The sequence below is a fragment of the Alcaligenes sp. Me129 genome, assembly GCF_050487245.1.
Taxonomy (GTDB): domain Bacteria; phylum Pseudomonadota; class Gammaproteobacteria; order Burkholderiales; family Burkholderiaceae_B; genus Alcaligenes; species Alcaligenes phenolicus.
Genome location: NZ_JBKQGX010000014.1, coordinates 1 through 114111, shown reverse-complemented (window position 1 = coordinate 114111; position 114111 = coordinate 1). Strand labels below are relative to the sequence as shown.

Annotated in this window: 101 protein-coding genes, 3 tRNA genes and 1 riboswitch (1 of these 105 only partly in view); of the genes, 62 read left to right on the top strand and 42 right to left on the bottom strand. The window is 56.5% G+C overall.

Going from position 1 to position 114111, the window contains the following annotated elements:
- The 4 genes from ACLPGZ_RS14650 to ACLPGZ_RS14635 form a co-directional block, all read left to right on the top strand.
- Positions 1-1004, top strand: the 3' portion of a protein-coding gene (locus ACLPGZ_RS14650; RefSeq protein WP_060185259.1) for a dipeptide ABC transporter ATP-binding protein. It extends 883 nt beyond the left edge of the window; only the last 1004 of its 1887 coding nucleotides appear in the window; its start codon lies off the left edge, out of view; it ends in the stop codon at positions 1002-1004.
- 32 nt (positions 1005-1036) lie between these two features.
- Positions 1037-2350: an aromatic ring-hydroxylating dioxygenase subunit alpha gene (locus tag ACLPGZ_RS14645; RefSeq protein ID WP_239054437.1), complete on the top strand. Its 1314-nt coding sequence runs from the start codon at positions 1037-1039 to the stop codon at positions 2348-2350.
- On the top strand, positions 2347-2964 hold the full coding sequence (locus tag ACLPGZ_RS14640) for an aromatic-ring-hydroxylating dioxygenase subunit beta (protein WP_429641591.1): 618 nt from the start codon (positions 2347-2349) through the stop codon (positions 2962-2964). Before ACLPGZ_RS14645 ends, ACLPGZ_RS14640 begins: the two co-directional genes overlap by 4 nt.
- A gap of 70 nt (positions 2965-3034) precedes the next feature.
- A complete protein-coding gene (locus ACLPGZ_RS14635) occupies positions 3035-3592 on the top strand; it encodes a flavin reductase family protein (RefSeq protein WP_181900166.1) in 558 nt (185 codons plus the stop codon).
- 217 nt (positions 3593-3809) lie between these two features.
- Here ACLPGZ_RS14635 and gdhA read toward each other — a convergent pair whose 3' ends face one another.
- The 3 genes from gdhA to trxA form a co-directional block, all read right to left on the bottom strand.
- Complete coding sequence (gene gdhA, locus ACLPGZ_RS14630; RefSeq protein WP_009455932.1) at positions 3810-5150, bottom strand: NADP-specific glutamate dehydrogenase; 1341 nt, start codon at positions 5148-5150, stop codon at positions 3810-3812.
- A gap of 141 nt (positions 5151-5291) precedes the next feature.
- Positions 5292-6548, bottom strand: a complete 1257-nt coding sequence (rho, locus tag ACLPGZ_RS14625; RefSeq protein ID WP_009455931.1) for a transcription termination factor Rho — start codon at positions 6546-6548, stop codon at positions 5292-5294.
- A gap of 69 nt (positions 6549-6617) precedes the next feature.
- Entirely contained in the window at positions 6618-6944 is a 327-nt protein-coding gene (gene trxA, locus ACLPGZ_RS14620; RefSeq protein WP_009455930.1) for a thioredoxin TrxA, read from the bottom strand.
- 233 nt (positions 6945-7177) lie between these two features.
- Here trxA and ACLPGZ_RS14615 point away from each other — a divergent pair, with 233 nt between their 5' ends.
- The 9 genes from ACLPGZ_RS14615 to ACLPGZ_RS14575 all read left to right on the top strand — a co-directional run bounded on the left by ACLPGZ_RS14615 (position 7178) and on the right by ACLPGZ_RS14575 (position 18840).
- A complete protein-coding gene (locus ACLPGZ_RS14615; RefSeq protein WP_035272235.1) occupies positions 7178-9139 on the top strand; it encodes a DNA topoisomerase IV subunit B in 1962 nt (653 codons plus the stop codon).
- Positions 9140-9159: 20 nt separating this feature from the next.
- A complete protein-coding gene (parC, locus tag ACLPGZ_RS14610; protein ID WP_239054435.1) occupies positions 9160-11469 on the top strand; it encodes a DNA topoisomerase IV subunit A in 2310 nt (769 codons plus the stop codon).
- A gap of 61 nt (positions 11470-11530) precedes the next feature.
- Entirely contained in the window at positions 11531-12565 is a 1035-nt protein-coding gene (locus ACLPGZ_RS14605) for a CDP-6-deoxy-delta-3,4-glucoseen reductase (protein ID WP_009455928.1), read from the top strand.
- 37 nt (positions 12566-12602) lie between these two features.
- Positions 12603-13856: a D-amino acid dehydrogenase gene (locus ACLPGZ_RS14600; protein WP_226348393.1), complete on the top strand. Its 1254-nt coding sequence runs from the start codon at positions 12603-12605 to the stop codon at positions 13854-13856.
- Between the two features lie 31 nt (positions 13857-13887).
- Complete coding sequence (locus ACLPGZ_RS14595; protein WP_230940551.1) at positions 13888-15177, top strand: extracellular solute-binding protein; 1290 nt, start codon at positions 13888-13890, stop codon at positions 15175-15177.
- A 103-nt stretch (positions 15178-15280) separates the two neighbouring features.
- On the top strand, positions 15281-16270 hold the full coding sequence (locus ACLPGZ_RS14590) for a TrbG/VirB9 family P-type conjugative transfer protein (protein WP_115633842.1): 990 nt from the start codon (positions 15281-15283) through the stop codon (positions 16268-16270).
- On the top strand, positions 16267-16866 hold the full coding sequence (locus ACLPGZ_RS14585; protein WP_115633841.1) for a hypothetical protein: 600 nt from the start codon (positions 16267-16269) through the stop codon (positions 16864-16866). Before ACLPGZ_RS14590 ends, ACLPGZ_RS14585 begins: the two co-directional genes overlap by 4 nt.
- A 638-nt stretch (positions 16867-17504) precedes the next feature.
- Entirely contained in the window at positions 17505-18353 is an 849-nt protein-coding gene (locus ACLPGZ_RS14580) for a hypothetical protein (protein ID WP_239054433.1), read from the top strand.
- Positions 18319-18840 (top strand): hypothetical protein, encoded by a 522-nt coding sequence (locus ACLPGZ_RS14575; protein WP_429641589.1) that lies wholly within the window; start codon positions 18319-18321, stop codon positions 18838-18840. Before ACLPGZ_RS14580 ends, ACLPGZ_RS14575 begins: the two co-directional genes overlap by 35 nt.
- A 219-nt stretch (positions 18841-19059) precedes the next feature.
- On the opposite strand, the gene ACLPGZ_RS14570 is transcribed toward ACLPGZ_RS14575, so the two are convergent.
- Entirely contained in the window at positions 19060-20292 is a 1233-nt protein-coding gene (locus tag ACLPGZ_RS14570) for a urate hydroxylase PuuD (protein WP_009455921.1), read from the bottom strand.
- A gap of 58 nt (positions 20293-20350) precedes the next feature.
- A complete protein-coding gene (uraH, locus tag ACLPGZ_RS14565; RefSeq protein ID WP_009455919.1) occupies positions 20351-20704 on the bottom strand; it encodes a hydroxyisourate hydrolase in 354 nt (117 codons plus the stop codon).
- A 232-nt stretch (positions 20705-20936) separates the two neighbouring features.
- Between uraH and ACLPGZ_RS14560 the strand changes: the two genes are divergently transcribed.
- The 7 genes from ACLPGZ_RS14560 to trmD all read left to right on the top strand — a co-directional run bounded on the left by ACLPGZ_RS14560 (position 20937) and on the right by trmD (position 27652).
- Entirely contained in the window at positions 20937-21665 is a 729-nt protein-coding gene (locus ACLPGZ_RS14560) for a GntR family transcriptional regulator (protein ID WP_035272249.1), read from the top strand.
- An 11-nt stretch (positions 21666-21676) separates the two neighbouring features.
- The gene (gene puuE, locus ACLPGZ_RS14555; RefSeq protein ID WP_021446474.1) at positions 21677-22609 is read left to right on the top strand and encodes an allantoinase PuuE; all 933 of its coding nucleotides are present in this window, start codon (positions 21677-21679) and stop codon (positions 22607-22609) included.
- Positions 22610-22893: 284 nt separating this feature from the next.
- A complete protein-coding gene (alaS, locus tag ACLPGZ_RS14550) occupies positions 22894-25521 on the top strand; it encodes an alanine--tRNA ligase (protein ID WP_429641587.1) in 2628 nt (875 codons plus the stop codon).
- Positions 25521-25775 (top strand): sulfurtransferase TusA family protein, encoded by a 255-nt coding sequence (locus ACLPGZ_RS14545; RefSeq protein ID WP_009455909.1) that lies wholly within the window; start codon positions 25521-25523, stop codon positions 25773-25775. The genes alaS and ACLPGZ_RS14545 overlap by 1 nt, the downstream gene beginning before the upstream one ends.
- Before the next feature lie 136 nt (positions 25776-25911).
- Positions 25912-26172, top strand: coding sequence for a 30S ribosomal protein S16 (rpsP, locus tag ACLPGZ_RS14540; protein ID WP_009455906.1), 261 nt, complete (start codon positions 25912-25914; stop codon positions 26170-26172).
- A 33-nt stretch (positions 26173-26205) separates the two neighbouring features.
- Positions 26206-26805 (top strand): ribosome maturation factor RimM, encoded by a 600-nt coding sequence (gene rimM / locus ACLPGZ_RS14535; RefSeq protein WP_060185248.1) that lies wholly within the window; start codon positions 26206-26208, stop codon positions 26803-26805.
- An 88-nt stretch (positions 26806-26893) separates the two neighbouring features.
- Positions 26894-27652: a tRNA (guanosine(37)-N1)-methyltransferase TrmD gene (gene trmD, locus ACLPGZ_RS14530; RefSeq protein ID WP_060185247.1), complete on the top strand. Its 759-nt coding sequence runs from the start codon at positions 26894-26896 to the stop codon at positions 27650-27652.
- Positions 27653-27724: 72 nt separating this feature from the next.
- On the opposite strand, the gene ACLPGZ_RS14525 is transcribed toward trmD, so the two are convergent.
- The gene (locus tag ACLPGZ_RS14525; RefSeq protein ID WP_239054431.1) at positions 27725-28693 is read right to left on the bottom strand and encodes a DMT family transporter; all 969 of its coding nucleotides are present in this window, start codon (positions 28691-28693) and stop codon (positions 27725-27727) included.
- Positions 28694-28769: 76 nt separating this feature from the next.
- On the opposite strand from ACLPGZ_RS14525, the gene ACLPGZ_RS14520 reads away from it, so the two are divergent.
- A complete protein-coding gene (locus ACLPGZ_RS14520; protein ID WP_239054430.1) occupies positions 28770-29642 on the top strand; it encodes a LysR family transcriptional regulator in 873 nt (290 codons plus the stop codon).
- 227 nt (positions 29643-29869) lie between these two features.
- Here the strand turns inward: ACLPGZ_RS14520 and ACLPGZ_RS14515 are convergent, their stop codons facing one another.
- On the bottom strand, positions 29870-32722 hold the full coding sequence (locus ACLPGZ_RS14515; protein WP_239054429.1) for a valine--tRNA ligase: 2853 nt from the start codon (positions 32720-32722) through the stop codon (positions 29870-29872).
- A 253-nt stretch (positions 32723-32975) separates the two neighbouring features.
- Here ACLPGZ_RS14515 and ndk point away from each other — a divergent pair, with 253 nt between their 5' ends.
- From ndk to rpoD, 19 genes are all read left to right on the top strand, one after another.
- Positions 32976-33401 carry a nucleoside-diphosphate kinase gene (gene ndk, locus ACLPGZ_RS14510; RefSeq protein WP_009455885.1) on the top strand — a complete coding sequence of 142 codons (426 nt, stop codon included), beginning with the start codon at positions 32976-32978 and terminating at the stop codon, positions 33399-33401.
- A 148-nt stretch (positions 33402-33549) separates the two neighbouring features.
- Entirely contained in the window at positions 33550-34698 is a 1149-nt protein-coding gene (rlmN, locus tag ACLPGZ_RS14505) for a 23S rRNA (adenine(2503)-C(2))-methyltransferase RlmN (RefSeq protein ID WP_060185244.1), read from the top strand.
- On the top strand, positions 34695-35189 hold the full coding sequence (locus ACLPGZ_RS14500; RefSeq protein ID WP_035272268.1) for a helix-turn-helix domain-containing protein: 495 nt from the start codon (positions 34695-34697) through the stop codon (positions 35187-35189). Before rlmN ends, ACLPGZ_RS14500 begins: the two co-directional genes overlap by 4 nt.
- Entirely contained in the window at positions 35186-36472 is a 1287-nt protein-coding gene (gene ispG / locus ACLPGZ_RS14495) for a flavodoxin-dependent (E)-4-hydroxy-3-methylbut-2-enyl-diphosphate synthase (protein ID WP_035272271.1), read from the top strand. Before ACLPGZ_RS14500 ends, ispG begins: the two co-directional genes overlap by 4 nt.
- 42 nt (positions 36473-36514) lie before the next feature.
- Positions 36515-37798, top strand: a complete 1284-nt coding sequence (hisS, locus tag ACLPGZ_RS14490) for a histidine--tRNA ligase (RefSeq protein ID WP_060185243.1) — start codon at positions 36515-36517, stop codon at positions 37796-37798.
- Positions 37799-37800: 2 nt separating this feature from the next.
- On the top strand, positions 37801-38436 hold the full coding sequence (locus ACLPGZ_RS14485) for a YfgM family protein (protein ID WP_009455880.1): 636 nt from the start codon (positions 37801-37803) through the stop codon (positions 38434-38436).
- Positions 38437-38439: 3 nt separating this feature from the next.
- A complete protein-coding gene (gene bamB / locus ACLPGZ_RS14480) occupies positions 38440-39618 on the top strand; it encodes an outer membrane protein assembly factor BamB (protein ID WP_035272276.1) in 1179 nt (392 codons plus the stop codon).
- Positions 39615-40973 carry a ribosome biogenesis GTPase Der gene (gene der / locus ACLPGZ_RS14475; protein WP_009455876.1) on the top strand — a complete coding sequence of 453 codons (1359 nt, stop codon included), beginning with the start codon at positions 39615-39617 and terminating at the stop codon, positions 40971-40973. The genes bamB and der overlap by 4 nt, the downstream gene beginning before the upstream one ends.
- A complete protein-coding gene (gene hisC, locus ACLPGZ_RS14470) occupies positions 40973-42055 on the top strand; it encodes a histidinol-phosphate transaminase (RefSeq protein ID WP_035272281.1) in 1083 nt (360 codons plus the stop codon). The genes der and hisC overlap by 1 nt, the downstream gene beginning before the upstream one ends.
- Positions 42056-42171: 116 nt before the next feature.
- Entirely contained in the window at positions 42172-42408 is a 237-nt protein-coding gene (gene hfq, locus ACLPGZ_RS14465) for an RNA chaperone Hfq (RefSeq protein WP_003799329.1), read from the top strand.
- A 78-nt stretch (positions 42409-42486) separates the two neighbouring features.
- Entirely contained in the window at positions 42487-43575 is a 1089-nt protein-coding gene (hflX, locus tag ACLPGZ_RS14460; RefSeq protein ID WP_009455872.1) for a GTPase HflX, read from the top strand.
- A complete protein-coding gene (gene hflK, locus ACLPGZ_RS14455) occupies positions 43559-44875 on the top strand; it encodes an FtsH protease activity modulator HflK (protein ID WP_060185241.1) in 1317 nt (438 codons plus the stop codon). The genes hflX and hflK overlap by 17 nt, the downstream gene beginning before the upstream one ends.
- Positions 44876-44884: 9 nt before the next feature.
- The gene (gene hflC / locus ACLPGZ_RS14450; protein ID WP_021446479.1) at positions 44885-45772 is read left to right on the top strand and encodes a protease modulator HflC; all 888 of its coding nucleotides are present in this window, start codon (positions 44885-44887) and stop codon (positions 45770-45772) included.
- A gap of 170 nt (positions 45773-45942) precedes the next feature.
- Complete coding sequence (locus ACLPGZ_RS14445; protein ID WP_009455869.1) at positions 45943-47100, top strand: ATP phosphoribosyltransferase regulatory subunit; 1158 nt, start codon at positions 45943-45945, stop codon at positions 47098-47100.
- A gap of 74 nt (positions 47101-47174) precedes the next feature.
- On the top strand, positions 47175-48470 hold the full coding sequence (locus tag ACLPGZ_RS14440; RefSeq protein ID WP_009455867.1) for an adenylosuccinate synthase: 1296 nt from the start codon (positions 47175-47177) through the stop codon (positions 48468-48470).
- A gap of 154 nt (positions 48471-48624) precedes the next feature.
- Positions 48625-49170 (top strand): phosphoribosyltransferase, encoded by a 546-nt coding sequence (locus ACLPGZ_RS14435; RefSeq protein WP_021446480.1) that lies wholly within the window; start codon positions 48625-48627, stop codon positions 49168-49170.
- Between the two features lie 122 nt (positions 49171-49292).
- Positions 49293-49505: a 30S ribosomal protein S21 gene (gene rpsU, locus ACLPGZ_RS14430; RefSeq protein WP_003799344.1), complete on the top strand. Its 213-nt coding sequence runs from the start codon at positions 49293-49295 to the stop codon at positions 49503-49505.
- Positions 49502-51508: a DNA primase gene (dnaG, locus tag ACLPGZ_RS14425; RefSeq protein WP_035272287.1), complete on the top strand. Its 2007-nt coding sequence runs from the start codon at positions 49502-49504 to the stop codon at positions 51506-51508. The genes rpsU and dnaG overlap by 4 nt, the downstream gene beginning before the upstream one ends.
- Before the next feature lie 259 nt (positions 51509-51767).
- Entirely contained in the window at positions 51768-53990 is a 2223-nt protein-coding gene (gene rpoD / locus ACLPGZ_RS14420) for an RNA polymerase sigma factor RpoD (protein ID WP_021446482.1), read from the top strand.
- A gap of 214 nt (positions 53991-54204) precedes the next feature.
- On the opposite strand, the gene ACLPGZ_RS14415 is transcribed toward rpoD, so the two are convergent.
- The 7 genes from ACLPGZ_RS14415 to xdhA form a co-directional block, all read right to left on the bottom strand.
- Positions 54205-55509: a sensor histidine kinase gene (locus tag ACLPGZ_RS14415; RefSeq protein WP_239054428.1), complete on the bottom strand. Its 1305-nt coding sequence runs from the start codon at positions 55507-55509 to the stop codon at positions 54205-54207.
- Positions 55510-55512: 3 nt separating this feature from the next.
- Positions 55513-56187, bottom strand: a complete 675-nt coding sequence (locus ACLPGZ_RS14410) for a response regulator transcription factor (RefSeq protein ID WP_239054427.1) — start codon at positions 56185-56187, stop codon at positions 55513-55515.
- A gap of 59 nt (positions 56188-56246) precedes the next feature.
- Positions 56247-57548: a methyltransferase family protein gene (locus tag ACLPGZ_RS14405; protein WP_083053372.1), complete on the bottom strand. Its 1302-nt coding sequence runs from the start codon at positions 57546-57548 to the stop codon at positions 56247-56249.
- Positions 57549-57740: 192 nt separating this feature from the next.
- A complete protein-coding gene (gene guaD / locus ACLPGZ_RS14400; protein ID WP_035272290.1) occupies positions 57741-59066 on the bottom strand; it encodes a guanine deaminase in 1326 nt (441 codons plus the stop codon).
- A 24-nt stretch (positions 59067-59090) separates the two neighbouring features.
- On the bottom strand, positions 59091-60059 hold the full coding sequence (xdhC, locus tag ACLPGZ_RS14395) for a xanthine dehydrogenase accessory protein XdhC (protein ID WP_052159430.1): 969 nt from the start codon (positions 60057-60059) through the stop codon (positions 59091-59093).
- Positions 60056-62383 carry a xanthine dehydrogenase molybdopterin binding subunit gene (gene xdhB, locus ACLPGZ_RS14390; protein ID WP_083053374.1) on the bottom strand — a complete coding sequence of 776 codons (2328 nt, stop codon included), beginning with the start codon at positions 62381-62383 and terminating at the stop codon, positions 60056-60058. Before xdhB ends, xdhC begins: the two co-directional genes overlap by 4 nt.
- Complete coding sequence (gene xdhA, locus ACLPGZ_RS14385; RefSeq protein WP_239054426.1) at positions 62383-63876, bottom strand: xanthine dehydrogenase small subunit; 1494 nt, start codon at positions 63874-63876, stop codon at positions 62383-62385. The genes xdhB and xdhA overlap by 1 nt, the downstream gene beginning before the upstream one ends.
- Before the next feature lie 143 nt (positions 63877-64019).
- On the opposite strand from xdhA, the gene ACLPGZ_RS14380 reads away from it, so the two are divergent.
- Together ACLPGZ_RS14380 and ACLPGZ_RS14375 are read left to right on the top strand one after the other, a co-directional pair.
- Entirely contained in the window at positions 64020-64961 is a 942-nt protein-coding gene (locus tag ACLPGZ_RS14380; protein WP_021446486.1) for a LysR family transcriptional regulator, read from the top strand.
- Complete coding sequence (locus tag ACLPGZ_RS14375; RefSeq protein ID WP_060185234.1) at positions 64958-65716, top strand: LamB/YcsF family protein; 759 nt, start codon at positions 64958-64960, stop codon at positions 65714-65716. The genes ACLPGZ_RS14380 and ACLPGZ_RS14375 overlap by 4 nt, the downstream gene beginning before the upstream one ends.
- On the opposite strand, the gene ACLPGZ_RS14370 is transcribed toward ACLPGZ_RS14375, so the two are convergent.
- From ACLPGZ_RS14370 to ACLPGZ_RS14360, 3 genes are all read right to left on the bottom strand, one after another.
- Positions 65717-65905 (bottom strand): DUF3008 family protein, encoded by a 189-nt coding sequence (locus ACLPGZ_RS14370; protein ID WP_009458869.1) that lies wholly within the window; start codon positions 65903-65905, stop codon positions 65717-65719.
- A 120-nt stretch (positions 65906-66025) separates the two neighbouring features.
- Positions 66026-67228: a benzoate/H(+) symporter BenE family transporter gene (locus tag ACLPGZ_RS14365; RefSeq protein WP_052159431.1), complete on the bottom strand. Its 1203-nt coding sequence runs from the start codon at positions 67226-67228 to the stop codon at positions 66026-66028.
- Positions 67229-67256: 28 nt separating this feature from the next.
- Entirely contained in the window at positions 67257-68021 is a 765-nt protein-coding gene (locus tag ACLPGZ_RS14360) for an AraC family transcriptional regulator (protein WP_009458871.1), read from the bottom strand.
- A 96-nt stretch (positions 68022-68117) separates the two neighbouring features.
- On the opposite strand from ACLPGZ_RS14360, the gene ACLPGZ_RS14355 reads away from it, so the two are divergent.
- On the top strand, positions 68118-69314 hold the full coding sequence (locus tag ACLPGZ_RS14355) for an MFS transporter (protein ID WP_052159432.1): 1197 nt from the start codon (positions 68118-68120) through the stop codon (positions 69312-69314).
- Between the two features lie 212 nt (positions 69315-69526).
- Here ACLPGZ_RS14355 and ACLPGZ_RS14350 read toward each other — a convergent pair whose 3' ends face one another.
- Positions 69527-70699 carry an MFS transporter gene (locus ACLPGZ_RS14350; protein WP_009458878.1) on the bottom strand — a complete coding sequence of 391 codons (1173 nt, stop codon included), beginning with the start codon at positions 70697-70699 and terminating at the stop codon, positions 69527-69529.
- A 1188-nt stretch (positions 70700-71887) separates the two neighbouring features.
- Between ACLPGZ_RS14350 and ACLPGZ_RS14345 the strand changes: the two genes are divergently transcribed.
- Positions 71888-72676: a deaminated glutathione amidase gene (locus ACLPGZ_RS14345; RefSeq protein ID WP_239054425.1), complete on the top strand. Its 789-nt coding sequence runs from the start codon at positions 71888-71890 to the stop codon at positions 72674-72676.
- Between the two features lie 11 nt (positions 72677-72687).
- Here ACLPGZ_RS14345 and alkB read toward each other — a convergent pair whose 3' ends face one another.
- On the bottom strand, positions 72688-73335 hold the full coding sequence (gene alkB, locus ACLPGZ_RS14340) for a DNA oxidative demethylase AlkB (RefSeq protein ID WP_239054424.1): 648 nt from the start codon (positions 73333-73335) through the stop codon (positions 72688-72690).
- Positions 73336-73414: 79 nt separating this feature from the next.
- On the opposite strand from alkB, the gene ACLPGZ_RS14335 reads away from it, so the two are divergent.
- A complete protein-coding gene (locus ACLPGZ_RS14335; RefSeq protein WP_203145694.1) occupies positions 73415-74281 on the top strand; it encodes a pirin family protein in 867 nt (288 codons plus the stop codon).
- A 6-nt stretch (positions 74282-74287) separates the two neighbouring features.
- Here the strand turns inward: ACLPGZ_RS14335 and ACLPGZ_RS14330 are convergent, their stop codons facing one another.
- The 4 genes from ACLPGZ_RS14330 to ACLPGZ_RS14315 form a co-directional block, all read right to left on the bottom strand.
- Entirely contained in the window at positions 74288-74767 is a 480-nt protein-coding gene (locus tag ACLPGZ_RS14330) for an OsmC family protein (protein ID WP_239054423.1), read from the bottom strand.
- Between the two features lie 319 nt (positions 74768-75086).
- Positions 75087-75794 (bottom strand): glutathione binding-like protein, encoded by a 708-nt coding sequence (locus ACLPGZ_RS14325; RefSeq protein ID WP_239054422.1) that lies wholly within the window; start codon positions 75792-75794, stop codon positions 75087-75089.
- A gap of 99 nt (positions 75795-75893) precedes the next feature.
- Positions 75894-76118: a DUF3820 family protein gene (locus tag ACLPGZ_RS14320; RefSeq protein ID WP_003799391.1), complete on the bottom strand. Its 225-nt coding sequence runs from the start codon at positions 76116-76118 to the stop codon at positions 75894-75896.
- 6 nt (positions 76119-76124) lie between these two features.
- Complete coding sequence (locus tag ACLPGZ_RS14315; RefSeq protein WP_083053385.1) at positions 76125-76787, bottom strand: dienelactone hydrolase family protein; 663 nt, start codon at positions 76785-76787, stop codon at positions 76125-76127.
- 146 nt (positions 76788-76933) lie between these two features.
- Between ACLPGZ_RS14315 and ACLPGZ_RS14310 the strand changes: the two genes are divergently transcribed.
- The gene (locus ACLPGZ_RS14310; protein WP_223254053.1) at positions 76934-77176 is read left to right on the top strand and encodes a hypothetical protein; all 243 of its coding nucleotides are present in this window, start codon (positions 76934-76936) and stop codon (positions 77174-77176) included.
- A gap of 161 nt (positions 77177-77337) precedes the next feature.
- Here the strand turns inward: ACLPGZ_RS14310 and ACLPGZ_RS14305 are convergent, their stop codons facing one another.
- The 6 genes from ACLPGZ_RS14305 to ACLPGZ_RS14280 all read right to left on the bottom strand — a co-directional run bounded on the left by ACLPGZ_RS14305 (position 77338) and on the right by ACLPGZ_RS14280 (position 84142).
- Positions 77338-77880: a GNAT family N-acetyltransferase gene (locus ACLPGZ_RS14305; protein ID WP_060185230.1), complete on the bottom strand. Its 543-nt coding sequence runs from the start codon at positions 77878-77880 to the stop codon at positions 77338-77340.
- A 325-nt stretch (positions 77881-78205) separates the two neighbouring features.
- Positions 78206-79336, bottom strand: a complete 1131-nt coding sequence (locus ACLPGZ_RS14300; protein ID WP_239054421.1) for a TIGR03364 family FAD-dependent oxidoreductase — start codon at positions 79334-79336, stop codon at positions 78206-78208.
- Positions 79336-80355, bottom strand: coding sequence for a putative 2-aminoethylphosphonate ABC transporter substrate-binding protein (locus ACLPGZ_RS14295; RefSeq protein ID WP_035272329.1), 1020 nt, complete (start codon positions 80353-80355; stop codon positions 79336-79338). Before ACLPGZ_RS14295 ends, ACLPGZ_RS14300 begins: the two co-directional genes overlap by 1 nt.
- Before the next feature lie 38 nt (positions 80356-80393).
- Entirely contained in the window at positions 80394-81224 is an 831-nt protein-coding gene (gene phnX / locus ACLPGZ_RS14290; RefSeq protein WP_035274674.1) for a phosphonoacetaldehyde hydrolase, read from the bottom strand.
- 46 nt (positions 81225-81270) lie between these two features.
- A complete protein-coding gene (locus ACLPGZ_RS14285; protein WP_239054420.1) occupies positions 81271-83079 on the bottom strand; it encodes a putative 2-aminoethylphosphonate ABC transporter permease subunit in 1809 nt (602 codons plus the stop codon).
- A complete protein-coding gene (locus tag ACLPGZ_RS14280; protein WP_035272334.1) occupies positions 83066-84142 on the bottom strand; it encodes a putative 2-aminoethylphosphonate ABC transporter ATP-binding protein in 1077 nt (358 codons plus the stop codon). Before ACLPGZ_RS14280 ends, ACLPGZ_RS14285 begins: the two co-directional genes overlap by 14 nt.
- 140 nt (positions 84143-84282) lie before the next feature.
- Here ACLPGZ_RS14280 and ACLPGZ_RS14275 point away from each other — a divergent pair, with 140 nt between their 5' ends.
- On the top strand, positions 84283-85158 hold the full coding sequence (locus ACLPGZ_RS14275) for a LysR substrate-binding domain-containing protein (RefSeq protein ID WP_083053390.1): 876 nt from the start codon (positions 84283-84285) through the stop codon (positions 85156-85158).
- Positions 85159-85166: 8 nt separating this feature from the next.
- On the opposite strand, the gene ACLPGZ_RS14270 is transcribed toward ACLPGZ_RS14275, so the two are convergent.
- Positions 85167-87200: a DUF4139 domain-containing protein gene (locus tag ACLPGZ_RS14270; RefSeq protein WP_239054419.1), complete on the bottom strand. Its 2034-nt coding sequence runs from the start codon at positions 87198-87200 to the stop codon at positions 85167-85169.
- A 224-nt stretch (positions 87201-87424) separates the two neighbouring features.
- Between ACLPGZ_RS14270 and ACLPGZ_RS14265 the strand changes: the two genes are divergently transcribed.
- Both ACLPGZ_RS14265 and ACLPGZ_RS14260 read left to right on the top strand, forming a co-directional pair.
- The gene (locus ACLPGZ_RS14265; protein WP_321387000.1) at positions 87425-88105 is read left to right on the top strand and encodes a prepilin peptidase; all 681 of its coding nucleotides are present in this window, start codon (positions 87425-87427) and stop codon (positions 88103-88105) included.
- A gap of 211 nt (positions 88106-88316) precedes the next feature.
- The gene (locus ACLPGZ_RS14260; protein WP_060185224.1) at positions 88317-89390 is read left to right on the top strand and encodes an NAD(P)/FAD-dependent oxidoreductase; all 1074 of its coding nucleotides are present in this window, start codon (positions 88317-88319) and stop codon (positions 89388-89390) included.
- A 331-nt stretch (positions 89391-89721) separates the two neighbouring features.
- Here ACLPGZ_RS14260 and ACLPGZ_RS14255 read toward each other — a convergent pair.
- Positions 89722-89806 (bottom strand) — tRNA-Leu (locus tag ACLPGZ_RS14255).
- 162 nt (positions 89807-89968) lie between these two features.
- Here ACLPGZ_RS14255 and ACLPGZ_RS14250 point away from each other — a divergent pair.
- Together ACLPGZ_RS14250 and ACLPGZ_RS14245 are read left to right on the top strand one after the other, a co-directional pair.
- A complete protein-coding gene (locus ACLPGZ_RS14250; protein WP_022983141.1) occupies positions 89969-90541 on the top strand; it encodes a PadR family transcriptional regulator in 573 nt (190 codons plus the stop codon).
- A 2-nt stretch (positions 90542-90543) separates the two neighbouring features.
- Positions 90544-91344 carry a siderophore-interacting protein gene (locus ACLPGZ_RS14245; protein ID WP_035272351.1) on the top strand — a complete coding sequence of 267 codons (801 nt, stop codon included), beginning with the start codon at positions 90544-90546 and terminating at the stop codon, positions 91342-91344.
- Here the strand turns inward: ACLPGZ_RS14245 and ACLPGZ_RS14240 are convergent.
- Positions 91341-91685 carry a hypothetical protein gene (locus ACLPGZ_RS14240; RefSeq protein ID WP_035272353.1) on the bottom strand — a complete coding sequence of 115 codons (345 nt, stop codon included), beginning with the start codon at positions 91683-91685 and terminating at the stop codon, positions 91341-91343. The two genes, ACLPGZ_RS14245 and ACLPGZ_RS14240, sit on opposite strands and share 4 nt — an antisense overlap.
- A gap of 117 nt (positions 91686-91802) precedes the next feature.
- Positions 91803-91896: riboswitch (SAM-I-IV-variant riboswitch) on the bottom strand.
- A 153-nt stretch (positions 91897-92049) separates the two neighbouring features.
- Here ACLPGZ_RS14240 and ACLPGZ_RS14235 point away from each other — a divergent pair.
- Positions 92050-92134 (top strand) — tRNA-Leu (locus tag ACLPGZ_RS14235).
- A 144-nt stretch (positions 92135-92278) separates the two neighbouring features.
- Here ACLPGZ_RS14235 and ACLPGZ_RS14230 read toward each other — a convergent pair.
- The 7 genes from ACLPGZ_RS14230 to ACLPGZ_RS14200 form a co-directional block, all read right to left on the bottom strand.
- Positions 92279-93610: a four-carbon acid sugar kinase family protein gene (locus ACLPGZ_RS14230; RefSeq protein WP_239054417.1), complete on the bottom strand. Its 1332-nt coding sequence runs from the start codon at positions 93608-93610 to the stop codon at positions 92279-92281.
- Between the two features lie 13 nt (positions 93611-93623).
- Positions 93624-94898, bottom strand: a complete 1275-nt coding sequence (locus tag ACLPGZ_RS14225; protein WP_239054416.1) for a RuBisCO large subunit C-terminal-like domain-containing protein — start codon at positions 94896-94898, stop codon at positions 93624-93626.
- A 12-nt stretch (positions 94899-94910) separates the two neighbouring features.
- Positions 94911-95450, bottom strand: a complete 540-nt coding sequence (locus ACLPGZ_RS14220) for a VOC family protein (RefSeq protein ID WP_060185219.1) — start codon at positions 95448-95450, stop codon at positions 94911-94913.
- Between the two features lie 124 nt (positions 95451-95574).
- Positions 95575-96375, bottom strand: a complete 801-nt coding sequence (locus ACLPGZ_RS14215; RefSeq protein WP_226348358.1) for a transporter substrate-binding domain-containing protein — start codon at positions 96373-96375, stop codon at positions 95575-95577.
- Between the two features lie 46 nt (positions 96376-96421).
- Positions 96422-97150 (bottom strand): amino acid ABC transporter ATP-binding protein, encoded by a 729-nt coding sequence (locus ACLPGZ_RS14210; RefSeq protein WP_429641577.1) that lies wholly within the window; start codon positions 97148-97150, stop codon positions 96422-96424.
- 23 nt (positions 97151-97173) lie between these two features.
- Positions 97174-97842 carry an amino acid ABC transporter permease gene (locus ACLPGZ_RS14205; protein WP_239054414.1) on the bottom strand — a complete coding sequence of 223 codons (669 nt, stop codon included), beginning with the start codon at positions 97840-97842 and terminating at the stop codon, positions 97174-97176.
- A gap of 3 nt (positions 97843-97845) precedes the next feature.
- The gene (locus ACLPGZ_RS14200; RefSeq protein ID WP_035272365.1) at positions 97846-98529 is read right to left on the bottom strand and encodes an amino acid ABC transporter permease; all 684 of its coding nucleotides are present in this window, start codon (positions 98527-98529) and stop codon (positions 97846-97848) included.
- Positions 98530-98716: 187 nt separating this feature from the next.
- Between ACLPGZ_RS14200 and ACLPGZ_RS14195 the strand changes: the two genes are divergently transcribed.
- A complete protein-coding gene (locus ACLPGZ_RS14195; RefSeq protein WP_239054413.1) occupies positions 98717-99757 on the top strand; it encodes a LacI family DNA-binding transcriptional regulator in 1041 nt (346 codons plus the stop codon).
- Between the two features lie 2 nt (positions 99758-99759).
- On the opposite strand, the gene ACLPGZ_RS14190 is transcribed toward ACLPGZ_RS14195, so the two are convergent.
- On the bottom strand, positions 99760-100638 hold the full coding sequence (locus tag ACLPGZ_RS14190; RefSeq protein ID WP_035272370.1) for a LysR family transcriptional regulator: 879 nt from the start codon (positions 100636-100638) through the stop codon (positions 99760-99762).
- 141 nt (positions 100639-100779) lie between these two features.
- On the opposite strand from ACLPGZ_RS14190, the gene ACLPGZ_RS14185 reads away from it, so the two are divergent.
- The 3 genes from ACLPGZ_RS14185 to ACLPGZ_RS14175 all read left to right on the top strand — a co-directional run bounded on the left by ACLPGZ_RS14185 (position 100780) and on the right by ACLPGZ_RS14175 (position 104008).
- Positions 100780-102162 carry a M20 family metallopeptidase gene (locus ACLPGZ_RS14185; RefSeq protein WP_239054412.1) on the top strand — a complete coding sequence of 461 codons (1383 nt, stop codon included), beginning with the start codon at positions 100780-100782 and terminating at the stop codon, positions 102160-102162.
- Positions 102163-102234: 72 nt separating this feature from the next.
- Positions 102235-103512, top strand: a complete 1278-nt coding sequence (locus tag ACLPGZ_RS14180; protein ID WP_226348355.1) for an MFS transporter — start codon at positions 102235-102237, stop codon at positions 103510-103512.
- Between the two features lie 241 nt (positions 103513-103753).
- Positions 103754-104008, top strand: a complete 255-nt coding sequence (locus ACLPGZ_RS14175) for a heavy-metal-associated domain-containing protein (RefSeq protein WP_031231948.1) — start codon at positions 103754-103756, stop codon at positions 104006-104008.
- A gap of 341 nt (positions 104009-104349) precedes the next feature.
- On the opposite strand, the gene ACLPGZ_RS14170 is transcribed toward ACLPGZ_RS14175, so the two are convergent.
- Positions 104350-104434 (bottom strand) — tRNA-Leu (locus ACLPGZ_RS14170).
- A 108-nt stretch (positions 104435-104542) separates the two neighbouring features.
- On the opposite strand from ACLPGZ_RS14170, the gene rnr reads away from it, so the two are divergent.
- From rnr to ACLPGZ_RS14155, 3 genes are all read left to right on the top strand, one after another.
- A complete protein-coding gene (rnr, locus tag ACLPGZ_RS14165; RefSeq protein ID WP_239054411.1) occupies positions 104543-107020 on the top strand; it encodes a ribonuclease R in 2478 nt (825 codons plus the stop codon).
- A gap of 69 nt (positions 107021-107089) precedes the next feature.
- Positions 107090-107836: a 23S rRNA (guanosine(2251)-2'-O)-methyltransferase RlmB gene (rlmB, locus tag ACLPGZ_RS14160; protein ID WP_035272375.1), complete on the top strand. Its 747-nt coding sequence runs from the start codon at positions 107090-107092 to the stop codon at positions 107834-107836.
- Positions 107837-107994: 158 nt separating this feature from the next.
- Complete coding sequence (locus ACLPGZ_RS14155; protein ID WP_035272377.1) at positions 107995-109230, top strand: cystathionine gamma-synthase family protein; 1236 nt, start codon at positions 107995-107997, stop codon at positions 109228-109230.
- A 13-nt stretch (positions 109231-109243) separates the two neighbouring features.
- Here the strand turns inward: ACLPGZ_RS14155 and pdxR are convergent, their stop codons facing one another.
- Entirely contained in the window at positions 109244-110716 is a 1473-nt protein-coding gene (gene pdxR / locus ACLPGZ_RS14150) for a MocR-like pyridoxine biosynthesis transcription factor PdxR (protein WP_239054410.1), read from the bottom strand.
- Between the two features lie 320 nt (positions 110717-111036).
- Between pdxR and ACLPGZ_RS14145 the strand changes: the two genes are divergently transcribed.
- The 3 genes from ACLPGZ_RS14145 to ACLPGZ_RS14135 are packed head-to-tail and all read left to right on the top strand — an operon-like array spanning position 111037 to position 113983.
- Complete coding sequence (locus ACLPGZ_RS14145) at positions 111037-112596, top strand: nitrite reductase (RefSeq protein ID WP_226348352.1); 1560 nt, start codon at positions 111037-111039, stop codon at positions 112594-112596.
- 13 nt (positions 112597-112609) lie between these two features.
- Positions 112610-112954, top strand: a complete 345-nt coding sequence (locus tag ACLPGZ_RS14140) for a c-type cytochrome (RefSeq protein ID WP_026483439.1) — start codon at positions 112610-112612, stop codon at positions 112952-112954.
- Positions 112955-113002: 48 nt separating this feature from the next.
- Complete coding sequence (locus ACLPGZ_RS14135; RefSeq protein WP_009461227.1) at positions 113003-113983, top strand: precorrin-2 dehydrogenase/sirohydrochlorin ferrochelatase family protein; 981 nt, start codon at positions 113003-113005, stop codon at positions 113981-113983.
- The last annotated feature ends 128 nt before the right edge of the window (positions 113984-114111 follow it).

Below are 114111 nucleotides of genomic sequence, written 5' to 3'. Positions count from 1 at the left end.
CGGTCTGTGAACAGCGCGCGCCAGAGTTGGAAGCGGTGAAACCCGGTCATTGGGTAAGTTGTGCCGGTCCCTGTATGACGCGCGATACGGCCGCTCAAACCCAGCTGCATGTCTTGCCGCAAGGGCCGTCTGACGAGTCCGCGCCGCTGGTGGAGTTCCAGAATGTGGAGCGCAGCTACCGAGTCACACGCAACGGCCGCCGCAGCCTGATGTATGCCTTGCGGCCCCTGTCCTTGAGCGTGCGTCCCGGCGAGATGGTTGGCGTGGTGGGGGAAAGCGGTAGTGGCAAAAGCACTGTCGCCCGTTTGATGGTGGGCTTGTTGCAACCTAGTGGTGGGCAAGTGCTGGTGCAAGGTCAGTCCCGCGAGCAGTTTGCCAAAGGGCAAGGCGAGTCCTTGTCTCAAACGATTCAGATGGTGTTTCAGGACCCTGACTCGGCCTTGAACCCACGTCGTAGCGTGCAGCAGCTGGTGACGCAGGTGCTGGAGTTGCAGCCGGGTATGACGCCCGAGCAGCGTCGTCAGAAAGCCGATGAATTGATGGCGCAGGTGGGCATTGCACAGGATGCCGGTTTGCGTTTTCCCTCGGAGCTGTCCGGCGGGCAAAAGCAACGCGTGAACATTGCCCGCGCCTTATGTGTGCAGCCGCGTCTGCTGGTGGCGGACGAGATTGTGTCCGGTCTGGATGTGTCGGTGCAGGCGCTGATTTTGAATCTCTTGCTGCGACTGAATAAGGAATTGGGTGTTGCGGTGGTGTTCATCTCGCACGACTTGTCCGTGATTCGCTATTTGTGCACACGAGTGCTGGTGATGAAAAACGGTGAAGTCGTGGAGCAAGGAAATACCGCCGAGGTGTTTGCCGACCCGCAGCATCCCTATACCCGTCTTTTGCTGGGCAGTGTGCCGCCGGATGATTCCAGCCAGATCTGGCCTGCGCCTTTGGACTGTCCATCCCAAACCGTGAGTGAGGCTGCACCCGCCTTAGTACCCGCTATGGCGGTCTGAATCCCGTTTTACTCGTATTTACAGGAAGCACTATGAGTTATGCCAATAACGAAGCCGCCTTGTCGGGCCTGACCCAGGACCATCAGGTCCATCGGGATGCCTATCTGGACGAGGATGTCTTTCAACTGGAAATGGAACGGCTGTTCAGCCGTGCCTGGCTCTATGTGGGCCATGAAAGTCAGGTGCCCAAAACGGGCGATTATGTATCGGTGACCTTGGCACAAAGCCCCGCCATCATGCTGCGCCATAGCGATGGCTCGGTGCGGGTGGTGATGAACCGTTGCGCTCACAAGGGGGCCAGACTGGTCAGCGAACCCAGCGGCAATGTGGGCAAGATGCTGCGTTGTCCGTACCACGCCTGGACCTACAAGCTGGATGGCTCGCTGCTGGCGGTGCCGCTGAAAAATGCCTATGAAAACACGGAGTTTTCGCAATGTCCGGCTGCGGGCGGCCTGTCCACACCGGGGGCGGTAGAAAGCTATCGGGGCTTTGTGTTTGCCCGCCTCAGCAAGGAAGGTTTCAGCCTGCAAGAGTATTTCGGGGATGTGCTGCAGGCTTTGGACAATATGGCGGATCGCTCTCCGGAAGGGGAGTTGCAGGTGGCAGGCGGTTCGATTCGTACCGTCATCAACTGCAACTGGAAGATGTACATGGAGAACATCAACGACACCGTGCATCCCATCTCCACGCATGAGTCAGCCTCCAGCTCGGCAGCCAAAGTGGGTGAAGTGTTCAAGGAAGAAGACCCTACCGCACTGGAGCAATTGCTGCCCTTCGGTTCGGGCTACGACTTCTATTCACGTATGGGTGTGGAAACTTACCCGAACGGGCACAGCATTCTGGGCACCAAGTTCAGCATTCATACCGACTACTCCGGGATTCCAGGCTACGAAGCCATGATGAACGAAGCCTGGGGCGAGGAAAAAGCGGCTCGGGTGCTGGGTTTCAATCCACAAAATGTGGTGTTTTACCCCAGCATGGCAGCCAAGGGTTCGCCGCAGATTATTCGTGTATTGCGACCTTTAGCGGTTGATCGCACTTTGCTGGAAGTATGGGTGTTTCAGCCCAAAGGAGCGCCGCGTGAAATGCTGGATCGCGGCCTGACGTACAGCCGTCTGGTGTATTCCCCCATGAGCGTCGTCGCCCATGATGATGTGCACTTGTTCGAGAGCCAGCAAGCCAGCCTGAAAGCCCAAGGCAATCCGTGGGTGAATCTGCTGCGTCAATACGATGCGCAAGAAGGCGAGCAGGGCAAGGGCAGTTTTGACGACGCGAATAATGAATGGGTCATACGCAACCAATACCGTGCCTGGAAGCAAGGCATGAAGCAGCAGGAGCAGGAATGATGGGGATGGGGCAAGAGCAGGGCCAGCGTAGCGGTCGAGGAGAGCATGCATGGCAAGATGGTCAGCAACAGCAATATCAACATAAGGCGCAGCAGCCATTGAATCCGCAGCAAAACCAGCGTCTGGGCCAAATGGAGAGTCTGAAACAAAGCCTGCAAGACTTTGTATGGCAAGAGAACGCCCTGCTGGACGAGGGGCGTTTTGACGAATGGTACGAGCTGTTCGCACAGGATGGGCTGTACTGGATTCCTGGTGAGTCCGGCCAGGAAAACCCGGAAGGGCGCATGTGTATTGCCTTGGAAAACCGTATGTTGATGCGCTTGCGTATCGACCGCCTGTCGCACCATCGTGCCTTTTCCTTGCAACCCGGTGTACGTGGTCTGCGTGTGATTCAACATCCACGTGTTCTGTCTGAACATCCTGATGAAGATGGCTGCTATACCGTACGCATCAATCTGATTTATTCGGAGTATCAGAAGCAAAAAACCGAGGTTCTGCCCGCTACTGCCTCTTACCGTTTGCGCGCCGTCGATCAGGCTTGGGAGATTGTGGAAAAGCGGGTGGACTTGCTGAGCGTGGATGGCTATTTGCCCACCATTCAGCTCTTCATTTAGGCCCTATATGCACTTGAATGACCCATCACTAGGCTATCTCAGCCTGCCGTGTGAAGGCATGGACGACAGCATGGCTTATCGCCTGCTGACGTCCCTGATCGTACCGCGCCCCATTGCCTGGGTATGTACCTTGGAGGAGTCGGGCAGTGTGAATCTGGCACCGTTCAGCTCCTTTAACTATGTGGCGCATAGCCCGCCCATGCTGGCGATCAATATCAACCGCAATGAGGATGGCAGCTTGAAGGATACGGCCCGTAATTTGCAGGCCAATAAAGAGTGTGTGGTGCAGTTATGTCGTCAGTCTGATCTGGCTGCGGTTCATGCTAGCGCCGCTGCGTTGCCGCCCGGCCAGAGTGAGGTACAGGAGTTGGGCATGCACCTCGTGCCCAGTCAGCATGTGCGTGTACCTCGTCTGGATGGCGCTGCCGTGCAGATGGAGTGCAGGCTGGATCAGGTGGTGGATTTGGGACGGGGAGTTAACCAGCTGCATATTCTGGAAGTGCTGGCCTTCCATGTGGATTCATCCTTGATGGACGAAAAAGGGAGAGTGGATCTGGAGGCGTATCGGCCTTTGGCTCGGTGGGCTGGACCGTATTATGCACAGCGGGGAGATATTCTTCTTCCTTGATGTCATTGCCTGTTGATTGGTTTTCGTCCTGGCTGTGTTTGTAGATCAGTGAGTTTTGGCTAAGGGCCTGCTTTTTTGCTCTACACAGATGACTGAAACATAGACAGCTTTCAAGGGCAGATAACATCAAGCCTGCAATAGACACTTTCGGTTGGGCCAGAAACAAAAAAAACCGCCTTGTGGGCGGTTTTTTTGACTACTGAGCAAGGCGCAAAACTTAATAAACGCCTTGATGACGCATGGCATTGGCGACTTTGACAAAGCCGGCAATATTGGCGCCGTTAACGTAGTTGATGAAGTTGCTTTCTTGACCATAGTTCACACAATTTTCGTGGATGTCACGCATGATGGAGTGCAGCTTTGCGTCAACTTGTTCGCGTGTCCAGCTCAAGCGCTGGGCGTTTTGGCTCATTTCCAGACCGGATACGGCAACACCGCCCGCATTGCTGGCTTTGCCTGGGGCATACAGGATCTTGGCGTGGATAAAGGCATCGACTGCATCCAGCGTGCTGGGCATATTGGCACCTTCGGCGACGCAACGTACACCGTTCTTGATCAGGATTTCAGCATCCTTGCCGTCCAGTTCGTTCTGGGTGGCGCAAGGCAGGGCGACATCCACGGGGATATGCCAAGGACGTTTGCCTTGTTCGTACAGCAGGTGATGTTGCTGGGCGTAATCGACCAGACTGCCACGCTGTACATTTTTAACGTGCATCAGGGAAGCCAGTTTTTCACGCGTAAAGCCATCCATGTCCACCACGCAACCTTGCGAGTCGGAAACGGTAACGACTTTGGCACCCAGATCCAGGCATTTTTCAATGGCGTACTGAGCCACATTGCCCGAGCCGGAAACGGACACTGTCATGCCGTCCAAGGATAGCCCTTTACGTGCCAACATTTCCTGTACGAAATATACGGTGCCATAACCGGTGGCCTCAGGACGAATCAAACTGCCGCCAAAGCACAAATCCTTGCCGGTGAACACACTGGCTGCGCTGTTGGAGAGTTTTTTCATCATGCCGGCCATAAAGCCCACTTCACGCGCGCCCACGCCGATATCACCAGCAGGAACGTCGGTATCTGGGCCCAGGTGACGGTACAGCTCAACGATCAGGGCCTGGCAAAAGCGCATCACTTCGCCATCCGACTTGCCTTTGGGATCAAAGTCCGAGCCGCCTTTGCCGCCGCCCATGGGCAGAGTGGTCAAGGCATTCTTGAAGGTCTGTTCAAACGCCAGAAACTTCAAAATGGACAGATTCACCGAGGGGTGAAAGCGCATGCCGCCCTTGAAAGGACCGATGGCATTGCTGTGCTGAATACGGAAGCCGCGATTGACCTGAACCTGGCCGCGATCATCTACCCAGGAAATACGAAACTGGATAGCACGTTCGGGTTCGACCAGACGCTCGAGCAGACCATGATCGGCGTACTGGGGGTTTTTCTCGATGAAGGGCCACAAGCTGGTCATGACTTCCCGAACGGCCTGCATGAATTCAGGCTGGTTGGGGTCGCGGGACTGCACTCTGGCTAGGAACTGTTCTAGAGAGATAGATTTCATTGCAAGCGAACTCTGTTTGCAATACTGAGAACTCGAGTCGAACTCAGCAGATTGAAAGAATGGATGCACGGGAATGCACCCGATCATACGCCCATCGCAAGCAAGCCTCTCGTATAGAGAGGCTTGCGCAGGATGTTCGATTTACTTCTTCATCATGTCGAAGAATTCGGAGTTGGTCTTTGTGGCCCGGATTTTGTCCAGGATAAACTCCATGGCTTCAATTTCATCCATCCCATGGATGAACTTGCGCAGAACCCAGACCTTTTGTAGAAGGTCGGGCTTGATCAGCAACTCTTCACGACGTGTGCCTGATTTGTTCAGGTTGATGGCTGGGTAAATACGTTTCTCGGCCAGACGGCGCTCCAGATGGATTTCGGAGTTGCCGGTACCTTTAAATTCTTCATAGATGACTTCGTCCATGCGGCTGCCGGTTTCGATCAGGGCAGTACCGATGATGGTCAAGGAGCCACCTTCTTCCAGATTACGGGCAGCGCCAAAAAAGCGTTTGGGGCGCTGCAGGGCGTTGGCGTCCACACCACCGGTCAAAACCTTGCCCGAAGCAGGGACCACAGTGTTGTAGGCGCGAGCCAGACGGGTAATGGAATCCAGCAGGATCACCACGTCTTTTTTCAATTCAACCAGGCGTTTGGCCTTTTCAATGACCATCTCGGCCACTTGCACGTGACGTGTGGCGGGTTCGTCAAAGGTGGAGGCCACTACTTCGCCGCGCACCGTGCGCTGCATCTCGGTTACTTCCTCGGGGCGCTCGTCCACCAGCAGGACGATCATGATGGCCTCGGGGTAATTGGTCGTGATGGCGTGAGCCATGTGCTGCATCATCACGGTTTTACCGGATTTGGGGCTGGCCACGATCAGGGCGCGCTGGCCTTTACCGATAGGCGAGAAGATATCCAGGATACGGCCTGTGATGTTCTCTTCGCTTTTGATGTCGCGCTCCAGGCGCATGGGCTGGTCCGGGTGCAGCGGCGTCAGGTTCTCAAACATGATGCGATGTTTGATGGCCTCAGGCTGCATGCCGTTAACCTTGTCAACTTTTACCAGGGCAAAGTAGCGCTCGCCGTCTTTAGGGGTGCGCACTTCACCTTCAATGGAGTCACCCGTGTGCAGATTGAAACGACGTATCTGCGAAGGGGAGATGTAGATATCGTCTGTGCTGGCCAGGTAAGAGGTTTCTGGCGAACGCAGAAAGCCAAAACCATCAGGCAGGACTTCAAGCACCCCGTCGCCGAAAATCTGCTCGCCCTTTTTGGCGTGCTTTTTCATGATGGCGAACATCAGCTCTTGCTTGCGCAAGCGGTTCGCGTTGTCGATTTCCAGAGTGGCAGCCATTTCTAGCAGCTGCGAGACGTGCAGAGCTTTTAATTCGTTCAGGTGCATGGGAGTGGGGAAGGGCTTTCAGCAGCAGACCGCAGGCCAGCGAAGGGCCTGCGTGCGGTTAATCAGAGATTACAGGGAGCTGTCGAGAAACGCGCTAAGTTGGGACTTGGAAAGTGCACCGACTTTAGTTTCGGCCACTTTGCCGTCTTTAAACAGCATGAGCGTTGGAATACCGCGAACACCATATTGAGCTGGGGTGTCGGGATTTTCATCGACGTTGAGCTTAGCGATGATAACACGACCTTGGTACAGTTCGGCTGCCTCATCAAGCAAAGGGGCAATCATTTTACAAGGACCGCACCAGGCAGCCCAGTAATCGACCAGAACGGGGAGGTCGGCGTTAAGGACGTCAGACTCAAAGGAGGCGTCCGTGATGTGTTTAATGGAGTCGCTCATGGCTAGATACAAAAAAAGTGAGGATAACGAAAAACTATACGTGTGGCGTGACCTGAGCACAATGTATTCTACGGCCAATTGCGACGGTCTTGTTGCCAATTTTTGACAGGATACCATTGCGTCTGGTTGATAATGTGCATTCGCTGCGCAACGCGCGCCAATAAAGCGTTTCCCCACTGGCGCCTAACCACTCGTAAAATAGCGTTTTTCTGTACGATCTACCGGGAATCAAGTTGTCTACTACACGTTACGACGAATCTTCTATACGGGTGCTCAAAGGGCTGGAACCGGTCCGTCAGCGCCCGGCCATGTATACCCGCACGGATAATCCCCTGCATATTGTGCAGGAGGTCATCGATAACGCGGCCGACGAAGCCCTGGCTGGTTTTGCCCGCACACTGACTGTCACCTTGCTGGAGGACGGCGGCATACAGGTTGAGGATGACGGGCGCGGTATTCCTGTTGGCTTGCACCCTGAAGAAAATGCGCCGGTGGTTGAACTGGTGTTCACGCGACTGCACGCCGGGGGCAAGTTCGACAAGCTCAATGGCGGTGCCTACGCCTTTTCCGGCGGTTTGCACGGGGTGGGTGTGTCGGTGACCAACGCCTTGTCGCGCCGTCTGGAAGTGCTGGTCTGGCGTGACGGACAAGCCAACGAGATTGTGTTTGCCGACGGCGAGCTGGAGCAGCCCCTGACCCAAACGGGCACGGTGGCCAAGCGCAAGACGGGTACCCGTGTGCGGGTCTGGCCTGATGCCAAATATTTTGACTCCGCCCAGATTCCCCTGGCCCAACTGACTCATATCCTGCATAGCAAGGCCGTCCTGCTGGAAGGCGTGACGGTGGAACTGGTGCAGCAAAAAACCGGTCAGCGCCAGCAGTGGCGCTATGAGGACGGTTTGCGCGGCTACCTGCAGGAGGAAATGGAAGGGGTGGAGCTGCTGGTTCCCCTGTTTGAGGGCCGCCAGTACGCCCCGCAAGATGACGATAATTTCTCCGCCGGCGAAGGTGCGCATTGGGTGGTGGCCTGGGCGCTGGACTCCAATATTGTGCGTGAGTCCTATGTCAATCTGATCCCAACCCCAGCGGGAGGAACACACGAATCGGGCTTGCGCGATGGCTTGTATCAAGCCGTGCGCAGTTTTGCCGAACTGCATAGCCTGATTCCCAAAGGCGTCAAGCTGCAGGCCGAGGACGTCTTTGCCCGTGCCAGCTTTGTGCTCTCGGCCAAAGTGCTGGACCCGCAGTTTCAAGGGCAGATCAAGGAAAAGCTCAATAGCCGTGACGCCGTGCGTCTGGTCAGTGGCTATGTGCGCAATGCGCTGGAACTGCATCTGCATGCCAATGTGGATCAGGGTCGCAAATTGGCTGAAGTGGCGGTGCGTCAGGCTCAGGCCCGTACCCGTTCGGCGCAGAAGGTGGAGAAACGCAAGAGCTCGGGCGTGGCCGTGTTGCCCGGCAAGCTGACGGATTGCGAATCACACGATCTGGAAAGTTCGGAACTGTTTCTGGTCGAGGGTGACTCGGCTGGCGGTTCGGCCAAGATGGGCCGTGACAAGGAATTTCAGGCTATCTTGCCCCTGCGCGGCAAGGTTCTGAACGCTTGGGAGGTCGATAAGGACCGCTTGTTCGCTAACCAGGAAATTCACGATATTTCCGTGGCGATCGGCGTGGACCCGCACGACGCCCAGTCCGAGCCGGATCTGTCCGGTTTGCGTTATGGCCGTATCTGTATCCTGTCTGATGCGGACGTGGACGGCTCGCACATTCAGGTGCTGTTGTTGACGTTGTTCTTCCGTCACTTCCCCAAACTGATCGAGGCGGGCCACGTGTATGTGGCGCGTCCCCCCTTGTTCCGTGTAGACGTGCCTGCCGCTGGCAAACGCCCGGCCCGCAAGATCTACTGTCTGGATCAGGGCGAGCTGGACGCGACACTGGAAAAGCTGCGCAACGAAGGTATACGTAACGAGTCCTGGAGCATCAGCCGCTTTAAAGGTCTGGGTGAAATGAGTGCGGAGCAGTTGTGGGATACCACCATGAATCCGGACACCCGCCGTTTGCTGCCTGTGCATTGGGGCGAGGATGGCCTGAGCGATACACAAGCCATGTTCACCATGCTGATGGGCAAGGGTGAGGCTTCTGCCCGCCGAGCCTGGTTGGAAGAAAAAGGCAATTTGGCCGATCTGGACGTCTGAGCCCGACTTAAGAGTTATTTATGGATAGCAATCAATTGGATTTTGAACCGGCGGGATCGGACGATAGCATCACGCTGGCGACTTACGCGGAACAGGCTTATCTGGATTACGCCGTTTCAGTGGTACGTGGACGTGCCTTGCCCGATCTGACCGATGGCCAGAAACCGGTGCAGCGCCGCATTTTGTACGCGATGGATGCCATGGGTCTGGGCCCGACGGCCAAGCCCGTGAAGTCGGCCCGAGTGGTGGGGGATGTGCTGGGTAAATATCACCCGCACGGTGACCAGGCCGCCTATGATGCCATGGTGCGTATGGCGCAGGATTTTGTGCTGCGTTATCCGCTGGTAGACGGGCAGGGCAACTTTGGCTCGCGCGACGGCGACAATGCCGCCGCCATGCGTTACACGGAAGCACGTTTGACACCGTTCTCGCGTCTGCTGCTGGACGAGCTGGACGAAGGCACAGTGGACTTCATCCCCAACTACGATGGCAGCCAGAAAGAGCCGGTGACTTTGCCTGCACGCCTGCCCATCATGCTGCTTAACGGCGCATCGGGGATTGCCGTCGGGATGGCGACCGAGATTCCGTCGCACAACCTGCGCGAAGTGGCCCAGGCTTGCGTCAGCCTGTTGCGCAACCCGAATTTGAGCGATCAGGAAATCCACGAGATCGTCCCCGGCCCGGACTTTGCCGGTGGTGGTCAGATCATTTCCGCTGCTGACGATATTGCGGCGGTGTACGCTCAGGGCCGAGGCTCCATCAAGGCCCGTGCCCGTTGGGTATTTGAGGAAATGGCACGTGGCCAATGGCAATTGGTCGTGACTGAATTGCCGCCCGGCAGCTCCTCCCAGCAGATTCTGGAAGAGATTGAAGAGCGCACCAACCCCAAGGTCAAGACTGGCAAGAAATCGCTGAGCACCGAGCAACAGCAAACCAAAGCCTTGATGCTGAACATGCTTGATGCCGTGCGTGACGAGTCGGGCAAGCAGGCTGCGGTGCGCCTGGTCTTTGAACCCAAATCCCGCGCGATTGATCGGGACGAGTTTGTGACCATCTTGCTGGCGCAGACCAGTCTGGAGCGCAACGTCTCCATCAACCTGGTATGTATTGATACGGATGGCCGTCCCGGTCAGCGTTCCTTGCGCCAGGTCTTGCTGAACTGGCTGGAATTCCGCCGTCACACGATGGAGCGTCGTACTCGTTACCGTCTGGATAAGGTCACCGACCGTATTCATGTGCTGCAAGGGCGCATGGTGGTGTACCTGAATGTGGATGAAGTCATCCAAACTATTCGTGAATCCGACGAGCCGCGTGCCGCCCTGATGGAGCGCTTTGATCTGAGCGAGCGTCAGGCCGACGATATTCTGGAAATGCGCTTGCGTCAGTTGGCGCGTCTGGAAGGCTTCAAGATCGAGAAAGAGCTGAAAGAGCGTCTGGACGAGCAGGAGTCTTTGCAAAAGCTGCTGGACGATCCCAAAGCCTTGAAGCGTCTGATGATTCGTGAGATTGAAGCAGACGTTAAAACCTATGGTGATGACCGTCGTACCCTGATTGAAGCGGCCGAGCGCGCTGTGCTGGAAACCAAGGTGGTTGACGAGCCGGTTACCGTGATTGTGTCGCGCAAAGGCTGGCTGCGTTCACGCCAGGGCCATGGCCATGACGCCTCGCAATTCAGCTTCAAGACCGGCGATGGCTTGCGCGATGCGCTGGAGTGTCGCAGTACCACGGATCTGGTCGCCATCGGCACTGATGGCCGGGTCTATACTGTTCCGGTCTCCAGCTTGCCTTCAGCGCGTGGCGACGGACAGCCCATTACCTCCATGATTGAAGTCAGCCCCAGTGCGCCTATTGAGCACATTCTGGGGGCGCCTTTGGACCAGAACTACTTGCTGGCTGCCTGCGACGGTTACGGTTTTGTGGCTTCTCAGGGCGACATGAATACACGGCAGAAAGCGGGCAAGCAGTTTGTCACCGTCGAGGATGGCAAAAAGCTGCTCAAGCCCTTGGCCTTGCGCCCGGATGATCAGTACGTGGGTCTGCTCAGCGAGCAGGGACGTTTCCTGGTGGTGGACATCAAGGAGCTGAAAGTGCTGTCCAAAGGGGGGCGTGGCACGGTGCTGATCAAACTGAACGAGGGCGATAAGCTCAGTCAATGGGTTGCCTTTGGTGAGGCGGGTCTGGCCGTCAGCGGAGTGAACCGCAAGCGTCCGTCCACCATCGTGATGGATCTGGACATGCTGGCCAATTATCTGGGCAAGCGGGCAGGCAAGGGCAAGGCCCTGTCGCTTAAATTGAACGACCCTGTGCTGCATCGGCCTGAAGAGTCCTGAATTTGTATAGCCGCCGGAGGCTGGCCCTCCGCCTGATAGATTTCTTTTTTGAGTGTTGGATATGAGTTTCAAAGTCACGGTTCAGCCCAGCGGGCACAGTTTTGACGTACAGCCCGGACAGTCTGTGCTGGATGGCGCGCTCAATGCCGGTATTGTCTTGCCCTACAGCTGCCGCAATGGCACCTGTTCGTCTTGCCGTGGCAAGGTCATTGAAGGCGAGTACGATGCAGGCCGTGCGCCCGAGCAATTGCTGAGCGAAGAGGACCGCGCTGCAGGTTACACCCTGTTCTGTCAGGCCAAGCCCAGCAGCGACATGTTGATCGAATCGCACGAAATTCGCATGGCGACCGATATCCAGATTCGTAAAATGCCGTCGCGCGTGGTGGGTCTGGAAAAAGTACGTGATGATGTGATGGTGGTGCGTTTGCAAATGCCATCTTCCGAGCCATTCCGTTACTACCCGGGTCAGTACCTGGAATTCATCCTGAAAGACGGCAGCCGTCGTAGTTATTCCATGGCGACACCGCCACGGGAAGACAATCAGGTGGAATTGCATATCCGTCACATGCCCGGTGGCGTGTTTACCGACCACGTCTTTGGTGCCGGTGCTACCGCCATGAAAGAGCGCGAGATTCTGCGCGTAGAAGCACCTTTGGGTTCTTTCTTCCTGCGCGAAGATAGCGCGGCTCCTATGGTTTTCCTGGCCAGCGGTACAGGTTTTGCTCCGATCAAGGCCTTGATCGAGCGCCTGATTCAAACCGGCAGCCAGCGCGAAGTCGCCCTGTACTGGGGCGGGCGTCGACCCAAGGATCTGTACCAGTCCGAACTGGCCGAGAAATGGGCCAGCGAACTGCCTAACTTGCGTTTCATTCCGGTGATTTCCGACGCTCAGCCTGAAGATGGCTGGACAGGTCGTACCGGCTTTGTGCATCAGGCCGTATTGGCTGATTTGCCTGATCTGTCGGCCTGGCAGGTGTACGCCTGTGGCGCGCCGGGCATGGTTGAAGCGGCCCGCAAGGATTTTGTGGAGCAGGCTCAACTGAATCCGGACAATTATTTTGCAGATGCCTTTACGTCGCTGGCAGACGTCAAGTAAGCGTCTTGATCAATAGCTCAACAAGCGGACAGTACACATGAAAGTAGCAGTTCTGGGCAGCGGCATTATTGGGGTATCAACTGCCTGGTGGCTCAGCCAGCAAGGTTGTGAGGTGGTGGTCGTGGATCGGGGAACCGGTCCCGCGCAGGAAACCTCGCGTGCCAATGGCGGGCAAATCTCGGTCTCGTATGCCGAGCCCTGGGCCAACCCGAAAATGCCGCTCAAACTGCTGAAATGGTTGTTGCAGGATGATGCTCCCTTGTTGTTCCGTCCGCGTCTGGACCTGCGCCAGTGGCGCTGGTGCCTGTCTTTCTTGCGAGAGTGCCTGCCGGGGCGGGTTACGCCCAATGTGCGCGCGCTGGTGGCCATGGCGGAATACAGCCGCAGCACGCTCAAGCAATTGCGTCCCAGCCTGGATTTTGATTATCGCCATCAGGAAAAAGGCATCATTACGTTTTACCGGGATGCCCAAAGCCTGGACGACTCCCAGCAAATGGCCGACGTCATGCGAGATATGGGAGTGGACCGCCGCATCATGAGCGTGGACGAACTGGTGCAGCTGGAGCCTGCCCTGGCATCAGCGCGCGGCCAGATCGTGGGTGGCGACTACACCAAAGATGATGAGTCGGGCGATGCCAATCAATTCACCTGCGGTTTGGCGGCCATGGCCAGGCGAGCCGGAGTGGAATTTCGCTTTTCTACCCAAATCACCCGTTTGCTGACGGCCAAGGGCCGAGTGGTGGGGGTCGAGGTTATAGGCGCGGATGGTGCGTACGACTCCATACAGGCAGACGCCTTCGTGGTGGCCATGGGTAGTTTCAGCCCTACCGTCCTGCAGCCGCTGGGAATTTCCTGCCCCGTTTATCCGGCCAAAGGCTATTCGGCCACCTTCCCGGTGCTGGTCCCCGAGGGCGCGCCTACTGTCAGCCTGACAGATAAAGATCACAAACTGGTTTTTTCCCGCCTGGGCGATAGCCTGCGGGTTGCTGGAACGGCCGAATTGTCGGGCTATACGCGTAGCTTGAACCCCGCCCGCTGTCAGGCTTTGTTAACGCATGTGGCTGATCTGTTCCCAAGCGCATTGGATTTTGATAATGTTCATTTCTGGTCAGGACTGCGTCCTGCCACAGCATCAAATGTCCCACTGATAGGCCGATCCTCCATTCCCAACCTGTACCTGAATACCGGGCATGGCACCTTGGGGTGGACCATGGGCATAGGTTCTGGCCGAGCCTTGGCGGACCTGGTCATGGGGCACAAACCCGAACCTGAATTTCCTTTTTTATCTTGAAGGATGTATGAAAAATCTACGCGGATTACTGTTGAAACGTGGTGTTATGGCTTTGGCGATGGCAGCGGGTGGCTCAGCCGCTTTGCTGTTCGGGTCGACCGCCCTGGCAGCCGTTGATATTCAGGTCTGGACCGCTTTGAACTCGCACAATCAGGACGAGTTCGAACGCTTGGTTCGGGATTTCAATCGTAGCCAGAGCGACGTCAAGGTGTCGGTCAAGGCGCATGACACAGAAGCCTCTTTGGAGCAGGTCATGCAAGCGGGCAAGGATTTGCCCAATCTGGTGCAGTTAGGCGAGATGTCCGGCCTGGACGAGGTCGCCGACCGCTCCTACATCATGCCCATGCACACCTTGCTGGCTCGGGAAAAAATGGACAATGTGTCCTGGTTCCTGGCCTCGAATTCCTTTGTGCGCAATGGCCGTGGCCAATTGCAAGGCTTCCCCTACATGGCCGAAATTCCGGTCATGTACTACAACCTGGAAGCGTTTGATAAAGCCAAGATCGAGCCTCCCGTGCCCAGCCGTGTCTGGCTGGACTTGCAAGCTCAACTGGTTGATCTGGCCAATAAAGGCTCGCGCCGTTGTCCTTTGACCTCCGACCAGTCTGTCTCCATCAACCTGGAGAACCTGGCAGCGGTTAATAACCAGATTTACGGTCTGGCACCCGGACCCAAGGTTAAAGGCAAAGTGGGCTTTGATTTTGACGTGATGTATATCCGTCACTTGTCCATGATGATCAGCTGGGTGAAATCCGAGCTGATGGTCAAACCCGGCACCTTGCCCGAGTCGCCCCAGCGTTTTGCCAAGGGTGAATGTGCAGTCATGTTCTCCAACTCCGGCCATATCGGTGAGTACAGCGACACGCGCGGCCTGAAGTACGCTGTGACTGGTCTGCCTTACTACCCTGAAGTCACCCAAACCCCCGGCAAGCCTTTTGTGACTGGCTCCGCTCTGTGGGCGGTGAAAGGCCATAACGCTGAACAGAACCAGGCTTCGGCCCGCTTCATCAGCTGGTTGGCTCAGCCAGAGAACGCCGCTCGCTGGTATCAGAAAACAGGCTTTTTGCCCGTCAGCCGCGAAGCCTTTAATGCCACGGGTAGCGACTACTACAAGGACAAGGGTGACTGGATGCACCTGGTGGGCGCCTACAGCAGCGGTACATCGGGTACAGCCAAGGGCAACTTCCGTAACTACCGCCAGATTCGCGCCGTGTTCAACCAGAGCCTGGAAAGCGCGCTGGACGGTCAGCAACCTGCCATGACGGCCTTGCGTACCGCCGCCACGGAAGCCAACCGACTGGTGGCTCAGAAAGGACGCTGATTTATCTGTGCGTACAAGCCGATCTAGCGGCTTGAGCGAGCATCCTTGAAGATAAACCCCATGCCCTTGACGGGACATGGGGTTTTTTCTTTGGGTGCTCGCAATGCGTTTTCTTGTCCGTTTCTGCGTCTTGCTGATGTGTGGCCTGGGGTTGTCTGCCTGTCAGACCAGTCAGGGGCCTGATGGCCTGTTGGCTGATCCGGGAACACGCGTCTTTAACTTCGATTGGCGCTTGTCTGGCGACCCTCAAGTCGGCCCTATGCAGGTGTTTGATAATGGCAGGCGTATCTGGCTGCATTTTGCACCGGAGCAGATGCTGCCAGCGGTGTTGGGGCGCAGGAATGGACAGGAAACGCTGCTGTCTTTGAAGCCCTTGGGGCAGTTTCAAGTGATTGAAGGCCTGTGGACGGAGTTGATATTTCGGGCCGGACGAGCACAGGCGCAGGCTAGTTTCGGGCGCAAGAGTGCCCATGCAGAAGTTGCTGCATTATTTGAAGTAGAGGCATCGGATGCCTTGCTACAGGACCGTAGCCAACAGAAGGATCAGCAGCAAGCCCGAGCCAGTCTCTCCCAGCGTAGTGATTCTTCGCCAAGCCATTTCCCTCTAAGTCGTTCCGATATCCGCTCTCCCGAGCAAAGTAGTTTGTTTTCTGGAAAGCCTGCGCCAGATTGGATGGCGGCTCAAGTGAAGGAGGGCGAGCCTGCTCCCGGGAACGTGTTGCAGACACAAGCCTTTCAAGCCAGTTCAGAGTTGCTGCCAGTCTCAGCTCCTGGTGTGGATGCACAGTCCATTGCAGAGCCTGTTTTTGAACTGCGAATCAAGGATAGAACCTTGAGGCAGGCATTAGTCCGATGGGCTAAGCAAGCGCAATGGGTTTTTGCACCTGAGCATTGGACTTTGGAGGTTGATTTCCCTATCAAGGCGGCGGCTCGCTTTGAGGGGGACTTTGAGACTGCTGTGGCTCAGTTGTTGGGGGCTGCCCAACTGAATGCTCATCCTTTGCAGGCCTGTTTTTACTCAAATCAGGTGCTCAGGATTCTGGCTTGGCCGCAAGCCTGTGATCCCAGTGCTTCGCCCGAGGGACAGTCATGAATTATCTCTGTCTCTTGCTTTTGCCGCTGATAGCGGCTTGCAGCTTGCAAACAGCAGGGCAGCATGTTGATCAGGCTCAGGCATGGCTGGATGATGCCGTGGTGTTGGATGGCAACAGTCCATCCTCCGTGGCCCATGCTCAGTCTGTCGACAAGCCCTGGTTGCTGGGGGCGGCGGTGCCTTTACGAAAACCGGCTGCCTTGCCAGCGGCATTGCGCTCCAGACAAACCTTCAGTTTTTCTTTGGAAGCGCCTTTGCCCGATCTGGATGAGCTGGCGCGTCGTTTGTCTTTATTGTCTGATCTGAGCGTTTTCATTAGCCCGCAGGCTCGTTTGCCTTTAACTCATTTCCCGCCACGAACCGCTGGGCAGGAGGGGTCGGAATCGGCTCGGCAGGGAGGTCTGATTTTTGAACAACTGCGTTTGTCAGCCTTGTTGGATCAGGTTGCAGCGGTATATGGCCTGAAGTGGCGTTATCAGGCAGGCCGTATTGAGCTGTATCGCGATGAGAGTTCTCTGGCTTTGGGGCAGCAGTCTGGATTGCGACAAGTAGACGGGTCAGGGACAGGGGACTTAATTGGTCGAGGTGTGAAATGAGTTCTGTCTTGCCTGAGCGGGAGTACTGGTTTGGGTTGCAGTGGGTGGATGCCAGGGACGGTATGCGGCGGACTCAAAATCGTCGAATGAAGAGATCGTATTGGACTTGCTTGATGGGAGTGAAAGGGGGGCTGAGAGAACAGGCACGTAAGCAAACGGAAAGGCAAATAGAAGAACTACAACAAGTACAGGAAAAGACTGATGAGGATGTAGCAGGACAAAGAGCAGGGCAAACAGCAGGACGAACAGCAGGACGAACAGCAGGGCAGGCAATGGCTTGGGTTCCAAGTTGTTGGCTGAACAGCCGGAGGACCCAATCTGTCTTGCGCTTGGCCCAGAATGGGCCTTCAAGAGCCAGACTAACGCGAGTTCAGGCTTATTCTGCGGCTGCCTGTATGGCTGCCCACCACCCTCAGGACGCAGTTTTTCTTTTATGGACGGTGGCTCCTGGCCGTTTGTGGTTTCTGGTGCTTGAACATGGTCAGGTGATGGAAGGTAGCGATTGCCTCCTGGCTCAGATCGGGCAAGTGCAGACCTTACGGCGGGCCATGCAGGCGCGTTATCCCTCTATACGTGAACTGCGGCAACCTGCTGATTTATGGGTCTGTCTGGAACAGGGCAGAAGACCGCAGGGCCGTATGCTGCGCCAGCCTGTCAGGCGTGTTGGTGGGTGTGAAAAGATCCCGCTTCGTCTGGCGGTTCTTTCTTTGCTGGTGTTGGCTACGCTTGGAAGCGTGTTCTCCCTTGATCTTCGGGCTCGCTTGGCTGCCATGGCGTCTGATTGGGAGCAAAGTCCATCACAGGAAGAGCATGGTTTGACGAGTATTCAATCTGTGTTGGGCTTGATTGAGGAGCTTCCTGCTCAGGGGGCAGACTGGCAATTGCAGCAGGTGGATTGTCGTCGTCAGGCCGGTCTGTGGGAGTGCAGGGCACATTACGGGTTCGAGGATGTGCAAAGTTTTAGTGCGGCCATGAATAGCCAGATTCGTGAGCCGAATGTGCTGGAGTTCACCGGCTTGGGGCAGGGGACTTTGAGTATCCGGCGCGGGTATCAGGTATTGATTCCCCAGTCCTTGGAAACGAAAGATCAGACGCGAATGCCAACTGCGGCATCTCCAGGTTTGCAGGCCAAGCTGGCGGCCCTGCAGCCTGCGTTTATGCGCTTGTCATTGAGCCCTGCTCAGTGGGTTGAATCCTCCGCCGAAAATGAGCAAACAAGGGCAGGCGTGTGGCGCCGCTCCTGGCTCAGTCAATCGCCCCTGCGTTCGGTTTATTTACTGGCGGCCCAGCTTCCTGAACTGCACTGGGAGCGTATGAGCTTGTCATTGAATTCGTGGTCTTACCCCTCGCTGCTGGGCAGCGATTTTATCGTGGAGCTGGAAGGCTATGTTTATGAATCTGCGCAGCGGGATCTGGCTGATCAAGATCTGGCCGATTACATGCAGACCCCTTTTGAGCATTCTGTTTGGTCTGACGCTGATGTTTAGTGCACCGGCTTGGGCGATGGAAACCATGGCGACGATAGTAAGGGAGATGCTGTTGCTGGAAGCCGAACAGGCGCGGCAGAACATGTCGTCCTGCTTGAGGACACCACAGGAGCAAGAGGGGGCAAGTCAGCCTGATGTGGCCAAGATCAAATCCAGTAAGCCCACCCCTGCATTGAAGCTGAAAGCGATCTATGGAAAAGACACCCAGTTGCTAGCCGAAGTGCAGCATGAGCAGCGTCTGCTCTTGTTTCAGCAAGGACAGCTTTGGCCGATAGGGCGTGAGCGAGATAGGTCTATGCGCCTCTTGTCTTTGAGTAGTCGCTGTATTGAGCTTGAAATAGGGCAAACCCAGGCTCAAGCTGCGCAACCGCAACCGCAACCGCAACCGCAACCGCAACCGCAACCGCAACCGCAACCGCAACCGCAACCGCAACTGGAATTGCAATCCATCAAACTATGTTTGCCTTCCGGGCAGGGCCAAGTGTGATAGGACTTCTGCGATCCGCAGAAGCCCAGGCTTACTGCTTTGCAGGTTTCACGCCTGACTGTTCTTGAATCAGCAAGGCCGTGGGTTCGTGCAGCAGCAGACCAGACAGGCGGCTTCATAGACCCGAAGCAAGAAAAAACCCCGACATGATTTTCATCATATCGGGGTTGGAAGTTACTACGGAGCTTGTCGCTCGTCAGGCTTGAGCCTTGTTCTGCATTAGTCGCGGGTACCGCTCCAAGCGGCAATGGCGGCACGCTCTTCGTCGGTCATTTGCGTCATGTTACCCAAGGGCATGTACTTGGAGTGCACCACGGTCTTGACCTGTTCGGCGTGCAGTACCGTGTTGTCGATGGTATCGAGCAACATGCCGGCAGGGGCAGCCGTAAAGCCGAAGTCGGCATTGGGCTTGACCGCGTGACACTGAACACATCGTGCGTCCATGATTTCCTGGACACGGGCAACACTGATTGTTTCCGCACCGTTGGCAGCTTCAGGTGCACTGGCAACTTCACCCTTCAAGCTGGCAGGAGCCGCCAGGTAACCCACGATCAGCAGCAGCACAACACCGGCAGCTGGGTAGGCAGGCTTTTTGATGCCAGCGTGCATCAGCACGAAGTATTGACGGATCAGGGCGCCGGCAAAGATGAACAGCACCATGATGATCCACGCATTGGGGTTGTTATACGTGAACGAGTAGTGGTTGCTCAGCATCAGCAGCAGGACAGGCAGCGTGAAGTAGGTATTGTGTACCGAACGCTGTTTGCCGCGCTTGCCATCCAGAGGGTTGGGCGCCTGACCGGCTTTCAGTGCCTTGACCATGCGGCGCTGGCCGGGAATGATCCAGAAGAACACGTTGGCCGACATGCTGGTGGCCATGACAGCACCCGTCAGCAAGAACGCAGCACGACCCGAGAAGATGTGGGCGCTCAGGTAAGCCACGACCACCATCATGATCGCCACCGCCACGCTTAGCAGGCCGTCGCGGTTCATGTTGGGGCTGATCAGGCGGCACAGGCCGTTATAGACCACCCAGCCCAGTACCAGGAAGGCAATGGCCATGACGTTGGCCTGAGTGCCTGTCATTTGAGCCGCCCATTCCCAGGGACTGTTGGGGTTGACCAGATAGAACTCGGGCTTGGTCAGGTAGAGCAGGGCGAACAGGAAGAAGCCGGACAACCAGGTGGTGTAGGACTTCCAGAAAGACCAGTGCAGGTCATCAGGCAGTTCAGCCGGGTTGGTCAGGTATTTCTGGTTGTGATAGAAGCCGCCGCCGTGGACAGCCCACATCTCGCCAAATACACCGCGTTTCTTGCTTTCTTCGCCTTTGGGCGGTTTCAGGCCATTGTCCAGCATCACAAAGTAGATGGACTCGCCGATCCAGGCGACAGCCGCAATCACGTGCAACCAGCGCAACAGCAGGTTGCCGTACTCAAGTAGGTAAGCGTACATAAAGATCTCGTATCAGAGTGGTTTCGTATAGAAGCGAAAAGTCGACTTGGATACGCGATCAGCTGCCGCGATAGGTAGACCAGGACCAGGGGGTCACGACCAGAGGTACGTGGTAATTGGCATTGGCATCAGCGATACCAAAGCGAATGCCGACCTGATCCACAAAGCGTGGCTCGGGCAGAGCCACACCGCTGGCGGCAAAGTAGTCACCTGCATGGAACACCAGTTCAAAAACGCCCGTGTGCATGGCCTCGCCTTGCAGCAGGGGCTCATCACAGCGACCGTCGCTGTTGGTGTGAGTGGTTTTGATCAAAGTGCGTTGATCGTTTTCGATGGAATAAAGATCGACGCGCACGCCGCTGGCTGGGCGCCCTTGAGTCGTGTCAAGGACATGGGTTGATAGCTTTCCCATAAATGTCTCCGGTTTATGGTGATCAAAAAAGGTCCAGCGAGCCCAGTTTTGAGAACCGGCCGGGGGCCAACGGTGCAAGGATCAGTGCGCTGGGTTGAGGCCCCGAAACTGTCGCTCTGTTTGAGGAATCAGATTGTCGACAATTTATGTTGACGATTTTGTCGGGGTACCGAATAATTGTCAATAGTCAATAACGAGAAATTCTATGCTTCAGATACGGCGGCAAGAGGGGATGAGCAGTGAATCCCAAGCGCCCAGCGCCTCCTCGCTGCTAGAGGGAGGCATGGCAGATAGCGAGGTCGGGCGTGTTTATAGCCAGATCTTTGATGCGGTCGTTGACCGTCGTCTTTTGCCTGGAACCAAACTGACGGAAGCCACGCTGTGCACGATTTTCGAGTGCTCGCGGGCGACCGTTCGTGCGGCGCTGGCTGCCCTCGAACACGACAAGATTGTGGTTATCGAGCCCAATCGTGGCGCTTTTATCTGGAAGCCGACGGCCAAGCAGACACGGGATGTGTTTGAACTGCGACGAGACCTGGAAGCGCTGATTCTGAAAAAACTGATCAGCTACCCGGATCTGCCGGAGCGTTTGGCTGGTCTGTATGAAATGGTGGAACGTGAACAGCACGCTTTTGAACACGGCGACCGCATCAGCTGGTTGCGCCTGTCAAACGCATTTCACGTGATGCTGGCGCGCTGCGCTGGCAACGATGAGTTGACCGAGCTGATGCACACCTTGTGCGCCCGCACCACGCTCATCATTGCCTATCACGACACACCGGGCGAACAGGCTTGCTCGTTTTACGAGCACAAAGAGATTTTGGACAAGCTTAGTCAGGGCGACGCCGACGGCGCGCATCTGGCTATGCATCATCACTTAAGTGATTGTGAACATCGCATGAGCGAAGCGGGTGATGGCAGTGCTGCTGATCCTTGGCTGGCCCTCAGCGTAAAACGCTAAACGGAGACGGTATGTCCTTGAGTAAGTACCCTCGTGACCTGGTTGGTTACGGTAAAAACGTGCCTCATGCACAATGGCCTGATCGGGCGCGCATTGCGGTGCAGTTTGTCTTGAACTATGAGGAAGGCGGGGAGAACTGCGTTCTGCACGGTGATCCGGGCTCTGAACAGTTCCTGTCCGAAATCATTGGTGCGGCGGCTTACCCGGACCGTCACCTGTCCATGGAGTCCATTTACGAATACGGCTCGCGTGCCGGTGTCTGGCGGATTCTGAAAGAGTTTGAAAAACGCGGCTTGCCCATGACCATTTTCGGTGTGGGTATGGCGTTGGAGCGTCACCCCGAGCTGGCACAGGAATTCGTGCGCCTGGGTCACGAAATTGCTTGCCATGGCTACCGCTGGATTCACTACCAGAACGTGTCCGAAGAGGTGGAGCGCGAGCATATGCGCCAGTGCGTGAAAGTGCTGACGGACTTGCTGGGCCACCATCCCGAAGGCTGGTACACCGGCCGTGACAGCCCCAACACCTTGCGTCTGGTGGCAGAAGAAGGCCAGTTCCTGTACAGCTCCGATTACTACGGTGATGATCTGCCGTTCTGGACCGAGGTTCAACTCAGTGACAATACGGTCAAGCCGCAATTGATCGTGCCTTACACCCTGGATAGCAATGACATGCGCTTTGCGGCTCCTCAGGGCTTTAACACCGGCGATCATTTCTTCTCCTACCTGAAAGACGCGTTTGACGTGCTCTACGAAGAAGGTGAAGAAGCCCCCAAGATGTTGTCCATCGGTTTGCATTGCCGTCTGATTGGCCGTCCTGGCCGCTTCCGTGCCTTGCAGCGCTTCCTGGATTACGTGCAATCGCACGAGCGTGTCTGGGTTTGCCGTCGTGTGGATATTGCTCGTCATTGGGCCGAGCATCATCCCTATCAGCCCAAGGCCTGATCGAGGCAGGGCCAGGGTTCATGCCTCCTGGCCCATCAGGGCGACATCCTGAATATGAGCAGGGTGCCCTCACATTCCGACTCGCCAGGGTCGGAATTGTTGTTTCTGCCCGCTGAAAACAGTACTATTTGACGCTTACGCAGCCGCTCGTACAGGGAGTGTGGCGTCCTGGCTTCTCACTGCTTTGCCGGGGCGGCAGGTGTTGTGCCAGCGCAGCGCGCGCATGGGCTGCAAGGCTGATCGTCTTATAATAGGCAGTTAAATTTTCCATCGCGTTGCATGTAATGAAAACCTCAGAAATTCGTCAGAAGTTTCTTTCTTTTTTTGAATCCAAGGGACATCACATCGTCTCCTCGGCTTCGCTGGTACCAGGCAATGACCCTACCTTGCTGTTCACTAACGCAGGGATGGTGCAGTTCAAAGATGTGTTCACGGGCAAGGAAACCCGTCCCTACAACCGTGCAACCAGCTCTCAGCGCTGTGTTCGTGCCGGTGGCAAGCATAATGACCTGGAAAACGTGGGCTACACCGCCCGCCACCACACCTTTTTTGAAATGCTGGGCAACTTCAGCTTTGGCGACTACTTCAAGCAAGACGCCATTCGCTATGCCTGGGAGCTGCTGACGACGGTTTACAAGCTGCCTGCAGAGAAACTCTGGGTCACCGTCTATCAAGAAGACGATGAGGCCTACGATATCTGGGCTTCGGAAATTGGTGTGCCCAAAGAGCGCATCATCCGCATCGGCGATAAGGGTGGCGTACGCTACAACTCGGACAACTTCTGGCAGATGGCCGATACCGGCCCCTGTGGTCCTTGTTCGGAAATCTTCTACGATCACGGCGCTGACGTTTGGGGTGGCCCTCCCGGATCGCCTGAAGAAGACGGCGACCGCTATATCGAAGTATGGAACCTGGTGTTCATGCAGTTCGAGCGTTCCGCCGACGGCACCATGACGCCGCTGCCCAAGCCTTGTGTGGACACCGGCATGGGCCTGGAGCGTATTTCGGCTGTGCTGCAGCACGTGCATTCCAATTACGAGATCGACCTGTTCCAGTCTCTGATTCAGGCCGCCGCACGCGAAACCAAGACCAGCGACTTGAGCAATAACTCGCTCAAGGTGATTGCTGACCACATCCGTGCTTGCAGCTTTCTGATTATTGACGGGGTCATCCCCAGCAATGAAGGCCGTGGCTATGTGCTGCGCCGTATTATTCGCCGTGCCTTGCGTCACGGTCACAAACTGGGTCAGAAGGGCTTGTTCTTTTACCGTTTGGTACAGGACTTGGGCCTGACCATGGGCGAAGCCTACCCCGAGCTGATTAGCCAGCGCGAGCGTATCGAACAAGTGCTGCGCCAGGAAGAAGAGCGTTTCAGCGAAACGCTGGAAAATGGCATGCGCATTCTGGAAGGCGCTTTGGCCAACCTGCTGGAGAATGCCAAGCTGGACGGCCAGACGCTGTTCACCTTGTACGATACCTACGGTTTCCCCGTGGACTTGACCGCCGACATCTGCCGCGAGCGTGGCATTGAGGTCGATCTGGACGGTTTTGAAGTTGCCATGGAAAACCAGCGTCAGATGGCACGCGCTTCGGGCAAGTTCAAAACAGCCGAAGGCTTGAGCTATTCCGGTGTGCAGACCCGTTTTGATGGCTACACCACCCTGGAAGGCAGCGGCACCGTTACCGCCTTGTATGTGGATGGCACCTCGGTGCAGTCCGTGGCTCAGGGTCAGCAAGCGGTGGTGGTTCTGGATGCCACCCCTTTCTACGCCGAATCCGGTGGTCAGGTGGGGGATGCCGGTATCTTGAGCGATGCCAAGGGCCTGTCCTTTGAAGTGCAAGATACTCAAAAGATTTCCAATCAGGTTTTCGGCCACCAAGGGGTGCTGAACGCAGGCACGCTGACAGTGGGCCAGACTGTTCAAGCCCAGGTGGATACCGAGCGCCGTGAGCGCGTGATCCGTAATCACTCGGCCACGCACTTGATGCACAAGGCCTTGCGTCAGGTGCTGGGCGGTCACGTGCAGCAACGTGGTTCCCTGGTGGACGCCGAAAAGACCCGTTTTGACTTTGCTCACGATGCCGCCATGACGGCCGAGCAAATCGCTCAGGTCGAAGCCATTGTGAATGAGCAGGTTCTGGCTAACCAGGCCGTGCAAGCCCAACTGATGTCCTTTGATGACGCTGTTAGCGGTGGTGCCATGGCTTTGTTTGGCGAAAAGTACGGCGATGAAGTGCGCGTACTGGATATCGGTTTCTCGCGCGAGCTGTGCGGCGGTACTCACGTTCAACGTACGGGCGATATTGGCCTGTTCAAGATTGTCTCGGAAGGCGGTGTAGCCGCTGGCGTGCGCCGTGTCGAGGCCATCACCGGCACCAACAGCCTGCATTGGGTACAAGCGCAGGAACGCTTGTTGAACGACGCTTCTGCCAGTCTGCGTACGCAGCCAGAGGGTCTGGTTGCCCGTATCAGCGCCTTGCAAGGTCAGATCAAGGATCTGGAGCGCGAGCGCGAACAAATGCAATCCAAGCTGGCTGCTTCGGCAGGCCAGGATCTGCTGGCTCAGGCTGTCCCGTTGAATGACAGCAGCCGCTTGCTGGTTGCCACGTTGCAAGGCGTGGAGGCCAAAGCCTTGCGCGAAATGGCGGATCAGTTGAAGAACAAGCTGCAGTCTGCCGTGATCCTGCTGTCTATCGTGGCAGACGGCAAAGTCAGCCTGGTGGCTGGCGTGACGCCTGACCTGACCTCCAAGGTCAAGGCGGGTGATCTGGTGGGCTTTGTGGCCTCGCAAATGGGCGGGAAGGGCGGTGGTCGTCCTGACATGGCCATGGGCGGCGGTACCGATGCCAGCGTTCTGCCGCAGGCCAATGCTTCGGTGCAGGCCTGGGTTCAAAGTAAATTGGGTGCGTAATGACGATGTCCGAGACCGGCGCATTGCCCAACAGCGATCTGCAGGTTGATGCAAGTGGGCTGAAATGCCCCTTGCCTATCTTGCGTGCCAAGAAAGCCTTGGCACAGCTGGAATCCGGGCAAGTGTTGCAGGTCATCACGACCGATCAGCACGCCATTCAAGATTTTCAGGCTTTTTGTCGCCAAACTGGCAACGAACTGTTGGCTCAAGACCAGCAAGCCGAAAAAACTCTGCATTTTTTACGCCGTCGTTGAGCCGACGGCGGTAGAATACTGCTTTGTCTGTTGCGTATCTAGCACTGAATCTGCTATCTTAGCGTGTTACTTTTGGCATGCTTGCCAGAATAGTGCTAGAATTTTTTGTTTACCTTACACAATAAAGGGATTATCAATGGTGGTAATTCGCTTGGCCCGTGGTGGCTCCAAAAAGCGTCCTTTTTACAACGTAGTAGCCGCCGAGGCGAGCCAACGCCGTGATGGTCGCTTCATCGAACGTCTGGGTTTCTACAACCCCGTTGCTGGCGAAGGTCATGAAAACCTGCGTCTGCAAATGGACCGCGTTAAGCACTTCACCGACAACGGTGCTCAGGTTTCGCCTGCTGTGGCTCGCCTGTTGAAAGAATACTCGGCTAAGGTTGCTTCGGCTGCCTAAGTTGATTCACCTGTTTTTTTAGTAGCGTTTAGTGTGAAGCAATCTGCGATTCCTGCTGACCTTGTTGAGCTCGGTCGTATTGTTTCCGCTTATGGTGTGCGTGGTTGGGTCAAGATCCAGCCGCATTCCATGCAAACCAAGGCGCTGCTGAATGCAAAGACATGGTGGTTAAAAACGCCCCGGCCTGAATCTCAGGCGGGCGTTTTTGCGTCTGTGTCACCCAGACAGATACAAACCGCAAAGCAGCATGGTGCAACCATCGTGGCGCAGTTTGAGGGTCTGGATAATCGAGAGCTGGCTCAAGCTCTCAAGGGGCATACCGTTTGGGTATCCCGTGCCGCTTTCCCCAAAGCGGACGAAGACGAATTTTATTGGGTCGATCTGATCGGCTGCCGCTTCTTTGGCGAGCAGGACGGCCAGGCTGAAAGCCTGGGCGAAGTGGTGGAAGTGCTGGATAACGGCGCGCATGCCATTTTGGTCGTGCACCGCGGCTCCTGGGATGCCGAAGGTGTTTTTACACCTGTAAAGGACGAACAGGGCAGGCCGCTGGAAGAGCTGGTTCCCTTTGTGCAAGCCATTGTGCATACGGTGGATATGTCCGCCCGCGAGCTGCACAGCCACTGGGCGATTTGATCGTTTCAATCCTGCGCACCTGCATGGCTCTGGCCTGACTGGTCGAGCCTTGTAAAGCGTATCCGCTTTTTTCTCTTGCCGAGTCCTCATGCGATTTGATGCCCTGACCCTGTTCCCGGACATGTTTGATGTGGTCAGCGAGGCTGGGGTTACCGGCCGTGCGCACAAACAGGGCATCTGGCAGATGCGGACCTGGAACCCGCGCGACTACACCACTGACGTGCACCGTACCGTAGACGATCGTCCTTACGGCGGTGGCCCAGGCATGGTCATGCTGGCTGACCCCTTGAATGATGCCCTGGATCAGGCTTTGGCTGATCGTGGCGATAGCCCGGAAGTGATTTTGCTAAGTCCCACAGGGCGACGCTTTGACCAGGCTGTGGCTCAGGAACTGGCTCAAGGTCCCGGTGCGGTTCTGGTTTGCGGTCGCTATGAAGGTATCGATCAACGCTTTATTGATGCGCGCGTCACCCAGGAACTGTCTTTGGGGGACTTTGTGCTGTCTGGCGGCGAAATTGCCTCGCTGGCGATTATTGATAGCGTGATTCGGCTTTTGCCCGGCGTGTTGAATGACGCTGACTCGGCTCGTCAGGACTCTTTCCATGCCGACAATAGCGGCTTGCTGGATAGCCCGCATTACACGCGTCCCGAGGTATACCGCGATCAGGCGGTGCCCGACGTGTTGATGTCTGGTCATCATGGTCGTATCCAGGCATGGCGGCGTGAGCAATCCCTGCGTTTGACAGCCTTGCGGCGGCCCGAGTTGATTGAGCAGGCCCGTCAGCGTGGCGAACTTAGCAAGGCAGACGAGCGCTTTTTGGCATCTTTGGCTTCCTTGAGCGAATAGCTTTGTTTAAAGCGTTCGCCAAACCTTAACGGTCCGTTTTTATGCGGGCCGTTTTGTATCTGGGTGACTTTGTTAGTCGTACTGGCCAAGCTGCAGTTGCGAATTTTCCGCAGGGGTGTCGTCCTTGGTATTCAGTGTCTGCCGTCCCCAGCTCATCAGGGCCATCCCGCTAATCGCCAGCAAACCTCCGCCGATCAAGGATGGGTTCAGGGTCTCCTTAAGCCACAGGCTGGACAGTAAAACGCCAAACAGCGGTACCAGGGCCAGGTAGGCGCCTGCGGATGTGGCGCCCAGGCTTTTCACGCCGTGCATATACCAGGCGAAGGCCAGAGCCGTTGAACCCAGGCCCAAGGCCAATACGCTGTACCAGGCTTGGCTTGGCGCATGGATCAGGCTGCCCCAGGCCGAAAGACCCTCCACCCCCAAGCTGCTGATGGACAGCAGCACTGCGCCAATCAATGTGGTCATGCTAGTGGCGGTCAGAGAATCTACGGTGGTCAGTACGGTGCGGCCAATCAAGGTGTAGCTGACCCAGCACAGAGCACAGCCCAGTAATAGCCACTCGCCTATTCCACTCTGGCCCGGCATGAGGCTGCTGATAGAGCCGGCACTCAGGGCATAGAGAGCCCCTGATACGGCCAGGATTACTCCCAGGCTCATCTTCTTGTTGACTGGCTCGCGAAACAACAAAGAGGCCAGAATCAGGATCAGGACCGGGTTCAGAGCAACGACCATGCTGGCCTTGCCTGCTGGCACCAGTTTCAGGGCCAGAAGAAAGAAAATTGAATAGCCAAATACCCCAAAAGCCGAGGCGTTAAGCAGACCTAGCCATTCTCGGGAGTCAAGTGTGCATAGGGCTTTCAGTCGGCCGCTCCAGCTCATCCAAAGCAGCAGTGCGACGCTGGCAATCAGGAAGCGCAGACTGGCTGCCGCCAAAGGCGGCATGGCTTGTGCCACGACTCGGCCCCAGGGCCAGGAAGCTCCCCACAGAGCGGCCATGCCAATCAGACTTAGGTGTACGGAGTAGTTGGGAGATTTCATTAAAGCCACTATGGAGAAGATTTCAGCAGGGGTACTATTTACTTTTATTGCCTCATAGTCGAATGAGTAAACGCTCATGACCTTCACTCAACTAGAAATCTTTTCCGTGCTGGCCAGGATAGGCAGCTTTTCTCGAGCAGCCAGTGCCTTGGGGATTACGCAAAGTGCGGTCAGTCATGCGCTCAAGCAGCTGGAGGCCGATTTGGGTGTCTGCCTGTTTTCTCGTGGCCCGACCTCAGTAGAGCTGACTGAAGTGGGGGCTAAGTTGCTGCAACGTGCCAACGATATCCTGCAGCAGAAAGAGGCCTTGCATCAGGAGGCCTGCTACGAGCAGGGAATTGCCCGTGGCACCTTGCGTATTGCTTCTTTTGGGGCTTCCTCGTCCTTGCATTTGCTGCCGCATTTATTGGCTTGCTACAGGCAGACGCATCCCGAAGTGGAGGTGCAGATTGATGAGGGTGTTGATAGTGAAGTGGCGCAATGGCTGTTGGAGCGGCGTGTGGAGCTGGGCTTTGTGATCTTGCCGGATGATTGCTTTGACTGCTTGCCCTTGGCCCAGGATGAGCTGGTGGCCGTGCTGCCGGCAGAGCATCATTTGGCCGTTTGCGCCCGTGTTTCTGCCAGTGACTTCCATGACTTGCCGTTTATTCGGACTGCGGCGGGCTCTGGCCCGCATGTAGATCGGTTTCTGGCGGCAGCAGGGGCGGTCCCCAGGACCTTGTTCCGTTTCGAGCAGTTGTCCTCCATGTTGGGCTTTGTCGCGCAAGGAGTGGCTGTGACCATTGCGGGCAGGCTGGCCTTGCCGGAGCCGCCAGAAGGGGTGATTTATCGCAGCCTGGAGCCGTGTAGGCCTCGTGAAATTGCTCTGGCGGCTCTGAATTTCGAGCGGCTTTCTCCTGCTGCTCAGGCGTTTTTGCGGATAGCCCGGAAAATACATCACAAGAGGTGATGCGCTCAGGATGGCTTCGCTTTTTCTTGTTGTGTCAGTGCGGGATAGCTTCTGTGCGCGACCGGTCTGCGCTGGTGTGATGCTCCTGTGTTCTTCTGTTTCGTATGAACAGGGAGGGGGTGTTACGAGTAATCGGAATAGTGTCGCTGGATTGAAGGACCATAGATGCAAAAAGGCCCTGCACTAGTGCAGGGCCTTTTCTCGTCACCGAGACCTGATTCAGGCGATTAGCCCAGACGCTCAAACTGCTGTTTCACCTTGGCCAGTGTCTCACCGAATTGAGCCACGCGCAGGCGCTCCTGTTCAACCACGGCGGCAGGTGCACGTTCTACAAAGCTGGCGTTGCCCAGTTTGGCTTCGGCCTTGTTGATCTCGCCTTGCAGACGTTCGATTTCCTTGGACAGGCGGATGCGCTCCGCTTCCACGTCAATCTCTACGTGCAGCATCAGCTGAGTGGTGTCGACCACTTGTACTGGGGCGCCGGCGTCGGTGGGCAGTTGATCCACGATGTCTACGCTTTCCAGTTTGCACAAGCTGGCCAGATAGGGGCTGTTGGCGCTCAGGATTGCAGCGTCACCTTGGGCAACCAGTGGCACGCGCTGAGCGGGCGAGAGGTTCATCTCCCCGCGCAAGGCGCGAATCGCGTCCACTTGGGCTTTCAGTTCTGCAACCTGTGCCATGGCCTGTTCATCAATGGCGGCCGGATTGGCGATAGGGTAGGGCTGGACCGAAATACTGGTGGTTTCATTGGCAGCACGTTTGCCAGCTACCACCGAGACTTTCTGCCACAGCTCTTCCGTAATGAACGGGATGATGGGGTGTGCCACGCGCAACACCACTTCCAGTACACGGATCAGGGTGCGGCGGGTGCCCAGCTGCTGCTCGGGCGTGCCGTTCTGGATCTGGGTCTTGGCCAGTTCCAGATACCAGTCGCAGTACTCGTCCCAGACAAAGTGGTAGATGGCGTTGGCGACGTTGTCGAAACGGTAGTCGGCAAAACCGCGCTCGGCATCCTGTTCCAGGCCTTGCAGTAGGCTGATGATCCAGCGGTCTGCAAAGCTCAGTTCGGCAGCAGCGTCGGTGTGCAGTTCATGGCCTTCGGTGTTCATCAGCACAAAGCGGGTGGCGTTCCACAGCTTGTTGCAGAAGTTGCGATAGCCTTCACAGCGCTTCATGTCGAAGTTGATGTTGCGACCCAGGGTGGCGTAAGCGGCCATGGTAAAGCGCAGCGCGTCCGTACCGAAGGCGGGGATGCCATCGGGATAGTCCTTCTTGGTGCGCTTGCTAATGCTTTGAGCCTGCTTGGGATTCATCAGGCCAAACGTGCGCTTGTGTATCAGGCTTTCCAGGTCGATGCCGTCGATCAAATCCACCGGGTCAATCGTGTTGCCCTTGGATTTGCTCATCTTCTTGCCTTCCATATCGCACACCAGTCCGTGAACATAGACGGTGTTGAACGGAACGCGGCCGGTCAGGTGCATGCTCATCATGACCATGCGGGCCACCCAGAAGAAAATAATGTCGAAGCCAGTTACCAGCACGCTGGAGGGCAGGTAACGAGCCAGATCCGGGGTTTCTTCAGGCCAGCCCAGATCGGTGAAGGGCACCAGGGCAGAGGAGAACCAGGTGTCCAGTACGTCCTCGTCGCGGCGCAGCGGGCCGGTCACGCCAGCGGCACGGGCTTGTTCCAGAGCGTCTTCTTCGGAGCGGGCGACAAACAGGCTGCCGTCTTCGGCGTACCAGGCGGGAATTTGGTGACCCCACCACAGCTGACGGGAAATACACCAGTCCTGAATATTGTTCAGCCACTGGTTGTAGGTGTTGGACCAGTTGTCGGGGTAGAAGCGCACACGGCCATCGGCCACCACATCCAGGGCAACCTGGGTGATGCTCTTGCCAGGGTGCAGGGAGTCTTCTGGCGCAGGCTTGCTCATGGCGACAAACCACTGGTCGGTCAGCATGGGTTCGATAACCGTATTGGTACGGTCGCCGCGTGGCACCATCAGCTTGTGTGGTTTGACGGCCTTGAGCAGGCCCTGGGCTTCCAGGTCGGTCACGATTTGCTTGCGTGCAGCAAAGCGCTCCAGGCCTTGGTAGGCTTCGGGGGCGGTGTCGGCAATATGGGCATCCAGCGTCAGGATGCTGATCATTTCCAGGCCGTGGCGCTGGCCAACGGCGTAGTCATTGAAGTCGTGGGCAGGAGTAACCTTCACCACGCCGGTACCAAAGGCCGGGTCTACGTAGTCGTCTGCAATGATCGGGATGGAACGGCCAACCAGGGGCAGGGTAACGGTTTGACCGATCAGGCCGATATAGCGCTCGTCTTCAGGGTGCACCATCAGGGCAACGTCGCCCAGCATGGTTTCGGGACGGGTGGTGGCCACCGTCAGGTGGGTCAGACCGCCTTGAGGTGTGGTCAGCGGATAGCTGATTTCCCACAGGTAGCCGTCTTCTTCCTCGCTGACCACTTCCAGATCAGATACGGCGGTGCCCAGCACGGGGTCCCAGTTCACCAGGCGCTTGCCACGGTAAATCAGGCCTTGCTCGTACAGACGGACAAAAGTTTCCAGCACGCCACGGGACAGATTGTCGTCCATGGTGAAGTATTCGCGGCTCCAGTCACAGGACGCGCCCAGGCGACGGAACTGGCCGGTAATGGTATTGCCCGACTTCTCTTTCCACTCCCAGACTTTTTCCAGGAATTTCTCGCGGCCCAGGTCGTGGCGGCTGATGTTCTGGGCATCAAGCTGGCGTTCCACGATGATCTGGGTCGCAATCCCGGCGTGGTCGGTACCGGGAATATAGACCGTGTCGTCGCCTTTCATGCGGTGGTAGCGCGTCAGGCCATCCATGATGGTCTGATTAAAGGCGTGGCCCATGTGCAAAGTCCCGGTGACGTTTGGTGGTGGGGACTGGATCACAAAGGGTTCGGACTGATGATCACCCAAGGGCTGGACATGTTGGCCACCCTTGAAAAGGTCGGCTTGCTCCCAGCGCGCGTACCAGCGCGTTTCGATTTCCTGGGGTTCAAAGCTCTTGGATAATTGCTCGTCGGAGGTCGTAGCGGATGAGTTGGTCATGGTGATGCGGTCTGCCTGCCCCTTATTGCACGTTCAGTGCCAGATAGGGCGGGACTAATCCTGGGTAAAAAACGAATTTAAGATGCACTATTTTAAGATGTGGCCGTGCGTCTTTGGCGTGGTAAAATGCCGGGTTGCCGTAAATCTGATGAAAGTGCTTGTTTTCATTAAAAAATTTAGCGCGAACCGTCGGATCTGCATTTTGCTTTACGCAGCAAAGACTACACTATATTGTTCTTATTTGGATTTTCACATGGCTATTGAACGCACTCTGTCCATTATCAAGCCCGACGCTGTTGCTAAAAACGTGATCGGTCAGATTATTTCCCGCTTTGAAGGCGCTGGCCTGAAAGTGATCGCTGGTCGCCTGGTTCACCTGTCCCGTGGCGAAGCCGAGCGCTTCTACGGCGTGCACGCCGAGCGTCCTTTCTTCAAGGATCTGGTCGACTTCATGGTTTCCGGTCCTGTGTTCGTTCAAGTTCTGGAAGGCGAAGGCGCCATTGCCAAGAACCGCGAACTGATGGGCGCTACCGACCCCAAGAAAGCTGACGCTGGCACCATCCGTGCTGACTTCGCTGAAAGCATCGACGCTAACGCTGTTCACGGTTCCGACGCTCCTGAAACCGCTGCTGTCGAAATCGCTTTCTTCTTCCCAGAGTGCAACGTTTACAGCCGTTAATTCGTTAAACCGCGCAGTATTGGCGGCACTCTGAGCAAGACTTGCCCGGCACACCGGAATGGGTGTGCCGGGCAAATCCGCAAAAAGAGGCTTTTTTGCCCTCCTGCAAGAAAGTAATAGCCAGACCGCGTGAAGGTATTATTTTTTTATGTCATCGCTCGAACCTACTAACCTTCTGGGCCTGGGCCCGGAGCAACTTGTTGAACTGGTCGCCCAATGGGGTGGCAAGCCTTTCCGCGCGCGCCAATTGCAGCGCTGGATACACCAGCGTCAACAAGACGATTTTGGGCAGATGACGGATCTGGCGCGCGAGTTCCGCGAGCAGCTGACCGCTAATTGCGTTGTCACCGCGCCCAGCATGTCGCACGAACATATTTCTACCGACGGCACTCGTAAATGGCTGTTTGATGTAGGCAGCAATAACGCCGTCGAAGCGGTTTTCATTCCCGAGGACGACCGGGGCACCCTGTGTATTTCCAGCCAGGCTGGCTGCACGGTGGCCTGTCCATTCTGTTCCACGGGCTATCAAGGCTTCAACCGCAACCTGACGACCGCTGAAATCATTGGTCAGTTGTGGTTTGCTCGCCGTGCTTTGCTGAATGCGCCGGAAACCGCCCGTATTGGCGATGCCGAGCAAACCAGCACACGTGTTATCAGCAATGTGGTCATGATGGGCATGGGCGAACCCTTGCTCAATTACGATCAGGTGCTCGGTGCCTTGCGCCTGATGCTCGATGACAATGCCTACGGTCTGTCGCGCCGCCGCGTGACGGTCTCCACCTCCGGGGTGGTGCCCATGATGGATCGTCTGGCCAAAGATTGCCCGGTCGCACTGGCCGTATCGCTGCACGCGCCCAATGATGCGTTGCGTGATCGTCTGGTGCCCCTGAACAAGAAGTACCCGCTGGCCGAGCTTCTGGATGCCTGTAATCGCTATCTGGAGCACGCGCCGCGTGACTTCATCACGTTTGAATACATCATGCTGGACGGCATCAACGATACCGACCAGCATGCGCAGGAACTGTTGGACATCGCACGCATTGTGCGCTGTAAATTTAATTTGATTCCTTTCAATCCTTTTCCGCAGTCCGGTCTGAAACGCTCTTCAGCTGCACGGGTCAAACAGTTTGCCCAACGGCTGATGGATGGTGGGGTGGTAACCACAGTGCGCAAGACGCGCGGCGATGATATTGCTGCCGCTTGTGGACAGTTGGCGGGCGATATTCGTGATCGCACCCGTATCGAACAACGTTTGCCTGATCGTGCTGTCATTCAAATCAAACAGGAACGTGCATGAGCGAGACTCTGGTCCCCTCCAACCAATCGGCTCCGGAAACGGACTCAGGTGTAGGCCCGACATTGCGTGAACTGCGCCTGGCGCGATCCTGTACGCTGAACGAAGCCTCCACTCGCCTGAAGTTTTCGGTTCGCCAGCTAGAGGCCCTGGAGGCCCAGGAGTGGGACCAGTTGCCCGGTGGGCAGCCGTTGCGGGGCATGGTGCGCAATTACGCGCGCTTTCTGGAGGCCGACGTATCGGCTGTGCTGGTCATGCTGGAAGCTCAGGTCAGCGATACCGCTGCGCCCAAGCCCGTGCCGCGCAATCATTCGGGTGCGGGCTTGTCCAGTGCGGACTTGAGCCTGTATTCGGACTCGCGCGGTGGGTTTGGCTGGATCTGGATTCTTATCATTATTGTTTTGCTGTTGGTCGCTGGTTTTTACGCCATTGATCGGGGCTGGGTTCCCGAAGAGTGGCTGGTGTTCGATTGGCTCAAGGACTTGAAGAAATGACGCAGGGTCCCGAAACTCCCTCTGCTTGCCAACCTCTGCCGGTGGGCGCCCAACCCAAGCGGGTGACGCGTACGGTTGATGTGCGCTGGGGTGATCATGTTGTGAAACTGGGGGGCTCGGCGCCGGTCGTGGTGCAGTCCATGACCAATACGGATACGGTCGATGCCATTGCAACGGCTATCCAGGTCAAGGAACTGGCGCGTGCCGGTTCTGAAATGGTGCGTATTACGGTCAATACCCCCGAAGCGGCCCGTGAAGTGCCTGCCATTCGCGAGCAGCTGGACCGCATGGGCGTAAATGTCCCCTTGGTGGGGGACTTCCATTACAACGGCCATAAATTGCTGGCAGATTACCCCGAGTGTGCTCAGGCCCTGTCCAAGTACCGGATCAATCCGGGCAATATGGGCGGTGGCAAGCGCCGGGACGATAACTTCGCCAAGATGATCGAAATCGCTTGCCGTTACGACAAGGCTGTGCGAATTGGCGTGAACTGGGGCAGCCTGGATCACGAACTGATGGCCCGCATGATGGATGAAAATAACGAGCGTGCTCATCCCTGGACGGCTCAGGCGGTGATGCGCGATGCTCTGGTTATCTCTGCCATCAGCAACGCCCAGCGTGCCGAGGAACTGGGGCTGTCGGGCAACCGTATTGTTCTGTCCTGCAAGGTCAGCCATGTGCAGGACCTGATCACGGTCTACCAGGATTTGTCGGCTCGTTGTGACTACGCCTTGCACCTGGGTCTGACCGAAGCGGGGATGGGCAGCAAGGGGATTGTGGCTTCCACCGCCGCCTTGGCTGTCTTGTTGCAGCAAGGCATTGGTGACACCATTCGTATTTCCCTGACTCCTGAACCCGGTGGCGATCGTGCTCGTGAAGTGGTGGTGGCTCAGGAAATCTTGCAGACCATGGGTTTGCGTGCTTTCACCCCTATGGTGGTGGCGTGTCCGGGTTGTGGTCGCACCAGCAGTACGGTGTTCCAGGAGCTGGCCAACGATATTCAAAGCTATTTGCGTGACCAGATGCCCGTCTGGAAGGATCTGTATCCCGGCGTGGAAACCATGAACGTCGCGGTGATGGGCTGTGTGGTCAATGGTCCGGGGGAAAGCCGCCACGCCGATATTGGCATCAGCTTACCGGGAACCGGGGAAGTTCCTTCGGCACCCGTCTATGTGGATGGCGAGCGGGTGGTGACCCTGAAGGGTGATACTATCGCTCAGGAATTTCAGACCATTGTCCAGAATTACGTTGAGCGCCGCTACGGCAAAACATCAACGGTTTGATCAACACGCTTGTCAGTCTATGGCGAGCAAACCATTAGAATTATGACGCAGCAGTTTCAAAAGCTCCGCGCCCTGACGGGCATGAAAGACACCTTACCGGGTGAAAGCGCACAGTGGGAAGCCCTGGAGGCCCTGGTGCGGGAATGGTTGGCCAGCTATGGCTATCGCAATATGCGTACCCCCGTGCTGGAACATACCCAGTTGTTTGCTCGTGGTATTGGCGAAGTCACCGACATTGTCGAAAAGGAAATGTATTCCTTTACCGATTCGCTCAACGGCGACAAGCTCACCATGCGTCCCGAATTTACGGCGGGCATGGTGCGCGCCACTATCGAACATAATCTCTTGTACGATCGCCCTCATCGCGTTTATGCGATGGGACCGGTGTTCCGTCACGAGCGCCCGCAGCGTGGCCGCTACCGTCAGTTCCACCAGATCGACGTGGAAGCGTTGGGTCTGCCAGGGCCAGACGTTGATGCCGAGCTGATCGTCATGCTGGCCCGTTTGTGGAAGAAGCTGGGTCTGACGGACATCCGTCTGGAACTGAACTCCCTGGGTCAGGCTGAAGAGCGTGCCGCCCACCGTGCGGCCTTGATCGAGCACCTGGAAGCGCACAAGGATGTGCTGGACGAAGAAGCCCAGCGTCGCATGTATACCAACCCCTTGCGCGTGCTGGATACCAAAAATCCGGCCATGCAGGAAATGGCCAATGCGGCCCCACGTTTGTTCGACTTCCTGGGTGAAGAGTCTCGTGCTCACTTCCAGGGCGTCTGCGATCGTCTGGATGATGCCGGTATTGCCTACACATTGAACCCGCGCTTGGTGCGTGGTCTGGATTATTACAATCTGACCGTGTTCGAGTGGGTAACGGATCGCCTGGGTGCTCAAGGGACGGTGTGCGGCGGTGGCCGTTACGACGGCCTGATCGAATTGATGGGTGGCAAGCCTTCGCCCGCCGTGGGTTTTGCTATTGGTGTGGAGCGCTTGCTGGACCTGTGCTCGCAAGATGGCGAGCAGCCAGCCATTCCCGAATGTCAGGTGTATATGGTTCACCAGGGTGAGGCAGCCCAGCGCAAGGCCTCGCTGTTGGCCGAGCAATTGCGGGATGCCGGTTTGCAGGTGATAGTCCATGCAGGCTCCAGCGGCTTCAAGTCCCAGTTCAAACGGGCTGATGCCAGTGGTGCGCAGGCCGCCGTTATTTTGGGTGACGACGAACTCCAAAAAGAACAGGCCAGTGTGAAATGGTTGCGTGCTGCGGATGGCGCCGAGCAGCAACAGTCTGTTGAATTTTCTGAACTCGCCAGTGTTTTGTCAGCAAGGATTTGAGCATGGCCTACGATCTTGAAGAACAGGAAAAACTAGATGCCATGCGAGCATGGTGGGACCGCTGGGGCACCTTGTGCATCGTGCTGGCTTTTGCTGCCTTGGCGGCGGTAGCCGGCTGGCGCGGTTGGCAGTGGTACCAGGGGCATCAGGCCGGTCAGGCCATGGGTTACTTTGAGGCGCTGGAAAGTGCGGCTGCCCAGACCGGCGAAGAGGCCGATGCCCGCGTGCTGGCTGCCAGCACGACCTTGCGTAACGATTTCCCCAAGTCCGGCTACACCTCCCGTGGTGTCTTGCTGGCTGCCCAGGCTTTGCAGCAACGCGGCAATCTGACGCCTGCTCGTGAGCAACTGGAGTGGATGGTTAAAACCAACCACGACCCGGCGCTGACTCCGCTGGCGCGTTTGCGTCTGGCTGGTATCTTGCTGGAACAGAAGAATTACGATGATGCCCTGGCTCAGCTGACAAATCCTCCTGCCAGCTTTGCCGGTCTGTTTGCGGATCGCAAAGGCGATATTCTGGCCGCCCAAGGGCAGAACGATGCAGCACGCGAAGCCTGGACGCAGGCCGTGGAGTTGCTCAAGCAAGACCCTATTTCGCAGTTGGTACAGATCAAACTTGATGCCCTGGCAGGAGCTTAATTCATGTCTCTTCCTACTATTCGCAAATCGCCATCCTCTGCCATGCGTGTCCTGCGCTTGAGCGCTCTGGCCCTGAGCCTGACCGCTTTGGCCGGTTGCTCCATGTTCTCCAGCAAGGATCCTCGTTTCGAGCCTACGCCCCTGACGGAATACACCCCTGGTGTGGCCGCCAAGATCAGCTGGAGCACCTCGATTGGTAGCGGCGCAGACTCCGGCTTTGCACCGCAAGTCAGTGGCTCCTCGGTCTACGCCGCGACGGTCTCGGGTCAGGTCAGCAAGGTGGATCTGGATACGGGTCGCGTGCAGTGGTCGGCCAATGCCGGCAAGAAGTTGACCGCCGGTGCCGGTTCGGACGGTGTGGTGACTGCGGTCGCTTCGGTGGACGGGAACGTCATTGCGTTTGACGACTCGGGCAAGGAGTTGTGGCGCAGTCGTAGCAGCAGCGCTGTGAATGTGCCGCCTGCTGTGGGTGCCGGTGTGGTTGTGGTGCGTACCAGCGACTACCGCTTGCAGGCATTTGATGCCAGCACAGGCGATCTGCGCTGGAGCCTGCAGCGTCCTGGCCCCGCCTTGTCGCTGAAAACCAGCATGCAAATGCGCATTATTGATGGTTTGTTGTTGGCAGGAATGCCCAACGGCCGTTTGATGGCCATTGACGCGGCTCAAGGTCATCTGGTGTGGGAAGGCAGTATTTCTGTCTCCCGTGGCGCGACGGACCTGGAGCGCATTAATGACGTCGTGGGTGCTCCCCAGGTCGTCGATCCCCTGCTGTGCGGTGCAACCTACCAAGGTCGTGTTGCCTGCTTTGACGTCTCCCAAGGTGGACGACTGGTGTGGGATAGGGAATTTTCGGCCGGTACCGGTATCGCAGCGGACAACCATATGTTGTATGCCGCCAATAGCCGCGACCAGATTGAAGCGTTTGCCATGACAGACGGGCAAACCATCTGGACGCAGAATGCTTTGCGTAACCGTGGTCTGGCTCCTTTGGCCGTCATGCCCCAGGCGCTCGCCGCCGGTGACATGGAAGGCTATGTTCACTTTCTATCGCGACTGGACGGCACCTTGTTGGGTCGGGTCAGTGTCGGCGGTGGTGCCATTGTGTCGCCTTTGATCGGAACCCCGCGTGGGGTCCTGGTTCAGACCGGCAATGGTAATTTGGTCTTGGTTGGAATCAATTGAAAAGCGTTTCTTTTAAGCCCGTAGTGGCTTTGGTCGGTCGGGCCAACGTCGGCAAGTCCACTTTGTTCAACCGCCTGACGCGCTCGCGCGCGGCGCTGGTGGCGAACTTCCCAGGCCTGACCCGCGACCGTCATTATGGCGAAGGCCGGGTTGGCAGCCGCCCCTATATCGTGGTCGATACGGGTGGTTTTGAGCCTGTGGCCAAAACTGGCATGTTGCTGGAGATGGCTCGTCAGACCCAGCAGGCGATTGCCGAAGCTGACGTGGTCGTCTTTCTGGTCGATGCCCGTGAGGGCGTCAATGCACTGGATCTGGAAATTGCGCAGTTGCTGCGCAAGCTGGGTCAGAAAGTGCTGCTGGCCGTCAACAAGGCCGAAGGCATGCGTTACGAGGCCGGTGGCGTGGAATTCCACGAACTGGGCCTGGGTCAGCCTTACCTGATCTCCGCTTCCCACGGCGATGGCGTGGAAGAGCTGATCAACCTGGCACTGGAGCAAGTGCCCAATCCTGAGCCTGAAGAGGATGGCCAGGATGACGATGAATTTCAGCACCGTATCAAGCTGGCGATTGTGGGCCGCCCCAATGTGGGTAAATCCACCTTGATCAATACCCTGGTGGGTGAGGATCGCGTGATTGCGTTTGACCAGCCCGGTACGACGCGTGATGCCATTGAGATCGAGTTCGAGCGCAACGGGGTAGAATACACCCTGATCGACACGGCCGGTTTGCGCAAGCGCGGCAAGGTATTTGAAGCGGTTGAAAAGTTCTCCGTTATCAAGACCTTGCAGGCGATTGAAGCGTGTAACGTGGTCTTGCTGATGATTGACGCTCACACCGAAATTTCCGACCAGGACGCCAGCATTGCGGGCTTCGTGGTGGAAACCGGTCGTGCACTGGTGGTGGGCATCAACAAGTGGGATGGCCTGGACGAGTACCAGCGCGAGTGGATCAAGCGCGAGTTCGATCGCAAATTGCGCTTCCTGAACTTTGCCAAGATGCACACCTTGTCGGCGCTGAAAGGGCAGGGGATCAATCCCTTGCTCAAGTCGGTCAATGCCGCTCATGCTGCTGCCTTCTCCAAGCTGTCCACGCCCAAGCTCACTCGCGTCATGCAAGAAGCGGTGGAACAGCAACAGCCACCGCGCAAGGGCATTTTCCGTCCCAAGTTGCGGTATGCTCACCAAGGTGGCATGAACCCGCCGATCGTGGTGATTCACGGCAACGCCCTGGATGCCATTTCGGACAGTTACCGCCGTTATCTGGAGACGCGTTTTCGCGAGGCCTTCAAGCTGGAAGGCACGCCTTTGCGCATCGAATTCAAATCATCTAAAAACCCTTATCTGAAGGACGCGTAATGAGCCGTTTGTGGAGTGATCATGTAGCGGGGCTTTCACCCTATGTACCGGGTGAGCAGGTCAAGCTGGATAACCTCTTGAAGCTGAACACAAACGAACATCCTTTCGGTCCGTCGCCTAAAGCGCTGGAAGCGATCCGCCAGGCGGCGACCGATGATTTGCGTCTTTACCCTTCCTATAGCGCGCAGGAACTGCGTGATGCTGTGGCGCACAACCACGGCGTGAAAGCCAATAATGTCTTTTTGGGCAATGGCTCGGACGAAGTGCTGGCCCATGTGTTCAGCGCCTTGTTCCTGCGTGGTGTGCGTCCGGTCCTGCTGCCGGATATCACGTACAGCTTCTACACCACTTACTGTTCGTACTTCGGTGTGCCTGCTGATATCGTGCCGCTGCGCGAGGACTTCACGTTGAATGTGCAGGACTATGTGCGCAAGCGCAGTTTGCCACCTGCCGGCATCATTTTTGCCAACCCCAATGCGCCTACCGGTATTCCGCTGTCTTTGGAAGATATCGAAACCATTCTGGCTGCCAACCCGGACACCACGGTTGTCGTGGACGAGGCTTACGTGGATTTCGGCGGCACGTCCTCGGTCAGCCTGCTGGAAAAGTATGACAACCTGGTTGTCATCCAAACCATGTCCAAGTCGCGTGCCCTGGCAGGCCTGCGTGTGGGTTATGCCCTGGCCAGCGCTGACATCATCCAGGCGCTGGAGCGTGTGAAAGACAGTTTCAACTCCTACCCCATGGACACGATCGCCCAGGTGGGGGCCGTGGCTTCCTTGAAGGATACGGAGTATTTTGCCCGACAATGCCAGGCTGTGATTGATGCACGCGAGCAGTTGCGCGCTGATCTGGAGCAGCTGGGTTTCGAGATTTTGCCCTCGAAAGCGAACTTTTTGATGGCAACTCACCCTAAGCATTCGGCAGCTGGTATTCAGCAGGCCTTGCGTGAACAGGGGATTTTGGTTCGCCACTTCCGCCAGCCACGCATTGAGCAGTATTTACGTATTACGGTAGGATCGCCCGAGCAATGTGCCCGACTGTGCAACAGTTTGCGGCAGATTTTAGGGCAAGGCGCCTGATATACACCTATTAGATAAAAATCTCCAGTTTGGAACGTGCGAATTCAGGGAAAACCCGGTAAAGTAGTGGGATTCGCTTCCATTTCTGGAAAAACAACATAACCGGAGCCTCACCAATGAGCAATAAAGGGCAAATTCTACAAGACCCGTTTTTGAACGCGCTGCGCAAGGAGCATATCCCTGTGTCGATCTACCTGGTCAACGGCATCAAGCTGCAAGGTCAGATCGAGTCCTTCGATCAGTATGTCGTACTGCTGCGCAATACAGTCACTCAAATGGTGTATAAGCACGCGATCTCTACCGTCGTTCCTGCACGCCCCGTTACTTTGGCTGCGGATGAGCAGGCTGAATAAATCCTCACCCAGTTCTTTGTACTCTGAAAGACCCGTCTCGCGGTGCCCGCGGGCGGGTCTTTGTTTCTGGAGCAAGCGTTGAAGGCACTGGTAATTAGTGTGGATATGGGCGAGCTGGACTACAAGGCCCATGCTGAAGAATTCGTCATGCTGGCTGAAGGGGCGGGCGCCCAGATTATGGAACTGATGGTCGTGCGTCGGTCCCGTCCAGATTCTGCCTACTACATCGGTACGGGCAAGCTGGAAGAGGCCGTCGCCCTGGCCAAGGCAACTGGCGCCGAAGTCGTGCTGTTTGATCATGCCTTGAGCCCGGCCCAGCAGCGTAATCTGGAGCGCAAGCTGGAGCTGCGTGTGGTTGACCGAGTTGCCCTGATTCTGGATATTTTTGCCCTGCGTGCGCAAAGTCACGAAGGTAAATTGCAGGTGGAACTGGCCCAGCTGCAGCACCTGACTTCCCGATTGACCCGGATGTGGACGCACTTGGAACGCCAAAAGGGTGGTATCGGTATGCGCGGTCCAGGTGAATCGCAGCTGGAAATGGACCGCCGGATGATTGGCGACAAAGTCCGTACCTTGCGTGAGCGTCTGGCCAAGGTGCAACGCCAGCGCAGCACCCAACGCCGTGCTCGTTCTCGTAGCGGCACCTTGTCGGTGTCTCTGGTGGGCTACACCAACACGGGAAAATCCACGCTATTTAACGCCTTGACCCGAGCGGACGCCTACGCAGCTGACCAGTTATTTGCTACCTTGGATACCACCACGCGTCGTATCTGGATTGAAGGGGCAGGGCAGGTCGTAATTTCGGATACGGTGGGCTTCATTCGTGAATTGCCACCGACCTTGATTGCCGCTTTCCGGGCCACTTTGGAAGAGACCGTCCATGCAGACGTATTGCTGCATGTGGTCGATGCGGCCAACCCTCAACGCGATGAACAAATCGCTGAAGTTCATAAGGTTCTGGAGGACATCGGGGCCCATGAAATACCTCGCATTCTGGTCTATAACAAAATTGACCAAGCCGGCTATGAGCCACGGGTAGAGCGGGATGAACATGGTACTATTGCCCGAGTCTTTGTTAGCGCTTTAGAGCGCATCGGATTGGATGGCTTGCGTACAGCAATCGTCGAATCAGGTCATTTCGCGGAAAACAATGCGTCTGAACAATAAAATATTCAATCTCAATGATCCCGGTTGGGGACGAGACAGTGGCAAAAACGGTTCCGAGCCACCTCGCCGCCCCGAGAAACAAGATGGCCCGCCTGACCTCGACGAGGTATGGCGTGACTTCAACAGTCGCTTGGGATCTTTATTCGGCAAAAAGGGACGTCGCTCCCCTCCCGGTGGCATGCCTCCGGGTAGCGGTAATGGCCCATCCATCCCCAAAGGCTCGCCCAAGCTGCTGATCATCGGCGGTGTGGTCGCGGTCGGTCTGTGGATGGCCAGTGGCTTTACCATCGTGCAGGAAGGTCAGGTTGCCGTGGTGACTCGTTTTGGCGAGTACACGAAAACTCTGAATCCCGGTTTGCAGTGGCGTTGGCCCGCTCCCATCGAAGATCACCAGACTGTGAATATTTCGCAGTTGCGTACCTTTGAAGTGGGCTACCGCGGCAGTGCACGCAATAAAGTTCTACCTGAATCGTTGATGCTGACAACTGACGAGAATATCGTCGACATGCAGTATGTGGTTCAGTACCGTTTGCTGCCTACAGGCGCACCGGATTACCTGTTCAACACCAATAATCCGGACGAGTCGGTACGTCAGGCGGCTGAAACCGCCATGCGTGAAGTCGTGGGCAAGCAGCCCATGGACTCCGTGCTGTACTCCGGCCGTACCCAGATTGCATCGGACGTGCAGCAGCTGGCCCAGTCCATTCTGGACCGCTACCGTACCGGCATTCAGATCAGCACCGTAGCTATCCAGAACGTGCAGCCGCCCGAGCAGGTTCAGGCCGCCTTTGACGATGCCGTCAAGGCCGGTCAGGACCGCGAGCGTCAGATCAACGAAGGTCAGGCCTACGCCAACAAGGTGTTGCCCGAAGCCGCTGGTCAAGTGGCTCGCATGATGCAGGAGTCTGAGGGTTACAAGGCTCGTGTGATCGGTGATGCCAAGGGTGATACCGCCCGTTTTGGTAGCGTCGAGGCCGAGTACGTGAAGGCTCCGGGTGTAACGCGGGATCGTCTGTACCTGTCCACAATTCAGGAAATCCTGGAGAGCACCAGCAAGGTACTGGTTGATACCCGTAGTGATAACAACATGATCTATCTGCCTTTGGACAAGATCGTGCGTCAGGTGGGTAGCCGTACGGATATGGAGCCGTCCGCTCCTGTCGCTTCGGCCGCTTCGCAAGGACAGGTCAGCCGTCCAGTTCCCGCTGCGGCACCCAAAGCGCCTGCGCCAGCCAATCCAGCCGGTCTGGATACCTCGCTGGGCTCTTTGGTCAGTCCTTATTCCCCATACGCACGCTAGGAGAGCTTGATGCAACGTTTATTTCCTGCTCTGGTGGCCCTGGCGGTAATTGTCGGTCTGCTGCTGTCTTCCGTTTTCATCGTGCGTGAGCGCGATGCGGCTCTGGTTTTTGCCCTGGGTGAGGTGCGCGGCACCATCACGACTCCCGGTCTGTATTTCAAGTTGCCGCCACCGTTTGAAAACGTGGTGTTTCTGGACAAGCGTCTGCAGACGATTGAAACCAAGGACCCCGAGCGTATTCAGACGGCTGAAAAGAAGAACCTGCTGATCGACTCCTACGTCAAATGGCGTATTTCCGATCCACGCCTGTTTTACGTGACATTTGGTGCGACGGATCGTGGTGCTGTCGAGCGTTTGCAGGCCCAGATTCGTGATGCCCTGAACGCCTCGGTGAACGTACGTACGGTGAAAGAAGTGGTTTCCACCGAGCGTGATGCCATCATGCGTGAAGTGCTGACGGCCGTTGAGGCCCGTGCCCGTCCTTTGGGTGTGGAAGTGATTGACGTGCGTTTGCGTCGTATTGACTTCGCTCCCGAGATTTCGGAATCGGTGTACCGTCGTATGGAAGCCGAACGTACACAAGAAGCCAACCGTTTGCGTGCAACCGGTGCTGCTGAAAGTGAGCGTATCCGTGCCGAAGCCGAACGTCAGCGTGAAGAGTTGCTGGCCGACGCGTATGCCCAAGCTCAGGCCATCCGTGGTCAGGGTGATGGTGAAGCCGCTGCCATTTACTCCGATAGTTATGGCAAGAACCCTGAGTTCTATCGTTTCTACCGCAGCCTGGAAGCCTACCGCAGTGCTTTCAGCAAACAGACCGACACACTGGTCATCAGCCCTGACTCTGATTTCTTCAAGTATTGGGGCAAGCAAGGATCACCCGCAGCACCTGCGAACTGATCCCCGCTAGAGAACTTAGGGCCGCTGGGTGTTCCACCCGCGGCCCTGATCGTTTATACTAGCGTGTAAGTTACTAACACCACTTCGCATGCGACTTGGGCGGCTTACAGGCCCCAAGTCGCTTTTTGTTTGGCTGGAACTTTCGTTTATAAGTAGTCCGAGGCACGAGTATGTCCAATTGGTTGTTGCCAGAGAGCCTGGCTGATATCTTGCCTGCAGAGGCGCGCCGCATCGAAGAACTGCGCCGCGATTTGCTAGACTTGTATCGTACTTACGGGTTCGAACTGGTAGCTCCACCTTTGGTGGAGTATCTGGAATCCCTGCAAGCGGTTTCTGGCACAGATCTGAATCTGCGTACCAGCAAAGTCGTCGATCAAATCTCGGGTCGTACCATGGGCGTACGCGCCGACATGACCCCCCAGGTGGCACGTATCGACGCTCACTTGCTTAACCGCGAAGGCGTCACTCGGCTTTGCTACTGTGGTTCGGTCTTGCATGCCCGTCCGGCTGGTTTGTTGTCGGATCGTGAATTGCTGCAGATTGGCGCGGAAATTTTCGGTCATGCCGGTATTGAGTCCGATCTGGAAGTGGTGCAACTGGCGCTGGAAAGCGTGGGTCGGGCAGGGGTGCATCATCCTCGCCTCGACTTGAACTACCCCGATCTGGGGCGCTTCCTGATCGAGCGCGATCCTATTTTGAAAACCCGCGTGGCAGAAGTGTGTGAGCTTCTGAACGCCAAAGATGTGTCGGGCCTGCGCGCCCTGGGTCGTGAGTCGGGCTGTCTGCCTGAAACCACCCGCTATCTGCTGGCTTTGACCTCGCTGTATGGCGATGGCAGCGTACTGGAGCGTGCCCGCAGTGTTCTGCCGGACGAACCGGAAGTGCGCGAAGCTCTGGGTAGCCTGCGCAGCTTCATTGATGCCTTGCCTGGCCACGAAATTACGGTGGACCTGGCCGACATCGGCAGCGGTTATGCCTACCATTCGGGCCTGATCTTTTCGGTTTACGCCGAAGGCTGGCACGATGCCTTGGTCAAGGGCGGACGCTTTGACGGTATTGGCCGCATGTATGGTCGTGCTCGTCCTGCAACCGGCTTCAGCCTGGATTTGCGCAAGCTCTCGGCTGGCTTGGCACCGGCTCAGGCAGCCCGTGCAGTACGTGCTCCCTGGGGCAGTGATGCGGCCCTGACGGCAGCGGTCAAGCAGCTGCGTCAAAACGGTGAAATTGTGATTCAGATGCTGCCCGGTCAGGAGCTGAATCTGGATGAATTCGTGATCGATCGCGAGCTGGTCTCGTTGGACGGTCAGTGGCAAGTTAGGGCGCTGTAAGCCAGGCGGCTTGTAGCGTTGGTGATTGTTATTGGTCCGGCACCGTGCCGGCCTCCTTTATTCTGATACTAGACATGAGCAAAAACCTTGTGGTGATTGGCACCCAGTGGGGTGACGAAGGCAAAGGCAAGATCGTCGACTGGCTGGCCGAGTCCGCGCATGGCGTGGTTCGTTTCCAGGGTGGGCATAACGCTGGCCATACATTGTGGATTAATGGCAAGAAGACCATTCTGCGCTTGATTCCGTCGGGCATCATGCACGAGCACGTCACTTGCTACATTGGCAATGGCGTGGTGCTGTCGCCTGAGGCCCTCTTGACTGAAATCGCCGAGCTGGAAGCTGCCGGTCTGGACGTGCGTTCGCGCCTGCAGATCTCGCCCGCTTGCCCGCTGATTTTGCCCTACCACATCGCCGTGGACCAGGCTCGTGAAAAGCGTAAAGGCGACGGCAAGATCGGTACGACCGGTCGCGGTATCGGCCCTGCTTACGAAGACAAGGTGGCACGCCGTGCCCTGCGTGTTCAGGACCTGTACGATCCCGAAATCTTTGACGAAAAATTGTCCGAAGCGCTGGATTACCACAACTTCGTGCTGACCCAGTACTTGGGCGCTGAAGCTGTTTCCGCTGAACAGGTTCGCGACCTGGCCATGAAGCACGCAGAACAGCTGGCTCCTATGGTCGCTGATGTATCCAACAACCTGTACCAGGCCAAGAAAGCAGGGCAGAAACTCCTGTTTGAAGGTGCCCAGGGTGCATTGTTGGATATTGACCACGGTACATACCCCTTCGTGACCAGCAGCAACTGCTTGTCCGGTGCCGCTTCCGCAGGTTCGGGTGTGGGTCCTCAGGAATTGAGCTACGTGCTCGGTATCGCCAAGTCCTACACCACTCGCGTGGGTTCGGGTCCATTCCCGACCGAGTTGCTGGATGACACCGGCATGCGTCTGGCTACGGTTGGCAAGGAATTCGGTTCCGTTACCGGTCGTCCACGTCGTTGCGGCTGGTTTGATGCGGCGGCCATGAAGCGTTCGGTCATGATTAACGGTATTTCCGGACTGTGCATTACCAAGCTGGACGTGCTGGACGGCGTTGAGCAGATCAAGATTGGTGTGGGTTACCGCTACAAGGGCGAGTTCCTGGACGTCCTGCCCTACGGCGCACACGCGGTTGCCGAAGCCGAGCCTGTCCTGGAAGAAATGCCCGGCTGGACCGAGTCCACTGTGGGCGTAACCGACTACGACAAGTTGCCTATCAACGCTCGTCGTTACCTGGAACGCATTGCTGAACTGTGCGATGTACCTATCGACATGGTTTCCACAGGGCCAGATCGCAACGAAACCATCGTATTGCGCGATCCGTTTACCAAATAAGCGATTTATCGCGGTATAATGCCTTGCACCGTTGTACGGTGCGTACAGAGCGGCCTGAAGGGCCGCTTTGTCGTTCTGGACGCTGCGTTGGCCTACCAGACTCTTGTTTTGCAGGTACCAAAGCGCAGCTAGTGCATTTATATCTGGAATACATATGAGTCTGCCCCCAAATAGCGATACTGATGAATGGGTTTCCTGGGAACAATACAATCGCCTGATTGAACAATTGGCCCTGAGTATTCACGAATCAGGCTGGAAATTCGACAAAATTGTTTGCCTGGCCCGAGGCGGCATGAGAGTGGGAGACGTTATTTCGCGCATCTATGATGTACCCCTGGGTATTTTGGCCACCAGCAGCTATCGCGAAGCCGCCGGTACCGAACAGGGTGATCTGGATATTGCGCAATACATCACCATTACCCGTGGCACCCTGGATGGCAATGTGCTGCTGGTCGATGATATGGTCGATACGGGCAAGACTTTTATGCGTGTACGTGATCACCTGCGTGCACAGTTTCCCGCGATCACCGAGCTGAAAACCGCCGTTTTGTGGTGGAAAGGCCACGCCCAGGTCGACCCGGACTACTACGTGTCCAAGTTGCCCACAAATCCCTGGATTCATCAGCCTTTTGAGGACTACGATAGCATTCGCCCTCATCAGCTGGACGCCTGGATCCGTAAGGGTACCGGCCAGGCTTGATCGCTGGCATTCAGATAATTGGTGGATAGCCTAATTGCGCCTTGTTTGGTGTATGCCAGCAATCGTGCTACCATATTGGGCTATCTGTTACGCTAACTCTTTTTACAAAGGTCAGGGATTACATGTCCATTGTTCGCCTGAAAGAAAACGAACCCTTTGAAGTTGCTCTGCGCCGCTTCAAACGCACTATTGAAAAAACCGGTCTGTTGACCGAGCTGCGTTCGCGCGAATTCTACGAAAAGCCAACGGCTGAGCGCAAGCGCAAGCACGCTGCCGCCGTGAAGCGTCACTACAAACGCATCCGCAGCCAGCAACTGCCTCCACGCTTGTATTGATCCCTGAATCTTTTGTTCAGGAACTGCTCGCCCGTGTCGATGTCGTAGATGTCGTCGGGCGGTACGTGCAGTTGCGTAAAGGCGGGGCCAACTTGCTTGGCCTGTGCCCTTTTCACAACGAAAAATCCCCTTCATTTACAGTCAGTCCCACCAAGCAGTTTTACCATTGCTTCGGTTGTGGCGCTCACGGATCGGCTATCTCGTTCCTGATGGAACACACAGGGGCTTCATTCCCCGAGGCGGTACGCAGCTTAGCTGGTTCCGTCGGAATGACTGTGCCCGAAGCAGATCGCACCCCACGCCAACGTGCTGCCGATGCGCGTCGTAAAGACGAGTTGTCGCGTCAGCATCATATTCTTGAAACGGCACAGGGGCACTACCTACGTCAGCTAAAACAGTCACCCATTGCTATCGACTATCTAAAACGTCGTGGCCTGGATGGGGAGACGGCTGCCCGTTTCGGGTTGGGCTGGACAGGTACGGAGCGACGCGGCTTATCGGCTGTATTTCCGCAGTACGAAGACAAGCAGCTGGTTGAGTCCGGCTTGGTGATCGAGTCCGAAGATGGTCGTCGCTACGACCGTTTCCGTTCACGCATCATGTTTCCGATCCGCAGTACCAAGGGCCATATCATTGGCTTTGGTGGCCGTCTGATCGAAAAAGGTGAACCCAAGTACCTGAATTCGCCGGAAACCACGCTGTTTTCCAAAGGACACGAGCTATACGGCTTGTGGGAAGGACGTCAGGGCATACGCAAAGAAGGCTTTGTCCTGATTGTTGAAGGTTATATGGACGTGGTGGCGCTGTCGCAACATGGCTTGCACAATGCCGTAGCGACCTTGGGCACCGCGACAACCGAATACCACATCACCAAATTGATGCGCGCCAGCGACAGGCTGGTGTTTTGCTTTGATGGTGACGGGGCAGGGCGCAAGGCCGCCTGGCGTGCTTTGAATACCTGCTTGCCACTGGTGCGTGACGATGTGTCCATCCGCTTCATGTTCCTGGCGGATAACCACGACCCCGATTCTTTTGTTCGTGAGCACGGCGCTGCCGCGTTTCGCGAGCAGGCCCAGGAAGCAGCAGCTTTGTCGCGCTTCTTCCTGGACGAGCTGGCCGCCCGCCATCGCATGGACGAGGCCGAAGGCCGCGCGGCTTGCGTGCACGAGGCTTTGCCTTTGTTGCTGGAACTGGCTGACAGTACCTTGAAGGTGCAGATTCAGCACGAATTTGCCCGCATGGTGCTGCTGACGCCAGACGAGCTGGCGCAGCGCCTGAGTACCGTAGAGCCGGTTCGCCGGCCTGCCGTGGATACGCCGCCGGCTCAGGATGGTCTGGTAGCCAGACCACCGGTTCCGGCACAGCCAGCACCATCTTCAGATGGCATGGAGCCGTTTGAAGACGGTTTTGACGGTTCCTTTGCTGACAGCCTGCCTATGGATGGCTGGCAGGACGAGCCCGATTGGCAGCCTCAGGAGCAATATCAGGAGCGGCCAGCATCAGGTCGCGGCAAGGGTGGCAAGAATAATCGTCAACGGCAAGAGCGCGCTGTCCTGGGTGGCAGCCGCGCCGTGACTCCGATGGCCAAGCGATTGCTGCGCTTGCTCATTGGGCATCCAACCCTGGTGGGAGGGTTGGGTGATCAACAACTTGAAATTTTGGCGCAAAGTCCCCACTTACGTTTAGTGCAAGAGCTGATTGCCTTAAGCAATATCAGCTCGGCGCGTCACGCAGGTGCGTTGCTGGAGGCCGTGGACCCCGAGTCCGACCTGGCCCCCGTGCTCGAAGCGCTGGCCACGGAGCTCTTGGGCGAAGAAGAATTGCCCGATCCGCAGGGTGAATGGCGTGATGCGCTGCATCGCATCGAACTGGATGCGATCAAGGCAGAGCAGTCGGCATTGGTGGCCACGGGCTTGCAAGAGCCCGAACAGCGTCAGCGTTATCAAGAATTGACACGCCGTATTGCTTTGTTGAATGCTGCTTATACTCGGCAAGTGAAGTAAAATATTGGGTTATGTGTTGTGTTTGTGGCCGGCCAGGGGGTTAAAACTGGTACGCGAGCAAATGCGGCGGGTTAGCGGATTGTGAACCACCTTATGCCTTGAGCCCATGAGCCAGGGATTAAATGACTTAGGGTTCGCTCGCGCAACACGCCCAGGAGCAAGCCGGTTGTGAACACGCTCATTATCAGGCTCTTGCCTGTACGACTCGGTGGCTACATATTTAGTGCCACAGGGGTAAATGGCGTCTATGGAAGAAAATATGACTCAAACGACTGGTAAAACCTCGACGACGGTCTCTCGGTCTGCTAAGAAAACCTTGGCCGCGACAGCAAAATCAGGGGCATCAAGCTCGGTAGAGCTCGATGAGCTTCACGAAAGTGGAGAGCCAGGCGCAGCGCCTGCCAAAAAGGCAGCTAAAAAGGCGGCTGCTAAAAAAACGGTAGCCAAAAAAGCGGCTGCCAAGAAAACAGCGGCTAAAGCCGCTACCGGCGGTCGCCGTGGACGTCCTGCAAAGAATGCCAATAACGACGGTATCGACTTTGTCGATGACGACGAAATGGGCGAAGAAGAGGTCATTCCTGATCTCAAGCCGGTGGCCAAGCGTGGTGCCAAGCGTGCCAAAGCCGAAAAAGATGTGTTCGGTGTCCGTGGCCAACTGAGCCCTGAAGAACAGGAAGCCCGCCGCAATCGTCTCAAAGCCCTGATCAAGCTGGGTAAGGACCGCGGTTACCTGACCTACAGTGAAATCAACGATCACCTGCCTGATGATCTGGTGGATGTCGAAGCCATTGATGGCATTATCGGCACCTTCAGTGACATGGGTATTTCGGTTTACGACCAGGCTCCCGACGCTGATACCTTGCTCATGAGCGATAACGCACCCATGGCATCCAGCGACGACGACGTCGAGGACGAAGCTGAAGCCGCTTTGACGACCGTGGATTCCGATTTCGGTCGCACGACTGACCCTGTGCGTATGTACATGCGCGAAATGGGTTCGGTGGAACTGCTGACCCGCGAAGGCGAAATTGAAATCGCCAAGCGTATCGAAGATGGCTTGAAGCACATGGTGATGGCGATTGCCGCGTGCCCAACCACGGTTAATGAGATCCTGGCCTACGTTCAGCGTGTACGCGAAGGCGTCATGCAGATTGACGAAGTGGTTGACGGTCTGGTGGACGATGATGGCGAAGAATACGCCGGTTCCGGTGTCACCGCTGACGACGAGGACGAAGGTCCAGCCGGCGGCATGAGCAGCAAGCAGATTGAATACCTGCGCAACAAGTCGCTCAAGAAATTCGACATTATTGGCGAATGGTTTGACAAGATGCGCGTGTCCTTCGAGTCCGAAGGTTACAAGAGCGCAGGCTATGTGCAAGCCCAGGAAACCATCCTGAATGAATTCATGGGCATTCGCTTTACCGCCAAGATGGTGGAAAAGCTGGCCGATACCATGCGTGAGCAGGTTGCCATCGTGCGTCAGCACGAGCGCGAAATCCTGAACATCTGTGTGGATCGTGCTGATATGCCACGTGCACACTTCATCAAGGCTTTCCCCGGCAACGAAACCAATCTGGATTGGGTGGTGCAGGAGGTGGCTGCAGGCCATCCTTACAGCTCGATTCTGGAGCGCCACATCCCTGCCATTCAGGAAGTTCAGCAAAAGCTGATCGACCTGCAAACCAGCGTTGTGCTGCCTTTGAAGGACTTGAAAGAAGTCAACAAACGCATGACCACGGGCGAAGCCAAGGCACGTAAAGCCAAGCGCGAAATGACCGAGGCCAACTTGCGTCTGGTGATCTCCATCGCCAAGAAGTACACCAATCGTGGCTTGCAGTTCCTGGACCTGATTCAGGAAGGCAATATCGGTCTGATGAAGGCGGTGGACAAGTTCGAATACCGTCGTGGCTACAAATTCTCTACGTACGCTACGTGGTGGATTCGTCAGGCCATTACGCGTTCGATCGCTGACCAGGCCCGCACGATTCGTATTCCGGTTCACATGATCGAGACGATCAACAAGATGAACCGTATCAATCGTCAGATCCTGCAGGAAACCGGCGTTGAGCCCGATCCCGCAACCCTGGCCCAGAAGATGGACATGCCCGAAGACAAGGTTCGCAAGATCTTGAAGATCGCCAAAGAGCCTATCTCCATGGAAACGCCTATCGGTGACGATGACGATTCCCACCTGGGCGATTTCATCGAGGACAACAACACCGTTTCGCCATCGGATTCCGCTTTGCATGGCTCCATGCGCGATGTGGTGAAAGATGTCCTGGATTCCTTGACGCCACGTGAAGCCAAAGTGCTGCGCATGCGTTTTGGTATCGAGATGAGCACTGACCAGACTCTGGAAGAAGTGGGTAAGCAGTTTGACGTTACGCGTGAGCGTATTCGTCAAATAGAAGCTAAAGCTTTGCGCAAGCTGCGTCATCCTAGCCGTGCCGACAAACTGAAGAGCTTCCTGGAAAGCCAGTAAGTCTTTAGCAAGTCTGCTTGAGCAAGATAAAAAACCCGGTCTGAATAAGACCGGGTTTTTTTGTGCTCATTGCCCAGCCTTTTAAAATCTCTTTTCAAGGGTTAGGCGCTGCAGTTGAGAAAAGCTTACTAGGTCTTTGGTCTTGCCTGTCGCAATGAGTTTTTGGTGCTCTTGGCGACACCGTTCGTGCAGATAAGTTTGCCGTTTCAGGATATCAGGACGGATCCAGATCCAGCTTGAATACACAGCCTTTGCCATTCGGCCCGCTTTGTACACTTAAACTCCAGCCTTGCGCCAACGCCAGTTGGCGTGCCAGTGCCAAGCCTATGCCTCTGTGGCCTTCTTCACGCAGTCCTGTCGTCAATTGTCTCCCCTGGCTGAAGTGGCGCTCAAAGATCAGGATTTGATCTTGTTTGGCAATGCCGGGGCCGTCGTCTTGCAAAGCCAGGACCGAGGGGGCAATCCAGCTCAGTTGCAGCTTGCAGGGGGCGGCGTGGTCGATGGCATTGCGCATCAGGATGCGCAGCAACATGGACAGGGCATAGGGGTCCAAGGTGTAGAGCAAGTGGTCAGGCACCAAATTGCTCCAACGTACTTGCTGGCTATCCGTATCCAGCAGGGCGACGGCCTGCCAGGTCTGTTGAGCCAGCTCGTGGACCTCGACTTCGCGCACATGGCGCTCTGCGGTGTAAGCCAGGCTTTCTGCGGCATCCAGGCTGGCGGTGACGGCATCCGCGTGGACCATCATGCGTTGCAGGCGCTGTTGTTGCGGGCCTTCGGGCAGTTGCAGCAGCAAAAGCTCGCAATCGCTGCGTATGGCGGTCAGCCCTGTACGCAGCTCGTGGCCCAGATTGGCGGCGAACTCGCGTTCATGCGTCAGTAGTTCCTCAACTTGCTCCTGCATGCGATTAAAGGCTCGGATCAGCCGGCCAGCTTCATCATCCTGATGTTCGGGTAGGCCGGAGCGGCCGGGTGCCCAGTTTTCCAGATGGCGGGACAGGGTCAGCATGGGAGCCACAGCGTGGCGGGCTACTCGACGCCCGAGTAAAAACACCAGCAATATCGTGGCCGAACCGATCAGGAGCAGAATCAGGCCAAACTCGCGCACTCGGTCTTCGTGAGGGGTGGCGCGATACACCAGATACAGTTGGCCTTGCTCTTTGTCCTGGCGCAGTACGTGCCAGGTGTCGCTACCCAGATGAAATTCGTAAATGCCCGGTTCGGGAACACGGGCAAATTCGGGCAAATTGTCCAGAGTTTGGCCCGGCAAAAACCAATAGCTGTCCAGCTCTGCGCCCAGGGCTTCACTACGGTCGTAGGCGCTGTCGGGTAAAAGAGTGGGGTTGCGAGCGTAAGAGACCAGCATGGCGTTGACCATCTCGTCTTCCATGCGCGCAAAGGCAACATAGGCCAGTCCCCCCATAATGATGACCAGCAAGGCGGCAATCAGGGTCAGGGCCCAGGATACACGCTGGGTAAGGGTGCTCATGAAGCGGCTGCGGCGCGGGGCTTTGGCCATCCCTTAGCTCTCCTGTTGCAAACGCCAGCCCATGCCGGGCAAGGTTTCAATGGTGCCTGCGCCAGCCTCGGACAAGGCGCGGCGCAAGATATGGATTTGACTGCGCAAGGCTTCTGGCGACGGAGCGCCTTGGGGCCACAGGGTTTTTTCCAGGGAGCGGCGTGTCAGAATGGCTTGCGGGTCGCGTAACAGGGCTTCCAGTAACTGACGGGCTTTGAAGCTCAGGTGCAGTTCCTGACCGCTGACGCTGACCAGCGCCGTATCCAGGTTGTATTCCAGACGGCCCCAATGCAGTGAGCCGTGCTGCACTTGTGGTGGGCCACGACGCATCAGAGCGCGTAGCCGGGCTTCGACTTCAGCCAGGGCAAAAGGTTTGATCAGATAGTCGTCCGCCCCCAGGTCAAAGGCCGTGAGCTTGCTTTCCAGCTGGCTGCGGGCTGTCAGTACCAAGGTCGGGATGGGGGTTTGACTGGACTGGCGCAGGGCCTGGAGTACACCAAAACCATCCAGACCGGGCAAGCCCAGATCCAGTACCAATGTATCAAAATCCTGTTCTTGCAGCAGTGTCAGTGCACCATTGCCGTCGTAGGCGGCATCCACAGCAAAGCCTTTCAGTTCCAGATAGGTATAAAGATTTTCGGCAATAGTCGTATCGTTTTCAACAATCAGGACACGCATGACAGCTTGTTCCACAGGGTTGGGACAGTTCTTGTGCAGCTTACTGCACTTGGGGGCGATCAGGGTAGACGCAGAAGTACGGGTACCCAGCCATTGATTTGCAACCACTGTGCCAGGGCAAAGACGGGCCAGATCAGGAAGTAAGGCAAGGCATCGCGCAAGGTGCGGGCCAATCCTGTCAGGGAAACTTGCAGTTCGTTCGGGCTGTTCCAAAGGCTCAGTCGGGGGATCAGGCGAGGCACGCGTTGGCAGTAGTCCTGATAATCCTGACCAAAGACTTTGTGCAGCAGAACCTGTTCTTCGTCGATCACATTGTTGAAGACGGCGTAGACAAACAAAGCGAGTATGGGGCCAAGCAGCAGGCTGCCGGACAGTGCACCCATGCCGGTGACGGCGCACAGGGAAAACAGATACAGCGGGTTGCGGCTGATGGAGTAGGGGCCTTGGCTGATCAGGCTGGAGCCTTTATGACCGCCCAGGTACAACATGCACCAGCAGCGGCCCAGGACGGCAATCAGGACCAGCCCCAGACCGGCCATGCGGGTGAATTGAAAGACCAGCGAGTCGACCGCCCAGGTGGAGGCGAAGAAAGGCAGAATCACGACCATCAGGCCACCAAACACCCCCAGGCTGCGGCGACGTTGTACCTGAATGCTGGCCAGATGTTCCCAGGCCTCTGCAACCGTGGCGCGTTCGCTATGGGAGGCTGACCAGCGTTCGGGATTCACGATCAAGGGGTAGAAGGCGATGCTGCCCAGCAGCCAGACAAGCGCCAGTGAGGCAAACACTTGAGTCAGATTGATACGCTCTTGATCCGCTTCCAGCAAGCCCAACAAAAAGGCGCAGATCAAACCGGCCAGCAGGCCCCCCCAGCGCAGGCGGGCCTGGTTCAAGGCCCAACCGGCAAAGTACAGGTGTAGCAAGCCAGCGCCCACGGCGACGATGGCGCCCACTTCCAGCAAGGGTTTGATCTCGGGTATCTGGTGATACAGCGATTCCAGGCTTGGGGAGGCGGCGGAGTATTGCAGAAGCAGCATCAGCAAAGGCACGGCCAGGAACAGGCTGGTGCCCAGCAACAGGATGCGTTTGCCTGGCAAGGCCTCTTGTCCGCGCAGCTGGCGCAGTTTCCAGGCAGCCAGGAACAAACCCGCGGTGGCAATCAGGCCGGTCAGCAGACCTTGAGCCTCTTTCATTTCATGGGCCATATGGCCAGGTTGCTGGCTGGAGGCCAACAAGGGATTGAGCGGAGACCAGTCCTGGGTCAGGCTGGCCAGCCAGAGAAACAAAAAGGTCACTCCCACAACCTGCGTCAGCAGGTAGAACAGGGAGTTGCGTTGCACCAGGGTTGATGTGCCGGACATAATCAAATCTCGCCAAGAAGAGGGGGAGCCGGGGCTGGCTTCCTACTGACGGGATCAATGTATCGTTGGCACCGTAAAATCCGCGTTAAATCGAAAAAACGTGTGCAGATATTTTTTGGGTAGACGGAAAAGAGTCCCTGGCGGCGGTTGTAATGATTGGAGTTGCCCGCCAGGAACCGGCTTCAGTTGTGTTTAGTGATCGCGCTGATGCACGCAGCGGCCTGCGCTGTAGCTGGCTTGAATGCAGCGATCGTCACCCAGCAGGGCCAGCATGAACAATTGCTCTTCCAGCGAGTTCAGCATGGTGCTGCGGCGGGCCATCAAGGGGGTGGCCTTGGGGTCCATCACAATAAAGTCCGCCTCGGCACCAGGAGCCAACGTGCCGATTTGACCCTGCATGTCCAGTGCCCGCGCGGCTCCTTCGGTGGCCATGTAGAACATGGATGCGGCGGTCAGATGGTAGTTGTTCAGACGGGCCACTTTGTGGGCCTCGTTCATGGTGCGCAGCATGGAGAACGACGTCCCGCCGCCCACATCGGTGGCCAGGGTGTGCAGCACCTTGCTTTGGCGAATGGACTGGAAATCGAACAAGCCAGAGGCCAGGAACAGGTTGGAGGTGGGGCAGTGGGCGGCGATACTGCCGGTATCGTGCATGCGAGCGCGGTCCTGTTCGTCCAGCCAGATACTGTGGCCGTAGATGGCGCGGGGGCGTAGCAGACCAAAGCTGTCGTACACGTCCAGATAGCTGCGGTTCTTGGGGAACAGCTCGCTTACCCATTTGATTTCGTCCTTGTTTTCTGCCACGTGGGTTTGCAGAAACACATCGGGATAGGCGCGGGCCAGTTCACCACAGGCGGCTAATTGCTCCGGGGTGGAGGTGGGCGCAAAACGGGGTGTCAGAGCGTACAGTTGGCGGCCCTTGCCGTGCCAGCGCTTGATGAGGTCTTCCGAATCGCGTGCGCCTGACTCGGCAGTATCTTGCAGATAGTCTGGGCAGTTGCGGTCCATCATCACCTTGCCCGCAATCATGCGCAGATTGCGTTCGTGGCTTTCCTCAAAGAAGGCATCCACGGATTGACGGTGCACACTGCCGTAGACCAGGGCGGTGGTGGTGCCGTTGCGCAGCAGTTCGTCCAGAAACACGCCAGCCACTTCGCGGGCGTGTTCGCTATCGCCAAAACGCCCTTCAGTTGGGAAGGTATAGGTTTCCAGCCAGGGCAACAGGCCGCTGGAGGGGGAGGCAATAATGTCGGTTTGCGGGAAGTGCAGGTGGGTGTCGATCATGCCTGGCATGATGATTTTCCCGCTCAAATCCATGGTCTTTGTATCGGCAGGCAGGCTCTGCGACAGTTCGGCCCAGTCGCCACAGGCCTGAATCTGGCCTTGTTCGTTGACCAGCAGCAGGCCGTCACTGTGATAGCGCACGGCTTCGGAAGGATCTTCCAATGTGGCAGGGTCCGCGACAAAGTACAGCAGTTGGGCACGGTAGGCGCAGGCGGAGTGTAAAGAGGTAGTCATACTGTCCTTGAAGTCGAGGTCGCATCAGCGACTGAGTTGCCCCATTTCATAGGCGTGGGCCAGCAATTCAGCGGCGACAGCCACGGCAATAATCGAGGGGGCCTTGCCCTTGATACCTGGCACGCCAATGGGGCAGACCAGTTCCTGAATACGGGATTCGGGCATGCCGCGTTGTTGCAAGCGGCGCTCGAATTGACGACGTTTGGTCATGGAGCCGATCAGGCCCACATAGGCCGTATCGGGCCGGCGCAAGATCTTCTGGCACAGAGCCAGATCGAGGCCGTGATTATGCGTCATCACCAGAAAATAGCTATTGGTCGGGGCTTGTTCGATCAGCGCATCGGGGATGTCGGTAATTTCCAGGCTGACATTGCTGGGTACCTGAGCGGGAAACAGTTCAGGGCGTTCGTCAATCCACAGAACCCGGCATGGCAGGGTGCCCAGAATCTGCACCAGTGCCTCGCCCACATGACCGGCCCCAAATAGCAGAATGGTCAGGGGCGGGGGCGGCAGGTCCTCCATCCAGACGCCTTGCGAGCCGTCGTAGTCCAGCCGGGATTCGTCCACAATTGAAGGGCTGTGGATATCAACCTGCTTGCTGCCATCCGACAGCAATTGTGAACGGCGGCTGGTCGCCTGACCGGCCCGCACGGCGCTATCGAGCTCTTCCAGCCAGCTCAGATCCTCGGTACCCAAGGTCTCGTACAGCAAGGTCACGACCCCGCCGCAACATTGACCCAGGCTGGGACCCAGTGGCAGGCGGCTCATGCTCCAGCCGGGACCGGAGGATTGGCTGAGCATGACACGGGCCTGTTCTGCCGCTACCCATTCCAGGTGCCCGCCACCAATGGTTAACCACTGCTCAGTTTGGCTGAACAGCATGGCTGTGCCCGTGGTGCGCGGGGTGGAGCCTTTGGCCAGCGCCACCGAGCACAAAACCAGCCGCTCGCCCGCTTTTACACGGGCGAGGGCAAGAGATGGCCAGCTACTCATTTCGCTTTGCGAATAGCCGCAACAGCCCGCATGACGGCTTCCGCAGTCGCAGGTGCGTTCAGCACGGGTTCGATCTGGTAGTTGCCTACACTGGCAACGGCATCACGAATCGCGTTAAAGACGCAGAATGGCAACAGCAAAGGGGGTTCGCCCACGGCTTTGGAGCGGTGAATCGAATCCATGGCGTTGCGGCCATCGAACAGATTGACGCGGAAGTCCATGGGGCAGTCGCTGATGGCCGGGATCTTGTAGGTTGACGGCGCATGCGTGGTGAGCTTGCCTTGAGCGTTCCACACCAGTTCTTCTGTTGTCAGCCAACCCATGCCTTGAATAAAGGCGCCTTCAACCTGGCCAATATCCAGGGCCGGATTGATGGATTTGCCCACATCGTGCAGCACGTCAGCACGCAGAAGACGAGATTCCCCGGTCAGCGTGTCGATCAGCACTTCAGCGACGGCAGCCCCGTAGGAGAAGTAATAGAAGGGATTCCCCTTCATGACTTTGGAGTCCCAGTGCAGGCCGGGGGTGGCGTAAAAGCCGTCGGACCACAGCTGGACGCGGGCCTGGTAGGCGTGCTCAACCAGTTGAAAGAAGGGCATGGTCTGGCCGCCGATCTCGACCTGACCCCGCTCGAATTTCACGCTGGACTCTTCCACCGAGAAGAGCTGGGCAGCTACCGTCGTCAGACGCTGGCGAATCTGGTAGGCCGCATCCTGGGCGGCTTTACCGTTCAAGTCCGTACCTGTGGATGCCGCCGTGGCCGAGGTATTGGCCACTTTGGTGGTATCGGTGGCCGTGACCCGGATGTGCTCCAGATTCAGGCCCAGCTCGTGGGCAACGACCTGGGCGACCTTGGTGTTCAAACCCTGGCCCATTTCCGTGCCACCGTGGTTCACCAAAACCGTGCCGTCACGGTAGACGTGGACCAGAGCACCAGCCTGGTTGAAGGCGGGTACGTTAAAGGAAATACCGAATTTCACCGGGGTCAGTGCCAGACCCTTTTTCAGTACCGGGCTGCTGGCATTGAATTCACGGATGTGTTCACGGCGCTGACGGTATTCGCTGGTTTCCTCCAGCTCGGCCACCAGTTCGTGAATGACGTTATCGACCACGGTCTGGTCGTAAGGCGTCACATTACGGTCTTCTTTGCCGTAGAAGTTGATGCGGCGCACATCCAGCGGATCTTTGCCCAGACGGCGAGCAATCGTGTCCAGCGCCACTTCCATGACCAAGGCCCCTTGCGGACCACCAAAGCCTCGAAAGGCCGTATTGGATTGGGTATTGGTGCGGCCACACAAGGCGCTCATGTCTACATCGGACAGGTAGTAGGCATTGTCAAAGTGACAGATGGCGCGGGTTGCCACGGGGCCGGACAAGTCGGCGGAAAACCCCGAGTTGGCCGTCATGTCCAGACGGGCACCCAGCAGGCGGCCTTCGTCGTCGTAGCCAATATCGTATTCATAGTAGAAACCGTGACGCTTGCCGGTAATCATGAAGTCGTCGTCGCGGTCCAGGCGCAGTTTGATCGGGCGTTGCAGCTTGACGGCGGCTACACTGGCCACGCAGGCGTACAGGGCCGATTGAGATTCCTTGCCACCGAAACCACCACCCATGCGACGGCATTCCACGTGTACCTTGTGTGCACCAACGCCCAGACAGTGAGCAACCAGCTGCTGCATCTCCGAAGGGTGCTGGGTGGAGCACCAGATATGCACGGCGCCGTATTCCTTGGGCACGGCGTAGGAAATCTGGCCTTCCAGATAAAACTGCTCCTGACCATTGCACTGGAAGGTGCCTTGCAGGCGGTGTGGAGCCGATTCCAGTGCTTTTTTGGCGTCGCCTTGTTTCAGGCTCATCAGGGGCAGAACACCGGCATTCGCGGCCTTGGCTTCTTGTGGAGTCAAGATGGCAGGCAGCTCTTCATAGGTGATCTTGCCCAGACGCGCTGCACGGCGTGCCTGGTCGTGGGATTTCGCAATAACCGCAAAAATGGGCTGGCCAAAGTAATGCACCACGCCATCGGCCAGAATGGGGTCGTCATGCAGAATAGGGCCACAATTATTTGCGGCGGGAATGTCGGCAACCGTCAGGACGGCAATGACACCGGGCGCTTGACGCACAGCTTCCAGATCCACGTCCAGCAAACGGGCATGGGCTTTTTCCGACAGGCCCAGCGCAATATGGGCCGTGCCCTGCAATTCAGGCAAATCATCGGTATATGTGGCCGTGCCGCTCACGTGCAGGTCTGCCGACTCGTGCAGAAAGGACACGCCGACTCGTTGAGCCGTGGCGGTGTTCAGGTGGTCGATATTGTCAATTTTCATCACAAAGTCTCCAGGCTGGCTTGAGCTCGGTGAAAGACATTCAGCTGGGCGGGACTCAAAGCGTGTTCAGGGTGGGTTTCCAGGAAGAAGCGGTACAGCAAATTGGCCGCACTTTGATTGCGGTATTCGCTGCTAGCACGCATATCGCTCAGGGCCTGGTAGTCCTGTTGCAGCGCTTGCATGGCAGCTTGTACGTTTTCCTCGTTCCATTCCTGACCTTGCAGCACTTGCTCGGCGTGGCTGGCGCGTTTAGGGGTGGCAGCCATACCGCCAAAGGCGATGCGAGCCTGTTTGACGATCTTGCCGTCCAGTTCCACCGCAAAGGCGGCGCACACGGCAGAAATGTCCTGGTCGAAACGCTTGGACAGCTTGTAGGTACGGAATTGCCATTGTCCCTTGTTGCGTGGGACCAGCAGGCCTTGCACGAACTCGCCCGGTTCCATGGCGGTTTTCTGGTAGGCCAGATACAGATCTTCCAAAGGCAGCACGCGCTCGACTGCGCCTTTGCGCAGCACCACGCGAGTACGCATGGCAATCAGGGCGGGCATGGAGTCGCCAATGGGCGAGCCGTTGGCCACGTTGCCGCCCAGGGTACCGGCGTTGCGGATAGGGAAGGAGGCAAAGCGTTGGCGCAGTTCTGTCAATTCGGGGTGGTCTTTGATCAGGGCGTCAAAAGCGTCGTTCAACAGCACGCCTGCACCAATGTAAAGATCGTCCCCGGTGGTTTTCAGTTCGCGCAGCTCGGCCACCTGACCGATATAGATCAGATGCGGCAAATCGCGGAATTGCTTGGTCACCCATAGGCCGATATCGGTGCTGCCAGCCAGAATGCGGGCTTGCGGATATTGCTCACGCAGCTGGGCCAACTGGTCCAGCGTGCGGGGGGCGTGGAAGGTCTGGCCCTGGTATTCATAGGCCAGCATGCCGTCCTGACGAATGGCACGCAGCTTGTCCTCAATGGATTGGCGATCCATGCTGACAGCCGGATAGCTGTGCATGGCCTTGGCCGCATCAATAATGGGGCGGTAGCCGGTACAGCGGCACAGATTGCCCGAGAGCACATCGTCGATCTGTTCCCGGGAAACCGGGCCGTCTTCGGGCGAGTGCGTCATGTACAGGCCCCACAGCGACATGATGAAGCCAGGCGTACAAAAGCCGCACTGGGCACCGTGCCAGTCCACCATGGCCTGTTGCACGGGGTGCAGGGTGCCATCGTCCTGGCGCAGATCCTCAATGGTGTAGAGCACCTTGCCGTCCAGCGTAGGTAGCAGCTGGATACAGGCGTTTACGGCACGCAATTGCAGTTGATTGTTCTGGTCCAGTTCGCCAATCATGACCGTGCAGGCGCCGCAGTCACCCTCGGCACAGCCTTCTTTGGTGCCGGTGCAGTGCAGATCCTCACGGATATACTGTAAAACGGTTCGCGTGGTTGGGGCCTGAGCCACTTCCTGTACTTCGCCGCGATAAATAAAACGAATTGGTCTTGTCTCCATGATCTCACTCGACTGGTTTTTTACGGATCGAAGATAGCATTTGCTTAGGATGCGAACATTTGCTTGGAATGATGTTCACTATATAGGCGTATGAGTGTCTACACCGATCAACGAGGCGGGCCAGCGCTTGTATTATTTAAACCATGCCAAAATTACGAGAACAACTAGATCTACATTTGCTGCGGGTATTGCAGTCGCTGCTCAAGGAGCATAGCGTCTCGCGTACGGCTATCCGCTTGGGCATGTCCCAGCCAGCCGTTAGCAATGCCTTGCGGCGCTTGCGCGAAATCACGGGCGATCCGATTTTGCTGCGCGGTAAAAAGGGAATGGTGCCTACCGAGCGCGGTCCTTTTTTGCTGGCACATGCCACGGAAGCCTTGCAAGCTATCGAGCGAATTTCTGCCGCGGCAGAGCCCATGGATCCCAGTCAGTCTACCCGCGTTTTCAATCTGGGCGCACCGGACTATCTGGATGGTGCTTTTATCCCGGATATTGCGGAGCGGGTGCGTCGTCAGGCGCCGCAGGCCCGACTGGTGGTCCATACCATCAATCCGGACCTGGATTACGTACAGGCCCTGGAAGAGGGCGAACTGGACGTGGTGATCGGCAACTGGCTGGAGCCTCCGGAAAAGCTGCACCTGGCGCGTCTGTTTGATGACGAGGTGGTCTGTATGCTGGGCCGCCATCATCCCTTGGCGCAGCGTGGCCTGTCCTTGCAGCACTATCTGGACATGCCGCATCTGGCCCCTTCGGCCCACGTGACGGACAAGCGCGGCTTTATTGACGGTTGCCTGGCCGAGCAGGGCATCAGCCGTCACGTACAGATGGTCGTGCCGTATTTCGGCCTGGTTCCGGGGATTTTGAGTCGCACGGACATGGTGTTCACCACGAACCGCCAGTTTGCCGAGTACTATGCCCGCATTCTGCCGATTACGGTTTTGCCTTGTCCGGTTCATTTTCCACTGATGCGCTTTTATCAGCTGTGGCACCCGCGCACGCATAATGCGGCAGAACTGCTGTGGTTCAGGCGTTGCATTGCCCAGGCCGCAGGCAGGTTGGATGGATTATCAGAGGGAACTCCATGAGCTTGAGTATTGATTTGAATTGCGACATGGGCGAGAGCTTTGGCCCCTGGGTCATGGGCCATGACGAGCAGGTTATTCCGTGGGTGACGTCGGTAAATATCGCCTGTGGCTTTCATGCCGGAGATCCGGGCACCATGCGTCAGACGGTGGCCCTGGCCCTAAAGCATGGCGTGAAGCTGGGCGCACATCCCGGCCTGCCGGATCTGGCCGGCTTTGGCCGCCGGGTGATGGCGGTCACCCCCGAGCAGGTCTATGACATGGTAGTGGTTCAGGTGGGGGCCTTGGCGGCCGTTGCCCGCACCCAGGGCGCCGCCCTGCATCACGTCAAGGCACATGGCGCTCTTTACAATATGGCCGCCCGCGATGCGGCACTGGCAAAAGCCATTTCCCAAGCGGTGGCCGATATTGATCGCAGCCTGATTCTGTATGCGCTGGCAGGCAGTGTGCAGGTGCAGGCCGGGCGTGATGCGGGCCTGACGGTAGCACAAGAGGTGTTTGCCGACCGTAGCTATCAGGACGATGGCAGTCTGACACCCCGTCAGCAAGCCGGCGCCATGATTACCGACGCCGATCAGTCCGTGCAGCAAGTGATGCAGATGATAGAGCAAGGCACCGTTACCAGCCTGTCAGGTAAAACGGTGCCTTTGTCAGCCGATACCCTGTGTCTGCATGGGGATCAGGCGGGGGCGGCCGAATTTGCGCAGCGTTTGCATCAAGCCTTCGAGCAAAGCGGCGTGCGCGTTCAGGCTGTCTGATTACTCCTTGTGTTCAGGCAGGTTGCGGCGCGCGGTATCGGTGCTGGCCAGTTCTTCCAGCTCCTTGGTACTCATGGTGTTGTACATTTCCAGCGATGCCCCTTTCAGACTGGCTACCGGAGTTTCCCCGCGTTTGGCGGACAAGGCTGCACCGGCAGCTTTTTGTTGGGCTTGAGATAAAGCAGGCATGAAGCACCTCCGTTAAAGAAAAGTGGTCATGCCTTTAGTGTGCCAAATGAAAAAGACGGCAAAGCAAGCAAATGTGAGGCTTGTTTGCCGTCTTGAACAGACGCCGGGGGGATGGCCGGATCAGGACACTTTTCGTTTCTGAATCAAGTACATAGCCATACCAAAAACCAGACCCCAGAAGGCACTGCCGATATTGAGCAGGCTCATGCCTGACGCGGTGGTCAGAAAGGTGACCAGGGCGGCGTCACGGGTGTCTGGGGCTTCCAGCGCCATGTGGATGCTATTGCCTATGGTACCCAGCAAGGCCAGACCGGCAATGGCCGCAATCAGTTCGGTTGGGAAGGCGGCAAACAGGCTGACCACGGTGGCACCAAAGATACCGGCGGCAAAATAGAAAATCCCGGCCCAGACACTGGCGCGATAACGCTGACGCGGGTCCGCATCCACTTCGGGAGTCATGCACAGGGCGGCGCTAATGGCGGCCAGATTGTAGGCGTAGCCACCGAAGGGGCCAAAGATCAGGCCCACAATCCCGGTCCAGCTAATGACAGTGGAGTTGGGCGCATCGTAGTTATGCGCCTTCAATACAGCCACGCCCGGAATGTTCTGCGAGCTCATGGTGACGATGAAAAAGGGAATGCCCACACCAATGAGCGCCGTCCAGGAAAACTCGGGCCAGACCAGCACCGGCGTGGCGGGTGTCCAGCTCAGAATTTCCATTTTCAGCAAACCTTGCATGGCAGCAATCGTGACACCGGCCACCAGTGCCAGCGGCACGGCGTAGCGGGGCGACCATTGGCGCACCACCAGAAACACAATGAACATGCTCAGGCACAGCAGCCATTGGGTCTGCATGGCACCGAACAGATCCAGGCCAAAGCGCAGCAAGATGCCGCCCAGCATGGCGCCGGCAATGCTGCGCGGCATGTACTGCATCAACTTCTGAAAGCTGCCGCTAAGACCGCAAATGGTGGTCAGCAGGGACGAAAACAGGAAAATGCCCACGGCCTGGGACATGGGCAGGCCCACCAGACCCGTGGCCAGCAGCGCAGCGCCGGGGGTGGACCAGGCAGTCAGAATTGGAATCTTGTAGCGCAGCGACAGACCTGCCGACAGCAGGCCCAGACCAATACCCAAAGACCACATCCAGGAGCCCAGCTCGGCGGTGTTGGCACCGGCCGCTTGAGCGGCCTGAAAAACAATGGCAGCAGAACTTGTGTAGCCCACCAGCACGGCAATCAGCCCCGCCGACATGTGAGAAATCTGGAACCAACTTAATAAGCGCTGCAGATATCCGGGGCGGGACAGGTGTGTGGAAGACATGGATGCGTGTGGTGAGGGTAGTAGGGACTTAAGAAGAATGGGTTTGGCTCAAGTAACGGCTGGGGGTTTCGCCCAAAATAGATTTGAAAACGGTAATAAAGGCACTGATAGAGGTGTAACCCAATTCCCTGGCCGTGCTCTTTACGGACATTCCCGAACCCAGTTTTTGCAGGGCCAGCATAATCATGAATTGTTGCCGCCAGCGCCCGAAGCTCATCCCTGTGTGTTTTAGCATATGTCGGGCCAGGGTGCGCTCACTCATGGCCAGTTCTTTTGCCCAGTCGGCCATCGTAGGGCGCGAGTCGGGCTGTTGCAGCATATGTTGCGCAATCGTCTGCAAAACTTTGTCCTCGGGCACCGGTACATGCAGCTGCCGGGTAGGCATTTGATTCAAGGTTTCCAGCAGCACCAGTGCCAGACGGTGCGTCTGGCTGCCCGGCTCGTAATGGGGATTCAGATCACTTAAATGAATGATCATCTCGCGCACCATGGGGCTCAGGTCCAGGGTGCTGCAGTGATCGGGCAGTTCATCCAGACCGGGCTGTATGTACAGGAAATGAATCAGGGCCTGATCGTCGGCGCGGGCACGGTGACGGATACCCACCGGCACCCAGACGGCGCACAGCGGCGGCACCATCCAGTAGCCCTGGTCGGTTTGCAGGGTGACGGAGCCATATTGCGTCATGATCAGCTGTCCATTGGGATGGGTATGCAATGGATTTTCAGTATTGCTGCCCATCGCCATCTTGATGCTGAAAATAGGCCCGCCTTGCGGATTGGAGCTAAAACTCATGCTTTGTCTGGTTTGAGGTATAAGTTGTCATAATATCCTGTTTGCGTCGGCATCGAAACAGGATAGAGTAGGGTTTTCACCTACTGGCTACATTTCATGTCCCTCTCTCGACTCTCCTGGCTCTCCCACCCCTTGCTGGTGTTGATTGGCGTCTTGCTGATTGCCGGCAATCTGCGAGCCCCGATCACGGGTATCGCCCCCTTGCTGGAGCTGATCCAGGCAGACCTCTCCCTGTCGTCCACGCAGGCCGGTCTGCTGACCGCCATGCCCTTGTTCATCTTTGCGGTGGTCTCCTTGCTGGCCGCCTCCATGGCGCGGGTGGTGGGCTTGTCCCGTTCCTTGTTTATTGCTTCCGTACTGATTGCGGTAGGTGTGGTGGTACGTATCCTGGGCGGCACGATAGAGTTGTTTGCCGGTATCGGTTTGCTGGCTATCGGGATTGCCTTGGGTAATGTGCTGTTGCCTTCTCTGGTGAAACGTCATTTCCCCATGCGCATCAGTTTTGTGACGTCGCTGTACGTTTTGTTCATGGGTCTGGTCGCGGCGTTCAACTCCGCGATGGCGGTCCCTATGGCGGAGTGGACAGGCCAAAGCTGGCGCTGGTCGTCCCTGATGGTGGTCGGTGTGATGGCATTGGCTAGCGTAGTTGTCTGGGCTACCCAGTTGGGCGCGGATCGACGTGCGGCACAGAATACGCCCGCTGGCGCGGCAACCAGTTCTTCGGTGTGGCGTTTGCCCCTGGCCTGGCATATCACCCTGTACATGGGTTTGAACTCGGTGGCTTACTACATGATTGCCAGCTGGTTGCCTGTGATGCTGGTGAACTATGGCTTTGAGCCGGATCATGCGGGCCAGATTCATGGTTTGATGCAGTTGGCTACCGCCGTACCGGCCTTGCTGCTGATGCCCGTGTTGAGCCGTGTGCACGACCAGCGTGCGGTGGCCTTGGCGGGTGCCTTGTTGCAGACCCTGACTTTTGTGGGCTTTCTGGTCTTGCCGTCCTGGTCCTTGCTGTGGGCGGTGCTGTTTGGCTTTGGTAGTGGCAGCGTATTCCTGATTGCCTTGGCCTTGATTGGGGTACGTTCTACGTCTACTTCGCAGGCGGCGTCCCTGTCGGGTATGGCGCAGTGCATGGGCTATTTGCTGGCCGCGTTTGGGCCTCCCGCCATGGGCGGTTTGCATGACCTGTTCAATAGCTGGGGCTGGGCCTTGGGTTTGTGCATTCTGGTCAGCTTTGGAATGGGCTACGCCGGTTGGTTGGCGGCTCGCCCCGCAGCTGCAAGCAAAGCCTGAGCTGAATTGCTGAAAGCCAGGTAGTCGGACCTCCGAGAGAGGGCCAAACAAAAGCGGCCTGTAATTGAAATACCCTTAGGGGCATCCAATTACAGGCCGTTTTGTTTTTTGGGTTACTGGCAGAGTTCAGTTTTGCAAAGGCTATTCCTGTGTTCAGCTTCTGTCGCCTACGACAAAATTGCCTGCTCCGAGTCACCCGCTCTGAGGTCTGACTATTCTTTAATGCGCAGCGAAATGGTGTGCAAGGCCAGGCCACCCAAGGCCAGCAAGGCACCTACCCAGGCGGTCGAAGTCCAGCCCCAGCCAGCGGCAATCGTCAAACCACCCAACCATGCACCTAGCGCATTGGCCATATTGAAAGCCGAGTGATTCAGCGCAGCCGCCAGTGTTTGGGCATCACCTGCCACGTCCATCAGGCGAATCTGCAAAGCGGGGCCCAAGGCCACCAGGGTGCCAATCAGCATGATGTTCAAGGGACCAAGGATTGGATGGTGGGCCGTGATCATGAACAGCAAGAGCACGCCGGTAGCCCAGATCAGAACCAGGCGAATGCTGCGATCCAGGTAGCGGTCCGCATAGCGGGCGCCCAGTAAATTGCCCAGCACCATGCCAACGCCAAACAAGGCCAGCACGACAGGGATGGCGCTGACCGACAGGCCCGCCAGTTCCATCAAGGTGGATTTTACGTAGCTGAACACCGAGAACATGCCACCAAAACCAATTGCGCCTATGCCCAGCGTCAACCAGACTTGCTTGCGCTTCAGGGCCCCCAGTTCGCGCAAAGGGCTGGCCAGCGTGTTGGCGGGAATGAAAGGCACAAAGCGCAGTACCAGCCCCATCGTCAGCAAGGCGATCAGGCTGACGAAGGTAAAGGCCGCCTGCCAGCTCAGCCATTGTCCCAAGGTGGTGGCAATGGGCACACCCAATAAGGTAGCGACTGTCAGACCCAGCATGACGTAGGCCACGGCCTGTGCGCGGCGATGCGGCGGCACCAGGCGAGCGGCTACCAGGGCGGCAACACCAAAGTAGGTGCCATGCGGAAAGCCGGCCAGAAAGCGGGTGATCAACACGGTTTCATAGCTGGGGGCGATCACGGTCAGGAAATTGCCCACGGCATAAGCGCCCATCAAGGCTATTAACAGACGGCGCCAGGGCCAGCGTGCGCCCAGTACGGCCAGTACCGGAGCGCCGATCACCACGCCTAAAGCGTAAGCGCTGATCAAGTGGCCCGCGGTGGGAATATCGATACCCAGATCCTGGGCCACATCGGGTAGCAAACCCATGATGACAAATTCGCCGGTGCCGATGGAAAAACCACCCACAGCCAAGGCCAGAATGGCCAGTAAAACCTGGCGGGGGGATAAGGAAGAGTGCGAAGAAGACAAGATAAACGCCTGAGAATCAAGAAGGGCAGTGTGTCCAACCCGTAAGAGGCCTTATTGTCGCGCAGTCATGGGGCAAGGCTCAAGATTTCTAAGGACGGAATAGGGTCATGTAACTGTAGGGAATTGAAGATCTTTTTAAGTTTTTAATTCTTATTACGTCCTAGCACAAATTAATTTATCAAGCTATAGCGTCAGCCCTAAACAACGTATGCAGATTTTTTTTAGTTTTTTATATAAAATCACGGTATTGGGTGTTTTGTATCCAATCATTTTCCTGTGGTAGCTTTCCCCTGATTTTGCAAGAAATCGGGGGTTTTTTTTATTCTGATTATTTTCGATTTCAATCATTAGTGCATTGAAAGTCCAATGCCAAAGCGGCTTGTCAGCTTGACAGGCGGGCATGTCGGACGAAGTGGCGTCGTAAGGATAATTCATGAATGGGCCAGTGCTGGTTTGCACTTGGCCCATTATTTTTAGCTCGATTTTATCCGGATTTGATTCATTTTATTTAATCGCGTTTTATCCATTCTAATTATGTCCGGTCATATTTGGGTTGGAGATTTGCCCTCGAAAATTCTGGATGGGTGCAGAGATGCTTGCCAGGGTTAAGAACGTCTTTTTGTGCCGTCTATGAGATTTTGTCCGGCTTAATAAAAGAATCAATTTTGCCGATTTGCATAATGTTTATGGTATTGCAAATATAAGAGTTATTTATATCTCATTATCATATATCTGCTGATTAAAGCCGATCTTGAGAACTGAGCTCAATTGAGTTTCACGCTTATGAAGATAAATGGAATTGAACTGTACGGACGAAATAGAGCGTTCAAATTGATCGTGTTGTTGTTTGGGTTTGTCGCTATGCGCGCGGCACTTTGTTCCAGAGCCTGATCGCTTAATTGACCTGCTAGCTGAGTAAAAATGTTCTTTGATATGACTCGAATGTTTAGTGTGGTTAAACGCATTCAGGGTATTGACCTGATAAAAATTTATTTTTAATTGCAGTTTGTGTCCGAATTTTTACATGATGGGAAGTGGAGAAATACGACGCTGATCTGTTGGGGCTGAACGACGGGGATGGTTTGACATTTGACCATCTGGTGTTCAGTTTTTCTCCCTTGTTCGCTGGCTGGTCTGGGCGGGCGGTTGAGTTAGAATCACTTAGGCAGCACCGTAAAGGAGGTGGTCATGAAAGTTGCATTGGGCCAGATGGCCGTATCCAAAGATTCGCAGGAAAACCTGAGCGCTTGCCTGGGTTTGATCGAACAAGCCTTGCGCTCCGGCGCGCAGTTACTGGTTTTGCCTGAAGGTGTGCTGGCCAGAAATGTGGCCGACCCTGAAGTGGTCCTGAAATCCGCACAAGCCCTGGATGGGGAGTTTGTCAGCCGACTGAGCGCTGCCACCCGTGATACTGATTTAACCGTGGTGTTCTGCATTCATACCCCGGCCGGAGAAGGCAAGGTTTGTAACACCTTGGTGGTGCTGCGCGATGGCCAGGTTCTGGCGCATTACAACAAGCTTCATTTGTACGATGCCTTCTCGGTACAAGAATCACGCTATGTACAGCCAGGTACAGAAATCCCCGCCTTGATTGATGTGGCCGGTTTCAAAGTAGGTTTGATGACTTGCTACGACTTGCGCTTTCCTGAGCTGGCCCGACGCTTGTGCGTGGACGGGGCGCAAGTCTTGCTGGCGCCGTCGGCCTGGCTGAAAGGTCCCTTGAAGGAACACCACTGGCGTGTGCTGACGACGGCTCGCGCTTTGGAAAATACGGCCTATATGGTGGCCGTCGGTGAGTGTGGTGAACGCAATATTGGCCAAAGTCTGGTGGTGGATCCCTTGGGTGTGATCGTGGCCCAGGCGGCAGAAACTCCCACATTGCTTTTGGTTGATCTGGATCGGGAGCGTTTGGCTTATGCCCGTCGCATTTTGCCCGTACTGGAAAACCGTCGCTTTGCTCCGCCCGAACTGGGCTGAACTAGCGGGGTTCAGCCTGCTTTTCTGAATGTCAGATTGACCCGGCCTGTGCCCCATACCGGATGGGCCGGGCCCTCCAGTCTGCGTACCCCATGGAAATTCAATCTGGATGGCCCCCACCAGACCAGCACATCACCATCGCGCAGTCGCAGGGTACGCACCGGGTCGCTGCGTTTTGCGCCGCCCCATAAAAACAAGGCCTCACGTCCCAGGGAGACCGAGACAATCGGGTGCTGCAAGTTGCGCTCGTTTCTATCCTGATGCAAGGACATATGCGCCTGCTCGTCGTAGTAATTGATCAGACAGGTATCGGGTTGAAAAGGGCCCTGGCCCGACTCCTGGGCAATGCGCGTTAATAGTTCCTTGAATATGGCAGGCATGGCGGGCCAGGCCAAACCGCTTTGCGGGTCCGTGGGGCTGTAACGGTAGCCGTGTTCGTCCGATATCCATCCCAGGTCGCCACAACTGCTTTGTGCGGCCGACATACGATGCCCTGAGGGAACCTGCATATGCCGCCAAGGAGCACTGTGCACCAGTTCTTGAACCGCCTGTGCCAAGCTGGCGGCATAGGGCAGGGCCAGCCCCGGAAGGGCGATCAGGCCGGTATCCAGAGTCAGGACGTTGCCGGGAACGGGATCAAACAGGGAGAGCGTGGACATGCGCGATAGGGCGAATAAAGCAGTGACCAGAGTATAGTAATCGGGATTGTATTTTTGCGACTTCCCAGTAGAGGTGTCTATGGTCGAGCTGCTGATTCCACAACGTCAACACAGCATTGGTGCATTTGAAGTGGGGCGCGTTCTGCCCTTTCGCCAACGGCGTATGGTGGGACCTTTTATCTTCTTTGATCGTATGGGGCCACAAGAGCTGACGGCACCTGTAGGGACAGAAAACGATGTGCTGCCACACCCGCATATTGGCCTGTCTACCGTCACCTATTTATTTGAAGGTGCCATGACACACCGTGACAGTCTGGGCGTGGAACAAGAGATTACGCCCGGCGCCTTGAACTGGATGACCGCTGGTTCAGGCATCAGCCATTCCGAGCGCTTTGAGCCCATGCGTACCCAAGGTGGCCGTATGGATGGCATTCAGGCCTGGGTGGCTTTGCCGGAACATAAAGAAGAGCAAAACCCGGATTTTGTGCATTACGAGGCCGAACAACTGCCTTTGATTCAGGACACGGGCCTGGAAGGTCGCCTGATAGCCGGATCGGCGCTGGGTCTGTGCAGCCCTGCCAGTGTGGCCTCACCCTTGTTCTATATGGAACTACGCGTACAAGCGGGCCAGCCTGTCCCCTTGCCAACCGGCCATGAAGAGCGCGCCATTTATGTCTGTACGGGCGCGCTGGAGGTAGGCGCTCAACGCTATTGCGCCGGTCAGATGCTGGTCTTTGCCAAAGGCGACAGCCCTCGCATCCTGGCCGAGCAAAACAGCCATTTGATGCTGTTGGGCGGCGAGCCCCTGGGACCACGCCATATCTGGTGGAACTTTGTGTCCTCGCGCAAGGACCGTATCGAGCAGGCCAAGGACGATTGGCTCAATGGTCGCATCAGCCTGCCCCCACTGGACGATGAGCAGTTCATCCCTTTACCTGCGGTGTAATGCTCTTTACGTCGATGGTGGAGGTGTTTGACCTTGTACGTGGACCGTGACCTCATGGTGAATCGGAGTGTTGATGGAGCGGGCAATAAAGCAGTATTCACCTACGCGATCGTGAAGCGATTTGGACAAGGCAAGGTCACTGTCCGGTGTGATCGTGACGAAGGGGCGCAAGGTAACACTCTCGAATTGCCCAGCCCCGTTGGCCTCTTCAATCATGATGCCGGTAGGGTGGTCTTCATAGGCCGTGACCACAATGCCGGCTTCTGCCGCTATTCCCAGGTACCAAAGCATATGACACTGAGCAATCGATGCCAGGAAAAGCTGCTCTGGGTTGTCGCCTCGAAAGGCAGGGTCTGAGGAGGCAGCAATGGTCTCCAGGCCAACTGCCATCACGTCGTGGTTACGTGAGTAGGAGCGAAGGGTGCGGGTGCCGCTCCCGGTGTTGCCGGTCCAACTGATCAACAGTTCATAGTGGTGCGTTTTCATAGCTCTGCTCAGGCAAAGTGGCAAGGAGCAAAAAGAGTAGCAGCGGGGGGGGGCAATCGTACATACAAAAAAAAGCCCTGGAAAGAATCCAGGGCTTTGAAGGCTTGCTCATCAGGCTGGTGGATTTGCCTGTATCCGCTCTATGAGCAGACTGGTTTTTTGATTGACGAGCAAGCCGGGCAAACGGAATAGTACCGCTTGCGCAGCTTGTTTAGGAGGTCAATTGTACGGACTGGCGTCAAGCGAAACAAAAAAGACCAGTTTGATAGCAGGGCTATTGCAAATTGGCTTATAAGCATTGATTGGCGCTGCTTATCCATCAATCACGGGCAGGAATGCTCAAGCCGCGTTGTACTGCCGGGCGGGCCTGAAACTGGGCCAGAACACGGGCCACATTCTTGAACTGCTCGTACTCCACAAGCTCGCCTGCGCCGTAAAAACCGATCAGGTTGGCAATCCAGGGGAACAGGGCAATATCGGCGATGGAGTAGCTGTTGCCCACCATCCAGTCCTTGCCATCCAGATGCTTGTCGATCACACCCAGCAAGCGCTTGGATTCGTTGACATAGCGGTCGCGGGGGCGCTTGTCTTCAAAGTCCTTGCCAGCAAATTTGTGGAAGAAACCCAACTGACCAAACATGGGGCCTACGCCACCCATCTGGAACATCAGCCATTGCAGGGTTTCATAGCGTTGGGCCGGGTCTGCAGAGAGCAACTGGCCGGTTTTTTCTGCAAGGTAGATCAGGATGGCACCGGACTCGAACAAGGCCAGCGGTTTATTGCCGGGGCCATTGGGGTCCAGAATTGCCGGGATCTTGTTGTTGCTGCTGAGCGAAATAAATTCCGGGCTGAGCTGATCGTTGCGCTCAAAGCTGACCAGATGTGGCTCGTAAGGCAGGCCAATTTCTTCCAGCATGATGGATACCTTGACCCCATTGGGAGTGGGCAAGGAATACAGTTGCAGGCGTTCGGGGTGCTGGGCCGGCCATTTGCCGGTGATGGGGAATGCGGAGAGATCGATTGTCATGACGTCCTTCACAATGGGGTGTAGAGGAAGTCTTGATAGTAGCAAGCTGTACGGTGACATACCGTCGCAGCCCGCTCCCCAGTAAGGTATTTGTTCCTCTTAGCGGCTGCGCGGGCGCAAGGGGTCCAGCAAGGATTTCAGGCCATTGTGATCCAGCTCGTGCATCAGGGCCAGTAGCTGCCCTAGCCGCCCGGAAGGAAAGCCTTCACGGGCAAACCAGTTCAGATAATGTCCCGGCAGGTCGGCCAGCAAGCGACCTTTGTATTTGCCGTAAGGCATGGTGGTATTTAACAGGGCAAGCAGGTCGTCGCTGGATTCAAGCATGGGGGCTTAACGTAGATGGTCGGCAAAGAAAGCTAGTGTACGTTCCTGAGCCAGTTTGTAGGACGCTTCGTGAAAATCGGGGCGATGATCGCAGCCAAAACCATGCCCGGCAGGTTCGTACACGTAAATGGCCACATCCTTTTGCGCGTCTTTAATGGTCTGAATGGCGCTGGCAGGGATGGAGTGATCCTGGGCACCAAAATGCATTTGAACTGGAATCCTGGGCTGTTCCTGGGCGTTCTGGGCGATTTGCGAACCATACCAGCAACTGGCGGCTTTCAGGCCTTGCAAGCGGCAGGCGGCCAGCCAGCTCAAGGAGCCACCCCAGCAATAGCCGACAATACCAATCTTGCGCGAACCCAAGGCGTCCACGCAGGCCTGAATATCCAGCAGGGTCTTATCAAGCGCAATGCCGTTGCGCAGTGCCAGACCTGCTTGCACGTCCTCGGCGGTATAGCCCAGCTCTACATTTTTCTCTTGCCGGTCGAACAGGGCGGGAGACAGGACACGGTAGCCTTGCTCGGCAAAGCGTTCGCAGGTGTTGCGTATGTGTTGATTGACACCAAAAATTTCCTGCAACACGATCAAGCCGCGTTCGGCCTGTTCATCGCCTGCGACATAGGCTTCGAAACGGTGCTGGTCTGCGCTGGTCAAGCTAAGCGTACTCATGGCGTGTCCTTTAGCTGTAAAACAATAATTCTCTCTTATAACAGTCGCCCATACTGGGAGGCCAGCCTCAGGACGTTTACAATCCACCCAGAACGGCGGGGGTGTCTGGCTCTCGCCCAAGCCCCTCCTACTTCAATGGAATAATGATGCGTGACGTGCTAATGGACAGTCTGTTCTGGACGATTGTGATGCCCTGGTTCTTGTTTTTAGGGCTATTTCTTGTTCCCAAGAAACCTTCCTGGTTGCGAAACTACGCCTTTCCCGGCGTGTTTATTGCAGTAGGTTTGGGTCTGGTGGCTGGGGTAGCAGTCGGTGTGGGCATTTTCAGCATCGTGCTGGGCCTGATCGCCTTTGCCGTGTGCTACGAAAAGCCGAAAGCCAGCGCCTGAGTCAGGAGCAAACGGTTTGATGAAAAACCATCGCGGCGTGCTGCCTGCGATGGTTTTTTTTGTCGCCGGGCCGCCCCAAGGCTCGGAGCCCCTAGCGAATCCGAGCGGCATACAAGCCGCGAGGTGGAGCGCAAGCCGAAGGCGTAGCGTGGAGGGGGGCTTCAGCCGTCGACTGGCTCGGCAGGCGTATCCAGCGTCAGCAAGTAGAAGGCGACATCCAGCCAGCGGCCAAATTTGAACCCCACTTCCTTGAAGGTGCCCGCATGGGTGAAGCCCAGGCTTTGATGCAGGTGGATACTGCCCGCATTGCTGGCATCAATACAGCCTACCAGGGTATGCACATTGGCCAGACGGGCACGCGTGATCAGCTCTTGCATCAGAATCTTGCCCAGCCCTTTGCCGCGGTGCTCCGGGTGCACATAGACACTGTGTTCCATGGTGTATTTGTAGGCGGGAAAGGCGCGGAAGGTGCCCCAACTGGCAAAGCCCATCAACGTTCCTGCATCGTCAATGACGCCGACCACGGGAAAGCCGTTGGCGCGTTTGGTGGCAAACCAGCTCACCATGGCTTCGGGCGGGCGTGGCACATAGTCGTATAGCGCGGTGGAGTTCACGATGGCGTCGTTCAGAATCGCCAAAATAGCGGCTGCATGCTGCTCTTCATTGCAGTCTATAAAACGCAAGCCGCTTTCGCTGTCTTTCATTGATCCTTTCCTGTCAGGGGGAAGACCAGGGCTTCGTCGCCAATCGCGACGAGGTACTTGGCGGTCCGGGTGTATGGATGGCTACAGCTCAAGAGCGCTCGCTCTGGCCTATCGTGTGGCGTATTTTATTCCACTCTATTGGGTTTCTCATGGGAAATTCCCATTAAGAAAATGTCGTGATTCCCCCTGGTTTGAGGCCCTGGATTCTGGCATCCAGACCTACGCCTCAGGAAAAGAAAAACGCGCAGCCTGGGCTGCGCGTTTTTTGCACTCTTGCTGCCTAGGTCAAGGCTGATCTGCTTGCCTACGCACCCATGTCCAGCAATCAATCGTAGCGAGCGGCGATATTGCGTTCACCAATGGCCAGACCCGTGGTCATCCCCAAGCCCGTGTGCATAACCGTCACTTGCGTACTGCCATCGGCCTGCAAGACAGAAAATGGAGCCGGGCCCTTTGCACCGTATACCCCTTGCCAGCGTTGCAGCACCTGCACCGGGCAACCCAGCACGGTTTCTGCCAGAGCCAGCAAGTACTGGTCTGTTTCTTCCTGGTTGAAGGGGCTGGCTTGCTGGCCGTAGTCGTGCGAGTCACCAATAATCAGATCCCCGTCCGGGGTGGGGCTAATCAGCAAATGAATGCCTTGATCCAGCAGGACGCCATGACGTTGCTGTACTTGCTCGCGCAGCGTGTCTGCCAGCGGCAGATCGCTAAAGGCACCATAGTGCAGGCAGGACAAACCTGTCAGCAAAGGTCGGTCCAAGGCCCAGCCTGTGTCCTGTGCACGCACTTTCAGCATTTGCAGACGTGTCACCGACGGCTTGACGGTATCGAGCAGTTCGCGATGCAGGCTGCTGTAGTCGTGACCGGGGCACACAAAAATGCTGTTGGCGGTGAAGTTGCCCACGCTGCTGTGTACCTGCCCCTCTTGGGCATAGTGCACATGCGCTTGGGTATACACATCCACGCCCATTGTTTGCAGGCTGCTGGTAATGGCGGGCAGGGCGTCGCGCGAGTAGATCTGCAAATCATCCAGACCTTGCAGCGCGCCGTGGTGATGCCCCAGACGGCCTTCAAAGAGTGTCGCCAGTTCCTTGCCGCTGAGCATCTGGCAGGCCACGCCTTCGTCCTTGGCACGGCCTTGGGCAAAGTCTTCCAGCAGTTCCAGTTCCAGGTGATTGCGTGCCAGGACCAGCGAGCCATTGCTGCGCACATGAAAGCCCGCTTGTGCCGCCAGATCCAGCCACAGACCTCGGCTTTGGCGTGCCAGTTCCATCATGATGCCCGGCGCCTGACCGGTCACCAGTACCTGACCAAAATTACGTATGGTGGCGCCTTGGGCCTGGTGGCTGCGCTCGAGCACAGCCACGCTAAGCTTGCGGCGGGCAGCCGCCCAGGCATGTGCCATGCCCAGGATGCCGCCCCCCACCACGATGACATCGTAGTGTTGTGTGCTCATTACTTCTTGGCTTCCGATTTACCGTCGTAACGTTTGGTCCACTCTTCGATAATGCGCTCGCGGTTTTCAGCGGCCCAGACGAAGTTGTTGTCAATCAGACGCTGGTTCAGGTCTGCTGGCAGGTGCGGGTTGGCCGTGGCGATAGAAGGGATGGCCAGCACGGCAAAGTTGGTCTTGTACAAGTGGTTGGCTTCTTCGCTGGCGGAGAAGTCAGCCAGTTTCTGCGCGGCTTCCAGGTTCTTGGTGCCTTTCATGATGGCAGCGGCTTCAATTTCCCAGCCCAGGCCTTCTTTGGGGAACACCAGTTCCAGCGGAGCGCCTTCTTCTTTCAGGCGAGCGCCACGGTAGTCAAAGGACACGCCAATCGTGTATTCGCCAGCGGCAGCCATATTGCAAGGCTTGGAGCCGGAGTGGGTGTAGGCGCCGATGTTCTTGTGCAGACCGTCCATGAAGGTCCAGCCTTTTTCTTCACCAAACAGTTGCAGCCAGGCGCTTACGTCCAGAAAGCCGGTGCCCGAAGATGCGGGGTTAGGCATGACGATCTTGCCAGCGTACTCGGGCTTGGTCAGATCTTCCCAGGACGTGGGCATGGGCAGCTTGTTCTTTTCCAGCTCAACAGTGTTCACGCACAGGGCGGCGGCAAAACCGTCCATGCCAACCCAGCTAGGTGGGTTGTTTTGATCGCGCATTTTGGCGTCGATCTTGTCCAGGCCTTGGGGGGCGTAAGGCTGCAGCATGTTCTGGCTGGCCATCAAGCCCAGCGAGGAACCGGCCAGACCCCAGACGGCGTCAGCCTTGGGGTTGTTCTTTTCAGCCAGCAGTTTGGCGGTAATGATGCCAGTGGAGTCACGCACCCATTGGATCTTGATATCGGGGTTCTTTTTCTCGAAAGCAGCCTGGTAAGCCTTGAGCTGATCGGCTTCCAGCGCGGTGTAGACGGTCAGGGTCGTAGCGGCTTGAGCCAGGGAAGCGGCGCCCATCAAAGCGGCAGCCAAGGAGCTCAGAACAATGGTTTTCATGGAGAAGTGTCCTTGTGACAGCAAAAGGGGGGGTGGGGTTAGAGAGAGTCGCCAGGGCATTCGCCCTGGGCCATCCGCTCGGTGATTTGTTCAACCACGGCAGGCAGTTGGGCAACGGTGTCGATCAGGTAATGCGGTTGGGCGTTGGCGAAGGTGGCCGCGGCGCGATCACGCAGGGTTTGGCGGCTTTCTTCGTCCAGAGCCAGAAATTCCAGTTCGGTCAGTCCGGCGGCATTGCCTGACAGCAGCAAACCTACCGTCCACATACCGGCATTGCGGCCTTCTTCAATGCCGACCGGGGTGTCGTCAATCTTCACGCAGGCACCGACATTCCTGATTTCCAGACGAATGACGTTTTCCAGGGCCATGGCAGGCCAAGGGCGTGCTTGCGGGACTTCGTCAAAGGCGACGTGGTAGTCCACCAGTACTTGTTGGCGGTGGGCGTGTTGCAGCAGGTTGTCCAGAACCAGACGCGGGTAGCCGGAGCAGGAGCCGATTTTCAGGCCTTGGCGGCGTGCCCAGGACAAGGTTTCACGGGCACCGGGAATGGCGGCGGAGAACTCGCCCACGCGTTCGTTCTGCATGGGCAGGAAGGTGTTGTAGATACGGTCTACATCGCTGTCATCGGGTTCGCGCTCATGCAGGGCCACAAACTGGGCGTGCACTTCAGGCAACTCCAGCATGGCCTTGATGTGATCCCATTTACCGATGCCCATCGCGCTGCGGGCCTGGTCCAGGTTCAGATTCAGATCAAAGCACTTGAAGGCTTCAACCAGAATCTGGGTGGGAGCAAAGGATCCAAAATCCACCAGTGTGCCGGCCCAGTCAAAAATCAGGGCTTCAAGGCGTGGAGTCTGGTGATTTGGCATATCAAGCGATGTATTCGCGCAAGTTGGGGATGACATTGCGGTCCTGTCAGGTTGGAGAAAGAGAAGAAGGGGAGCGCCAGGCCTGGCTGCGGCGCAAGGAAGCGCGGCTCAGAACATGAACCAGGACGCAGACAAAGCCGGAGCTGAGCATGATGACCGTGCACATGGCAGCGGCCGGGCCGATAAAGCCGGCGTCGTCCATATTCATGACCGCTACCGAGGCCAGCACGGTTTGCGGGCTGTACAGAAACACGACGGCAGACACGGTGGTCATGGCCGAGACGAACAGGTAGCGCGCCACCGACAGCAAGGCAGGCAGGCACAGCGGCACGGTGACACCCATCAAGGTGGACAGACGCGGAGCCTTCAGGGAGGCGGCAGCGGCTTCCAGCTCGCCAGGAATGGCTTTCAGGGCCGTCACAAAGTTCAGATGGGCACTGGTGTACAGGTGAATTACCGTACACAGGACCAGCAAGCTCATGGAGCCGTACAGACCGGACAAGGGATTGTTGGGGTGGTTGAAAAAGAAGATGTAGCCCAGGCCCAGCACCAGACCGGGAATGGCCATGGGAGCCAGCGCCAGCATTTGCAGCACGCCGTACAAGCCTTTTTCGGACTGACCACGGGCAGGCAGTTTCTCCAGCACCCAGGCGCCCAGAAAGATCAGGGCCGAACCCAGAATGGCGGTAAACAAGGCCATGGTCAGGCTGTTGCGCCAGGCCAGCCAGCCGCCACCGTCCATATTGTTGAAGTCGTAGGACTTCAGGGACAGGCTCAGGTTGTAAGGCCAGAACTTGATCAGGGACGCCCAGACCGCCATGCCCACAATGCTCAGAATGGCCAGGGATACCAGTACCAGAACGAGAGTGAAGTAACGGTCGCGCTGACGGTGTGGTAGAGGCGAGTAGGCGCTGAGCGAGCCTTGAGCCTGCCCGCTGGCACGAGCACGCAGATGACGGTCCAGAAAGAAGGTCAGCACAGCGGGAATCAGCAACAGCACGCCAATGGCCGCGCCTTTGGAAAACTGCAACTGACCGACCACGGCTTTATAGGCTTCCATGGCCAGCACGTTGTAGGAACCGCCCACCACTTTGGGCACACCAAAGTCGGTGACGGTCAGAGTAAAGACCAGGCATGCGGCGGAAAAAACGGCATAGCGGCTGGCGGGCAGGGTTACCGTCAGGAAGCGACGCCAGGAGTTGGCACCCATGGCGCGGGCAGCGTCATACAGACGAGCATCGGCCAGGGCCAGACCGGTACTGAGAATCATCAGGGCGTGGGGGAAGGTGTAGAAGGCTTCGCCCAGCACAATGCCCCAGAAACCATAAATCGTTTCACCGCCCAACCAGTGACGCAGCAAACCTTGATTGCCAAACAGGTAGATCAGGGACAGGCCTGGCATCAGCGATGGGGCCAGCAAGGGCAAAAGGCCCAGCGCACGAAATAGTCCGGCACCGCGTATGCAGCAGCGTTGCAGGGCAAAGGCGAACGCGTAGGCAACGGGGATCACGATCAGCAAGGTGGTCACGCCCACCAGAATGCTGCGGCCCACCATGGGCATGAAGCCCGGGGCGCTGATCACCGACCAGAACTGACCCAAACCCACCAGTTGCCCGTCGCCGTCCTGAATGGCGCGCAGCAAGATGAACAGCATGGGCAGGGCCAGGAACAGGACCAGCAGGGCAAACAGGGCAATCAATAAGGCGCGTCGTGCCGCCGAGCCTATCCAGACAGGCAAAACGGGACGGGTCAGGGGATGGTTCTTCACGCTAGTTTCAGCAACGGGCAGGCCATACAGGCTGGTGGAGCGCAGGGACGCCGCGCCAGGCTGTGGTGTGGAATCAATGGTGGGCATGCAGCGCCTCGCTGGGAAGCTGAATGCGGCAGCGACGTGCGGCCAAGGGGTCAAGCAAGCGATCCCCTTGTTCGGGGTTGACGATGGCCTGGACAGTGAGCCCGTCCATGCCTTCGGGGCGCAGAATCAGCTTGTAGTGACGGCCCAAAAACACGCCGTCCACGATGTCGGCCAAAAAGGTATTGGTCGTGGTGGCCGGGCTGCTGTTATCCAGTACCCGAATGTTTTCAGGGCGGATGAAAAGACGTCCTGCTGCAGTAGGCGCTTCCTGACCCAAGTCCAGACGAACGCGCTCGACCAGCACCGAGCAATCGTGCAAGGGCGTAAAGGGCAGCCAGTTGGCTTCACCGATAAAGCCCGCCACAAAGGGATCAGAGGGGGCTCGGTACAAAGCCTGGGGGCGATCAAATTGCACCAGCCGGCCTTTTTCCATCACGGCGATACGGTCGGCCATGACCATGGCTTCTTCCTGATCGTGCGTCACCATCAAGGTGGTGATGGACAGTTGCTTTTGCAGCGCACGCAGCTCGATACGCAGCCGCTCGCGCACCTGGGCATCCAGCGCCGACATGGGTTCGTCCAGCAAGAGCAAGGAGGGTGAGGGGGCCAGTGCACGAGCCAGGGCCACACGCTGCTGCTGACCACCCGACAGTTGTGCCGGGTACTTGTTTTCCGAACCGGACAGGCCGACCAGATCCAGCATCTCGGAGACGCGTTGACGCACTTGGGTGGCCAGGTTCTTGCGGGGCGACAGGCCGTAGGCAATATTCTGGGCCACGGTCAGGTTGGGGAACAGGGCGTAGGACTGAAACAGGATGCCGTAATCACGCTGTTGAGGGGGCAGGTGAGTAATGTCACGGCCCGCCATCACGATGATGCCTTGATCGGCTTGTTGCAGCCCGGCAATGCATCGCAGCAAGGTGGTTTTGCCACAGCCCGAGGGGCCCAGCAAACACACCAGTTCACCGGCTTGTATATCCAGGCTGACCTGGTCCAGGGCGGTAAAGGAGCCGAACTGCTTGTGCAGTCCTTGTATGGTTAAAAATGCGGGCTTGGCGCTCATCCTGGGTTCCGACTTGTCATGAATGTCATGAACGTCAGTATGGGAGTCGGATATGGCGGCACTATGACAGTACAACTAATTTCTGTAATACGAGCATCGGATAATTTGGGCTTTGATTCTTCCCCGAGGAGAGCGGCAGCATGCTGGCTCTGGAACTGAAGTCCTTTCACGCCACGGCTCATTGTGGCTCCATCACCAAGGCTGCCCAGCAATTGGGGATCAGCCAGCCCACCGTGACCTCGCATCTGCGACAGCTGGAAACCCGCTATGGCGTGGAGCTGTTCTATAGGCAAGGCAAGGGGGTGTACTTAAGCCAGCAAGGGGAACGCCTCTTGCCCCAAGTCGAGCAACTGATGCAGCAAGCTGCCCAGATCGATTTCAGTTTGCGTGATCTGCGCGATCTGAAAAGTGGCATGTTGCGAGTGGGCGCGACCGGGCCGTATTACATCATGGCTGTATTACGGAATTTCCATCAGGCTTATCCCGGCGTGAAGATGCGTTTGAGCATTGATAATTCGCAACGGGTCTTGAGTGCCTTGCATGACTATCAACTTGATGTGATTGCGTCCTCGGCGCTGGTTGATGATCCGCGTCTGGTGCGTCTGCTGCTGGCTTCTGATCCCTTGGTGGCCGTGCTGCGAGTGGATCATCCTTTGGCTAACCGGCAGCGTGTGCGTATTGTGGACCTGTGCCGCCATCCCATTCTGATGCGTGAGCCCGGGTCCATGACACGGGAGCTATGCTATCAAGTGTTCCGGCAGGCGGGGCAGGAGCCGACGCAGCTGCTGGAGATAGGGAGCCGGGAGGCGATAGGGTGGGGAGTGGTGTGCGGCATGGGGGCCAGTTTGCTGCCCTTGCGTGAAGTGCCTGCGCATCCGGACATTATCAGTGTGCCACTCAGTGATGTCTCGGCTCATTTGAGCGAGTTTGTGTATTGCTTGAAAGAACGCGCGCAGGGCCATGCCATACGCGCGTTTCTGGAGCAGGTGCAGGCCGAGCTGCCTGCACCTGCATAAGGCCAGGATCAAGCCAGTTCGGCCAGACCTTTCTCAAAAGCCTGACGGGCCTTCTGGACAGCGTCGCGCTGTTCCTGAACGGCTTTGCGCTGGCTGGCAATCTGGTCTTCCTGCTGGGCCAGTTGCTCGCTGAAACGCTGACCCAAGGTGCTTTGTGCACTGACGGCAGCCAGGTTGGCGCGGATGCGTTCCTGTTCAGCCACGGTTTCGTTCAGGGTCTCAACGGCCTGATTTTGCGCTTGCTGCGCCTGACTCAGCTGACGACGCAGCTCGATCAGCTTGTCCATCCTGGCTTGTTGCGCGCTGTCCTGGCCGTTTCCACGCCACTGCAGCAGCATGTTTTCGTCGATTTCTTCCAGGCGCAATTCCATATGGTCTTGCAGGCTCAGCTGGGCCGTGACGGTGACCGTCTTGCCCTTGGCAACTTTCACTTTCAGGCGGTGCTCCTGGGCGGTGTCGCTATCATGGGCGTCGGACTTGAAGGTCCAGCCATCCTGACGAGGCAACTGGATCAGCACCGTGCGATCTTCATCGGCCGGAGCCTTGATCTCGTAGCGGAAGTTCTGCAAACGCGTCCATTCCGAACGGGCAACGCCATCAGTCACACGGGTTTTGCTCAGGCGGTATTCATCCGTTTGCTCTTCGCGGATTTGAACTTTGCTGTCTTGGGCAAAGTAGATCAAACGCTGCTCGCCAGCAGGCAGACCGGCCAGCTCTGCATCACCCACGTGACCGTCCTGTTCATTAAAGACGGTAATAATGCCGGGCGGCAGGCTATTGGCCTGCTCGTTCTTCACCCAAATGGCGGCTGTGGGATAGTCGCCAGCTTGGCCGCTGCGGTAAACCGAGAGGGACTCGGCCTGCAGCGATGTGTCGATAAAGGGCACCGAAACCGTCTGGCCGGTGGGTACGCTTAGCGTTTGTGGCAGGCTAAAGCGCACTTGAGTCTGACCTTCCTGTGCCTGGGTGCTGGCGCCAGCGCCGCCCGAAGCCCACTGTTTGGCCATGCTGCCATCGGCCGCATAGGCGGCGCTTTCCATCATGATGGGAGCGGGTGCGGCTGGAGCCATGCGAGCACGCATGGCCTCACCTGCTGCTTTACGGGCGTGATTTGCGCTGACAGTAGCCTGGGTGTCAGCTTGCGGCGCGATGGAGCTGCCTACCGCCACCGGCAGTTCAGGGCGCTCATTCCAGTAACGTTCCAGCAGACGCTGGCGCAGCATCACAGGCGAGCCCGAGCTTAGCGTGACCTTCACATCTTTCCAGTCCTCACCGCTGGTGTTCTCAAAAATGGCCCAGGCCTGCAGGCGGGCTTTGCCGTCCTGCATCATCAGGCGATAGGAGCTTTTCCATACCGGTGCAGGAATCAGGTAGGACAGGCGGGCTGTCTTGGCGTCGGTCTTGTTCAAGACCAGTTGAATATCACGCGACTGCTGATTGCTTTGACCGGCCAGCACTTCGGTGGCCTGCTGCAATTGCTGTTGCAAGGTCTTGTCCAGTACTTCCAGGCTGGTGTCCGGGCCCAATTCCAGGGTCTGGATCTGGCCCTGTTCTGTCAGCACGCTCAAGATGGCCTGGGCGGGATGTTCCTTGGTGGCCGCAGTAGCTTGCACCCCCAGGACGGCACCCCGTACCAGGCGGCCTTGCGAGCTGGCGCTGACTTGCTGGCCGCGCAGCGCTTGTGCCAGGGTGGCGGGCGAGCGCAGGTCTTTGGCCGAGAAGGGCAGGCTGTCAAAGCTTTCTTTCAGTGGGGCCAGACCCGACAAGGTCAGGGAGTCGATGCGGTTCTTGCCATCGACGGCCATCAGGGTTTTCAGAATGTCATCGACCTGGGTCAGAGGCACACGCAACTGAGCGGTACCGGTGTCAGAGACGGGGATTTGTCGCTCGATCTCGGCCATACCGGCGCTGGATAAGGTAATGGACTCGATCTGCTGGGCCCAGGCGGTGCTGGCTGCCGAGCCCATCCAGACCAGGAGCAAGGCGCCGGTCAAAAAGCGCAGGCGAGGCGTACGCGCAGCGTGGGGCACAAAGTGGTTCATAGCGCTTCCTTATTCATCCGTAAGCGAAACAAAGGGTTGAAGCGCATTATGCCTAGCCTTGTGGGGCTCTGTCTGTCATTCGGGTAACAAAAAAATGCCACCGTCCGGCTTTCTCTACCTGGAGCAAAAAATACTTACGTCATCAAAAGCATGCAAGGCTCTGCTAGGATTTGGGCAGCGTAGCTTGTGCCAGCGCGCGTTTATCAATCTGGTGAAGGATCAATATGATGTGGACGTCGTGGGGCAATGCCTGGGCGGGGATGGGAGTTGCTCTGATCTTGGCGGTCTGTTTTTTCTGGCCAGCCCGACACCTGTCCTGGAGCCTGCCTGTAGAGCTGGAGCCTGAGTTGGACGGGCGTTCGCCGCGTGCTCATCGTCAATGGGGATGGGTATGCCAGAGTCTGGCCCTGGTCCTGATGTTGTGGGCCGGTTGGCGCTGGCAGTTGACGCCTGCAGCAGTGGCGGCCTGTGTGTTTATCGCTGGTACTGCTCTCTTGGCCTGGATTGACGCGGAAACGGGCTATCTACCTGATCGTCTCACCTTGCCCTTGCTGTGGCTGGGCTTGCTGGTCAATCTGGATCACACCTTTAGCAGCTTGCCCTTGGCGGTGATTGGCGCGGCATTGGGCTACAGCTTGCTGTGGTTGTTAAACCATGTGTTCTTGTTGCTGACCGGGCGTGCGGGCATGGGCTATGGCGACTTCAAATTACTGGCCGCGTTGGGAGCGTGGCTGGGGGCCACCGCCTTGCCGGGAATTCTTCTGGCGGCATCGGTATTGGGCTTGCTGGCGGCTCTGGTCTTGCGCCTTGGTGGGCGTTTGCAAGCCGGGCAGGCCATTCACTTTGGTCCGTATCTGGTCCTGGGAGGCTGGGTCATGCTGTTTTCCTTGCCGCGCATTTTGTAAAACATGATTCGTTTTTTCCACAATTAAACAGGCTGTGCAGGCCTTGTCCGCGCTGCCACAGCAAAAGTTTGGACTCGTATGGGAGTCGTGGTAAAACGTCCGGGGCCAGTCGGGCTGGCGGGAGTTCCGCCCGAGCTGTATGTGGAAGTACAACGCGGTTCCATGGACATTGTCCCGCTGACAAAGCAGACGGGAACCTGAGGATGAAGGCATGATTATTGTTGTTGGCGCCGGTGTGGCGGGCTTAGCGGCGGCGCGTCGCCTGAGTATGCAAGGTCAGGAAGTAACGCTGGTGGCTCCTCAGGAGCCCCAGCCCTCGTTTGGTGAGACCTTGTCCGAACGCGGGGCCGTGGTCTTGACCAGCCTGGGCTGGGCAGGCTGTCTGGATGAGACGGTAGCCTTGCGTTCACAAGGGCGTTTTTCGGTATGGGGTAGCGCAGGACTGCGCACCGTGCAGGATGAAGACGGGCAGGGCTACCTGCTGGACAAGGCCCGTCTGGAACAGGTGCTGCTTGAGCGTGTACAAAAAGAAGCGAAGGTCAGTATTCGCCAGACGCGTGTCTTGGGTCTGGAACATCAGCCTGAAGGTGTTATTGCCAGGCTGGCAGACGGTACCAGCCTGGAAGCTGCTGCTTTAATCGACTGTACTGGTCGTGCCGCCTTGTCCGCCGGAGCGGCCGCCCAGCGTCATCGTCTGGATAGACTGGTCGCTGCCTGGCACGTCTTTGACCTGCCTGAAGGGGCAGAACCCTTGGCTGCTTCCCTGGTAGAAGCCGTCGAGTTGGGGTGGTGGTACTTGTCCCCCATGCCGGGTCATCGCCTGATGGTGGCCTTGTTTTCGGACTCGGATCTTTTGCCCGATGGTTTGAGTCGAGATGGTTCGGTCTGGGCCGGTTTGCTGGGCTGTGCCGATGCGGCACGAGTGCGCATGGAAAGCCTGGGTTTGGATAGTCAGATGGCTGATCACGCTCCTAAAGTCAGCGCTGCCGCTAGCTGCACCGTGTCTTACTTCGTAGAAGGCCGCATCTTGCGTGCCGGTGATGCAGGCGCGGCCATGGACCCCCTGGCCGCCAATGGCCTGGCAACGGCCCTGTGGAGCGGATCACAATCGGCACAGGCTGCTGTAGCTCTGACAAAAGGCAATCCCGAGCCGGCGCGTGCTTACGAAAAGGACTATTTGTTGGGTTTGGTGCGTCACCTGAATTCGCAACATGCTCTGTATGGCATGGAGCAACGCTACGCGGCGCAGCCTTTCTGGCAGCGTCGTCATCGCGCCTTGGAGTGATGGTAAAGAGGGCGGGGCAGCGAAATAGCTTGCTGTAAGACCGCCAGAATCAAAAAAGCCGAAACAGTGCTCATGTTGTTTCGGCTTTTTTTATGGCTGATTGTTCTTCGGTAAGTCAGGGCGGTGTTTTGAATACGTCTGCCTTCAGTCCAAAAGGAGTTTGATTTTTCGGAAGGTCGTACCGCTGGAAGAGAGCCCCGGTCATATCAACACTGATTGGATCTACGTATCTGACTTCCTCGTCTTCAAACAGGGGTTCAAGCTGCTTGCTTTCAGACAGAAAAAACAAAAAGCCGGTCATCTTGCGATGACCGGCTTTTTGAGGAATTTGTGGTGCCCAGGAGAGGACTCGAACCTCCACACCCGAAGGCACATGGACCTGAACCATGCGCGTCTACCAATTCCGCCACCTGGGCTTTTGATCAAGGCTGCTGCCCGTCTCAAGCATTCAATTATAGAGTGAGTTTCCTTGGGAAAGCAAGCATTTTTCACTCAATAAATTTAATTTCAATTTCTAGTTGATTGGCATTCTCATTATCATTATAGTGTGTCATGTGATATAGCATAAGAGTATGGACATGAAATTCAACACGATGGATGTCGAGCGGATGCTGCTGGATATGGGCCAAGGCCGAAAATACTCTGCTCGGGCCATGCAGCTCATGCTGATGGCTCTGCTCAAAGAGGGCAGTACTCACGGGTATCAGTTGATACGCCGTTTCGCGCAGCTTAGCCAGAACAGCTATGTTCCCAGCGCTGGTGCGGTCTATCCCGCCCTGGCGTATTGCGCCACGCAAGGCTGGGTGCTGATTGAAGAAGAAGGCCGTCGCAAGATGTACAGCCTGACCAAGGAAGGGCACACGTATCTGGAAGAGCAAAAAGAAAAGTGCGATTACCTGATGCAGTCCCTGACCTATCGCGGGCGCAAGCTGGTGTGGATACGGCAGATGCTGGCCGAACACAATAGCGACGAGGATTTGAAGGCCGCGCAGGAACAAACAGGTTGGTTACCGGAGTTTGTCCAGGTACGCCACAGCCTGAAGCAGGCCATGTTTGAACAATCGACAGCCAGTCTGGAACGACAGGCAGAGGTGGTGGCCATTTTGGAAAAAGCCATCGCTGACATACGGAACTTGCCCAAGGAGTCTTAAGAATGCAGTCTGAACAATTAACGCAGAAAGTTGCTCATACCTTGAAGTTGCGTTTGCTGACCGTAAAAAAGCGGCGCGAACTGGGGCCTGATATGGTGCGCATCACCCTGGAAGGCTCGGATCTGGAAGGTTTTTATACTCCTGGTTTTGATGACCACGTCAAACTGATTTTCCCGGACCCTGTCACTAAAGAATTGCGACTGCCTCAAATGGGCGAGCGTGGCATGGTCTTTGCCGCCGGTCAGGAAAAGCCACCTATCCGCGACTACACTCCTCGCGAGTTCCGCGAGCAGGAAAAGGAGATGGATATTGATTTTGTGGTCCACGGTGAAGGCCCTGCATGCCAATGGGCCATGCAAGCTAAAGAGGGCGACAAGCTGGGTGTGGCCGGCCCGCGTGGCTCCTTCCTGGTCAGCAAGGACCTGGATTGGCAAATCCTGATTGGCGACGAAACCGCTGTGCCTGCCATGGCGCGACGAGTGAAAGAACTGCCTTCCAATGTGAAGGTGCAGGTTTACGTATTGGCACGTAATCTGCTGACAGTCGGTGCGATGGAGGCACCGGACCATGTCACGGTGAACTGGATTCCTTCGCTGGCCGGTTTGAATGGCATTCTGGACGCATTGCGTGCCGCACCCGAGTTGAGCGGCACCGGCTATGTCTGGGTCGCCGCAGAATATTCCATCGCTCAAAGCTTGCGTGAGTACTGGGTGCAAGAACGCGGCCTGGATAAAGGCGCGATTCGGGCCAGCAGCTACTGGCGTCAAGGCGATCAGGGCGAGGATGCCCCACGTCTGGACTAAGCGGCTTTTTGCTGAGGGTAGGGCTGGGCGCGCAAGCGTCCGCCCACGTTCAACACGGGCTGTAAATCTGTATCCAGCACCGTATTGGGATGAGCCAGACGGTGTTCGTCAATCAGGCGGGCAATGGCATCCATGTTCAGCAACAAGGTGCTGTCAATATCGTGCTGGAAGCGGGCCCAGTAGCCACCGCGACAACTGGAACCCAGCCAGCGCGGCTCGTAATCTCCGACCTTGTCAGCATGTACTTCGCACACTACAGCCAGCCGGGAACAACCGGGGTGCAGGACAATGCGGTAGTGGTGCTGCTCTAAAGTCAGGTGGTAGCAAAACGGTGCAGACATGAAACACTCCTGTTTAGCTCTTGGAAGGGGCTTCCGGGTGAGCAAGTTGGATTAAAGGACCCTTTGCCTGGAAACGACCAAGCATAAAAAAACCCGCTGGCAGCGGGTTCGTGTCTTGATGATCCCATTGATTGCCAGATGGCCATATCTTGAATCCACCTTGTGCGGGTACACAGGTTGGCATGGGTTGCCCCAACTCTTGATATAGCAATAAGCATAAAAGCGATTCTTATGAAGTGCAAGGGCTGCGCTTATTTCTGTCAGGCATGAAAAAAAGCAGAAATAGTTTGCACTCTTTCAAAATCATGTTATAGTTCTCTTCTGTCTTGAAGAGACGAGTTGAAAAACAAATCCAGCAGTCAGAGCCCAGGTGGCGGAATTGGTAGACGCGCATGGTTCAGGTCCATGTGCCTTCGGGTGTGGAGGTTCGAGTCCTCTCCTGGGCACCACAAATTCCTCAAAAAGCCGATCATCGCAAGATGGTCGGCTTTTTGTTTTGTGTGTCCAAAAAACTGGGGGAGCCGCCTTTTTGAGGATGAGAAAGGTCGGGTATACCGATCTGACGGGGGCTGTATACGCTGTTGCGATCCGTCTCAGTACGATGTGCCTTCAATCACCCGATCGAAGAAATCCGCTGGCCCCATTTGCCCACCTTTAAGCACCAGCTCCAGCCCATCAATCTCATCGTCCCCATGGCAGATGCAGGCGGCTACGCCTGGGCTGACTAAGTCCAGATAGCTCAGGCCCCAAATACCCAATGCCTGGGTGCTCAAGCTGGACGTGTCGCCGCCCGCGATACAGAGGCGTGACAAACGGTGCTCTAATCGCAACTGTTTGACCAGATGACGTAAAAACTGCGCGCTGTCTTCTGCCACGAGTTGTGTAGGCAGGGTGGGGCGGCTTGGGCCCTGGTTTGCAGGCTTTGTTTGCAGCAAGGTATGACGTCCTTTGCGCACATTGTTAATGACCGTTGCGTGCAGCTTGGTGACATAGCTTGGGCTGTGATGCAGTTCGTACGGGTCAAGCTCAAAGATGTCTGCTTGCTGGCAACGGGCGACCTGCTGTGCAGTGATGGGCGACTGACTTCCCACCAGAATCAGCACCGGCTGTGTACTGGCGTGTAGTCCCGTAACGGGTTGGGCGAAAGTATCAGGCCGTTGGCTTAAATAAGCTTGTGCCACGCTGCTGGAGCCGGCAGTTAACACGGTTCCGTTTTGGCTGAGCACTTTAAGCAGCGCACCAGCCTGTGCAATATCGGCCTCACAAGCAATGTCCAGCAGAGGATGCTGATGCCCGTGTTCTGCAGCTTGCTCTTGCCATTGTTTGCTTTGCTTGTTCGCTTCGTAGTCCGTCTTCTGATATTCGGTCCACGGCAGAGAGAACACGTTTTTTAACCCCTGTGCTTGCAGATGAAGCAGTAAATCTGCTTCGTGCATGGGCGTGACAGGGTGTGATCCCATCGTAGGGTGTCGATCAATCCGGTAGACCTGTCCGTCTTGTCCAGCCTGCGCGAACAGGGTGGCAAAAACGCAGTAGCGTCCCAGATTGATTTGTCCCCCCAGTACAGGGCTGACAGCGACCTGAGCCAGCGGGCGCAAGCACTCCAAAGCAATCGCAATATTGCCGATTTCAGGACTGCTATCGAAGGTTGAGCAAATCTTGTAATGCAATAGCTTGGGCTGCATGGAGGCCAGAAAAGGGGTGACGCCCTTCAAGCTGTTGCGGATTTGCTCGCAATCCAGCGAGCGGGTCGCCCCCGCCAGCCCTATGGCTTCCAGTCCTTGCAGCCTTTTCAGGTGATGGGGGCTGGGGGCTTGCAAGAGCAGGATGGCACGTACTCCGCTCTGGCTTAAGGTCGCCAAGGTATCGCTGGCTCCGGTGAAGTCGTCGCCATACCAGACATATTCGGGGCGTAATACAGTCATGAGGTATTTCCGGTCAGGCCATTTTCGGGCCAAAAAACTCCAGCGCCTGGGCCAGCTCATTGCAGGTTCTGGCCTGTTCTTGCACGCTGATTCCCTGATCTGCTGCTTGCCAGGCCTGTTGCAGACTCAGCACTCCTGCATGCGCTCCGGCCGGGTGAGCCAGAATGCCGCCACCTGCCATGAACAGCACATTAGTACTGTTTGCCGCCTGCCAAGTTGCTTCCACAGTTCCCGCCCATTGTCCGGAAGACACCACGGGAAGGACGCGATCATCGTGCTGGTCGTCCAGACGATGCAGACAATGCCCAATGGCTTCACGCACTTCCTGATCGGCTTGTGCAAATTTCCCCTGCAGTCCGTGTACGTGAATATGGTCTGCTCCGGCCAGACGCCACAGGGTTTGATAGGCACTGACAGAAATTCCCAGCAAAGGGTGACGCGACAAGGCTCCGTAGCCATTGCGATGTGCATGCAAGGCCAGGCCGGTATGACGGCGCAGAGTTTGCAGCGCGGAATAGCCTACCCAGTTCTGGCTGACCATGACGCAACTGCCGCCTTCGCGCTCGACCAGATCGGCGTGGCGTTTCATGGCATCGGTTTCGTCGGTAATGTTGAAAGCAAACATTACATGCTTGCCGCTGCGCTCTTCATGAGCGCGGATCACTTCCATGACAGCGGGAATGCGCTCATGCAAAGGCGAGTGGGTCGGGTCAGCGCAGACTTCATCGTCCTTGATGAAATCTACTCCGGCATTGCACAAGGTTCGCACCAGCTGTACCACGTCGTCAGTACGCAAGCCCACGCTGGGTTTGATGATGGTGCCAACCATGGCGTTGCGGACAACGCCGGTACGGGAGCGGGTGCCGTCGATACCAACAGCAGGCATCTCGAACTGGCGGCGATAGGAAGCGGGCAACTCCAGCGCTTCCAACCGCAGGCCCGTTACCTCGCCCAGATCAAACAGGTTGCCTGTAACGCATGCAGCCAGTGTGGGTAGATTGGCGCCGATGTTGGCGATAGGAAACCGTATATCGACCAAGGCTCGCTGATAGGGTCCAGAGATGCCCCTTCGTTCCAGCAAGCTATTGGATAAGCTGGGCTGCGCGACGCTCTCCAGCCGTTGCACGCGTTCGACTGTCGCTCGTGCACGCTTGCGCAGCTCTTCGGTTTCCCCTGCAACACGGGTAAATGTGCCGCAGGACTGTTCGCCAGCGATTACCTCGGCAACCTGCTCGGGCGGCAGGGGAGTTTCGATCAGGTAACGGGCCAGAAAAGTGTCAGTGCTCATGCTATGTACGACCTATAGCGTGCTCAGATCAGGGAAGGGACGTACGGGGTCCTGGCCGTCCCAGTTCTCGGAGGCGGCACGGATCATGGAGAACATCTTGCCTTTGGGGCCCGCCACCTCGGATAGCTCAATGACGGCACCGGGATGAAACTCGGTATCGAAATAGCAAAAACGGCCGCGCTCGCCAACCTCGCCGCTCATGACAACGTTCAAGCCATGGTCCAGCGCGCGTTGCAGGTCCGCATCGTAGTTTTCTGTCCAGTAGGCGACGTGTTGCAAACCCAGCTGGCCGGCTTGCAGAAAGTCCCGGTACATCGAAGGAACATCGTTGCGGCATTGAATCAGTTCTACTTGCACAAAACCGGAATTGGCCAGGGCGACCGAGTTATGCGGCTCGTAGGATTCGCCTCGGTACTGGTAATTCTTGATGCCGACTTTGGGGTTGTAGTACCAGGGGCCTACACCCAGTTGGCGACTCCAGTAGTCCATGGCGGCTTCGATATCACGCACCACATAGCCAAGCTGGCGGATTTCACCAAATAAGGTACTCATACATAATTCCTGAAGGGGTAAATCAGCTGAGCGAAGGCGCAGCCAGTCCCGCGGCAGACTTGGAGCGCTGCCGTCGGAGGGTTATCAATAGGGAGAGAGGCCGGGCTTGTGGCCCGGCTAAGAATTATTGGCCAGCGCCCTGGACGATTTCGTCGGGGATAGGCACACCGGCATATTTCAGATGGATTTCATTGAGCTTACCGTTCTGCAGATTGGTCTTGATCCATTCGTCCACCCAGCCTTTCAGTTCAGGCTCGTTCTGGCGCATGGCAATGCCCAGCTTGTAGGACTCGATCACGAACTTGACCTCGAAGGGGCGCGAGGGATTGCGGTCGGCAATGGCTTTGATAATGGGTGGCGTGATCGCCACAATGTCGGTCTGACCGCTGGCAGCGGCGGTAATCGAGGCAGCCTCATCATCAAAGCGCACCAGATTGGCTTGTGGTGCCCGCTCACTGATGAGCTTGTCCTGAGGGCCGCCACGGGTTACGGCGACACGCTTGCCTACCAGATCTTCCATGCCCTTGATGTCCACATCTTTGGGAGCGCCAACGGCTGCTTGAATAGCACCGTAGGGAATGGAAAAGTCCACGGCCTTGGCACGTTCAGGCGTAATCGACAGTGAAGAGATAATCAAATCGGCCTTGTTGGACAGCAGATTGGGAATGCGGGCGGAGTTGGTGGTCTGCACGATTTCCAGTTCTACGCCCAGATCCTGGGCCAGCAAGCGGGCGGCTTCCACATCCGAGCCTACAGCCTGCATTTTGTCGTCGATATAGCCATAAAAGGGTGCGCCCAGGTCGATACCGACGCGGATCTTTTTGGAGGCCTTGATGTCGTCCAGCGCATTGGCGCTGGCAGCGGCGGACAAGCCAGTCAGGCCCAGGGCCAGGATGGTGGCACGCAGGAGGGTCGAGAGTGTCATGGTGCAGTCTCCGTCAGGATATTGTTATGGTGCTAGGGAAGAATCTTTACAGACCGTGAGCCAGAAAGGCTTGCAGCTCCGGGGTTTGGGGATTGCGCAGCATGTCGCCGGGGCCGGTTTCCCAGACACGCCCCTGGTGCATGAAAATCACCACATCGGCTACGCGGGCAGCAAACTCCATTTCGTGTGTGACCAGGACCATGGTCATGCCATCGGCCGCCAGGCTTTCAATGACACGCAAAACTTCGCCGGTCAGTTGCGGGTCCAGCGCAGAGGTCACCTCGTCAAACAGCATGACTTTGGGTTCCATGGCCAGGGAGCGGGCGATGGCAACGCGCTGTTGCTGACCACCTGATAACTGTTCCGGATAGGCCTGGGCCTTGTCGGACAGCCCCACTTGCTCCAGGGTGCGTCGGCAAATGGCGCGAGCCTCCTCACGGCTGCGGCCACGAACGACTTGCGGAGCCAGCATGATGTTGCGTTCTACTGTTAAATGCGGGAACAGGTTGTAGCTCTGGAAGACGATGCCAACATCGGTCCGTAGCGAGCGCAGGCAGGCATCCGGGTCGTGGACTTGATGGCCGCACACTTCGATCTGGCCGCGATCAATGATCTCCAGCCGGTCTATGCAGCGCAGGGCGGTACTTTTGCCTGACCCGCTGCGTCCGATAATGGCGGTTACCTGACCTTTGGGAATGGCAAAGGACACGCCATTCAGGACGGCATTGCTGCCAAAACTTTTGTAGACGTCTTTGAGTTCAACAACGATAGACATAAAAACTCCTTGGCGATCCGAACTTATTTCTGCACTGGGCGATGAGCAAAATGCAGGCGCATCTCCAGGCGGCGGCTCCAGGCCGACAAGGGATAGCACAGGGCGAAATACAGGGCTGCAATCAGCACGTAGATCAGGAAGGGCTGGAAGATCGAGTTATTGATCAATTGGCCGGCTCGTACCAACTCCACAAAGCCCACAATGGATGCCAGCGAAGTGTTCTTGATAATTTGCACCATGAAACCGACGGTGGGCGGCGTGGCAATGCGCACAGCCTGGGGCAGAATCACCAGATACAGTCGTTGCCAGCGGGATAGGGCCAGACATTCAGCGGCTTCCCATTGGGTTCGGGCCACGGACTGGATGCTCCCGCGCCAGATTTCACCCAGGTAGGCACTGACGTAAATCGTCATGGACAGCCCGGCTGCTACCAGTGGCGGCAGGGTCAGTCCCATGATGCTGAGTCCGAAATAGGACAGGAACAGAATCACCAGCAAGGGAGTGCCTTGAATGATCTGAATGTAAGCAATGGCCAGATAGCGCAGGGGGCGCCATGTGCTGATACGGGCCAGGGCTACCAGGGCACCGCCTAACCCACCTCCAATAAAGGAAATCAGCGACAGTATGACCGTCCACAAAGCGCCTTCCAACAGGAAGTTCAGGTGATTGGCATTGAATCCGCTTGTGAACATGGCTTAACTCCGGCCGCGCAGCGCACGCTGACGAGAAAAAACCAGCTGTCCGCTTAGCCACAGGACCAGTCGCATCAGCAAGGACAGGGCCAGGTACAGGACGGCAACCAGAATGTAGGCCTCGAAAGGGCGGAAGGTCTCGGCCTGAATATGGTTGGCCATGGCCGTCAGCTCCTCCACTGAAATCTGCGAGGTCACCGAGGATGCCAGCATCAGCAACACATACTGGCTGCACAAGGACGGGTACACACGCTCCAGCGCAGGCAGCAAAATGACATGCCAATAGGTTTGGGCACGAGTCAGACCCAGGCATTCGGCGGCTTCCAGCTGTCCTTTGTGAATGGAGTCCATGCCGGCGCGCATGATCTCGCAGGTATATGCCGCTACATTGATGACCAAAGCGGCCAGAGCTGCGCCAAAGGCACTGACTTTCCAGCCCAGGGTGGCCAAACCGAAAAAGACCAGGAAGATCTGTACCAGCAGCGGCGTATTGCGAATGATCTCCACGTAGAAACCGCAAAGGCGGGCAATCAGGCGGGATGAACTGCGACGACCAATGGCCAGAAAAGTGCCGGCGATAAAACCGAGCACGGTAGCCGGAACGGACAATTTGATTGTCATCCAGGCCCCTTGCAGCAGTTGCGGCCACTGAAGCAGCACGCTGGAAAAGTCAAAGGTATAAGTCATGGCTGGACGGGTGGAACCTACGTCATCAAACAGAATCAGAGCGTGCTGACTCCCGAATGCTGCAGGCCTTGTCTCCCTATGGTTTACATGTTTTTATGATGTTTTTTGCTGTGCTGTTGCACTAGCCTTTTTGTATGGTATAGAAGCCACTTAAAGCCTGTCCAGCCAATCCAATGATGGTTTTTGATTGATTAATAAAATCCCTAAAATCAGCGATATTGCCCGTTTGGCGGGCGTCTCTACCGCTACGGTGGACCGGGTCTTGAACCGGCGTCCCGGCGTGCGTCCCGGCACGGTCCAGCATGTGCTTAAAGCGGCCCGCAAACTGAACTACATCAGCGATGCCGAGTTCAGCGCAGACCGTTGCCTCAAGCCCATGCGCATCACGTTTTTATTGCCTGCCGGCAGCAATCGCGTGATCCATATGTTTGGGGATGCCATCGACTACTCACAGACGCAGTTGCAGCCTTTCAATGTGGATTGCCATACCGAAGTCTTTAACGGCTTTGATCACGAGTCCCTGGCCCAGGCGCTGCTGGGCTTGCGCGGCCGCACCGATGGCGTGGTATTTATGGCGCTGGAGCATCCGGTGGTGCGCGAAGCGGTCGATACCTTGGTTCACGATGGTATTCCGGTAGTGACTTTGATTTCCGATTTGTCGGCCTCGACGCGCTTTGGCTACGTAGGCTTGGACAATGTGGCAACCGGCCGTCTGGCAGCCTATCTACTTAGCCGTCTTGGGGGCGGGCAGTCGGGCAGCTTCGCCTTGATTGCAGGCAGTCTGTGCTACCGCGCCCACTGTGATCGTGAGTCCGGTTTCTTGCAGCTAATGCAGGAAAAAGGTTGGGCAGATCGGGTGATTGGCTTGCGCGAAGGGCATGACGATGCAGAAAGCAATTACCGGCAGACGCGGCTGTTGCTCGAGCAGCATGCGGATTTGCTGGGTATCTACAATATTGGCGGCGCCCCTGAAGGAGTGGCGCGGGCGTTGAAAGAGGCACGACGAGACAAGAAAATTATCTTTGTCGGCCATGGGCTGACCTCTGATGTGCGTGCCTTGCTGATCGATGGCACCTTGGATGCCATCATCATGCAGGACCCGCAGCAGTCGATCCTGAACTGTGTGCGCATGTTGACGGCAGCCCGGCACATGGCGGAGGGGGGAGAGTCGGGCTTGAAGCTCAAGCCCATGAACAGCATTGTGGTGTTCAGGGAGAATTTGCCTTGATTTCAAGCGGCCTTCAGATCCTGAATCAAGGCCTTTAAAAAGTCACTGACGCTTTGTGGCAAGACCCGCTTGGCCATGCTTAAAATCTGCAGGTCTCTATCCAGGCGGGAATCGAGTACGGGAACAATTTTCAACCCATGGTCCAGGCTGCTGCGATGGCTGATCGATGCGCCCAAGGCAATGGCATTGGTGCGTCTGACGAACTCGTGTAACACCCCCGAGTAATTGCAGGTAAAGACTTCGTTAAAGACCAGCTTTTCCATCTGGCAAACGTGGTTAAAGAGTTGCTTTTGGGTAAGCTCCTCGCCGGGCATCACGATGGGATAGGGTTGTAGTTCGTTCAAGGACAGCTTGCTTGCCGTGGCTAAAGGGTGTTGTGCTTGCATGACGGCAAAAATGGGTGAGCGGCAGGAGTAGTTCACTTCCACATCGGGTACCGGGGCGGTGCTGAAAATAGCCCCTATATCAACCTCTCCGTTTCGAACCATATCCACACAATCATTGGGCGAGCTCACTTTCAATACAAACCGTGCCAATGGTGTTCGGTTGGAAAACTCTGCCATGACCATGGGTAAAAAGTAGCGGGCTAACCCCTCGGTGGCTGCCACCCGAATTAAATGGGCCTGGGCATAGTCGTTTTGACGCAGACTTTGCACGATGGCTTCTTCTTCCAGCCGCACGCGCAAGGCGTGTTCGGCCAGGGCCTGACCTGCTGCAGTCAGTACCATTCCTCGTCGCCTGCGCTCAAACAGCGCCACCCCAATGGACTCCTCCAGCAAGCTGATTTGGCGGCTGATTGCACTAGGGGCAATATGCAGCCTTGCGCTGGCTGCCGCCAGTGAGCCTGTTTTCATCACGGCCAGAAAGTATTTGTAATCCATGGCTTTGCTTGTTTGTCTCGGGTCTGGGCTTTGTGTTTTGAGTTCTAAAAATTAGCTCATTCTATTCTAAAGATAGAAATATACAGAAGGTAAGACGGATTCTATAGTCCTCTTTCCTACCAATAAGACAACGAGACAAAAATGGGAAAAAGTAAAGCCTTGTCCAGGGTGCGCGCCTATTTTGAGGAGGGCGGTTTCGAGCAGGACTTGCGCCGTCGTGTGGCGATTCAAAGTGACAGCCAGACTGCGGAGAAAGCGGATCAATTGCAGCTCTACCTGGATCAGGAGCTGGGCCCTTCCTTGGTCAAACTGGGGTTTGAGGTCCGTATCCTGGCCAATCCCAAAGGGGCAGGCCCCATCCTTCTGGCTCACCGACATGAATCCGATGAGCTACCCACGATTCTGACCTATGGGCATGGCGACGTGGTGCCCGGACATGACCATCAATGGCGTGAAGGCCTGGCGCCTTGGGAATTGAAGATCGAAGGGGAGCGTTGGTACGGCCGGGGGACGGCGGACAATAAAGGCCAACACAGCATTAATCTGGCCGCGCTGGAACAGGTCATTCAAGCTCGCGATGGGCGTTTGGGTTTCAACCTCAAAGCCATCTTTGAGACGGGTGAAGAGCGAGGCTCGATCGGTTTGCGCGAGTTTTGCGAGCAACATGCACAGAGCTTGTCGGCTGATCTGTTTCTGGCCTCGGACGGCCCGCGCTTGAACGCCAATCAGCCGACCTTGTTCTTGGGCTCGCGTGGCACTGTGCTGTTCTCGCTGGAGGTGATTTCGCGTGAAGGGGGGCTGCACTCGGGCAATTGGGGCGGGGTGATGGAAAACCCCGCGGTGGTGCTGGCCAATGCTCTGGCCTGTCTGGTGGGGCCTCAAGGACAACTGTTGTGTCGCGAACTGACGCCAGGCCCCATACCGGAGGACGTGCTGGCTGCCATTGCAGATTTGGAGATTGGTCAGCATACCTTGGGGCTGGCCTTAAATGCGCATTGGGGCGAACCGGGCCTTAGCTACGGCGAACGTCTGTTCGGCTGGAACACCTTGGAAGTGCTGGCACTGGATGCCGGGAATCCGCAAAAACCAATCAATGCTATCCCGCCTCGTGCTCAGGCTTTTTGCAATTTGCGTTTTGTGCTGGGAACGCAGACAGATGACTTGGAAAGCACTTTGCGCCAGCACCTTGATGCGCATGGCTTCGAGCAGGTGCGTATTCATATGGGCCAGATCATGCCTGCCACCAGGCTGGATCTGGGCAATAAGTGGATCGCCTTGATCAAGGATGCGATCAGCAAAGTGACGGATCAGAAAATTGCCGTGATCCCGAATTTGGCAGGAACTGTACCCAACGATATTTTTGCCGATGTACTGGGTCTGCCCACGATCTGGGTGCCACACTCCTACCCCGGCTGCTCTCAGCACGCTCCCAATGAGCACATGCTGACTCCCATTATCCAAGAGGGACTGGACATCATGACCAGCGTTTTCTGGGAACTGGGCGAATTGAACAAGAACACTTAAAAAAAAACAGACGTCGTTCAGAAGTAACGGCGCATTGCCTTCGGAAACACCGGGGGCAGGAGGAGATAAAAGATGGAGCAGACCAAGAAAGCGGTGGGGCCTTTACCGCGTTCGTTTTGGAAGCCGGTCGCCGCGTCCGTGGTGGGGAATACCTTGGAGTGGTTTGATCTTGCTGTATATGCCTACTTTGCACTGACCATTGGTCGTGTTTTTTTTCCGAGCTCAGACCCTACCGTCTCTTTGGTTCTGGCTTTTGCCACATTCGGGATTTCATTTCTGATTCGGCCCATTGGAGCCGCGGTTATTGGCTCCTATGCGGACAGACACGGACGCAAGAAAGCCTTGTCCCTGTCCATCCTCTTGATGTTATTGGGCACGTTCATGATTGCGGTCATGCCTGGTTATGAAACGCTCGGACTCATTGCGCCTATCGGTATTTTGATTGCCCGTTTTATTCAGGGCTTTTCGGCGGGGGGCGAATTTGGCAGTTCTACTGCATTCATGATGGAGCATGCTCCAGAACGCTCTCGCGCATTTGTGGCCAGTCTGCAGTTTGCCAGTCAGGGCTTTGGTGTCGTGCTGGCTTCTTTGTTCGGTTATGTGTTGACTTCTACCTTAAGCGAACAGCAAATGCTGGATTGGGGGTGGCGTGTTCCCTTTTTCTTCGGCTTGTTGCTGGGGCCGGTAGGATACTGGATCCGCAAAACGGTGGATGAGTCCCCGGATTTCAAAGAAAGTGAACCTGGCGGTCAGCCAGTGCGAGAGGTACTGAGTTCACAAAAGGTTTTGCTGTTGATTGCTTTGGGCACCTTGATTTTGTCTACCGCCTCCAACTACCTGATTACTTATATGCCATCGTATGCAGCGACTACCCTGCGTGTTCCGCAATCGGCCGGATTTTTGGCAACACTCACCGCAGGCTTGATTCTGACTGTTGCTACGCCGTTGGTAGGTTATGTCGCGGGTAAAGTTGGTCGGATCAAGATCATGCTCACCGCTGCCGTGCTGTATGCGATTGCGATCTTCCCGTCCTTCATGTGGTTGAACCGCGAGGCGACCCAAACGGCGCTGATTCTGGTTGTAGGTTTGATGGCTTTGCTCAAAGCCGTGTACTTCGCCCCCTTGGCCGGATTGATGGCTGATGTCTTTCCAGTACGTACCCGTGTTACAGGCATGTCCTTGAGCTACAACATCGGCGTCACTGTCTTTGGTGGTTTTGCACCTGTGATTGCCACGGGTCTGATTTCACTGACCGGCTCTCCGGTGGCGCCCAGTTACTACCTGATTCTGGCCGCGGCGTTGAGTATCGTGGCCTTGCTGGCAGCCAGTCGCAAGCTGGGTATGAGGTAAGTCAGGGTCGTTCAAGGGAGGGCAGGCACTGCTAACAAGCAAAGGAGCCTGTTCAGAAAACCGTTTTCAGACCGGTTTGCCTGTGGTCAGCGGGCAAGCCGGTTTTTTTGTGTCTGCCTCCAGGCTGGCGCATCGTTCTTGTCCTGGCACCTTGCCGTATCTATAAGATGTATTTAATATATATCTTTATGGGCGGTGGCGATTTCATCAACTGCCTCACCTCATGTTAAAGGGATAAAAAATGCAAGTTGGAATGCTGAAACTGGCGGGTTTGCGACACCCTGAATGCGCCGATAAAGTGGCTATTGCCTTGGCGGCTATTGAAGGCGTACAAGCGGCAGATGCCTCGTTCGAAAACGCAAAGGCGTCGGTTCGTTTTGATGAAACCCAGGTCTCGCTGGAAGATCTGCATGCTGCCGTCGAGCGGGCCGGCTATCAAATCGCCAAACCTGCGCATGGTGAAGATGGTGCATGTTGCGGTGGCTGCGGCGGTTAAACCTACTGCATCCTGAGACTGAAAACCGACTGTAGAAACACAGTCGGTTTTTTTATGGTTGTACAAAGCAGGGCAGGCGGTGTTTTGCTTTGAGTGTGTTGCCTTGGCTCCCCAGGTGCTTGCTTCAAGGGGTATTCACAGGCCTGTAAAGAAAGCAGCCGATCATGCGGTAGTGATTCTTTATGTGGAAATGGCTGTGTTTAAAAAAGAAGGGGGTCGTATTGCTGCTCGTTTTCTGCCACAGTCAGACGTAATCGGATTGATGCTGAAGGATAATAAATTTATGGAGCAACAAAATAAAAAAGGCCGACCATTGAGAAATGATCGGCCTTTCGGAATTTTGGTGCCCAGAAGAGGACTCGAACCTCCACACCCGAAGGCACATGGACCTGAACCATGCGCGTCTACCAATTCCGCCACCTGGGCATATCGTTGTATGCTTATGGCTGTGCCAAAAGCCTTTAACGACTTTACTGCGTGAGCAGCAAAGAAAAAGGATTATAGGCATACTTTATTAATAATGGAAGTGTCCTTTTGAATAAAAAATATCAAGACAGTACTGAGGACCGTATTCAATCAACGGGCCGTTATGAGTTGCCGCCTGACTTCGACCCGGATACCCCGACGCGGGAAGTGATCCTGGCGGGGCTGCGCGAAGATGCAGACGGCCTGACCATGCAGGCTCTGGCGAAAAAGCTGGGCCTGGGCAAAGAAATTACGGTGGGTTTCGAGCGGCGTGTGCGCGCAATGGAGCGCGATGGTCAGCTGCTGATCTCCCCCGAAGGCAAAATTCGCAAAAATAACCAAACTGGTTTTATCGCCGGCAAAGTGTTGGGCCATCGCGACGGCTTTGGTTTCTTGCAGCGTGACGATGGGCAGCCCGATCTGTTCTTGTCGCCTCGAGAAATGGCCAAAGTGTTGCACGGCGACCACGTTATGGTGCGTATCGTCGGTGAATATCGCGGTAAGCCAGATGCCTCGATTGTCGAAGTTACTGCGCGCCACACCAGCAAGCTGGTGGGCCGTTTCCTGCGCGAGCGTGGCACGTTTATCGTGGTGCCCGAAGATCAACGCATCAAGCACGACATCCTGATTCCCAACGGAGACCAGGGCGAGGCCGAGCCCGGTCAGGTTGTGACGGTAGAGATCACTCAGCAGCCCGAGCGCCATCGTCAGCCTTTGGGGCGTGTGATTGAAGTGCTGGGGGAAATTGACGATCCCGGCATGGAAATCGAGATTGCCGTGCGCAAGTTTGAAGTGCCGGTCGATTTTTCCGAGAAGGCGCTCAAGCAGGCTGCGCGCATTCCCGCCAAGGTCAAACCATCGGAATACAAAGGCCGCGTAGATTTGCGCGATGTGCCTTTCATCACGATTGACGGTGAAGACGCACGAGACTTTGATGACGCGGTGTACTGCGAACGCGTTGATATTGGCACGGGCAAGCGCTCGCGCTGGGCATGGCGTTTGCTGGTTGCGATTGCCGACGTCAGCCATTACGTGCGCTCTGGCGATGCCCTGGATGAAGACGCTCTGGAGCGTGGCACCAGTGTGTATTTCCCGCGCCGCGTGATCCCCATGCTGCCAGAAAGCCTGTCCAACGGGATTTGTTCTCTGAACCCGTCGGTAGACCGTCTGGTCATGGTGTGCGATATGGTCGTGTTGGCCGATGGTGCCAAATCCGGCACTGTGTCGGCCTACCAGTTTTATGAAGCGGTCATTCATTCACATGCGCGCACGACGTATTCCGATATCTGGAGCGCCTTGCAGCAGCCCACTGGCCCGGCGGCCACCCAGATTCAGCATGTGCTGGAGCCTGTGCAGAACCTGTACTCTCTGTACCGCTTGCTGGCCGAGCGCCGTACCGCCCGTGGTGCGATTGATTTCGATACGGTTGAAACCAAGATTGTGTGCAACCCCTTGGGTCGTATCGAACGTATTGAGCCCTTGGTCCGTAACGACGCGCACAAGCTGATTGAAGAGTGCATGTTGGCAGCCAATACCTGTGCTGCCGACTTTATTGCCCGCAGCCGTCGCAACGGTTTGTACCGTGTACACGAAGGCCCAACGCCGCCCAAGCTGGAAGCCTTGCGTGAGTATTTGCGTAGCTTGGGTCTGACCCTGGAAGGAGGCGACGAGCCTACTTCTGCTGATTACGCCAAAGTCGTGGCTGCAGCCCGTGGCCGTTCTGACTTCGCCGTCATTCAGACCATGTGTTTGCGTTCCATGCAGCAGGCTATCTACAGTCCGGAAAAAACGGGGCACTTCGGTCTGGCCTATTCGCAATACGCGCACTTCACCTCGCCGATTAGACGTTACCCGGATTTGCTGGTGCACCGTGTCATCAAGGGTATTTTGAAGGGCGAGCGCTACATTCCGGCTATCGACGAGGATCCGGGCGATGCCGCCTTGCCAGCCAGCAAGCGTGACTTTGCACGTTGGGAAAAATTGGGTGCCTTGTTGTCAGCGCGCGAGCGTCGTGCTGATGAGGCTTCCAAAGATGTGGAAGCCTGGCTCAAGTGCTGGTTTGTTAAAGAGCACGTGGGTGAGGAGTACTCCGGCAAGATCAGCGGCGTGACCAGCTTCGGTCTGTTTGTGACGCTGGATACCTTGTATGTGGAAGGTCTGGTCCATGTTTCCGAGCTGGGTGCGGATTATTTCCAGTACAACGAAACTTCGAACGAGTTGCGTGGTGAGCGCACCGGTCTGCGTTATCGCCTGACCGACGCGGTGCAAGTCCAGGTTGCGCGTGTTGATCTGGAAGCGCGCCGTATTGAGTTCCGTCTGGTTAAAGGCGTGGGCTACAAGGCGGTGAAGGCAGCAGCTGAAGGGGTTGATCCATCCGAGCGTCCCATCAAGAAAGCGGCCCCAACCAAACCGCTGGCCTTGAAGGGCACCACGGCATCCCAACGACGTGCTTCGCAAAAACAGGCTGAGCGGGATGAAAAGCGCAGTGCGGAGAAGGCAGCCAAGTCTGCGAAATCCACGCGTAGCCCTAGAGGACGCCGTCGATAGGCGTACAATGCCAAGCCGGGCTTTTTGCCCGGCTTTCTTTATTTGCTCTTATTTCCCCCAAGGATTGTTATGCCTCAGCAGGTTTTGGCCGGTTTTCATGCCGTTATTGCCCGAGTTCGTTTTAGCGCCGCTTCGGTGCGCGAGGTCTATGTGGATCAGACCCGGCGCGATAAACGGATGCTGGCTTTTATCGAACAGGTAGAACAGGCTGGCTTGAAAGTCATGGCTGTGCCGGTCGAACGTCTGGATGGTCTGGCCAAAGGCACGCGCCATCAGGGCGTGGTGGCACTGGCTCTGGAGCAAGAACTGGCTGTCGATGTCAATGAATTGCTGGACGATCTGGAAGAGGCCGGGCAGGTTCCTTTTCTGTTGATTCTGGATGGAGTGACAGACCCCCATAATCTGGGAGCCTGCTTGCGTAGCGCCAATGCGGCAGGTGCCCACGCCGTAATTGCGCCTCGTGACCGCGCTGTGGGTCTGAATGCCACCGTATCACGCGTGGCTTGCGGCGGTGCAGAGTCTACGCCTTACATTACGGTAACGAACCTGGCCCGTACCATGCGTATGCTGCGCGAGCGTGATGTCTGGTTGGTTGGCACCAGCGACCAGGCCACGCATACCTTCCACCAGGTCGATGCCCGCCGTCCCATGGCCTGGGTAATGGGTGCCGAGGGCGAGGGCATGCGCCGTCTGACTCGTGAAACCTGCGACGAGCTGGTTTCCATCCCCATGATGGGCGCAGTAGAAAGCCTGAACGTTAGCGTCGCCAGTGCGGTTTGCTTGTACGAAACCTTGCGTCAACGTAGCCAGTCTTAATTTCTTTTAAGTCTTGTTACTTGCTTAATTACTTATTTGTATAAAAAACGGCGGGTTTCATCCGCCGCTTCACCAGATAATAGGTAATTGGCCGTCAGCCGGGCAAAACCCAATCGGCGCTGACGGTGTGTACACGCATTATGGGCTTGGAAACGATCATGGAAGAAAACGGCTTTATTACCTCTACCTTGCACTCTGACCGTCGCTTGGGCACGCAGCATGGCGCTATCCATCAGCCATTGCACCCATCGACCGAGTTCGGTTTTCAGGATGCGCGTGAGCTGGCTGCGGTCTTTCAGGGCAAGTCCGGCTTTACCTATTCCCGTCAAGGTACGCCCACCACGGCGGCGTTGGAAGCCAAGATTACACGCATGGAAAAAGGCATAGGCAGCGTCAGTTTTGCCACAGGTATGGCGGCGCTGACAGCAACCTTGTTTACCTTGCTGCGCCAGGGCGATCATCTGATTGCCAGCAAATTCCTGTTCGGTAATACCAATAGCTTGCTGGGGACTTTGCGCGACCTGGGTGTACAAACCACGCTGGTGGATGCAACCGATCTGGCCCAAGTGCAAGCCGCACGGCAGCCCAATACCCGCATGGTCTTTGTTGAGACCATCGCCAATCCCGGTACACAGGTAGCTGATCTGCAAGGGGTGGGGCAATGGTGTCAGGACGAGGGGCTGTTGTATGTGGTCGATGCCACCTTGTCCTCGCCTTACCTGTCGCCCGGCCGTGAGTTCAAGGCCTCTCTGGTGGTCAATTCCCTGTCCAAACACATTGGTGGTCACGGTAATGCCCTGGGTGGCATGGTGACGGATACCGGCCTGTTTGACTGGACGACCTACCCCAATATTGCCGAGGTCTACCGCACGGGCAATACGCAGAATTGGGGTTTGGTACAGATTCGGAAAAAGGGCTTGCGCGATATGGGCGGCACCTTGTCGTCTGACGTGGCTCACCGCCTGGCTGTCGGTTCGGAAACCCTGCCTTTGCGTATGGAGCGTATCTGTTCCAACGCCCTGGCCTTGGCGCGCCATTTGAAGGCGCATCCCAAGGTCAAGCACGTGCAGTATCCCGGCCTGGAAGATCACCCGCAGCACGAGCGTACGGCTCAATTGTTCGGCAATCGCTTCGGTGGCCTGATGAGCGTAGTGCTGGAAGAGGGCATTGAAATCTTCGACTTCCTGAATCGCCTGAAAGTCTTTGTACTGGCTACGCACTTGGGTGACAACCGCAGTCTGGTGCTGCCCGTGGCCCACACCATCTACTACGAGATGGGCCCTGAGCAGCGCGCTCTGATGGGCATTGCCGACAATCAGCTGCGTATCTCCGTAGGTATCGAAGAGATTATCGACCTGACCTCGGACTTTGATCAGGCGCTGGCCCAGTCCTAAGCTCTTCGCACATCTAGCCATGGTTCAGCCTGGGCTGTATCAGGGCTAGATGCTGCATTGCTTGCTGCAATTCCCTGCATTCCAGATTCGCATAGCCAAACAGCAGATGGCGTGGATTCGTGCTGTCTGTTTCCTGGCTGGCGGCCTGTGCCAAAGGGTAGAGCCGTATGCCATGGCGCAGTGCCGCAGCGGCAACGTGGTGGGCATTTGGGCTTTGTTGTGGCAGGCGAAAAGCCAGATGCATGCCAGCATTGTGTCCGCTGACCACGCCCGCATTTCCCCACACTTTTTTCAGTCCCTGCAACAGCGTATTGCGTTGCTCCAGATAACGGCGGCGCAGGTATTGCAGGTGCCGTGGATAGTCATACTCATCAAAAAAACGTGCCAACACGGCTTGTGTTAGCCAAGGTGACCCGTTGTTGAGCAAGGCCTTGCGAGCAATAAAATCCTGGCTCAGGTGGGGAGGACAGACCATATAGCCCAAGCGCAAACCAGGGCCCAAGGTTTTGGAAAACGAACCCAGATAAATCACCTGCCCGGGGCTCATGGCCTTGAGTGGCGCGGGCAAGGCCGGGCCATAACAGAAGTCCCCGTCGTAATCGTCCTCAATAATCAAAGCGCCACTGGTACTGGCCCAAGCCAGTAGCTCCTGTCTGCGACTTACCGTCAAGGTGTGCCCCAAAGGGTACTGATGGGAGGGCGTGACGAAAGCCAACTGAACAGCCTTGTCGGGCAGTGTGTCTGTGCGCAAGCCGTGCTGGTCCACAGGCACGGGAATACTTTGTGCGCGGTGCCGCGCCAGCAAATGTCTGAAGCCGTTGTAGCCGGGCGACTCATGCACCGCACAGCTTTTTTCGTCCAGGAAATGAGCTGCGATCAGACTCAAGGACTCCTGTGTTCCTGCAGTGATGATGATGTGCTCCGGGTCAGCCAATATGCCCTTGCTGGCCGCCAGATAATCCGCAATTTGCAGCCGCAAACCCCATAGACCTTCAGGCGGTGGATAGTCTGCCATGGCAGAGCCTGCGTAACGCAGCAACTGGTTGGACAAATAAATGAACTGTCGCAGCGGAAAAGCATGGACCGAGGGGCGTCCAATCTTGAAATCAAAACGAACGGGCACGCTGGCAGCAGGCACATGCACACCGCTGGCCTGTGCCGTGCTGGTACGCGGGCTGCGTGAACAGTGGGCCGTCTCCAGCACAAAATCCGGTGCCAGGCGACTGCGACCATTGCGGGTAGGTGTAGCCACAAAGAATCCCCGGCTAGGTTCGCTATGAATCAGATTGGAGTCGATCAGCAAGTCATAGGCACCCATGATCGTATTTTTGGAAACCTGCAGCAGAGACGCCATTCGGTTGATTGAAGGCAGGCGATTGCCTTCTTGCAGACGTCCCGAACAGATCAGGGTTTCGATTTGACGTGCAATTTGTCGTTTATACGGTGGGCTATGAGTATGGGAAAGCGTAATCGGTAAAGAAAACATGGCGGGACCGGAAAAATAATCAAAACCATCAAGGGCGAGCCAGGCCGGGCCACTATAGGCAGCAGCCTCTAGTTTTAACTTGAGTTAGGTCAAAATGAATATTCGTTCGTGATAAATTTATCCGGCTTCTTGATCTGCCAACTGGCTCCTTGTCATGGATGTTTTTATCTAGGTAAGAGTATTTAATATCTCGTAATTACGATATAAAAAAAACCATCCCCATTATTTAATCCGTATCCATACCTTCTCAGTAAAAAATAACAATCGTTATAGTTTGTTTGGTCTTGCCCTTTAGCAAGGCAATTGTTGGAGGTAATGGAATGTATAGAAAAATGATGACCCTGGCCTTCCTGTCTACCACCGTCAGCGCGGCTTTGGCGGCCCCGACGGAAGAGCAAGTTCGGGTAGACAACTTGTTTCAGCAAAACTGTGCGGTGTGTCACGCAGCCGACCGGGGAGGGTATATCGCTCCGGGCCTGCACAGTGATCGCCTGGTTCAAAGTGAGATTGCCTTGCGCGGCACCATCATGACCGGGATTCCGGATACCTTGATGCCACCTTTTGTCGGACGCTTGCCCGACGAGGACATTCGCGCGTTGGCCAAGATGATCAAGAACGAGCCCGTGGTGGAACGCACTTGGGATATGGATCAGATACGTGCCAGCGTGAAAGTGCTGGTAGACGAATCCACCTTGCCCGGCAAACCCAATTACGAGATCGATTCCGTCTACGACTTGATGGTCATCATGGCCCGCGGGCGTTATGGGCGGGGCGATGGTTCCAATCAGGCTCGTGCTGTTTTCATCAATGGCAAGAACAACCAGAAGGTGGGTGAAATTGCCACGGTTGGCGCGCCACACATCATGGAATTCAGCCCCAGCAACGAGCGCTGGGGATACCTGAAAAGTGATGATGGCCACGTCTACAAAATCGACTTGTACACCTTGCAGATTGTTCGTCAGGCCAAGGTGGGGCTGACTGGTACGGGTATTGCCTTATCCAAAGATGGCAAGTGGCTGGCACTGAGTTCCTTCGTACCCAACAGCATGGTTATCCTGAAGGCCGACACCCTGGAACCAGTGAAATATATCGCTCTGGAGGGCGAGGACCCGGACGGCAATTTCATCAAATCCGCCGGTGGTCCGATTATTGGTAGTCGTATCAATAACAAGTTTGCATTGACACTGCGCCAAGCCGGGCAGATCTGGATTATTGATCCAGACAAGCCGGATATGCCGGTCACCAAACTGGCCAAGGTCGGCCGCATGTTGCACGACACCTTCCTGACGCCGGATGGTCGCTATTCCATGGTGGCTTCTTACGACGACAACAAGTACGTGGCCATCGACCTGAAGGACGACAAGGTGGTACGTGACATTCCGGCTGGCTGTCAGCCCCACGCAGGCTCGGGTGCTGTCACGGAAGTGAACGGCCGCATGCTGGCCTTCGGCACCAATATGGGCACCTGCAAGTTAGGCTCTGTGGTTACTGCCTGGGATGTCAAAGACTTCTCTGTGGTGAAGCAGATTCCCGTTGCCGGAGCCACCGAATCCCCCGCCGCCCATCCTAATGCCCCGTATGTGGCGGTGGACATTATCGACAAGGACAAGCGCGCTTCCTGGATTCAGCTGATCGATAAAAACACCTTGTCCGTGGTGAAGACTTTGGACGTGGGTGGTCATGCCTTCTTCCCCAACTACAACCGCACGGGCGATTACCTCTACGTCAGTTCGGGTTACTGGGGGGATCGCTTGAAGATTTACGACAGCCGCAGTCTGGAGCTGGTAGCTGAACACAAGATGGAAAGCCCATCGGGCATTTTCTCGCGTGCCCGTACCCGTTGGCTCACCATTGGTCAGCCTGAAACCCAAAAATTCTAAGCAAAGGAACGTCATGAAAAAGCTTTTTATGGGTATGGCTCTTGTGGGCCTCTTGGGTTCCAGTGTCGCTTTGGCAGCGGACAAACCAGTGGGTTTACAAGGCTCGCATGGGCAGTCGCAACTATCGGCCCAGGCATCGTCCATGCTGCCTTTGTGCGCGTCCTGCCATGGGCTGGAAGGTGTCAGCACGGAGGGTATGTATCCCAACCTGGCAGGGCAGAAGGTGGAGTATCTGGTCAAGCAGCTACAGCAGTTCAAATCGCGAGAGCGCAACGATCCCATCATGAGCCCCATGGCCGAGCCTCTCAGCCCGGAAATGGTGAATGAACTGGCTGCCTACTTTTCCAGCCTGAAGTAAGTGTGAACCGGGCGCCAGTGTCTGCTGGCGCCTTAAGGATGTCGTGCAATGAATGTGTTTCCCTTGTTCTTCAATCTGACCGGTAAGGCGGTTGTCGTCGTAGGTGGCGGGACGGTTGCGGAGCGTAAAGTTCGGCTCTTGCTGCGTGCAGGCGCGCGAGTCACCGTCGTCGCACCGGAGCAAACCTCCTGGTTGAGGGCCAGTGCTCAGGCGGGTGCTTTAAGCAGCTTGTTTACCTCCTTTGTTGCCGAGCATATCCACGAGGCCTGGCTGGTTGTTGCAGCAACTGGACGGCGCGAGATAAATCGCATCGTGGCTCAGGCAGCCGACGCCTTGCGTCTGCCCTGTAATGTGGTCGACGATGGGCATCTGTCTACCGTACAAGTCCCTGCTATGGTCGACCGTTCGCCCTTGATGATTGCGGTCTCCTCTGCAGGTTCAGCTCCTGTACTGGCGCGGCGTGTTCGGGAGTGGATAGAAAGCGAGCTGCCTGAGTCAGTAGGGGACTTGGCCGGTTTGCTGGCTCGCCGCCGAGCCGATATCAAACAGGCTTTCCCCGAGGTACATACCCGTCGTCATTTCTTTGATTACGTACTAGATAGTCCTATCCCCGATCTCCTGGCGCAAGGCAAGGCTACGGAAGCGCTGGCAGCCTTTGATGCTGCCTTGAGGACAGAAACCCCTCAGCAGCATATTCAGGTCACCATTTTGCCTATCGCCGACTTGGAGGCAGTGGACTTGCTGACGCTGCGCGCCTTGCGCAAATTGAACCAGGCAGATTGGGTCTTGTACCTGCCACTGATTTTGCCTGCGATTTTGGAGAAGGCACGTCGTGATGCCCGTTTGATGGCCTTGGATCAGGCGGGGGTGGTCTTGCAAGACACCTTGTTGAATCGTGATTTCTGGGCACCCCTGTGCCAGTCCTGGGTGCCAGGCGAGCGCATCGTGATTGCCTGGAAGTCATCGTGGGATGTACAGCCTTTGGTTGAGCTGTTGCAGCAGCAAGGCTTGATCTGTGAGCTGGCCTAGGTGCGCTATCAGCTTGCTTAGGTGAACTGTGTGATGAAGAACTAAGTGAAGTGTTGTTGTTGTTGTTGTTGTTGTTGTTGTTGTTGTTGTTGTTGTTGTTGTTGTTGTTGTTGTTGTTGTTGTTGTTG

Coding starts and splice junctions, on each gene's coding strand:
- ACLPGZ_RS14645 (WP_239054437.1), top strand. CDS start 1,037: ATGAGTTATGCCAATAACGAAGCCGCCTTGTCGGGCCTGACCCAGGAC.
- ACLPGZ_RS14640 (WP_429641591.1), top strand. CDS start 2,347: ATGATGGGGATGGGGCAAGAGCAGGGCCAGCGTAGCGGTCGAGGAGAG.
- ACLPGZ_RS14635 (WP_181900166.1), top strand. CDS start 3,035: ATGGCTTATCGCCTGCTGACGTCCCTGATCGTACCGCGCCCCATTGCC.
- gdhA (WP_009455932.1), bottom strand. CDS start 5,150: ATGAAATCTATCTCTCTAGAACAGTTCCTAGCCAGAGTGCAGTCCCGC.
- rho (WP_009455931.1), bottom strand. CDS start 6,548: ATGCACCTGAACGAATTAAAAGCTCTGCACGTCTCGCAGCTGCTAGAA.
- trxA (WP_009455930.1), bottom strand. CDS start 6,944: ATGAGCGACTCCATTAAACACATCACGGACGCCTCCTTTGAGTCTGAC.
- parC (WP_239054435.1), top strand. CDS start 9,160: ATGGATAGCAATCAATTGGATTTTGAACCGGCGGGATCGGACGATAGC.
- ACLPGZ_RS14605 (WP_009455928.1), top strand. CDS start 11,531: ATGAGTTTCAAAGTCACGGTTCAGCCCAGCGGGCACAGTTTTGACGTA.
- ACLPGZ_RS14600 (WP_226348393.1), top strand. CDS start 12,603: ATGAAAGTAGCAGTTCTGGGCAGCGGCATTATTGGGGTATCAACTGCC.
- ACLPGZ_RS14590 (WP_115633842.1), top strand. CDS start 15,281: ATGCGTTTTCTTGTCCGTTTCTGCGTCTTGCTGATGTGTGGCCTGGGG.
- ACLPGZ_RS14585 (WP_115633841.1), top strand. CDS start 16,267: ATGAATTATCTCTGTCTCTTGCTTTTGCCGCTGATAGCGGCTTGCAGC.
- ACLPGZ_RS14580 (WP_239054433.1), top strand. CDS start 17,505: ATGCTGCGCCAGCCTGTCAGGCGTGTTGGTGGGTGTGAAAAGATCCCG.
- ACLPGZ_RS14570 (WP_009455921.1), bottom strand. CDS start 20,292: ATGTACGCTTACCTACTTGAGTACGGCAACCTGCTGTTGCGCTGGTTG.
- uraH (WP_009455919.1), bottom strand. CDS start 20,704: ATGGGAAAGCTATCAACCCATGTCCTTGACACGACTCAAGGGCGCCCA.
- ACLPGZ_RS14560 (WP_035272249.1), top strand. CDS start 20,937: ATGAGCAGTGAATCCCAAGCGCCCAGCGCCTCCTCGCTGCTAGAGGGA.
- puuE (WP_021446474.1), top strand. CDS start 21,677: ATGTCCTTGAGTAAGTACCCTCGTGACCTGGTTGGTTACGGTAAAAAC.
- alaS (WP_429641587.1), top strand. CDS start 22,894: ATGAAAACCTCAGAAATTCGTCAGAAGTTTCTTTCTTTTTTTGAATCC.
- ACLPGZ_RS14545 (WP_009455909.1), top strand. CDS start 25,521: ATGACGATGTCCGAGACCGGCGCATTGCCCAACAGCGATCTGCAGGTT.
- rpsP (WP_009455906.1), top strand. CDS start 25,912: ATGGTGGTAATTCGCTTGGCCCGTGGTGGCTCCAAAAAGCGTCCTTTT.
- trmD (WP_060185247.1), top strand. CDS start 26,894: ATGCGATTTGATGCCCTGACCCTGTTCCCGGACATGTTTGATGTGGTC.
- ACLPGZ_RS14525 (WP_239054431.1), bottom strand. CDS start 28,693: ATGAAATCTCCCAACTACTCCGTACACCTAAGTCTGATTGGCATGGCC.
- ACLPGZ_RS14520 (WP_239054430.1), top strand. CDS start 28,770: ATGACCTTCACTCAACTAGAAATCTTTTCCGTGCTGGCCAGGATAGGC.
- ACLPGZ_RS14515 (WP_239054429.1), bottom strand. CDS start 32,722: ATGACCAACTCATCCGCTACGACCTCCGACGAGCAATTATCCAAGAGC.
- ndk (WP_009455885.1), top strand. CDS start 32,976: ATGGCTATTGAACGCACTCTGTCCATTATCAAGCCCGACGCTGTTGCT.
- rlmN (WP_060185244.1), top strand. CDS start 33,550: ATGTCATCGCTCGAACCTACTAACCTTCTGGGCCTGGGCCCGGAGCAA.
- ACLPGZ_RS14500 (WP_035272268.1), top strand. CDS start 34,695: ATGAGCGAGACTCTGGTCCCCTCCAACCAATCGGCTCCGGAAACGGAC.
- ispG (WP_035272271.1), top strand. CDS start 35,186: ATGACGCAGGGTCCCGAAACTCCCTCTGCTTGCCAACCTCTGCCGGTG.
- hisS (WP_060185243.1), top strand. CDS start 36,515: ATGACGCAGCAGTTTCAAAAGCTCCGCGCCCTGACGGGCATGAAAGAC.
- ACLPGZ_RS14485 (WP_009455880.1), top strand. CDS start 37,801: ATGGCCTACGATCTTGAAGAACAGGAAAAACTAGATGCCATGCGAGCA.
- bamB (WP_035272276.1), top strand. CDS start 38,440: ATGTCTCTTCCTACTATTCGCAAATCGCCATCCTCTGCCATGCGTGTC.
- hisC (WP_035272281.1), top strand. CDS start 40,973: ATGAGCCGTTTGTGGAGTGATCATGTAGCGGGGCTTTCACCCTATGTA.
- hfq (WP_003799329.1), top strand. CDS start 42,172: ATGAGCAATAAAGGGCAAATTCTACAAGACCCGTTTTTGAACGCGCTG.
- hflK (WP_060185241.1), top strand. CDS start 43,559: ATGCGTCTGAACAATAAAATATTCAATCTCAATGATCCCGGTTGGGGA.
- hflC (WP_021446479.1), top strand. CDS start 44,885: ATGCAACGTTTATTTCCTGCTCTGGTGGCCCTGGCGGTAATTGTCGGT.
- ACLPGZ_RS14445 (WP_009455869.1), top strand. CDS start 45,943: ATGTCCAATTGGTTGTTGCCAGAGAGCCTGGCTGATATCTTGCCTGCA.
- ACLPGZ_RS14440 (WP_009455867.1), top strand. CDS start 47,175: ATGAGCAAAAACCTTGTGGTGATTGGCACCCAGTGGGGTGACGAAGGC.
- ACLPGZ_RS14435 (WP_021446480.1), top strand. CDS start 48,625: ATGAGTCTGCCCCCAAATAGCGATACTGATGAATGGGTTTCCTGGGAA.
- rpsU (WP_003799344.1), top strand. CDS start 49,293: ATGTCCATTGTTCGCCTGAAAGAAAACGAACCCTTTGAAGTTGCTCTG.
- rpoD (WP_021446482.1), top strand. CDS start 51,768: ATGACTCAAACGACTGGTAAAACCTCGACGACGGTCTCTCGGTCTGCT.
- ACLPGZ_RS14415 (WP_239054428.1), bottom strand. CDS start 55,509: ATGGCCAAAGCCCCGCGCCGCAGCCGCTTCATGAGCACCCTTACCCAG.
- ACLPGZ_RS14410 (WP_239054427.1), bottom strand. CDS start 56,187: ATGCGTGTCCTGATTGTTGAAAACGATACGACTATTGCCGAAAATCTT.
- ACLPGZ_RS14405 (WP_083053372.1), bottom strand. CDS start 57,548: ATGTCCGGCACATCAACCCTGGTGCAACGCAACTCCCTGTTCTACCTG.
- guaD (WP_035272290.1), bottom strand. CDS start 59,066: ATGACTACCTCTTTACACTCCGCCTGCGCCTACCGTGCCCAACTGCTG.
- xdhC (WP_052159430.1), bottom strand. CDS start 60,059: ATGAGTAGCTGGCCATCTCTTGCCCTCGCCCGTGTAAAAGCGGGCGAG.
- xdhB (WP_083053374.1), bottom strand. CDS start 62,383: ATGAAAATTGACAATATCGACCACCTGAACACCGCCACGGCTCAACGA.
- xdhA (WP_239054426.1), bottom strand. CDS start 63,876: ATGGAGACAAGACCAATTCGTTTTATTTATCGCGGCGAAGTACAGGAA.
- ACLPGZ_RS14380 (WP_021446486.1), top strand. CDS start 64,020: ATGCCAAAATTACGAGAACAACTAGATCTACATTTGCTGCGGGTATTG.
- ACLPGZ_RS14375 (WP_060185234.1), top strand. CDS start 64,958: ATGAGCTTGAGTATTGATTTGAATTGCGACATGGGCGAGAGCTTTGGC.
- ACLPGZ_RS14370 (WP_009458869.1), bottom strand. CDS start 65,905: ATGCCTGCTTTATCTCAAGCCCAACAAAAAGCTGCCGGTGCAGCCTTG.
- ACLPGZ_RS14365 (WP_052159431.1), bottom strand. CDS start 67,228: ATGTCTTCCACACACCTGTCCCGCCCCGGATATCTGCAGCGCTTATTA.
- ACLPGZ_RS14360 (WP_009458871.1), bottom strand. CDS start 68,021: ATGAGTTTTAGCTCCAATCCGCAAGGCGGGCCTATTTTCAGCATCAAG.
- ACLPGZ_RS14355 (WP_052159432.1), top strand. CDS start 68,118: ATGTCCCTCTCTCGACTCTCCTGGCTCTCCCACCCCTTGCTGGTGTTG.
- ACLPGZ_RS14345 (WP_239054425.1), top strand. CDS start 71,888: ATGAAAGTTGCATTGGGCCAGATGGCCGTATCCAAAGATTCGCAGGAA.
- alkB (WP_239054424.1), bottom strand. CDS start 73,335: ATGTCCACGCTCTCCCTGTTTGATCCCGTTCCCGGCAACGTCCTGACT.
- ACLPGZ_RS14335 (WP_203145694.1), top strand. CDS start 73,415: ATGGTCGAGCTGCTGATTCCACAACGTCAACACAGCATTGGTGCATTT.
- ACLPGZ_RS14330 (WP_239054423.1), bottom strand. CDS start 74,767: ATGAAAACGCACCACTATGAACTGTTGATCAGTTGGACCGGCAACACC.
- ACLPGZ_RS14325 (WP_239054422.1), bottom strand. CDS start 75,794: ATGACAATCGATCTCTCCGCATTCCCCATCACCGGCAAATGGCCGGCC.
- ACLPGZ_RS14320 (WP_003799391.1), bottom strand. CDS start 76,118: ATGCTTGAATCCAGCGACGACCTGCTTGCCCTGTTAAATACCACCATG.
- ACLPGZ_RS14315 (WP_083053385.1), bottom strand. CDS start 76,787: ATGAGTACGCTTAGCTTGACCAGCGCAGACCAGCACCGTTTCGAAGCC.
- ACLPGZ_RS14310 (WP_223254053.1), top strand. CDS start 76,934: ATGCGTGACGTGCTAATGGACAGTCTGTTCTGGACGATTGTGATGCCC.
- ACLPGZ_RS14305 (WP_060185230.1), bottom strand. CDS start 77,880: ATGAAAGACAGCGAAAGCGGCTTGCGTTTTATAGACTGCAATGAAGAG.
- ACLPGZ_RS14300 (WP_239054421.1), bottom strand. CDS start 79,336: ATGAGCACACAACACTACGATGTCATCGTGGTGGGGGGCGGCATCCTG.
- ACLPGZ_RS14295 (WP_035272329.1), bottom strand. CDS start 80,355: ATGAAAACCATTGTTCTGAGCTCCTTGGCTGCCGCTTTGATGGGCGCC.
- phnX (WP_035274674.1), bottom strand. CDS start 81,224: ATGCCAAATCACCAGACTCCACGCCTTGAAGCCCTGATTTTTGACTGG.
- ACLPGZ_RS14285 (WP_239054420.1), bottom strand. CDS start 83,079: ATGCCCACCATTGATTCCACACCACAGCCTGGCGCGGCGTCCCTGCGC.
- ACLPGZ_RS14280 (WP_035272334.1), bottom strand. CDS start 84,142: ATGAGCGCCAAGCCCGCATTTTTAACCATACAAGGACTGCACAAGCAG.
- ACLPGZ_RS14275 (WP_083053390.1), top strand. CDS start 84,283: ATGCTGGCTCTGGAACTGAAGTCCTTTCACGCCACGGCTCATTGTGGC.
- ACLPGZ_RS14270 (WP_239054419.1), bottom strand. CDS start 87,200: ATGAACCACTTTGTGCCCCACGCTGCGCGTACGCCTCGCCTGCGCTTT.
- ACLPGZ_RS14265 (WP_321387000.1), top strand. CDS start 87,425: ATGATGTGGACGTCGTGGGGCAATGCCTGGGCGGGGATGGGAGTTGCT.
- ACLPGZ_RS14260 (WP_060185224.1), top strand. CDS start 88,317: ATGATTATTGTTGTTGGCGCCGGTGTGGCGGGCTTAGCGGCGGCGCGT.
- ACLPGZ_RS14250 (WP_022983141.1), top strand. CDS start 89,969: ATGAAATTCAACACGATGGATGTCGAGCGGATGCTGCTGGATATGGGC.
- ACLPGZ_RS14245 (WP_035272351.1), top strand. CDS start 90,544: ATGCAGTCTGAACAATTAACGCAGAAAGTTGCTCATACCTTGAAGTTG.
- ACLPGZ_RS14240 (WP_035272353.1), bottom strand. CDS start 91,685: ATGTCTGCACCGTTTTGCTACCACCTGACTTTAGAGCAGCACCACTAC.
- ACLPGZ_RS14230 (WP_239054417.1), bottom strand. CDS start 93,610: ATGACTGTATTACGCCCCGAATATGTCTGGTATGGCGACGACTTCACC.
- ACLPGZ_RS14225 (WP_239054416.1), bottom strand. CDS start 94,898: ATGAGCACTGACACTTTTCTGGCCCGTTACCTGATCGAAACTCCCCTG.
- ACLPGZ_RS14220 (WP_060185219.1), bottom strand. CDS start 95,450: ATGAGTACCTTATTTGGTGAAATCCGCCAGCTTGGCTATGTGGTGCGT.
- ACLPGZ_RS14215 (WP_226348358.1), bottom strand. CDS start 96,375: ATGACACTCTCGACCCTCCTGCGTGCCACCATCCTGGCCCTGGGCCTG.
- ACLPGZ_RS14210 (WP_429641577.1), bottom strand. CDS start 97,150: ATGTCTATCGTTGTTGAACTCAAAGACGTCTACAAAAGTTTTGGCAGC.
- ACLPGZ_RS14205 (WP_239054414.1), bottom strand. CDS start 97,842: ATGTTCACAAGCGGATTCAATGCCAATCACCTGAACTTCCTGTTGGAA.
- ACLPGZ_RS14200 (WP_035272365.1), bottom strand. CDS start 98,529: ATGACTTATACCTTTGACTTTTCCAGCGTGCTGCTTCAGTGGCCGCAA.
- ACLPGZ_RS14190 (WP_035272370.1), bottom strand. CDS start 100,638: ATGGATTACAAATACTTTCTGGCCGTGATGAAAACAGGCTCACTGGCG.
- ACLPGZ_RS14185 (WP_239054412.1), top strand. CDS start 100,780: ATGGGAAAAAGTAAAGCCTTGTCCAGGGTGCGCGCCTATTTTGAGGAG.
- ACLPGZ_RS14180 (WP_226348355.1), top strand. CDS start 102,235: ATGGAGCAGACCAAGAAAGCGGTGGGGCCTTTACCGCGTTCGTTTTGG.
- ACLPGZ_RS14175 (WP_031231948.1), top strand. CDS start 103,754: ATGCAAGTTGGAATGCTGAAACTGGCGGGTTTGCGACACCCTGAATGC.
- rlmB (WP_035272375.1), top strand. CDS start 107,090: ATGCCTCAGCAGGTTTTGGCCGGTTTTCATGCCGTTATTGCCCGAGTT.
- ACLPGZ_RS14155 (WP_035272377.1), top strand. CDS start 107,995: ATGGAAGAAAACGGCTTTATTACCTCTACCTTGCACTCTGACCGTCGC.
- pdxR (WP_239054410.1), bottom strand. CDS start 110,716: ATGTTTTCTTTACCGATTACGCTTTCCCATACTCATAGCCCACCGTAT.
- ACLPGZ_RS14145 (WP_226348352.1), top strand. CDS start 111,037: ATGTATAGAAAAATGATGACCCTGGCCTTCCTGTCTACCACCGTCAGC.
- ACLPGZ_RS14140 (WP_026483439.1), top strand. CDS start 112,610: ATGAAAAAGCTTTTTATGGGTATGGCTCTTGTGGGCCTCTTGGGTTCC.
- ACLPGZ_RS14135 (WP_009461227.1), top strand. CDS start 113,003: ATGAATGTGTTTCCCTTGTTCTTCAATCTGACCGGTAAGGCGGTTGTC.